This is a genomic window from Enterococcus sp. 7E2_DIV0204 (assembly GCF_002140855.1).
GTDB classification, from domain to species: Bacteria; Bacillota; Bacilli; order Lactobacillales; family Enterococcaceae; genus Enterococcus_L; species Enterococcus_L lemimoniae.
The window spans coordinates 3,173,380-3,288,722 of sequence record NZ_NGKY01000001.1; the positions used below are offsets into that span (position 1 = coordinate 3,173,380).

Annotated in this window: 119 protein-coding genes, 2 pseudogenes, 1 riboswitch and 1 other annotated feature (2 of these 123 only partly in view); of the genes and pseudogenes, 29 read left to right on the forward strand and 92 right to left on the reverse strand. The window is 36.3% G+C overall.

Annotated elements, in window-relative coordinates:
• The 5 genes from rpsA to A5819_RS14745 all read right to left on the reverse strand — a co-directional run.
• A protein-coding gene (gene rpsA / locus A5819_RS14725; RefSeq protein ID WP_086279493.1) for a 30S ribosomal protein S1 crosses the window boundary here: on the reverse strand, positions 1-581 show its start. Its footprint begins 631 nt before the window's first position; 581 of the gene's 1,212 nt are visible here — the first part of the coding sequence; its start codon is at positions 579-581; its stop codon lies off the left edge, out of view.
• Between the two features lie 211 nt (positions 582-792).
• Positions 793-1,461: a (d)CMP kinase gene (gene cmk, locus A5819_RS14730; RefSeq protein ID WP_086279494.1), complete on the reverse strand. Its 669-nt coding sequence runs from the start codon at positions 1,459-1,461 to the stop codon at positions 793-795.
• A gap of 124 nt (positions 1,462-1,585) precedes the next feature.
• Positions 1,586-2,131, reverse strand: coding sequence for an SAG1386/EF1546 family surface-associated protein (locus A5819_RS14735; protein ID WP_086279495.1), 546 nt, complete (start codon positions 2,129-2,131; stop codon positions 1,586-1,588).
• 79 nt (positions 2,132-2,210) lie between these two features.
• Complete coding sequence (locus tag A5819_RS14740; RefSeq protein ID WP_086279496.1) at positions 2,211-3,653, reverse strand: ATP-dependent DNA helicase RecQ; 1,443 nt, start codon at positions 3,651-3,653, stop codon at positions 2,211-2,213.
• A complete protein-coding gene (locus A5819_RS14745) occupies positions 3,650-4,681 on the reverse strand; it encodes a helix-turn-helix domain-containing protein (protein ID WP_086279497.1) in 1,032 nt (343 codons plus the stop codon). Before A5819_RS14745 ends, A5819_RS14740 begins: the two co-directional genes overlap by 4 nt.
• A 39-nt stretch (positions 4,682-4,720) precedes the next feature.
• Here A5819_RS14745 and A5819_RS14750 point away from each other — a divergent pair, with 39 nt between their 5' ends.
• Positions 4,721-4,933: a ferredoxin gene (locus A5819_RS14750; RefSeq protein ID WP_086279498.1), complete on the forward strand. Its 213-nt coding sequence runs from the start codon at positions 4,721-4,723 to the stop codon at positions 4,931-4,933.
• 64 nt (positions 4,934-4,997) lie between these two features.
• Here the strand turns inward: A5819_RS14750 and A5819_RS14755 are convergent, their stop codons facing one another.
• The 10 genes and pseudogenes from A5819_RS14755 to A5819_RS14800 all read right to left on the reverse strand — a co-directional run bounded on the left by A5819_RS14755 (position 4,998) and on the right by A5819_RS14800 (position 13,988).
• Positions 4,998-5,723: an alpha/beta hydrolase gene (locus tag A5819_RS14755; protein ID WP_086279499.1), complete on the reverse strand. Its 726-nt coding sequence runs from the start codon at positions 5,721-5,723 to the stop codon at positions 4,998-5,000.
• Positions 5,724-5,852: 129 nt separating this feature from the next.
• Positions 5,853-6,461, reverse strand: a complete 609-nt coding sequence (locus tag A5819_RS14760; RefSeq protein ID WP_086279500.1) for an ECF transporter S component — start codon at positions 6,459-6,461, stop codon at positions 5,853-5,855.
• A 518-nt stretch (positions 6,462-6,979) separates the two neighbouring features.
• Positions 6,980-7,104: riboswitch (FMN riboswitch) on the reverse strand.
• 169 nt (positions 7,105-7,273) lie between these two features.
• Positions 7,274-7,990: a pseudouridine synthase gene (locus tag A5819_RS14765; RefSeq protein WP_086279501.1), complete on the reverse strand. Its 717-nt coding sequence runs from the start codon at positions 7,988-7,990 to the stop codon at positions 7,274-7,276.
• On the reverse strand, positions 7,991-8,608 hold the full coding sequence (scpB, locus tag A5819_RS14770) for an SMC-Scp complex subunit ScpB (protein WP_086279502.1): 618 nt from the start codon (positions 8,606-8,608) through the stop codon (positions 7,991-7,993).
• On the reverse strand, positions 8,605-9,384 hold the full coding sequence (locus tag A5819_RS14775; protein WP_176271439.1) for a segregation/condensation protein A: 780 nt from the start codon (positions 9,382-9,384) through the stop codon (positions 8,605-8,607). Before A5819_RS14775 ends, scpB begins: the two co-directional genes overlap by 4 nt.
• A 44-nt stretch (positions 9,385-9,428) precedes the next feature.
• Positions 9,429-9,791: a GNAT family N-acetyltransferase gene (locus A5819_RS14780; protein ID WP_086279504.1), complete on the reverse strand. Its 363-nt coding sequence runs from the start codon at positions 9,789-9,791 to the stop codon at positions 9,429-9,431.
• Between the two features lie 29 nt (positions 9,792-9,820).
• Complete coding sequence (xerD, locus tag A5819_RS14785) at positions 9,821-10,711, reverse strand: site-specific tyrosine recombinase XerD (protein ID WP_086279505.1); 891 nt, start codon at positions 10,709-10,711, stop codon at positions 9,821-9,823.
• A gap of 376 nt (positions 10,712-11,087) precedes the next feature.
• On the reverse strand, positions 11,088-12,020 hold the full coding sequence (locus A5819_RS14790; protein ID WP_086279506.1) for an alpha/beta hydrolase: 933 nt from the start codon (positions 12,018-12,020) through the stop codon (positions 11,088-11,090).
• Between the two features lie 113 nt (positions 12,021-12,133).
• A pseudogene (locus tag A5819_RS14795) lies at positions 12,134-12,763 on the reverse strand (NUDIX hydrolase N-terminal domain-containing protein).
• A 130-nt stretch (positions 12,764-12,893) separates the two neighbouring features.
• Complete coding sequence (locus tag A5819_RS14800) at positions 12,894-13,988, reverse strand: DUF871 domain-containing protein (protein ID WP_086279507.1); 1,095 nt, start codon at positions 13,986-13,988, stop codon at positions 12,894-12,896.
• Positions 13,989-14,165: 177 nt separating this feature from the next.
• Here A5819_RS14800 and A5819_RS14805 point away from each other — a divergent pair, with 177 nt between their 5' ends.
• The 3 genes from A5819_RS14805 to A5819_RS14815 all read left to right on the forward strand — a co-directional run bounded on the left by A5819_RS14805 (position 14,166) and on the right by A5819_RS14815 (position 15,803).
• Positions 14,166-14,915: a peptidylprolyl isomerase gene (locus A5819_RS14805; RefSeq protein ID WP_086279508.1), complete on the forward strand. Its 750-nt coding sequence runs from the start codon at positions 14,166-14,168 to the stop codon at positions 14,913-14,915.
• 61 nt (positions 14,916-14,976) lie between these two features.
• Entirely contained in the window at positions 14,977-15,480 is a 504-nt protein-coding gene (locus A5819_RS14810; protein ID WP_086279509.1) for a hypothetical protein, read from the forward strand.
• 107 nt (positions 15,481-15,587) lie between these two features.
• Entirely contained in the window at positions 15,588-15,803 is a 216-nt protein-coding gene (locus A5819_RS14815; RefSeq protein WP_086279510.1) for a hypothetical protein, read from the forward strand.
• Between the two features lie 64 nt (positions 15,804-15,867).
• Here A5819_RS14815 and A5819_RS14820 read toward each other — a convergent pair whose 3' ends face one another.
• Both A5819_RS14820 and A5819_RS14825 read right to left on the reverse strand, forming a co-directional pair.
• Positions 15,868-16,239, reverse strand: coding sequence for a YxeA family protein (locus A5819_RS14820; RefSeq protein WP_086279729.1), 372 nt, complete (start codon positions 16,237-16,239; stop codon positions 15,868-15,870).
• A gap of 182 nt (positions 16,240-16,421) precedes the next feature.
• Positions 16,422-16,976 carry a TetR/AcrR family transcriptional regulator gene (locus A5819_RS14825; protein WP_086279511.1) on the reverse strand — a complete coding sequence of 185 codons (555 nt, stop codon included), beginning with the start codon at positions 16,974-16,976 and terminating at the stop codon, positions 16,422-16,424.
• A 245-nt stretch (positions 16,977-17,221) separates the two neighbouring features.
• Between A5819_RS14825 and A5819_RS14830 the strand changes: the two genes are divergently transcribed.
• Together A5819_RS14830 and A5819_RS14835 are read left to right on the forward strand one after the other, a co-directional pair.
• Complete coding sequence (locus tag A5819_RS14830; protein WP_086279512.1) at positions 17,222-18,550, forward strand: DUF1576 domain-containing protein; 1,329 nt, start codon at positions 17,222-17,224, stop codon at positions 18,548-18,550.
• Complete coding sequence (locus tag A5819_RS14835; RefSeq protein ID WP_086279513.1) at positions 18,528-18,866, forward strand: hypothetical protein; 339 nt, start codon at positions 18,528-18,530, stop codon at positions 18,864-18,866. Before A5819_RS14830 ends, A5819_RS14835 begins: the two co-directional genes overlap by 23 nt.
• Positions 18,867-18,927: 61 nt before the next feature.
• Here A5819_RS14835 and A5819_RS14840 read toward each other — a convergent pair whose 3' ends face one another.
• The 3 genes from A5819_RS14840 to rpsP form a co-directional block, all read right to left on the reverse strand.
• Positions 18,928-19,473 carry a TIGR01440 family protein gene (locus A5819_RS14840; RefSeq protein WP_086279514.1) on the reverse strand — a complete coding sequence of 182 codons (546 nt, stop codon included), beginning with the start codon at positions 19,471-19,473 and terminating at the stop codon, positions 18,928-18,930.
• A 112-nt stretch (positions 19,474-19,585) separates the two neighbouring features.
• Positions 19,586-19,831: a KH domain-containing protein gene (locus A5819_RS14845; protein ID WP_086279515.1), complete on the reverse strand. Its 246-nt coding sequence runs from the start codon at positions 19,829-19,831 to the stop codon at positions 19,586-19,588.
• Positions 19,832-19,842: 11 nt separating this feature from the next.
• Positions 19,843-20,118, reverse strand: coding sequence for a 30S ribosomal protein S16 (gene rpsP, locus A5819_RS14850; protein ID WP_010761445.1), 276 nt, complete (start codon positions 20,116-20,118; stop codon positions 19,843-19,845).
• Positions 20,119-20,550: 432 nt separating this feature from the next.
• On the opposite strand from rpsP, the gene A5819_RS14855 reads away from it, so the two are divergent.
• Positions 20,551-21,102 carry an NADPH-dependent FMN reductase gene (locus A5819_RS14855; RefSeq protein ID WP_086279516.1) on the forward strand — a complete coding sequence of 184 codons (552 nt, stop codon included), beginning with the start codon at positions 20,551-20,553 and terminating at the stop codon, positions 21,100-21,102.
• Positions 21,103-21,152: 50 nt separating this feature from the next.
• Here the strand turns inward: A5819_RS14855 and A5819_RS14860 are convergent.
• Positions 21,153-21,684, reverse strand: a pseudogene (locus A5819_RS14860) (DNA-3-methyladenine glycosylase I).
• A gap of 170 nt (positions 21,685-21,854) precedes the next feature.
• Between A5819_RS14860 and A5819_RS14865 the strand changes: the two are divergent.
• Genes A5819_RS14865 through A5819_RS14875 form a run of 3 tightly spaced genes read left to right on the forward strand, consistent with a single transcriptional unit; the run spans position 21,855 to position 24,297 of the window.
• The gene (locus A5819_RS14865) at positions 21,855-22,235 is read left to right on the forward strand and encodes a GntR family transcriptional regulator (protein ID WP_086279517.1); all 381 of its coding nucleotides are present in this window, start codon (positions 21,855-21,857) and stop codon (positions 22,233-22,235) included.
• 2 nt (positions 22,236-22,237) lie between these two features.
• On the forward strand, positions 22,238-23,137 hold the full coding sequence (locus tag A5819_RS14870; RefSeq protein WP_086279518.1) for an ABC transporter ATP-binding protein: 900 nt from the start codon (positions 22,238-22,240) through the stop codon (positions 23,135-23,137).
• Complete coding sequence (locus A5819_RS14875; protein WP_086279519.1) at positions 23,134-24,297, forward strand: ABC transporter permease; 1,164 nt, start codon at positions 23,134-23,136, stop codon at positions 24,295-24,297. Before A5819_RS14870 ends, A5819_RS14875 begins: the two co-directional genes overlap by 4 nt.
• Positions 24,298-24,357: 60 nt before the next feature.
• On the opposite strand, the gene ffh is transcribed toward A5819_RS14875, so the two are convergent.
• From ffh to A5819_RS14895, 4 genes are read right to left on the reverse strand one after another with little or no spacing between them, the layout of a single operon-like run.
• A complete protein-coding gene (ffh, locus tag A5819_RS14880) occupies positions 24,358-25,776 on the reverse strand; it encodes a signal recognition particle protein (protein ID WP_086279520.1) in 1,419 nt (472 codons plus the stop codon).
• A gap of 4 nt (positions 25,777-25,780) precedes the next feature.
• The gene (locus tag A5819_RS14885) at positions 25,781-26,119 is read right to left on the reverse strand and encodes a putative DNA-binding protein (protein WP_086279521.1); all 339 of its coding nucleotides are present in this window, start codon (positions 26,117-26,119) and stop codon (positions 25,781-25,783) included.
• A 50-nt stretch (positions 26,120-26,169) separates the two neighbouring features.
• Positions 26,170-26,814, reverse strand: a complete 645-nt coding sequence (locus tag A5819_RS14890; RefSeq protein WP_086279522.1) for an NUDIX domain-containing protein — start codon at positions 26,812-26,814, stop codon at positions 26,170-26,172.
• Positions 26,793-27,284, reverse strand: coding sequence for a DUF523 domain-containing protein (locus tag A5819_RS14895; protein WP_086279523.1), 492 nt, complete (start codon positions 27,282-27,284; stop codon positions 26,793-26,795). Before A5819_RS14895 ends, A5819_RS14890 begins: the two co-directional genes overlap by 22 nt.
• Before the next feature lie 145 nt (positions 27,285-27,429).
• Between A5819_RS14895 and A5819_RS14900 the strand changes: the two genes are divergently transcribed.
• Both A5819_RS14900 and A5819_RS14905 read left to right on the forward strand, forming a co-directional pair.
• Positions 27,430-28,143, forward strand: coding sequence for a response regulator transcription factor (locus tag A5819_RS14900; protein WP_086279524.1), 714 nt, complete (start codon positions 27,430-27,432; stop codon positions 28,141-28,143).
• Positions 28,140-29,897, forward strand: coding sequence for an ATP-binding protein (locus A5819_RS14905; RefSeq protein ID WP_086279525.1), 1,758 nt, complete (start codon positions 28,140-28,142; stop codon positions 29,895-29,897). The genes A5819_RS14900 and A5819_RS14905 overlap by 4 nt, the downstream gene beginning before the upstream one ends.
• Positions 29,898-29,962: 65 nt before the next feature.
• Here A5819_RS14905 and A5819_RS14910 read toward each other — a convergent pair whose 3' ends face one another.
• Both A5819_RS14910 and A5819_RS14915 read right to left on the reverse strand, forming a co-directional pair.
• Entirely contained in the window at positions 29,963-30,871 is a 909-nt protein-coding gene (locus A5819_RS14910) for a phosphate ABC transporter substrate-binding protein PstS family protein (RefSeq protein WP_086279526.1), read from the reverse strand.
• Positions 30,872-31,185: 314 nt separating this feature from the next.
• Complete coding sequence (locus A5819_RS14915) at positions 31,186-32,373, reverse strand: pyridoxal phosphate-dependent aminotransferase (RefSeq protein ID WP_086279527.1); 1,188 nt, start codon at positions 32,371-32,373, stop codon at positions 31,186-31,188.
• 226 nt (positions 32,374-32,599) lie between these two features.
• Between A5819_RS14915 and hisC the strand changes: the two genes are divergently transcribed.
• Together hisC and A5819_RS14925 are read left to right on the forward strand one after the other, a co-directional pair.
• Positions 32,600-33,658 (forward strand): histidinol-phosphate transaminase, encoded by a 1,059-nt coding sequence (hisC, locus tag A5819_RS14920; protein WP_086279528.1) that lies wholly within the window; start codon positions 32,600-32,602, stop codon positions 33,656-33,658.
• A complete protein-coding gene (locus A5819_RS14925) occupies positions 33,645-33,842 on the forward strand; it encodes a hypothetical protein (protein WP_086279529.1) in 198 nt (65 codons plus the stop codon). Before hisC ends, A5819_RS14925 begins: the two co-directional genes overlap by 14 nt.
• 128 nt (positions 33,843-33,970) lie before the next feature.
• On the opposite strand, the gene A5819_RS19320 is transcribed toward A5819_RS14925, so the two are convergent.
• The 18 genes from A5819_RS19320 to A5819_RS15010 form a co-directional block, all read right to left on the reverse strand.
• On the reverse strand, positions 33,971-34,141 hold the full coding sequence (locus A5819_RS19320) for a hypothetical protein (protein ID WP_176271440.1): 171 nt from the start codon (positions 34,139-34,141) through the stop codon (positions 33,971-33,973).
• A 171-nt stretch (positions 34,142-34,312) separates the two neighbouring features.
• Positions 34,313-35,203 (reverse strand): LysR family transcriptional regulator, encoded by an 891-nt coding sequence (locus A5819_RS14930; RefSeq protein WP_086279530.1) that lies wholly within the window; start codon positions 35,201-35,203, stop codon positions 34,313-34,315.
• 14 nt (positions 35,204-35,217) lie between these two features.
• On the reverse strand, positions 35,218-35,919 hold the full coding sequence (locus A5819_RS14935) for a carbonic anhydrase (RefSeq protein ID WP_086279531.1): 702 nt from the start codon (positions 35,917-35,919) through the stop codon (positions 35,218-35,220).
• Between the two features lie 188 nt (positions 35,920-36,107).
• Positions 36,108-36,743 (reverse strand): orotate phosphoribosyltransferase, encoded by a 636-nt coding sequence (pyrE, locus tag A5819_RS14940; protein ID WP_086279532.1) that lies wholly within the window; start codon positions 36,741-36,743, stop codon positions 36,108-36,110.
• Complete coding sequence (gene pyrF, locus A5819_RS14945) at positions 36,740-37,459, reverse strand: orotidine-5'-phosphate decarboxylase (protein ID WP_086279533.1); 720 nt, start codon at positions 37,457-37,459, stop codon at positions 36,740-36,742. The genes pyrE and pyrF overlap by 4 nt, the downstream gene beginning before the upstream one ends.
• Complete coding sequence (locus tag A5819_RS14950) at positions 37,456-38,385, reverse strand: dihydroorotate dehydrogenase (protein ID WP_086279534.1); 930 nt, start codon at positions 38,383-38,385, stop codon at positions 37,456-37,458. Before A5819_RS14950 ends, pyrF begins: the two co-directional genes overlap by 4 nt.
• Entirely contained in the window at positions 38,382-39,164 is a 783-nt protein-coding gene (locus A5819_RS14955) for a dihydroorotate dehydrogenase electron transfer subunit (RefSeq protein ID WP_086279535.1), read from the reverse strand. Before A5819_RS14955 ends, A5819_RS14950 begins: the two co-directional genes overlap by 4 nt.
• Positions 39,165-39,531: 367 nt before the next feature.
• A complete protein-coding gene (carB, locus tag A5819_RS14960; protein WP_086279536.1) occupies positions 39,532-42,711 on the reverse strand; it encodes a carbamoyl-phosphate synthase large subunit in 3,180 nt (1,059 codons plus the stop codon).
• A complete protein-coding gene (locus A5819_RS14965; RefSeq protein ID WP_086279537.1) occupies positions 42,711-43,790 on the reverse strand; it encodes a carbamoyl phosphate synthase small subunit in 1,080 nt (359 codons plus the stop codon). The genes carB and A5819_RS14965 overlap by 1 nt, the downstream gene beginning before the upstream one ends.
• Positions 43,791-43,792: 2 nt before the next feature.
• Positions 43,793-45,076 carry a dihydroorotase gene (locus A5819_RS14970; RefSeq protein WP_086279731.1) on the reverse strand — a complete coding sequence of 428 codons (1,284 nt, stop codon included), beginning with the start codon at positions 45,074-45,076 and terminating at the stop codon, positions 43,793-43,795.
• Positions 45,077-45,085: 9 nt separating this feature from the next.
• Positions 45,086-46,012 (reverse strand): aspartate carbamoyltransferase catalytic subunit, encoded by a 927-nt coding sequence (locus A5819_RS14975; protein WP_086279538.1) that lies wholly within the window; start codon positions 46,010-46,012, stop codon positions 45,086-45,088.
• A 92-nt stretch (positions 46,013-46,104) separates the two neighbouring features.
• The gene (locus tag A5819_RS14980; protein ID WP_086279539.1) at positions 46,105-47,385 is read right to left on the reverse strand and encodes a solute carrier family 23 protein; all 1,281 of its coding nucleotides are present in this window, start codon (positions 47,383-47,385) and stop codon (positions 46,105-46,107) included.
• 33 nt (positions 47,386-47,418) lie between these two features.
• Positions 47,419-47,976 carry a bifunctional pyr operon transcriptional regulator/uracil phosphoribosyltransferase PyrR gene (gene pyrR / locus A5819_RS14985; protein WP_086279540.1) on the reverse strand — a complete coding sequence of 186 codons (558 nt, stop codon included), beginning with the start codon at positions 47,974-47,976 and terminating at the stop codon, positions 47,419-47,421.
• 408 nt (positions 47,977-48,384) lie between these two features.
• The gene (locus tag A5819_RS14990; RefSeq protein ID WP_086279541.1) at positions 48,385-49,290 is read right to left on the reverse strand and encodes an RluA family pseudouridine synthase; all 906 of its coding nucleotides are present in this window, start codon (positions 49,288-49,290) and stop codon (positions 48,385-48,387) included.
• Positions 49,277-49,753: a signal peptidase II gene (gene lspA / locus A5819_RS14995; protein ID WP_086279542.1), complete on the reverse strand. Its 477-nt coding sequence runs from the start codon at positions 49,751-49,753 to the stop codon at positions 49,277-49,279. Before lspA ends, A5819_RS14990 begins: the two co-directional genes overlap by 14 nt.
• Before the next feature lie 6 nt (positions 49,754-49,759).
• Positions 49,760-50,461: a hypothetical protein gene (locus A5819_RS15000; RefSeq protein ID WP_086279543.1), complete on the reverse strand. Its 702-nt coding sequence runs from the start codon at positions 50,459-50,461 to the stop codon at positions 49,760-49,762.
• On the reverse strand, positions 50,461-50,844 hold the full coding sequence (locus A5819_RS15005) for a hypothetical protein (RefSeq protein ID WP_086279544.1): 384 nt from the start codon (positions 50,842-50,844) through the stop codon (positions 50,461-50,463). The genes A5819_RS15000 and A5819_RS15005 overlap by 1 nt, the downstream gene beginning before the upstream one ends.
• A 291-nt stretch (positions 50,845-51,135) precedes the next feature.
• Positions 51,136-52,806, reverse strand: coding sequence for a formate--tetrahydrofolate ligase (locus A5819_RS15010; protein WP_086279545.1), 1,671 nt, complete (start codon positions 52,804-52,806; stop codon positions 51,136-51,138).
• A gap of 182 nt (positions 52,807-52,988) precedes the next feature.
• On the opposite strand from A5819_RS15010, the gene A5819_RS15015 reads away from it, so the two are divergent.
• On the forward strand, positions 52,989-53,189 hold the full coding sequence (locus A5819_RS15015) for a cold-shock protein (RefSeq protein ID WP_025869040.1): 201 nt from the start codon (positions 52,989-52,991) through the stop codon (positions 53,187-53,189).
• A gap of 36 nt (positions 53,190-53,225) precedes the next feature.
• Here the strand turns inward: A5819_RS15015 and A5819_RS15020 are convergent, their stop codons facing one another.
• Entirely contained in the window at positions 53,226-53,669 is a 444-nt protein-coding gene (locus tag A5819_RS15020; RefSeq protein ID WP_086279546.1) for an EbsA family protein, read from the reverse strand.
• An 83-nt stretch (positions 53,670-53,752) separates the two neighbouring features.
• Here A5819_RS15020 and A5819_RS15025 point away from each other — a divergent pair, with 83 nt between their 5' ends.
• A complete protein-coding gene (locus A5819_RS15025) occupies positions 53,753-54,148 on the forward strand; it encodes a ribonuclease HI family protein (protein WP_086279547.1) in 396 nt (131 codons plus the stop codon).
• On the opposite strand, the gene ybaK is transcribed toward A5819_RS15025, so the two are convergent.
• The 5 genes from ybaK to A5819_RS15050 form a co-directional block, all read right to left on the reverse strand.
• Entirely contained in the window at positions 54,149-54,640 is a 492-nt protein-coding gene (gene ybaK, locus A5819_RS15030; RefSeq protein ID WP_086279548.1) for a Cys-tRNA(Pro) deacylase, read from the reverse strand.
• Between the two features lie 209 nt (positions 54,641-54,849).
• Complete coding sequence (gene aroD, locus A5819_RS15035; RefSeq protein ID WP_086279549.1) at positions 54,850-55,605, reverse strand: type I 3-dehydroquinate dehydratase; 756 nt, start codon at positions 55,603-55,605, stop codon at positions 54,850-54,852.
• Positions 55,606-55,619: 14 nt separating this feature from the next.
• Complete coding sequence (locus A5819_RS15040; protein ID WP_086279550.1) at positions 55,620-56,822, reverse strand: MFS transporter; 1,203 nt, start codon at positions 56,820-56,822, stop codon at positions 55,620-55,622.
• 16 nt (positions 56,823-56,838) lie between these two features.
• Positions 56,839-57,717 (reverse strand): shikimate dehydrogenase, encoded by an 879-nt coding sequence (locus A5819_RS15045; protein ID WP_086279551.1) that lies wholly within the window; start codon positions 57,715-57,717, stop codon positions 56,839-56,841.
• A 16-nt stretch (positions 57,718-57,733) separates the two neighbouring features.
• Positions 57,734-59,791 (reverse strand): FAD-dependent oxidoreductase, encoded by a 2,058-nt coding sequence (locus A5819_RS15050; RefSeq protein ID WP_086279552.1) that lies wholly within the window; start codon positions 59,789-59,791, stop codon positions 57,734-57,736.
• Positions 59,792-60,177: 386 nt separating this feature from the next.
• On the opposite strand from A5819_RS15050, the gene A5819_RS15055 reads away from it, so the two are divergent.
• On the forward strand, positions 60,178-61,074 hold the full coding sequence (locus tag A5819_RS15055) for a LysR family transcriptional regulator (RefSeq protein ID WP_086279553.1): 897 nt from the start codon (positions 60,178-60,180) through the stop codon (positions 61,072-61,074).
• A 40-nt stretch (positions 61,075-61,114) separates the two neighbouring features.
• Here the strand turns inward: A5819_RS15055 and A5819_RS15060 are convergent, their stop codons facing one another.
• A complete protein-coding gene (locus tag A5819_RS15060; RefSeq protein ID WP_086279554.1) occupies positions 61,115-62,287 on the reverse strand; it encodes a class I SAM-dependent rRNA methyltransferase in 1,173 nt (390 codons plus the stop codon).
• Positions 62,288-62,589: 302 nt separating this feature from the next.
• On the opposite strand from A5819_RS15060, the gene A5819_RS15065 reads away from it, so the two are divergent.
• The 3 genes from A5819_RS15065 to A5819_RS15075 all read left to right on the forward strand — a co-directional run bounded on the left by A5819_RS15065 (position 62,590) and on the right by A5819_RS15075 (position 66,072).
• Positions 62,590-64,698, forward strand: a complete 2,109-nt coding sequence (locus tag A5819_RS15065) for an LTA synthase family protein (protein ID WP_303393686.1) — start codon at positions 62,590-62,592, stop codon at positions 64,696-64,698.
• Positions 64,699-64,805: 107 nt separating this feature from the next.
• Entirely contained in the window at positions 64,806-65,516 is a 711-nt protein-coding gene (locus tag A5819_RS15070; RefSeq protein WP_086279555.1) for a hypothetical protein, read from the forward strand.
• 4 nt (positions 65,517-65,520) lie between these two features.
• Positions 65,521-66,072 (forward strand): hypothetical protein, encoded by a 552-nt coding sequence (locus A5819_RS15075; protein ID WP_086279556.1) that lies wholly within the window; start codon positions 65,521-65,523, stop codon positions 66,070-66,072.
• 42 nt (positions 66,073-66,114) lie between these two features.
• Here the strand turns inward: A5819_RS15075 and A5819_RS15080 are convergent, their stop codons facing one another.
• Both A5819_RS15080 and A5819_RS15085 read right to left on the reverse strand, forming a co-directional pair.
• Positions 66,115-67,584, reverse strand: coding sequence for a HAMP domain-containing sensor histidine kinase (locus tag A5819_RS15080; protein ID WP_086279557.1), 1,470 nt, complete (start codon positions 67,582-67,584; stop codon positions 66,115-66,117).
• The gene (locus A5819_RS15085; protein WP_086279558.1) at positions 67,585-68,304 is read right to left on the reverse strand and encodes a response regulator transcription factor; all 720 of its coding nucleotides are present in this window, start codon (positions 68,302-68,304) and stop codon (positions 67,585-67,587) included.
• Positions 68,305-68,455: 151 nt separating this feature from the next.
• On the opposite strand from A5819_RS15085, the gene A5819_RS15090 reads away from it, so the two are divergent.
• Complete coding sequence (locus A5819_RS15090) at positions 68,456-69,229, forward strand: Cof-type HAD-IIB family hydrolase (protein ID WP_086279559.1); 774 nt, start codon at positions 68,456-68,458, stop codon at positions 69,227-69,229.
• Between the two features lie 30 nt (positions 69,230-69,259).
• Here A5819_RS15090 and A5819_RS15095 read toward each other — a convergent pair whose 3' ends face one another.
• On the reverse strand, positions 69,260-69,448 hold the full coding sequence (locus A5819_RS15095) for a hypothetical protein (RefSeq protein ID WP_086279560.1): 189 nt from the start codon (positions 69,446-69,448) through the stop codon (positions 69,260-69,262).
• Positions 69,449-69,688: 240 nt separating this feature from the next.
• Between A5819_RS15095 and A5819_RS15100 the strand changes: the two genes are divergently transcribed.
• The gene (locus A5819_RS15100; RefSeq protein ID WP_086279561.1) at positions 69,689-70,450 is read left to right on the forward strand and encodes a threonine/serine exporter family protein; all 762 of its coding nucleotides are present in this window, start codon (positions 69,689-69,691) and stop codon (positions 70,448-70,450) included.
• 12 nt (positions 70,451-70,462) lie between these two features.
• Entirely contained in the window at positions 70,463-70,921 is a 459-nt protein-coding gene (locus A5819_RS15105) for a threonine/serine exporter family protein (protein ID WP_086279562.1), read from the forward strand.
• A 48-nt stretch (positions 70,922-70,969) separates the two neighbouring features.
• On the opposite strand, the gene A5819_RS15110 is transcribed toward A5819_RS15105, so the two are convergent.
• The 5 genes from A5819_RS15110 to A5819_RS15130 form a co-directional block, all read right to left on the reverse strand.
• On the reverse strand, positions 70,970-71,755 hold the full coding sequence (locus A5819_RS15110) for an ABC transporter ATP-binding protein (RefSeq protein ID WP_086279563.1): 786 nt from the start codon (positions 71,753-71,755) through the stop codon (positions 70,970-70,972).
• A complete protein-coding gene (locus tag A5819_RS15115) occupies positions 71,752-72,639 on the reverse strand; it encodes an ABC transporter permease (RefSeq protein ID WP_086279564.1) in 888 nt (295 codons plus the stop codon). Before A5819_RS15115 ends, A5819_RS15110 begins: the two co-directional genes overlap by 4 nt.
• Before the next feature lie 17 nt (positions 72,640-72,656).
• Positions 72,657-73,646 carry a tryptophan ABC transporter substrate-binding protein gene (trpX, locus tag A5819_RS15120; protein ID WP_086279565.1) on the reverse strand — a complete coding sequence of 330 codons (990 nt, stop codon included), beginning with the start codon at positions 73,644-73,646 and terminating at the stop codon, positions 72,657-72,659.
• 516 nt (positions 73,647-74,162) lie between these two features.
• The gene (locus A5819_RS15125; RefSeq protein WP_086279566.1) at positions 74,163-74,732 is read right to left on the reverse strand and encodes a GNAT family N-acetyltransferase; all 570 of its coding nucleotides are present in this window, start codon (positions 74,730-74,732) and stop codon (positions 74,163-74,165) included.
• Positions 74,733-74,844: 112 nt separating this feature from the next.
• On the reverse strand, positions 74,845-75,504 hold the full coding sequence (locus A5819_RS15130) for a hypothetical protein (RefSeq protein WP_086279567.1): 660 nt from the start codon (positions 75,502-75,504) through the stop codon (positions 74,845-74,847).
• Positions 75,505-75,719: 215 nt separating this feature from the next.
• Positions 75,720-75,964 (forward strand) — a binding site (T-box leader).
• A 70-nt stretch (positions 75,965-76,034) separates the two neighbouring features.
• Here A5819_RS15130 and A5819_RS15135 point away from each other — a divergent pair.
• Together A5819_RS15135 and A5819_RS15140 are read left to right on the forward strand one after the other, a co-directional pair.
• Positions 76,035-77,153, forward strand: a complete 1,119-nt coding sequence (locus tag A5819_RS15135) for a 5-methyltetrahydropteroyltriglutamate--homocysteine S-methyltransferase (RefSeq protein WP_086279568.1) — start codon at positions 76,035-76,037, stop codon at positions 77,151-77,153.
• Between the two features lie 19 nt (positions 77,154-77,172).
• Positions 77,173-78,294: a 5-methyltetrahydropteroyltriglutamate--homocysteine S-methyltransferase gene (locus tag A5819_RS15140; RefSeq protein WP_086279569.1), complete on the forward strand. Its 1,122-nt coding sequence runs from the start codon at positions 77,173-77,175 to the stop codon at positions 78,292-78,294.
• Positions 78,295-78,623: 329 nt separating this feature from the next.
• On the opposite strand, the gene A5819_RS15145 is transcribed toward A5819_RS15140, so the two are convergent.
• Positions 78,624-79,568, reverse strand: coding sequence for a PEP phosphonomutase (locus tag A5819_RS15145; protein WP_086279570.1), 945 nt, complete (start codon positions 79,566-79,568; stop codon positions 78,624-78,626).
• A gap of 179 nt (positions 79,569-79,747) precedes the next feature.
• On the opposite strand from A5819_RS15145, the gene efbA reads away from it, so the two are divergent.
• Positions 79,748-81,454, forward strand: coding sequence for a fibronectin-binding protein EfbA (efbA, locus tag A5819_RS15150; RefSeq protein WP_086279571.1), 1,707 nt, complete (start codon positions 79,748-79,750; stop codon positions 81,452-81,454).
• 13 nt (positions 81,455-81,467) lie between these two features.
• Here efbA and A5819_RS15155 read toward each other — a convergent pair whose 3' ends face one another.
• Both A5819_RS15155 and A5819_RS15160 read right to left on the reverse strand, forming a co-directional pair.
• On the reverse strand, positions 81,468-83,282 hold the full coding sequence (locus A5819_RS15155) for a penicillin-binding transpeptidase domain-containing protein (RefSeq protein WP_086279572.1): 1,815 nt from the start codon (positions 83,280-83,282) through the stop codon (positions 81,468-81,470).
• Between the two features lie 232 nt (positions 83,283-83,514).
• On the reverse strand, positions 83,515-84,963 hold the full coding sequence (locus A5819_RS15160; protein ID WP_086279573.1) for a DEAD/DEAH box helicase: 1,449 nt from the start codon (positions 84,961-84,963) through the stop codon (positions 83,515-83,517).
• A gap of 251 nt (positions 84,964-85,214) precedes the next feature.
• Between A5819_RS15160 and A5819_RS15170 the strand changes: the two genes are divergently transcribed.
• Entirely contained in the window at positions 85,215-85,862 is a 648-nt protein-coding gene (locus A5819_RS15170) for a DUF998 domain-containing protein (RefSeq protein WP_086279575.1), read from the forward strand.
• Positions 85,863-85,912: 50 nt separating this feature from the next.
• Here A5819_RS15170 and A5819_RS15175 read toward each other — a convergent pair whose 3' ends face one another.
• The 21 genes from A5819_RS15175 to A5819_RS15275 all read right to left on the reverse strand — a co-directional run bounded on the left by A5819_RS15175 (position 85,913) and on the right by A5819_RS15275 (position 107,523).
• Positions 85,913-86,428 carry a YjbQ family protein gene (locus A5819_RS15175; RefSeq protein ID WP_086279576.1) on the reverse strand — a complete coding sequence of 172 codons (516 nt, stop codon included), beginning with the start codon at positions 86,426-86,428 and terminating at the stop codon, positions 85,913-85,915.
• Positions 86,429-86,431: 3 nt separating this feature from the next.
• A complete protein-coding gene (locus A5819_RS15180) occupies positions 86,432-87,133 on the reverse strand; it encodes a triose-phosphate isomerase (protein WP_086279577.1) in 702 nt (233 codons plus the stop codon).
• A 14-nt stretch (positions 87,134-87,147) separates the two neighbouring features.
• Positions 87,148-87,975, reverse strand: a complete 828-nt coding sequence (locus tag A5819_RS15185) for a class II fructose-bisphosphate aldolase (protein ID WP_086279578.1) — start codon at positions 87,973-87,975, stop codon at positions 87,148-87,150.
• Positions 87,976-87,986: 11 nt separating this feature from the next.
• The gene (locus A5819_RS15190) at positions 87,987-88,271 is read right to left on the reverse strand and encodes a PTS sugar transporter subunit IIB (protein ID WP_086279579.1); all 285 of its coding nucleotides are present in this window, start codon (positions 88,269-88,271) and stop codon (positions 87,987-87,989) included.
• A 20-nt stretch (positions 88,272-88,291) separates the two neighbouring features.
• Positions 88,292-89,635 carry a PTS galactitol transporter subunit IIC gene (locus tag A5819_RS15195; RefSeq protein WP_086279580.1) on the reverse strand — a complete coding sequence of 448 codons (1,344 nt, stop codon included), beginning with the start codon at positions 89,633-89,635 and terminating at the stop codon, positions 88,292-88,294.
• A gap of 17 nt (positions 89,636-89,652) precedes the next feature.
• Complete coding sequence (locus tag A5819_RS15200; RefSeq protein WP_086279581.1) at positions 89,653-90,108, reverse strand: PTS sugar transporter subunit IIA; 456 nt, start codon at positions 90,106-90,108, stop codon at positions 89,653-89,655.
• A gap of 2 nt (positions 90,109-90,110) precedes the next feature.
• Positions 90,111-92,084 (reverse strand): transcription antiterminator, encoded by a 1,974-nt coding sequence (locus A5819_RS15205; protein ID WP_086279582.1) that lies wholly within the window; start codon positions 92,082-92,084, stop codon positions 90,111-90,113.
• Positions 92,085-92,291: 207 nt separating this feature from the next.
• Positions 92,292-93,197 carry a magnesium transporter CorA family protein gene (locus tag A5819_RS15210; protein ID WP_086279583.1) on the reverse strand — a complete coding sequence of 302 codons (906 nt, stop codon included), beginning with the start codon at positions 93,195-93,197 and terminating at the stop codon, positions 92,292-92,294.
• Between the two features lie 131 nt (positions 93,198-93,328).
• Positions 93,329-93,751 (reverse strand): MarR family winged helix-turn-helix transcriptional regulator, encoded by a 423-nt coding sequence (locus tag A5819_RS15215; protein ID WP_086279584.1) that lies wholly within the window; start codon positions 93,749-93,751, stop codon positions 93,329-93,331.
• A gap of 174 nt (positions 93,752-93,925) precedes the next feature.
• Positions 93,926-94,897 carry a LacI family DNA-binding transcriptional regulator gene (locus A5819_RS15220; protein WP_086279585.1) on the reverse strand — a complete coding sequence of 324 codons (972 nt, stop codon included), beginning with the start codon at positions 94,895-94,897 and terminating at the stop codon, positions 93,926-93,928.
• Positions 94,898-94,910: 13 nt separating this feature from the next.
• On the reverse strand, positions 94,911-98,216 hold the full coding sequence (locus A5819_RS15225) for a cellobiose phosphorylase (RefSeq protein WP_086279586.1): 3,306 nt from the start codon (positions 98,214-98,216) through the stop codon (positions 94,911-94,913).
• Positions 98,217-98,230: 14 nt separating this feature from the next.
• Entirely contained in the window at positions 98,231-100,378 is a 2,148-nt protein-coding gene (locus tag A5819_RS15230; protein ID WP_086279587.1) for a glycoside hydrolase family 3 N-terminal domain-containing protein, read from the reverse strand.
• 47 nt (positions 100,379-100,425) lie between these two features.
• Positions 100,426-101,256: a carbohydrate ABC transporter permease gene (locus A5819_RS15235; protein ID WP_139843306.1), complete on the reverse strand. Its 831-nt coding sequence runs from the start codon at positions 101,254-101,256 to the stop codon at positions 100,426-100,428.
• Between the two features lie 14 nt (positions 101,257-101,270).
• Positions 101,271-102,155: a carbohydrate ABC transporter permease gene (locus A5819_RS15240; protein WP_086279588.1), complete on the reverse strand. Its 885-nt coding sequence runs from the start codon at positions 102,153-102,155 to the stop codon at positions 101,271-101,273.
• A 131-nt stretch (positions 102,156-102,286) separates the two neighbouring features.
• A complete protein-coding gene (locus A5819_RS15245; protein ID WP_086279589.1) occupies positions 102,287-103,528 on the reverse strand; it encodes a sugar ABC transporter substrate-binding protein in 1,242 nt (413 codons plus the stop codon).
• Between the two features lie 276 nt (positions 103,529-103,804).
• Complete coding sequence (locus tag A5819_RS15250; RefSeq protein ID WP_086279590.1) at positions 103,805-104,491, reverse strand: carboxylesterase; 687 nt, start codon at positions 104,489-104,491, stop codon at positions 103,805-103,807.
• Positions 104,492-104,823: 332 nt separating this feature from the next.
• A complete protein-coding gene (locus A5819_RS15255; protein WP_086279591.1) occupies positions 104,824-105,138 on the reverse strand; it encodes a carboxymuconolactone decarboxylase family protein in 315 nt (104 codons plus the stop codon).
• 23 nt (positions 105,139-105,161) lie between these two features.
• On the reverse strand, positions 105,162-105,575 hold the full coding sequence (locus tag A5819_RS15260) for a cupin domain-containing protein (RefSeq protein ID WP_086279592.1): 414 nt from the start codon (positions 105,573-105,575) through the stop codon (positions 105,162-105,164).
• A gap of 33 nt (positions 105,576-105,608) precedes the next feature.
• Entirely contained in the window at positions 105,609-106,592 is a 984-nt protein-coding gene (locus A5819_RS15265; protein WP_086279593.1) for an aldo/keto reductase, read from the reverse strand.
• A gap of 169 nt (positions 106,593-106,761) precedes the next feature.
• Positions 106,762-107,154, reverse strand: coding sequence for a MerR family transcriptional regulator (locus A5819_RS15270; RefSeq protein ID WP_086279594.1), 393 nt, complete (start codon positions 107,152-107,154; stop codon positions 106,762-106,764).
• 63 nt (positions 107,155-107,217) lie between these two features.
• A complete protein-coding gene (locus tag A5819_RS15275; RefSeq protein WP_254907318.1) occupies positions 107,218-107,523 on the reverse strand; it encodes a helix-turn-helix domain-containing protein in 306 nt (101 codons plus the stop codon).
• Between the two features lie 224 nt (positions 107,524-107,747).
• On the opposite strand from A5819_RS15275, the gene A5819_RS15280 reads away from it, so the two are divergent.
• Complete coding sequence (locus tag A5819_RS15280) at positions 107,748-108,140, forward strand: RidA family protein (protein ID WP_086279596.1); 393 nt, start codon at positions 107,748-107,750, stop codon at positions 108,138-108,140.
• Positions 108,141-108,263: 123 nt separating this feature from the next.
• Positions 108,264-109,199: an ROK family protein gene (locus tag A5819_RS15285; RefSeq protein WP_086279597.1), complete on the forward strand. Its 936-nt coding sequence runs from the start codon at positions 108,264-108,266 to the stop codon at positions 109,197-109,199.
• A gap of 102 nt (positions 109,200-109,301) precedes the next feature.
• On the opposite strand, the gene A5819_RS15290 is transcribed toward A5819_RS15285, so the two are convergent.
• The 8 genes from A5819_RS15290 to A5819_RS15325 form a co-directional block, all read right to left on the reverse strand.
• Complete coding sequence (locus tag A5819_RS15290) at positions 109,302-109,844, reverse strand: hypothetical protein (protein ID WP_086279598.1); 543 nt, start codon at positions 109,842-109,844, stop codon at positions 109,302-109,304.
• A gap of 313 nt (positions 109,845-110,157) precedes the next feature.
• Entirely contained in the window at positions 110,158-110,715 is a 558-nt protein-coding gene (locus A5819_RS15295; RefSeq protein WP_086279737.1) for a YdeI family protein, read from the reverse strand.
• Positions 110,716-110,751: 36 nt separating this feature from the next.
• Positions 110,752-111,789 (reverse strand): HAMP domain-containing sensor histidine kinase, encoded by a 1,038-nt coding sequence (locus A5819_RS15300; RefSeq protein ID WP_086279599.1) that lies wholly within the window; start codon positions 111,787-111,789, stop codon positions 110,752-110,754.
• Entirely contained in the window at positions 111,786-112,472 is a 687-nt protein-coding gene (locus A5819_RS15305; protein WP_086279600.1) for a response regulator transcription factor, read from the reverse strand. Before A5819_RS15305 ends, A5819_RS15300 begins: the two co-directional genes overlap by 4 nt.
• Positions 112,473-112,567: 95 nt before the next feature.
• Entirely contained in the window at positions 112,568-113,284 is a 717-nt protein-coding gene (locus A5819_RS15310; RefSeq protein WP_086279601.1) for a hypothetical protein, read from the reverse strand.
• A gap of 16 nt (positions 113,285-113,300) precedes the next feature.
• Positions 113,301-114,083, reverse strand: a complete 783-nt coding sequence (locus A5819_RS15315) for a hypothetical protein (RefSeq protein WP_086353063.1) — start codon at positions 114,081-114,083, stop codon at positions 113,301-113,303.
• A complete protein-coding gene (locus A5819_RS15320; RefSeq protein ID WP_086279603.1) occupies positions 114,070-114,825 on the reverse strand; it encodes an ABC transporter ATP-binding protein in 756 nt (251 codons plus the stop codon). The genes A5819_RS15315 and A5819_RS15320 overlap by 14 nt, the downstream gene beginning before the upstream one ends.
• Before the next feature lie 228 nt (positions 114,826-115,053).
• A protein-coding gene (locus A5819_RS15325; protein ID WP_086279604.1) for a lasso peptide biosynthesis B2 protein crosses the window boundary here: on the reverse strand, positions 115,054-115,343 show its 3' portion. Its footprint extends 2,002 nt past the window's final position; 290 of the gene's 2,292 nt are visible here — the last part of the coding sequence; its start codon lies beyond the right edge, outside the window; its stop codon occupies positions 115,054-115,056.

Sequence of the window (115,343 nt, forward strand, 5' to 3'; positions counted from 1 at the left end):
TTCTTAGAATTTTTCTCAGCCGCAACCACTGCTTTATGCGATAAAATCAAGCGATTTTCTGAAGGCTCGATCTCGATGATTTTAAACGTTAATGTTTGGCCTTTATATTCTGAAAAATCAGCAACAAAATGGTCTTCAACCATTGACGCTGGAACAAATCCGCGGACACCTACATCAACAACTAAACCACCTTTTACAACATTTGTAACAGGTGCTTCGATGATTTTGCCTGCTTTGAAATCGGCTTCGATTTCTTCCCAAACTTTTTTAGCATCTAAACGACGTTTTGAAAGTAAATAGCTACCATTTTCTTTATCTTTGCCAATCGATGTGATGACAACTAAATCTAAAATGTCACCAACACTCACTAATTCGTTGATATCTTCTACTTGTGTAGTTGATAATTCTTTTGCTGGTACTACGCCTTCAACGCCTGCACCTTCGATACCAACAACGACTTGTTTGTCCTCAACTGCAAGCACTTCACCTTTAACGATGTCACCGACGCTTACTTCTTGGACACTGTTCATTGCATCTTCCATTGTTTCGTTGCTGATTTCCACTTTTTTGTCTTCTGTCATGAATATATCCTCCTATGCCACCAAAAAATTCGTAAAAAACTGACCTACTCCCTTAATAGTACGGGATTTTACTAAAAAAATAAAGCGATTTCTCTCATTTTCTTTTTTTTATTTGAGATAAGAAGTTATTTTCTTTCTTTAAGACAAAGAAAGTATAACTTTGACACAGTTATACTCCCCTAAAAACTATTCTAATTGGCTTACAATAAGCTTAGCATTTCTTTGAAATAACCTCTTCGATCGCATTTACAACTTCTTCGATACTCATACCCGTTGTATCGATTTTCACAGCATCTGCTGCTTGTTTTAAAGGCGAAACTGCTCTTGTTGAATCCAAATAATCACGGTGTTCGATTTCCTCTTTTAGCGTTTCAAAGTCGGTTGTGATCCCTTTTTGTTGATTTTCCTTATAGCGTCTTTCAGCTCGCTCAACCACGCTGGCAACTAAGAAAATTTTCACTTCTGCCTCAGGTAATACAGCTGTTCCAATATCACGACCATCCATTACAACGCCACCAGTCCGACCAATCATTTGCTGTAATTCAACCATCATCTCCCTAACAGCGCCATGTTTGGCAACGATTGAGACTGAATTCGTCACATCAGGTTGCCTAATTGCTTCAGTAACTTCAAGCCCATCAATAAAAACTAGCTGATCTTTTTCAGTTTGCTGGAATGAGATCGTATGATCTAAACATAGATCACTCAACGCTTTTTCATCTTCAAAATCAATATGTTTTTGGATTGCTAAATAGGTCAACGCTCGATACATAGCACCAGTATCACAATAAATGTAATTCAACTTTTTAGCTAAAATCTTGGCTACCGTACTTTTCCCAGAAGAAGCTGGGCCGTCAATGGCAATGCTTATCTTTTTCATAACGAACTCCTTTGTTTATCACATAGTAAAAGAGTCTGGCACAAAACATTGATTGTTTTGTTGCAGACCCTTAACAACGAGGAATCACAAGTGAATCATCATTTGCTTTTCTCCCGACTTTTTGTTATTTAACGCGTAAAGATTGACCAGGTTGTAAAACAGAGTTCAAATTTAGTCCATTCAATTGTAGCAATTCTTCTGTCGTTATACCGTTTCTTGACGCTACTTGGTTTGGTCCTTCACCATTAAGCACTTCCGTGTATGCTGCAGCTTGCTCTGTCACGTCGCTTGTTGGTGTTGTCGCGCTACTTTGTCCATCAACTACCGCTTCAGAAGAAGACGCAGGCTGTTCTTGCGATGCCGCAGCACTTGAAGATGATGGCTGAGTGGTGCTATTTTTTGTAGAAGATTGAACCACCACCGATGATGAAGGCTGACTAGCATTTTTATTATCATTTGGTTTATCTCTCATCACATAAAGATATGTTCCAACTGGTAAAGTAATGATCAATAGTAAAAGAATCACTAAAATTGTTAGAAAGACCGTGTTGCCTTTTTTTTGTTGACGTTTTTCTGAGCGGGAACCCCCAGCATTTTTATCTGTTTCATAAATTGACTGCTCCCAAGGTTCACGTGCACCTGATGGGTTTTTCTTATCTTTTTTACTCACGTATCGTTCCTCCTAAAATTCTCTCGTTTGCTATTATACCACAGCTTTTTGTCAACTGCAGTCTAAAAAAAGATTATTTTCATTCTTTAAATAATCTTATTAAAATGTCCTCCCACTGATTGGAGATTTCGTTTTCTTCTGGTGATTGTACTATTCGGGCTTTGTACTTGTCAAAGGATAAGCCACAACGGTCACAACAATTTTCTTGGGTACTTTCCGTGATTTTTTCTGAAAAATACTGCTGAATGAACACACGACGACATTTTGCTTCTTTAATATAGTTTAACATAACCGCTAATTGTTGTTGCCTTTCTTTCTCTTTTCTTAATAATCTTTGTTCCAACTCTTCAATTGTATATTCTTTTTCTAAATATCCTTGCAGCCATTTTTGCTGAATTTCATTTAATACCGGCAATCGATTTTCTTTATCCTCTGATTGGCTGGTAGGGAACTCATTTAAAAATGTCCGATCTAGTCTACTTTCTGATTGGAAATAATAATGAATTGATTCATCCCCTTTTTGATAGAGTAAAATTGCAACGCTCGCTTGACCATCGCGACCCGCCCGCCCGATTTCTTGAACATAATTCTCTAAGCTATCCGGGCAATCATAATGAATAATAAAACGCACATCAGGTTTATCGATCCCCATACCAAAGGCATTCGTAGCACATAAAACATCTAATTGATTAGCTACAAACTGCTGTTGCAATAAACTACGTTCATTTGCAGTCAACCCACCATGATAAAAGGCTGACTTTAAATCAGTTTCTTCTTTGATCAAACGATTGATTTTTTCGGCTGTTTTTCTAGTTGCACAATAAATGAGCCCTTTTTTTTTAAGTTGGGTTAAATAAGAAATGAGTGTATCGTTCTTTTCTGTACACTGATTGACAAGCAAACCAATATTAGGTCGGTTTACAGAATAAATCACTTCAGAAATGTTTGTCCGATGGCTAAAAACTTGATTGATGATTTCTTTTTTAACTGCTGGCGTTGCCGTAGCAGTTAATGCTAATGTTAGTGGATTACCACACTCTGCTTGAATCTTAGCCAATTTGGTATATTCCGGTCTAAAATCAACGCCCCATTGAGAAACGCAGTGCGCTTCATCAACGACAAACAAGGCGATCTTTACATGAGCTATTTTGGTACGAACCTCTTTTTGTGTCAACGTTTCAGGACTGATCAAAATATACTTATACTCCCTTAAATGGTTTAGGGCATATTGCTTTTCTGAAAAAGACAAACTACTATTGATTGCTATTACACTGGTTTCTCCTTTTTTTTGAAGCTGGATCACCTGGTCTTCCATCAAGGACAGTAACGGCGAAACAATCAACACTGAACCCACTAGTATCTGTCCTACGAATTGATAACATAATGATTTACCTGTTCCTGTTGGTAAGACAGCTAACGTATCTTGGTTTCTTAATAATTGCTCGATTACTTCTTTTTGCCCAGGTTTAAATGTATTGAATCCAAATTTAGCTTGCAGCACTTGTTCTAAATTGATCTTCATCGGCTAGCTTCTCTTTCTTCTCTTAATTTTTGAATTTGATACAAACGAAACTCAAAGTAATCCACTTCTGGGTTTTCTTGTTTTACCACACGATAGGTCCAATCTTGATATGGTTTTGAATAGTCACGTAAACAAGCATAAGTCGGCTGCGATATAAAGCGCTCAAATGGAAAATCCTTTGTTAAAGCTAACTCCATTAGGTGATCCTTAATCGTGCTCAGTTTCACTTTCCTTTGTACAGCTAATGCGTCTATTGAAAATTGTGTGCTCAGGTATCGAGCCGTTTCATTCATACTTTTATTTTCATTTTGTTTCACTAATGGCAGAATCAGTTTTTTTAGGAAAGAAACATCTGGCATCAACAAAATGGTATCAATCAAATGATGAAGCTTTTCTTTTTTGATCAACAATCGATTAAAGACCGTCTCTTGTTCGTTCATTAATTGAAACGATGCCTTCCCAATTGTTTGATAGCCTGAAAATTGCTGTGCAAAAAAATCAGCTTCTTCTTCAGGGAGTACAGAAAAAATTTGACTCCATTCCTTTTTGACGGTTTCAATCAAGCGCGCTTTTGGAAGTGATTTTATATACGTTTTTATTTGTTTTTGGTATAAAGGCGATTGTTCAAGAGGGAGATAATTTTTATTGTTATAAGATAATTGAGAAACAACTTGTACAGTAAATTGAAGTAAACGCCAAATCATTTCATCTGTTTTACCAAAACGATAATTATCGATCCAAGAATAGTGGTCCTTTTCATGAGTTAATGATTGTAACCCTTTAGCCGTTATCTGAACCTCACTATCACTTGTTTTAGACAATAGCTCTTGCTTCACCAAATTATCTAATAAAATGTCAAACTGTTTTTCAGACAGCTCAGGAAATAACTGGAAGAAGCGCAAGTTTTCATAAAGAAACCCATATAATAAAACTGAACTTGTCCGTTTCCCTTTTAAAAGATGATACAAAGTTGAGGTACGCACCTTGTATCCGTGCTGAAATAAAGCTAAAATAAAGGAAGGCTCCATATCTCCACCTCTTTCAATGACAGAATAGGATGTGCTTATATGTTATGTAAAATAATTCCTGAAAAATGCATTGCTTGTGGCTTATGTCAAGTTTATGCACCAGAAATTTTTGATTATAATGATGACGGAATTGTCATCTTGAAAAATGATAGCGAGGCTCATCAAGAATTTGTTCCTGAAAATCAACAAGCTAATGCTTTAACAGCGTACCGTAAATGTCCCGTTCGTGCAATAGAGATTGTAGAAAAATAAAAAATCTATAACTACTAAAAGGAGAAGATCCTTATTTTGAAATAAGCTCTTCTCCTTTTAGTAGTCAATTGATCGTATTTAGCCACTCGACTATCTTACGAGCAACTTCTTCTTGCTGTTCATCATTATTTATCTTAGCAGGGTTATCCCCCTTTTGCTCACCATAACTACCAAATCCAGCATGATTCCCTCCATTGATTTCTTGATACACTGTTTGCTTAGGTAAATATTTTTTGGCTTGATCATACGCTTGCCAATTTAAAACCCCATCAACAGAACCTGTCAACGAAAGGACTGATCCTTCAAAATTTGAAAGGCTCCCGTTTTTATCAGGATAGCTTGCTAAAAAAAATACACCTTTCACTGCCTCTTGATTCTTCCATTCAGCAACAAACCGACTGGCCATCACGCCTCCTAAGGAATGTCCCCCGATAACATACTTACTTAGATGGTTAGCCTCAATGACTTGTTCAGCTTTATTTTGCCCTAAAACAGCTAGATTCAACGGTTCTTTTACAAGATAGACTGAAAAACCAGCCTCTGCTACCTTTTCAGCCCAAACACTATAACTAGCAGCTTCAACTAAAGCTCCTTGATAAAAAATAAGAGCCGGTTTTTCTTGATCACCCTTAAAAAGTAATACACCATCTTCGTCTATCGCTTTTTTTGACACTTCTGAAGCGTTCGTTGTAGGTGTATATGTAATGGTTTTTAGGTAGAACAAGCCGATTAAAACCAAAGCTATAAGTACACCGACAAACCACAGGAAACGTTTCTGCCATTTTTTCATTTTATGTCCTCCTCATTCTCGTCTACTCTATAATATCAGAAATCTGGTTAAAATCAGACAATTATGGTTTAAAAAAATATAAAGCAGAACAAGGCGTCCGCTCTATATTTTTTAGTTTATATCAATCAATTATTTAGTTATCGTTTTTTTATTGCCCAACTGATATTGTTTTCTAGAAAGCCATGGCAAAAGTTTGGCATGAAGAATCAAGAAAACAGCACTCACAATTGCGCCTTTGATCAAGTTGAATGGAATAATACCAATCGTAACGTATTTTGCTAATGACATTCCTAAAAATTGTCCCGCTGATACGCCGAACAGTTTCAAATAAAGCGGTGTGATCACAAAGTAATTGGCTACACCCATGAAAACTGTTAAAGCGATTATTCCTGTAGAAATACCTAGAACTTTATTTGAAAGCTTGTCACTTCCTCGTTTGAAAAAGTAATACATCGGTAAAGTAAAGACAGTTGTGGCAAAAAAGCTAGCCGCATCTCCAACTAAATTTTGTGGTGATGCACCCGTTGTGAATAGATGCAGTACAGATCTTATAAAAGCCGTACTTATTCCAGCTAATGGTCCGAATAAAAACATGCTGATCATAACCGGAATGTCGCTGAAATCGATTTTTAAAAAACTTAATGATGGTATGATCGGAAACGCCACAAATTGTAAAACCACACCGATTGCTGCTAACATTGCTACACTTACCATTTTTTGTACCTTGTTGTTTCGCATATGAAATCCTCCTGTTTAAGGACCCATCTTCAAACGAACTTCTCTAAACTGGCTTTTCAGTGATTGCTCTTGATCTGCTGTGAAAGATTACTTGGTTGAACGATCGGAATTCTGTCGTTAAATACTGCTAGGTTATACCAAATCATTGGTACTTGTTTAACTATGTTTAAGCATATTGCAGTATTTCATAATGAAAGAAATTAACCATCTTTAGTTTCTGCTTAAGTATGGCTTTCAACTTCTCTTTTTCTTGCCCAAGCACTGTTTATCATTTGCTATAGCTTGATAACGATCTTTGCCCTTCAATTCTTAGAGCTTTAGCTCTTAGAAATTGATGGAATCGAAGTACAGCGTAGTGATTCAGTACTTAGGTTACTTCGCTCTCTTTGTTCGCCAAGTACTATTCATCATCTACTCTGTCCTTCGGCCAATCGTAATGATTCACAGCAAAAACTCTATTTTCCAGCAGGGAAAATAGAGTAGAGTTATCTTATCTGAAAAATGCCAATTCAAATAAGCCCTATCTTCTTTATCCAGACTTTACTGTCGGTATTGGAATTTCACCAATTCAGCCACTTCAAATGAAGTAGGTCGTGGACTATAACCACCGGTCGGGAATTTCACCCTGCCCCTGAAGACGAACCTTTATTAAATTTTTGTACATCTCCTATTATACATCTAAAAGATGAAAAAGCAATAGTTACGTCCTTCACATGAATAAGTTAAAGAAAAAGAGTAAGATAAAAGTTAAAAACACTTTTATCTTACCCTTTAGTTACTATAAACAGTAGAAATAGAATCAATTTCTTCTACTACTTCGATTGATTCATCAAAACGCTGATTTCTTTTTTATTAAGATTACGATATTCCCCTGGGCGCAGCCCTTTTAAAGTCAAATCGCCATACTTTTCTCTTTTTAGTTTCTGAACTGGGTAGCCTACTGCTTGCAACATGTTTTTTACTTGATGATTGCGTCCTTCATGGATGGTCAGTTCTACAATACTTGTGTTTGTTTTTAAATCGACAGATATGATCTCAAATGCAGCGGGTGCAGTTTTGTAGCCTTCGATTTTCATTCCTCTGGTTAGCGGTAACAAATCATGTTTCTTGGCTAGGCCTTTTACTTTTGCCACATATACTTTATCGATTTCATGACTTGGATGGGTCAATTTTTGAGAAAACTCACCATCATTCGTCAAAAGCAACAGACCTGATGTGTCATAGTCTAATCGCCCAACTGGATAAATTCGTTCTTTGATGTGTGAGAAAAAATCTGTTACAACTTTTCTTCCTTTATCATCAGAAACAGCGGAAATTACACCTTTTGGCTTGTAAAAAAGATAATAACCATACTCTTCTTTATAGATTGGCACATCATCAACTTCAACCTTGTCATTTTTTCCAACTTGGGTTCCTAATTCGCGAATGATTTTTCCATTTACTTTAACTCGTCCATTAACGATATATTCTTCTGCTTTTCTGCGAGAGGCAATCCCTGCATGCGCAATTGCTTTTTGAAGTCTTTCCATCTAATTTTCTTCCTCCGATTTGGTTGTATCCGTTGTTATTTCTTCTTCATTGAGTTCTTTGTAACGATCGAAAAAGAGGTCTAAAGGTAGCTCTTCAGCGATTTCTTCTTCCATCTGATGAATATCAGGTAATTCTTCTAGCGATCTTAACCCAAAATAATCCATAAAATAAGCAGTTGTTCCATATAAAATAGCTCGACCTGGTCCATCTACTCGACCTTTTTCTTCAATCAATTGGCGCGCAACTAATTTTTGCATCGAGCCAGCAGATTGTACACCTCTGATCTCATCAACTTCTACTCTTGAAATTGGCTGCTTGTAAGCCACAATTGACAACGTTTCAAGTGCTGCTTGAGACAACGCATTTGAAATCGGCGATTGCGCATATTTTTTTAATAACGGCGCAAAGTTTTTTTTGGTAGATAGAATAAAATGGTTTCCTACTTCTAAAATATTTAAAGCTGATTGTTTATCTGATTCATAGCGTTCTTTTAAAGTGGTCAGGGCTTCATAGGTTTTTGCCGTGGAAAGGTTTAGCAGATAGGATAATTCTTCTAGCCCAATCCCTTCTTCACCAACAACAAACAGAATCGCTTCAATTTGGCTGACTGTGGTCACATTGTTTCCTCCGTACTTGATTCAATCTCTTCAGACCTATTATATAATAAAATTGTACTATAATTGTCTTCTTGTTCTACATGGATAACACCTTTTTTCATTAATTCCAGCAATGCCATAAAAGTCGTAACGACCTCTTGTTTAGAATAAGAAGCGAAAAATGAGTCAAAATGAATGGGGGTATTATGATCCATTTGGCACATTTTTTGAGAAATCGTTGCAATTTTCTCTTCAATCGATACATCGTCTCCACTAACAGTCGTTTCAACAGGCTGGCGACTCTTTTTCTTTTCTAACATTGAATGAAATGCTAAGAACAAATCAATTGTATTCAATTGATTTGGTTCTAATAATGGGTTGTCTTCTTTGTACTCGTCGATATCCATTGGTTCTTTTGTGTAATAAAGGCTTCGTTCAGATTCTTTGTCATGCAAGAGTCCTGCTGCATATTTAAATTTACGATACTCCAATAATTGAGCAACTAGTGCATCCCGAGGATCTTCTCCATCCAAGATTTCATCATCTTCTGTAAGCTCTAATTCTTGTTTAGGCAAGAGCATTTTGCTTTTAATGGCCATCAATGTTGCTGCCATCACAATATATTCTCCAGCAATCTCTAATTCCAAGGTTTTCATTGTATGGATGTAATTCATGTACTGTTCCGTTACTGCAGCGATTGGAATGTCATAAATATCGATTTCTAATTTTTGGATTAAATGCAACAGAAGATCCAATGGTCCTTCAAATACATCCAATTTCACATTAATTTCCTGCAAGATCATCCAACTTTCTTTTTCAGCTCTTTAGTTTACCATAAAACTCAAGCATTGTGTTCTTTCCATTTAGATAAATAGGCAGATGTTGCTAATGTACCATATATTTTTGTGTCCGGATAGAGTTCAACAATTTCGTCTAACAATTCAAAGCCAATTTTTTCTCCTCTAAAAGAAGGGTTGATTGATATATCATGTAAAATCATCGCTTCAGATGTTTCTACTTCGATTCCCACAATTCCTTGAATATTTTGTTCCCCAGCTGGCGTCCAAAATAACAGATGTAAATCATTCTCTGTTTCATACATATCGATTTCTTTTAGTAGTGCCTGATATTCAGTCAATTTTTGGTGAAAACTTAATAGTCCCATTGCAATCTTGCGTTGCTCTTTTCGATAATAGTTTAACATGACCTCACCTTCTTTCTTTTTTAGCCTCATTAGGCTCTTGGAAAATGCTGTTTATAGACATCTGCCATCCGTTGTTTGGTAATATGTGTATAGATTTGTGTTGTAGAAATATCAGCATGACCTAGAAGCTCCTGGACAATTCTCAGATCAGCACCATTTTCTAACAGATGCGTGGCAAAACTATGGCGTAGTGTATGCGGTGTGATATTTTTATGGATTCCAGCCGCCACAACAATTTGGTTCAGATTCTTCCAGACTCCTTGACGAGACAACGGTTTTCCATGATGATTGACAAATAGATGAGTCTCGTTTTGATTTTTTTTTATCAAAACTGGACGCGCTTCTTCTAAGTATTTTTCGATCCACTTGATCGCATAATCCCCTAGTGGAATAATTCGTTCTTTATCCCCTTTACCAATGGTCTGTAATAATCCAATCGACAGATGTAAGTCTCCAATTTTCAAGTCTACTAACTCACTCACCCGCAACCCTGTTGCATACATTACTTCCAAAATCGTTCGATTCCGGATCCCTAAAGGTTTAGACGTATCTGGTGTTTCAATCAGCAAAGTGACTTCTTCAACAGATAACGTGCTAGGTAGCTTTTGAGCCTTTTTAGGTGAGTCGATATGCTGCATTGGATCATGATCTGTGATCCGTTCTTGCCTTAGAAATTGATGAAATCCACGTAAGCTTGAAATCATTCTGATGATCGTTGCAGAGGAATTGTTTTGATTGTGCAGCATTTGTAGGTATTCCATAATTGTGTACCGATCGATTTTTTGCCAAGTGTCGATTTTTTGCTCGTTTAGAAACGTGCTGTATTTATGTAAGTCTCGTTCGTAACTCTTCCTTGTATTGAGAGAAAGTCCTCGTTCTATTTGTAAGTAATGGAGATAGTCAATGATTTGTTCTTCCATCTATTTTACCTCATTTCTTTTTATTATCATATCAAAGAATTCTGGCAGCTGTATAGTGAAATCATAAAATTAGCTAAAATAGACTATTGCTCTAAAAGAGGCCGAGACAAAAGTGTTTATTTCTGATGCCTTCACTCTTTAGTGCTTATAGACAAAGGAAGCTACGTGTCTTTCAGACACCTTGTATTATGCATCATCGAATCACTTCGTCCTTCGTGCCAAGTAGGTACTGTTTATCATCGAATTCTATTGTTCTTCGTGATTCACAGCAATTTACAACAATATGATTGAAGCGTAGTAGCTGCTTTTTCTCCCCGTTTAATCGGGTTTAGAGAGCGAAACAAAACTAATCTTTAGTTTCGTCCCGCTCTCATCGTTAATTTACGTATTTTGTTAAAAAGCTACTAACTTTTTCTTTATAGGTTTTTGGATCAATTGTATAAGCTTTTGCATGAGCTGCGCCTTTTACAACGAATTTTTCTTTAGGTGCATCAGTTGCTTCATATACTTCATCTAACATTTCAAATGGAACAAACTTGTCTGCATCGCCATGAATAAACAACATCGGTACTTTATTTTTCTTCAATTGTGCAACTGAACTTGCTTCGCCAAAGAAATAACCAGCACGAATTTTAGTAATCAGACTTGTCACTGGGATCAACGGAAAGGCTGGTAAATTAAACATATCCTTCAATTGATAAGCGAGTTCTCCGTTAACAGTAGAATAACCGCAGTCTTCAACAATCGCTTTAACATTGATTGGCAAATCCTCCCCACTAGTCATCATTACAGTGGCGCCACCCATGCTGATTCCATATAAAGTAATTTGAGCGTCCTTACCATTCTCGGCGATCACTTTATCAATCCATTGAAGATAATCTTTGCGCTCAGGCCAACCAAAACCAATATAATCCCCTTCACTTTCGCCATGTCCACGAGCATCTGGTACTAAGACATTATAGCCCCAATCATGATACATTTTAGCAAAACTGGCCATTGTTTCGGCACTGCCCATATAACCATGCGCCATAATAACATTTTTATCTGTTTTTGCTTCTGCCGGCAAATAGATTGCTTTTAATTTCAAGCCATCCTTAGATGTTAACTCCCAGTATGAACGATTCTTTTCTTCTTTAAACCATTTTTCTTCTGGCGTTTTCACTTCAACATCTGTTCCTGGCGTATCTCCAGCTAAGAAATCTTTTTGTGACGGTACAACAGCATAATTATAGAAATACATGCCTGCTCCAGTCAATACAATGCCAATTAAAACAACGATAGCGATCAAAATTTTTACTATGCGATTCATCCCATTACTCCCCATTTAAAGTATCATTAACCAACAGGTTATCTGGTCAAAAAATGATACTAGCTTTTTTCAAATTCTTAAATAGTATAATGTTTTATTGGATTTTTCGCAAATTAATCACAAATAACAACATTTTCTTTCGATCGTTCGTCTGCAAAAATCATCTCAAAATTATCGATGATATTCCGTTCTTTAGAAAGTGGCAGTAAATAAATCTCTTGTAGTGAAAAGAAACCAACATCATTCGTTTCTATGCCTGGCTTTAGTATTTCATTTTCAGCCTCACATCGAATGAAAAATTTATAGACATATGTCAATGCAGGAGGAAAATCATGTTTTGACATATCTAATACGGCAATCAACCGCTCCGCCTTCACTGATATTCCAGCTTCTTCCATTGTTTCCTTTTCAGCTATTTCCTTTGGTGAATAGCCAATATCTGCTCAACCTCCCGGTAAAGACCAACAGTTATCACTTTTTTCTTTTACCAGTAATAATTTTCCTGCTTGATTAAAAACGACTGCACGAATATCGACTTTGGGTGTTGCATACCCTTCATCTTGATCAACAAGAATCGTTAATACTTGATCTGATAAACTTGGATACAGTGTGCTCATTAACTGTTTTGTCACTTGAGAAAGTTCTTCATATCGTTCTTGATCAAATATATCTTTGCCATATTTTTTTCCCGTTTGAGCGATTCCTTGAAGCTTTGCCAATAAAATACTTAATTCTTTTTCCATAAAACTCACCTCGTTTCTTTCTATTTTAACGAAGACGTTTGTGCTTTACAGTATACCTGAACATTCTTAAGGAAGAAAAAATAAACCCAAGTAAAAGTCATGTGAAATTTTTACTTGGATTTATTATTTTTTATTTATTATTTTCAATTAATTTGAAACTAGACCAAGGTTTTAAGAAATCCAACAAGAAGAGCTCATCATCAGAGATCCGACCAACAACGTTCACTCGGCCATCATTCTTCATTGGTTTCAAAGCGATTTGAGTTTCGCCTTTATATTGTCCATAATCAACATTGTCGATCAAGACATCCCCTTTTGTCATGTCTTTTGTGTTATGCGCAGGGAACGCGCGATCTTTAAAGTGAATTCGGGTCATAGTTGAACGTAAAATATATTCTGAACGATCGCCGCGATAGCTATGAAGACTTGTGAATAAGACTTCTCGTTCATCATCACTGATATCTTGAGCAACGTCGACTTTCACAGACGGATATTCTGCATTAAAGGCCTCAGCCATCGCTTTTAATTCCGCTTCTGATGCATAAGCATTTCCTACTAAAATATCATCGATCAAGCCAGTCAACACCAAATGTTTCACTTGAGTGGCGATTTCTAAATCACGATGATCTTCTAAAGAACATAAACCATCTTGCGTTGGCCAAGGACCAAAGGTTGCGTCATGGGAATTAACAAAGGCCATAGTATTTAAATTATATTTTCTAAATTTTTCAGAGCAATAAACAAAATGATCATAACCTAGACCAGAATAACGATGTGGGTAAAAATTATGTGAGCCTAGTAAATTATCTGTATTTGGTGAATAACTCATGATATTGTCAACATAGTTTGTACCTGAACTCATATTGATCTCAATTTTGATGCCATATGGATTACGTGTCATGCGCGCCTCTTCAGCACCTGTAAATCCAACATCTAAACGTACCCCGTAAGCACCCATTTCATCAAAAAATGATAAATCGTCATAAGAAATCTCTAATTGTTCAAATAAGGCAGGATTAATATCAACCATGACTTCCATTCCAAGACTATTGGCATAATCAACGACTCTTTTAAACTCTGCTAAGACCTTTTCTTTATCTTCTGTAATTTGAAGTAAACTTGTAAAAACACGTTTGAATCCGTATTTATGTGCTAAGTCTAAATATGCTTTGTCCTTTTCAAAAGTTGAACGTTCTGGATAAATCGAAATACCTAATTTTCCCATGATTACTGCCTCCTAAGATTTGTATTGATTATAATGTATCCATTTTCATTATAGCAGAATAAGAAAAAGTGGTCTACACCTTTTCCAAATCTTAAAAATTTCTGATTTGGACTGGTAGTTATAATGATGATTTGTTATGATGAGATGTAACTATTTTTGAAAGGAAGATCTAACTTTATGAAAACAAAAAAATTCATAGCTGCCACAGCACTTCTGACAACTTTAGTATTATTTTCAGCGTGTGGACCTAAAAATGAGAAAAAAACCGCAGACTCTTCTGCTGCTGAAACAAAGACATCTGAATCTGTTGATTTAAACGCATTGGAATTGCCTCAACTCTCTGAAACAGTCAGCGAAGATGAAGATTTAGTTGAAATGGTCACTACTGAGGGATCAATTGAAATCAAACTATTTCCAAAACAAGCACCAAAAACAGTTGAGAACTTTATAACTCATGCCAAAGATGGCTATTACGATAATGTCCTTTTCCATCGTGTTATCGAAAACTTCATGATTCAAGGTGGCGATCCTAAAGGAGATGGTACTGGTGGAGAAAGTATTTGGAATGGTTCATTTGATGATGAAATTTCTAATCAGCTTTATAATATCAGAGGTGCCTTATCTATGGCTAATGCGGGTAAGGATGCACAAGGAAATGGGACAAATGGTAGTCAATTCTTTATAGTTCAAAATAGCGATGATATGTCAGATGGCTTATTGAAGGATTATTATCCAGAAAAAATCATTGACGCGTATAAAAAGGGTGGTACTCCTCACCTAGATGGCAAACATACTGTTTTCGGTCAAGTGACTAAAGGTATGGACGTTGTAGATAAAATCGCTGCTGCTGAGACAGCCGAACAAGATAAGCCTAAAAAAGATATCCGTATCGAAAAAATAAACATTTTACAAGAAGCAAAAAAATAAACATTTAAAGGAATGGTGTACCACTACCATTCTTTTTTTTCTTTCAGATTGGAGGTTTCACATGAAAAAAATAATGATCGCAGGACCAGTTGGCAGCGGTAAAACCACTTTTGCGAAACGATTATCCACTAAAATGACGATCCCTTACTACGAACTAGACAATCTTATTTGGGATCGCCGACCTGCTGGAGACCGACCTTACCCTGAAGAAGAATCTTCCCGACAGCTCCAAGACATTTTAGCACAGGATAGTTGGATTATCGAAGGTACGACAACTAAGAATTGGATCAAGCCTGCGATAGCCTCCGCAGACATAATTTTTGTCTTACTGCCTCCCTATCGTATTCGTCTATATCGTATTATTCACCGCTTTATCAAACAAAAAATGAACCAAGAAACAGCTCATTATAAACCTACTATTCATATATTAAAAATGATGTTTATCTGGAACCATCATTTTGAGGAAAAAAATCTTTTTGAATTACAACAATTAGCTGACTCATCTCATAAGAAGCTAACGCTATTAACGAGTAAAAACGCCTATGCATCTTATAAAAATGATTGACAAACAGATTGATTGTGAAAAAAACTCTTTCCCTATCCTCATCTAACCAAATATTACTGTCCAATTTTGAAATAAAGTGGTACTGTTGACAAAAGAGGTGAAAGCACATGACGTTTAATCCACAAATTGAAACGCTCATACTTGAGGCTTCCAATCGGAAATCTCCTCATTTTGTAGCAAACGTAATCAATTTTCAGCAATTTGACCAAGAAGACGTAAAAGACACTGCACAAAAATTAATTGATGATGGGCGCATCCAAGCGACAATTCATTTTCATCATAACGATTTATGTACAATCGACTTTATACCTCAGGCTATTTGAACGAATTGATCACTAAAAAGGACTGCCAACTATCTCTTCAGAGGTATAGTTGGCAATCCTTTTATTACTTCAGTTGTTGTAGGGCTTTTTCTGGGATAACCTCTTCAGAAACTTCTTCATAGGTTTCAACATGTGCACCTTTATTGTAAATTTTTAGGTAGCGATCTGTGATCAACTCGTGATCTGCTGTAAACGTTAGTTCTTTTTTCTTCCCATCCTTATCTACAGCTTGTTGCTTATATGTTGTAATGCCGTAGCTATTGATACTATCGGCTTTTTTTGTTTTAACATAGACTTCCCCTTTGGTAACGAGTGGGTTTAGTTGGTCGATCGTACCAGAAAGTTCGTCCGATTGATTTTGCGTATATAGTTTAGCCCCAAAGAGAGCAACTCCTCCTAGTAAAGCAAGTACAACGATTGTTTTGATTATTTTCACGATAATTCCTCCAAATTTCATTTGATAAGCTCATTTTAGCAATGAAATAACAAAAAAAAATCGGTCAAATAGATGAACTCTGTTTAAGACTTTTGGCCTAGAATGTTCTCAGACTCTCTTTTATTATTGAGCGATCCTACTAGTTTACTTACTAGATATAACTATAGAAAGTAGTTCGTGGCTTAGCTCCAGGTCGCATTGTGCTTTAATTTGATAGATGTGAATTCAGCTATGAGTTGTTCTTCCGTTTTATTGAGTATTCCAGAAATACTTAACGTTGCCATTCCAATAGCAATTATCCATAAATTCAAATGAACATTTTCTAGCTGTTCTTGAGATACATTAGTATACTCTACTTCACTTTGGATTGTTTTTTTGAAGGAATTAAAAGACAATTGGTGTAACTCCTTGCCATATGAATGCTGATCTACAAATAAAGCTATGTACAGATTGCTTTTTGCTCTAGCCAACTCAATGTGGCTGATACCGAAATTTGCTAGGCTGTTTGACGTTCGTGCAATAGAAAAAAATTCCCTTTCCAAACCTTCATACACTGTTTTTAACAACGTCAGCTTCAATTCTTCCATGTTCTTAAATTCCAAATAGATTGGTTGCGTTGAAATCCCCATATACTCGGCAACCCTTCTTGCTGTGATAGCAGAAAAACCTTTTTCTATCAACAAATCTTCAGCAGCTGCTAAAATATGTTGTTTTTTATATACTTTTTTTCTAACCAAAATAATCACTCCTTATTTAGTAGAAACTTTTACTATTCATAATTCAAGCTATCCACGGGATAATTTATCATTTTATTTTTTTATTTATTCTTTTATTTTACACTCTTTTAGTCACTCATTTTCTCAATAATTATGGCTATATCAAAAAAACATGATAATTTGTCATATTTTTCTAAAATGTTATTGACCGATGAACTATTTACACGCTATAGTTACACTATTGACAAATAACGGAGGTATTTTTTATGGCTAAAAATAACAGCCAAACACTTTTTTTACATACTGATAAAAAACAATCGAATATGGCTGAAAAAAATAGAAGCTATTATTTTTTGATTGGCTATTGCTTGATTCTGATTATGATCAGTTTTTTAAGTGAGCCTGTGACTATTTTATGGGCCGGTATGACACGCATTTTAACCTCCCCTAGTAATCTACTGACAGATTACATTGAACTCGGCACCTTTGGTAGTGCCTTTGTAAATAGTGGTCTACTCACTCTAATTAGCGTCCTTCTTGCTAAAAAAGAAAAAATTCCAATCAACGGACCGATGATTGCTGCATTATTTACGGTATCTGGTTGTTCTTTTTTTGGAAAAAATCTATATAATTCGATTCCAATTATTATTGGTGGACTTTGCTATGCCAAAATTGTGAAAAAACCTTTTTCTCAATTTATTGTGGTTAGTTTGTTTGGCAGTGCGCTTTCTCCGATCATTAGCTATCTAACGTTTGGCATCTCTTTACCATTGGTACAATCGATTCCCTTAGGATGCTTTGTAGGCGTTTTTATTGGATTGATTTTACCTCCTTTAGCTTCTCACGTCCTTACTTTTCATCAAGGATTCTCCTTGTACAATGTTGGTTTTACATCTGGGCTTATTGCAATGATGTTTACTGGTATCTTAAGGATGTTTGGTTGGAAAATTGAAGGGAAAAATTTAGTTTCAACTGCTTATCATACCAAACTTCTTTTTTTCTTACTTTTTTTATTTCTTTTAATGTTTTTTGTTGGATTTGTTGTCAATCATTTTTCATTAAAAGGCATGAAGGAGATCAGCAAAACCTCTGGTAAATTGATTACTGATTTTATTTCTATTGCAGGAATCGGAGCAACTATGATGAATATGGCCTTGATGGGGTTGTTACTCGTTGGGTATACTCAATTTAGCCATTCTACCCTTAATGGCCCAATTGTTGGGGCAATTTTATCAGCAGTTGGTTTTAGTGCTTTTGGTAATCATATTCTCAACAGCTTACCTTTATTAGTCAGTGTCTTTTTTACAGCACAATTCTCTTTTGTTTTTGCAGTGGATCAAACTACTGTGGTCCTTGCTGGGATCTTCGCTACAGGCTTGGCTCCAATTGCTGGATTTTATGGCATTACCTTTGGCTTGATTGCTGGATTTTTACATATGTCATTAGTTACAAATGTCGGTTATCTACATGGTGGCTTAAATCTTTATAATAATGGATTTTCTACTGGTTTTGTAGCAGCGGTCATGGTACCATTACTTGATAATATTTTACAGATTAGAAAGGTGAAACAACATGCAAGAGAGAGACAAAGCTAAAAGAATCGTAGATGAGTTATTAACTTACTTTTTTTCCAATGATATTGAAGAAATACAGATCGGCGTAAACTTTACATCTGAAGGTTTTTCAGTTGAAATCCAAGGGAAAACAGAGCAAGAGCCTGACAGTGTCCTACATTTATTGGAATTGCTAAACACACCTAGAGATCTAAGTATTGAATCTTATTATGATGAATTATTAGGGCTAACGCATCATGAAGAAGAAGATTATCACCTGCTAGGTTTGATGATCGATGAAGCTGAAATTAGTTTTGACGCACCTATCTTTGAGATCAAAGTCTATAGAAAAAAATAACTACCTTACTAAAAAAAGCGAAAGAGCAACCTTCTATTTACAGGTTTGCTCTTCCGCTTTTTTATTTATAGACTGCTCGAGTACCGCCAATCAATTTCGGTCTCGTATGTAAATAAGTCGTATGCGCTCCGCCAATCTCTTTAATTGAGGTCCGAACTGGAATTTGAACATGTTGGATATGCATACCTATCGATGTATCACCAATATCAATTCCACCTTGGGCAACGATTTTTTCCACAACGACTGGATTTGAAAAATGTTGGTATGCTGATACTGCAGCAGCTCCTCCAGCATGTAGGGCCGGCACAACCGAAACAATCTCAAAATGATGATGCTTCGCTACTTCTTTTTCAATCACTAAAGAACGATTAATATGTTCACACCCTTGTACAGCTAAATGAATACCTCTTTTTGCCAAAAACTCGTGGATTGTTGAGACAATTAGTTCGCCTATCTCCAAGCTAGAATTTTTACCAATCATCCCGCCATTGACCTCACTACTACTACAACCAAGGACAAAAATATCACCTGTTTCCAACTTTGCCTGTTCAAAATATTCTTCAAGTCCTTGTAGCAATTGTTTTTGATACTTTTTCAGTTCACTCATATCTGTCTCTCCACCCTTTCGTTTTTTATTGCTTATAGCTTTATTATCGCGAATAATTGCTCATAGGTCAAAACAAAAAAACACCCAAAAAAATTGGGTGTTTATCTTTGTGCTATTTACCATCTACGATATTCAAACGAACTTTTTTAGGTCCATCCACACGTACACTGTAAACAATTGTTCGAATTGCTTTCGCAACACGACCTTGTTTCCCAATAATACGGCCAATATCTTCAGGCGATACAGTCAAATTGTACTCTAGAAAAACATCAGATTCTTCTATCTCTAATTTAACCAGCTCAGGTTGACTGACTAATGGACGAACGATAGTTAAGACTAACTCTTTCACATCTGCCATAATTAGTCACCTTATTTCTTTTCAAGTTTAGCTTCGTGGTGTTTTTTCATAACGCCTTCTTTTGAAAGGATGTTACGAACTGTATCTGAAGGCTGAGCGCCTTTAGACAACCAGTCTAAAACTAAATCTTCTTTTAAAACTACTTCTGCAGGATCTTTTAAAGGATTGTAAGTACCAACAGTTTCGATGAAACGTCCATCACGAGGAGAACGAGAATCTGCGACTACAATACGGTAAAAAGGACTCTTTTTAGAACCCATGCGTTTTAAACGGATTTTTACTGACATTTTATATATTACACCTCCATTAACTTAATCACAAATGTTAGTTTACCAGATATTGATCGAGCTGTAAAGAGTTTTTTCTTGACACCTTAAAAAAAGCCTCTTTACGCTGATTTTTGGTACTCTTATGTTATACTTACAATACCTTGGCAGGGGCAATCAATCGTTGCTTAACAAAGACAAGCTATGAACAGTAAAGAATTGTCTTTATCTGTTCATAGCTTATTTTTAGTGTCTGGGTAAACGGTGAGAGCAGACGGTCCTTGATGCTTCGAGAATCGTAGTGAAACGAGAACCGTAGATGCAGAAGCAACCTCATTCTTTTCTAGGTAACGATGTCGTACTTACTAACCAAAGTCCTATTTTCTTGCAAAAAAAAGTAGTTAGTTCTAAAATTAAATAAAGAACGTTATTTAATAATTGGAGGAATGGTTTATGAAGAAAAAAATTGGATTTATTGTCGGAAGCTTAAGAAAAGACTCTTATAGTAAAACTGTAGCAGTCGCTCTTTCTAGTTTATTTCCAGAAGAATATGAACCTATCTTTATCGATTTACATGACTTAACAATGTACAATCAAGATTTGGATGATGACGGAACACCGCCTGCTGCCTGGATAAAATTTAGAGATGAAGTAAAACAATTAACAGGGCTGGTTTTTGTCACGCCTGAATATAATCGCTCGGTTCCTGCTGTTTTAAAAAATGCCTTAGATGTCGGCTCAAGACCTTATGGGCAAAACGTTTGGGATGGCAAGCCAGGTTTAGTTGTCAGCGTATCTCCCGGCGCTTTAAGTGCATTTGGCGCAAATCATCACCTACGTCAATCACTCGTTTTTCTGAATGTCCCAACGCTACAACAACCTGAAGCGTATATCGGTAACGTTGTCAACTTGATCAACGAAGATGGAACAATTGCTGAAAATACGATGAACTTTTTCAAAACGATTGTTGATGCCTACTTAGTTTTTTTAGAAAAGAATAGCTGATTGACTTAAAAGTAGTCTAAACCAAAATGAGCAACTAGTTTTGGTTTAGGCTATTTTTGCGTTAATTCTTCATAACGAAAACAAGTTTCCACATGATAATTAATGATCCCTACTGCTTCTAAGAATGCATAAATGATCGTGCTGCCGACAAACTTAAACCCTCTTTTTTTTCAAGTCTTTTGTTATTCTATCCGACAGGTCATTCGTTGTTGGAATCTCCTCTTGAGTTTGATAAGAATGGACCAGCACATTGTGATCATTAAAATTCCATAAATAGTCAGAAAAAGATCCGAATTCATTTTGAATCTCAATAACTTTTTGGGCATTATGAATTGTCGCTTCAATTTTTCTACGATTCCGGATAATCCCAGAATTTTTCAAGAGTTCCTCAATCTTTTTCTCATCATAATTCACCACTTTTTTTAGATCAAATCCTTCAAAAGCCGCATCAAAAAAATTTTCTTTATTCAAAATAGTTTGCCAACTTAGCCCCGCTTGATTGATATCTAATATCAATTTTCTAAATAATCGTTGATCCTCATATAACGGAACACCCCAAATCGTATCATGATAGTGCTTCATTTTTTCATTTCCTTCTGCCCAAGAACATCGCTGTTTCACCTGTTTCCCTCCAATTATTACGATTTTGTCTCTCCCTTCATCTTAACAAATTTTTACAAAAAGTGTTTACAAACCTAACTGTACTATGTATACTAGTACACAACAAACGCCGCTTTAGAAAGGAGTTATTTATGGTTTCTATTGATAAAACAAGTAGCAAACCCTATTATGAACAACTTATTTTAGGAGTTAAAGAAGATATCCTAAGCGGATCACTTCAATCTGGAGACCGTCTCCCTTCTGTTAGAGAAATGGCTCGCCAGCTTATGATGAATCCTAATACAGTCAGTAAAGCGTATAAAGTATTAGAAGCCCAAGAAGTCATCATCACAGTTAAAGGCAAAGGTACTTATGTTAAAAAGATTGATACTGAACTTCGAGATGATTATCAGATACAAAAAATCAAAAAAAAGCTTAATGAGCTAATTGTTGAAGCTCATTATTTAAATGTTTCTAAAAAGGAAATAAATCAATGGTTGGACGAAAGTTATCAACACTTGAAGGGAGAATAGACATGAAAATAGAAAATTTAGAAAAAACTATCGATCATCAAGTTATTTTGAAGAACCTCAACTTAACATTTGTCCAAGGAGAAATTACTGGTTTGATCGGACAAAATGGTTCTGGTAAAACCACTTTTTTCAGAACACTATCAGGTCACTATGAGTTGGATACTGGGAAAATCATGATTGATCAAGAAGATATTCAGAAAAATAAATTACTTAAACAAAAAATCTTTTACATTGATGAACAATACAATTTCCTCTCTGGTTACACCTTAAACAAATTGCTTCTTTTTTACCAAAATGCTTATGCCAGTTTTAACAAAGAAAAGTATTTGACCTTAACAAAGAAAAATAATCTGAATCCTAATTTAAAATATCGTTCGATGTCTAAGGGTATGCAAGGACTTTACAAAATGATTTTGGCTATTTGCTCTAATGCAGATTATCTTTTATTAGATGAACCTCTTGATGGCTTAGATGTTATTGTTAAAAAAAATGTTTTAGGTCTTCTTTTAGATGCTGTTAGCGAAAATAATCGCTCGATCATCATTTCTTCTCATAATTTAAATGAGCTGGAAAGTATCATTGATCGTGCACTTATTTTGAAGAGTAATCAAATTCAGCTTGATTATCATTTAGAGACATTGAGAGAACATGCTCGTAAAATCCAGATGGTTTTCAAAACGAAAAAGGTTCCTCAAGTAGTTAAAGAAAACAGCCGTTTATTGCATTTTCAAGGGCGTGTTGCTACAGCGATCTTTGAAAACTATACTGAGGAATTAAAAGCTTTGATTCAAGCAGAGCAACCTGTTTTATTCGAGGAGCTACCTTTAACCTTGGAAGATGTCTTTGAAGCGAACCTTACTCATGAGGAAAAGAATAACTCATTACAAGGAGAAATGTTATGAATAAACAATTAATGACTATTTTAAAAAAGCGTTATGGACTTGCTCTAATTATTACAAGTCTTTGTATTATCTTATTTTATGGTTATAATGGAATCAGCGATGTCAAGCGTTGGCATGAAATGGATGCCTATTACGATTCTGAAGAGTACATCAAAGATTTGCAACAACTATCAGAAGATGATTCGCCTAGATATAGCGGCTTATCACTTAGTGAACGACAAGCATTAAATAAAAAAGAGGGTTTAAGTTTATTTTATCAGACAACTTCCTACGACGAACACGGAAAACTCATTTCGGTTTCTGATCAACCTTACTTTTCCGCCTATTTCAATGAGAATCCAATTCTTCTGATTGCAGTGTTAGCAACAGCTGGCTTTCTGATGTTTTTCGCTGATCTAAAAACATCTTTCAATGAGTTTTTATTTTCCTTAGGTGTTTCTAAACGTAGAATTTATTTCTCGAAATTTGCTCTTGTTTCACTCCCATTATTAAGTAGTGTTCTTTTAGCAAAAATAGCATTTGTTGGAATTATTACAACAGGTATTCCTACTGAGTATGTCAATATTGGGTTGCCGACTTTAGCTGCAAATGTTTTGGCTAGTTGGACAACCTGTATTCTTTATTTCTCCCTTTCTGCATTTATTGGCTTGGTAACAGGAAATATGATTTTAGGGCCGCTTACAGTCTTTGGATTCTGTGCGTCATTAGAATTCTTTATTACAGGTGTCCTAAACGCATGGTACTATTTTACCAACGCAACAATTGATAGCTATATCACCAATAAATTTTTTGTTTACACTGTAAGTAAAGAATCAATTTCAGCCCTTCCAATTACCTTAGCCCTGACTATATCAGTTTTGCTATTCATTTTTGGTTCATTTCTGTTTCCAAAACTTACATTGGAGAAAAAAGGCAACTATTTACTATTTGATAAGCTAAAGGTGCCAGTAGTTATCGCTATGACACTTTATGTGCCGATGGTTCTCGTTTTTAGCAGTGGGGTCTATTTTGGCGAAGAAGTTAGTTCTCCTATTCCAAGTTTACTGATTTATTTTATTTTAACGGCTTTGATTGGTAGCTATCTTGTTTTTAGAAAAGAAATCAATGAGTGGATCAATCTAAAACGGCAGATAAATCGTAATAGCAGTATTAGCTCATAGTTTTGTCACAACATAAAAAGCTGGTCAGAATCATTAGAGTCTGTCCAGCTTTTTTATGATTTATTTTTTCTTCTTTTTCTTCTTCTTGTTTTTCTTCACCATACGGTTCATGGCCATTTTTCCTAGTTTACCTTTGATGCCTCCACCAAGCATTTGATCCATACCTGGAATATCCATATTTCCTTTAGACATCTGCTGCATCATTTTTTTAGATTCTTTAAATTGTTTGATCATGCGATTCACTTCAACTACGTTATTCCCTGAACCAGCTGCAATCCGACGACGGCGACTTGGATTTAGCAAGTCAGGATTTTCTCGCTCAGCCGGTGTCATTGAAAGTATCATCGCTTTTTTACGAGCGACATCTTTTGGATCGACTTTAACATTTTCTAAGCCAGGCATATTATTCATACCAGGAATCATTTTTAATAGATCCTCGATTGGTCCCATGCCCATTACTTGATCCAATTGTTCAATAAAATCATTGAAGTCAAAGCTGTTTTCCTTCATTTTTACAGCAAGTTCTTCAGCTTTTTTCTCATCATAATCTTGTTGGGCTTTTTCGATCAGTGTTAACATATCCCCCATGCCTAAAATACGGCTGGACATCCGATCGGGATGGAAAATTTCTAAATCAGTCAGTTTTTCACCAGAACCGATAAATTTGATTGGTGCACCAGTAACTGAACGGATTGATAGTGCTGCACCACCACGCGTGTCTCCATCAAGTTTTGTGATAACAACACCTGTGATGCCTAATTGTTGATTGAAGCTATCTGCAACATTCACTGCATCTTGTCCAGTCATTGCATCAACAACAAGCAAGATATCATCTGGTTGGGCAATTTCTTTGATTTGTTTTAATTCGTCCATCAATGTTTCGTCAATATGCAAACGACCTGCCGTATCGATCAAAACATAATCATTTTTCTTTTCTTTAGCTAATGCCATCCCTTGACGTACAATTTCAACCGGGCTTGTGTCTGTTCCCATATCGAAAACTGGAACATCTAATTGTTGACCAAGTACTTTCAATTGATCGATTGCTGCTGGACGATAGACATCGGCCGCAATCATCAAAGGACGCGCATTTTCAGTTTTGATTAAGTGATTGGCTAATTTACCGCCAAAAGTCGTTTTACCAGCTCCTTGCAAACCAACCATCATGATCACTGTTGGTATCCGCTCTGATTTGTTTAAGCCAACTGTTTCTGTCCCTAATGTCGCTGTTAGTTCTTCATCAACGATTTTAACGATTTGTTGTGCTGGTGATAAACTTTCTAAGACTTCTACTCCAACTGCGCGTTCACGTACACGTTTTGTGAAATCTTTGACTACTTGTAAATTTACATCGGCTTCCAACAAAGCCAAACGAATTTCTCTCATCATTTCTTTTACGTCAGCTTCAGATACTTTTCCTTTACGACGTAATTTGCTCATTGCCTGTTGCAGGCGATCTGTTAAACTTTCAAAAGCCATAATCTCATTCCTCTACTTCTTGTATTTGTTCTATATAGTGGGCGATCGTTGTATCTTTCGGATAGGTTTCTTTTACGTAGTTTTTTAATGTATCCAACAATTCACCACGCACTACGTAATCAGAAAAAAGATGAAGTTTTTTTTCATACTCTTCTAAAATTTTTTCCGTTCGTTTAATATTATCGTACACTGCTTGACGGCTGATCTCATATTCTTCGGCAATTTCTCCTAATGAAAAATCATCGGCATAGTACATCTCCATATAGTTCATTTGTTTTTCTGTTAACAAAGTGGAGTAAAATTCAAACAACGCATTCATTCGATTGGTTTTTTCAATTTCCATAGTCATTACTCCTATCTTCAATCCCTTTTAGGTTACCGATTTCAGAGTGATTAGTCAATAGTTCTTATTTGATTTTCGAGGATTTTTTCAAAAGATTCTATTAATCGATCATAATAACTTTGCGCGTTGGCACAAAAGTCCTTTTTAGAAAAACATTCTTCAATCACTTCTTGTTGATTATTTTTTTGATGATAACCTGTTAAAGTCGCTTTAGCACTAGGATCATTGAGTAATTTTTTTAACGTCTTTAAAGGAACAGGAAACAAACTTGCCACTTCTTCTTCTTGTAATTGAAATTCTCCTAACGAGATTTCTTGTTCAATCAAATAAACATTGGTAAATTCGTTATCAATAAAATGCCCTAATTTGATTTTCACAGGAAATACGCCCAGAAAATGGGCTTTTTCGATGGAAACAGCTATTCCTAATTCTTCTTTAACTTCTCTAAAACCATCGATCACCGTCTCTTGTGCTAATAAATGTCCTGCAGCTGTAATATCCAGTTGGTTAGGGAAGTCTTTCTTTGTCGATGAACGTTTTTGAAAATAAATCGTAAGTTCATTATCTGTCATTGTATAAAACCAGCAATGAAACGTTTCGTGCCAAAGTCCGCATGAGTGGATTCGTTGCCTTGTTTCTGTACCAATTTGTCGATAGTTTTCATCGAAAATCTTTAATACTTCGTTTTCTGACATTTACTTCCCTCACGATCAAGCACTGTTTGCCAGTCATTTTCTGAAATAACCTCAAGTCCTTTTGAAATAAAATAAGCTGTTGCAACGCCAGGTCCACTTCGATGATTTCCAGAAAATGTACCATCATAAATACTTTTTCCACCACAAGAAGGACTATTTTCTTTTAAGATGATCGTTGTTACTTCTTTTTCAATTAGTTTTTGATAGGCCATGATCGCCCCTTGTTTAAATAGGTCAGTCACATCTGCTCCCGTGTTTGTATAAACTTTCGCTTGATCATTCCAAACATCGAGACCGTCTCCACCTATGATTTCAGCTGGTTCTCTAGGAATTGGCAATCCACCTAATACTTCTGGACAAACAAGGATTGCTTTTTGATCTTCTACTAACTTTTTTAAGGCCACAATCTCTTTTGCTTGCCCATCATAACGACAACAAATACCACCAAGACACGCACTAATCCCAATCATTCGCTTCCCTCATTTCAATCTTTATTATTATACCATTTCTTTTGCTTTGAAAGTAGTTTTAGAAACATTCCATAAAATTTTTGATACCTGCAAATCTATGATAAAATAATCTTGTGTTTATTTCGTATTATAAGGAGCCAAATAGATGAAAAAAGTACTTGTTGTCGATGATGAACCATCAATTGTAACATTATTGACTTTTAACTTAGAAAAAGACGGCTATGAAGTGATGTCCGCTGTTGATGGCGCAGTCGGTTATGAATTAGCGTTAACCAATCAATTTGATTTTATTATTTTAGATGTGATGTTACCAAATATGGATGGTTTAGAAATTACCAAGTCCTTACGGCGCGAAAAAATCGACACTCCCATCTTAATCTTGACTGCAAAAGATGATCAAGTTGATAAAATCATCGGGTTAGAAATCGGAGCAGATGACTATTTAACAAAACCCTTTAGCCCTAGAGAAGTACTTGCAAGAATGAAAGCTATCTTTCGCCGCTTAAAACCAGTCGCAAACAAAACAGAAGAATTCAATGAAACAGTCAAAGCGCCTTTAGTATTAGGCGATATTCATGTAGACGAACAAAATTATGAGGTAAGCGTTCGAGGCAAAAAAATCGAACTAACGCCAAAAGAATTTGAACTACTCGTCTACTTTATTAAGCGCAAAGACCGTGTGATCGATCGTGATACTTTATTAGATCGAATTTGGAACTATGACTTTGCTGGTCAAAGCCGTATCGTAGATGTTCATGTTAGCCATTTAAGAGATAAAATCGAGATCGACCCTAAAAGACCAGCATACTTGGTTACAGTCAGAGGATTTGGTTATCGATTTCAGGAGCCTAAAAAATGAAAAAACGTCAACGAATCGAGTATTGGGTAGTCGGTATTATGATGATGTTGTTGTTTGTCGGTAGTATCTTTTTGACAAACTATTTTTTTAAAAAGGAATTATTATCTCAGCAAGAAGAATACTTACAAAAAAAGGGGACCTTGATTCTTGATCAACTCTCCCCTAATTTATTTTTAACACAACACTTCTCTGAGCAGGAAGAAAAATTGATTGAACACTATTCAACAGATAAAAATGAACGCTTGACGTTGATGACTGCTAAAGGAGATATTTTTTATGACAGTATTTATCCTGCACTTCATGAATCAAGAAGTGATCGTCCGGAGATAAAAGCAGTTTTATCGGGTGCTGATTTTGGCTCGGCCTTAAGAAAAAGTATTACTTTAAACCAAGAGTTACTTTATCTCGCCTTGCCAGTTGATAAAAATGGTGAACGAATCGGGATTATTCGCATGTCAGAAGAAACAGCACAATTTTCTAATAGTATTCAATCATTTCGACGCTATATTTTATTCACTTTCGGTTTATTGTTTTTGATTATTAACGCTTTTATCTTTTTACTACTTCATCAGAAAAATGAACCACTGGTCACAGTCCTACCGGTACTAAAAAAAATCGTAAAGTATCCCGATGAAGCTCGCTCCATTATTCAAGACTCACCCGAATGGAATGAATTGTATCAAACGGTCAACTTGTTAAGCCAACAAATGAGTCAAACTTATTTAGCTTATACATCCACTGATGAACAGTTTCATGCGTTACTCGATGAATTGATGATTGGTGTCTTTATCATTGATGTTGATGGAAAACTACAACTGATCAATCCTAAAATGATCAATATTTTGATGATTGATAACAGTGATGTTGGTAAAGATTATTTTGATGTTATCAAAGAGCCTGCATTGATCCACTTGATTCATCAAGTCATTACAGAAAAAAGCTCTGTTCATCAAGAAATCAAGCTGACGGAATCATTGAATGAAACCATTTTAGATATGTCTTTACGCTTCATAGAAGAAGATGGCAATGATTACCAAGTTTTAGGTATTGCGTATGATTTAACTCGAGTGAGACAATTAGAAAAAATGCAAAAAGATTTTGTTAGCAATGTTTCTCATGAATTGAAAACTCCTGTGACTTCTCTATTAGGGTTTACCGAAACATTACTAGATGGAGCCAAAGAAGATCCAGAAACGTTGACCCAATTCTTGGAAATCATGCAAAAAGACGCTTTGCGCCTACAGCAACTTATTCAAGAGATTTTGCAACTTTCACGGGATGGAAAAAATATTTCTTATAATGATCAAGAAGTTTCTTTGCATCCTTTTGTTCAAGAAATTTTGCGTTCTTATCGTAAAACGATCAAAGATAAACATTTAACAATCAAAATCCTTGGCGATGAAACCATAACCTATGTCACAAAATATGAACTTTTCTACCCCATCGTTAAAAATTTGATCGAAAATGCTATTCAATATTCTCAAGTCGACGGTACGATCACAATTGATTTTGGTTTTACTGATACGTTCTATTTTATAGTAAATGATAGCGGTATTGGGATTAGTTTAGAAGATCAAGAACGTATTTTTGAACGTTTCTATCGTGTTGATAAAGCTAGAAGTCGTCATTCTGGCGGTACCGGTCTTGGATTATCAATTGTCCACAATTATACCGAACTATTAGGCGGAACCGTTATGATCGATAGCCATTTAGGCTTAGGCTCAACCTTTACAGTGAGACTTCCAATAAAATAGCAAATCAAAAAGAGGCCGACGTTTTTTACGTCAAGCCTCTTTTTGATTCTTTTAGGGGGAAGAATTTATTTTTTAGTAATAGTTCCAGATACGTCTCTTTCGACTTTCATTGAAGTCATTGGTAAGTAGCCTAGCTCTTTGACTACTCCCTCTTGAACATCATCTGTCAACATGAAGTCTAAGAATGCTTTTACATCATCATCTGGTTGACCTTTAGTATACATATGCTCGTAAGACCAAATTTTCCAAGAATTGTCTGCAACGTTCTCTTCTGTTGGTTTTACATCATCAATACTTAAGGCTAACGTTGAATCATCCATGTATGAAAACGCAAGATAGCTGATTGCTCCAGGTGTTTGTGCAACGATTTGACGCACGGTTCCTGATGAGTCCTGTTCCTGTGATTGGACAGCTGTAGCCCCATCCAGTCCCCATTTTTCGAAGGTTGCGCGTGTACCGCTGCCGCTTGGACGATTGATCACGGCAATCTCTTGATCCTTACCGCCTAGCTCTTTCCAGTTTTTTGTTTTCCCGGTAAAAATATCGATCAACTCTTGCTTACTGATATTTTTGACCCCAACTTCTTTATTCACAACAGGTCCCATACCTACAACAGCCACACGATGGTCAACTAATTTCGACGCATCGACACCAGATTTTTCTTCGGCAAATACATCAGAATTCCCAATTGTTACAGCACCGTCAGATACTTGAGAAAGTCCTGTTCCGCTTCCTCCTCCTTGAACAGAGATTGTATAATTTGGATTTTCTGAAATAAACTGATCTTTCGCTGCATCGACCAATGGTTGTAATGCAGTCGAACCTACAGCAACGATTTTGACTGGTTGATTACTATTAGTGCTACTATCTTTAGATTTATTATTACTGTCACTAGTTGCAGCTCCTTGATTACCGCACCCTGCAATCAAAAGTCCCACACTTAAAACCATTGCTGCTACTAAACGTTTCTTCATCTTTACACGTCCTTTTCAATTAGTTACAAGCTTAGTTTAACAGCACTCTGTTAATTCTGTTTAAACGTTTTGTAAATAATGAGTAAAGGAATGTAAAGGTTCTGTTGAGAGTAAAAAAGTGTCTTGGACAAAAGTCTTTTCAGATTAACAGCATCTTGTTAATCCCAAATAAACGGCGAAAAAAAGCAGCTCCTTCGGAAATAAGCCGAAATTCACAAAAATTTGAAGAACAATTTTCGTGAATTCCTTCTTATTGCTGTAAAAAACAGCGAGGTACGAGCTGATGTTGCACAGTACCTACTTGGTTCTCAGAGCTAAACGCTTTTGTCTCGACCTCTTTTCATCTCAATATATTGACCAATTCGTTTCATTGCTTCTTTTAAGGTAGCCAAATCTGCCGCATAACTAATTCGGACGTAACCTTCAGCTTCTTGACCAAATGCCACACCTGGAATGATTGCAATTGCTTGTTGCTGAGCTAGATCCACACAGAATTTCATTGAATCTTGTTCATAGCCTGTCGGGATTTTAGCAAAAATATAAAAGGCTCCATTCGGTTTAGCCAATTCAAATCCCAAATAATTCATCTGTTCATAAACAAAATCTCGACGCTCACGATATTCTTCTTTCATTGCTGCAGCATCATTCATCCCTTCTACTAAAGCTCTAACTGCGGCTTTTTGTGAAATTGTAGAAGCTGCTGTTACTAAATATTGATGCACTTTGATAATTTCCGCTATTAAATTTTCAGGACCAAAGATAAAACCGATTCGCCACCCTGTCATTGCATGTGATTTTGATAGCCCATTGATCAGAATTGTTCGCTCTGGAATAAATTCTGCAATAGAGACATGTTGATCTTCGTATGTCAATTCACTATAGATTTCATCACTTATTACAAAAATCGGATAGTTTTTTAAGACATCTGCAATCGCCCTGACTTCTTCACGATTATACGTCACTCCGGTTGGATTACTTGGATAATTTAGGATAATGGCCTTGACTTGCTCACCATGTTCTACCATAGCCGTTTCAATCATCTCAGGCGTTAATACGAAATGGTTTGAGGTCGTGTCAATATAAACGGGTTCTGCTTGAGCCAACGTAATCACTGGTTCATACCCTGGATAGATCGGTGCAGGCATCAAAACCTTGTCTCCTGGTTCTAAAATAGCTAAGAGACTTGCTGAAATTGCCTCAGTAGCACCTACAGTCACTAAAACTTCAGAGGCTGGCTGATAACTGACACCATATTTTTCTTTCATAAAAAAAGTAGCTGCTTCACGAACATCTGTTAATCCCGACATCCCAGAATAATGTGAAAAATTTTGGTCGATTGCCTCATGAGCAGCCGTTTTCACATGTTCTGGTGTGTTAAAGTCTGGCTCTCCTAATGTCAGTTTTATAATGCCATCGATATTTGTTACTTGTTCATCAAATTGGCGAATCAATGAAACAGCAATTTTGTCTACTTGTTTGTTAAAGCGTTGAGTTAAATCCATCAAACCATCTCCTCTTACTTGCTCATCTGCTAGCTGCAAAATCGATTATCCTCGAAACACTAGTAGTATAATTGTATTTTTCTTAATGGAATTATAATAGCATAATTCCGTTTAAAATGAAATTTCTATTTCAAAATTTCGTTTTTTCTTTCCAAATACACATTTTACTCTTGCGAAAGCGCTCATGCTTCTCTATAGTTAAAAGAAATGAAGGGAGCGAACCAAAATGAAAGGTCTTAGAAAAATCACACCTTACGTTCCAGGAGAGCAGCCAAATTACCCAGCTATGATCAAATTGAACACAAATGAAAATCCTTATCCCCCTGCTCCAAAAGTTGCGGATACATTGAAACACTTCGACGTGGAACAATTAAAACGGTATAGTTCCATTGATAATCTTACCTTAAAAAAAGCTTTAGGAGCCAAGCATCAATTATCTCCAGAACACTTTTTGATTGGTAACGGTTCTGATGAGGTCTTAGCTTTTTGTTTCCTTGCCTTTTTTAACAGCTCTGATCCGCTCTTATTTCCAGATATCACTTATGGTTTTTATAAAGTTTGGGCTGATTTGTTTCAAGTTCCATTTAAAGAGTTACCGTTAAATGATCAGTTTGAATTAGTTATTGATGATTATAAACAACTGAACGGCGGAATCATCATCGCAAATCCTAATGCACCTACAGGTTTATTTAAACCACTTTCTGAAATCGAGTATCTATTAAATGAAAATCCAGAAGTGATTGTCATCATTGATGAAGCCTATATTGATTTTGCTGGATGCTCTGCTGTCACGCTTCTAGATAGTTACCCTAATCTGATCATTATCCGAACCTTTTCAAAGTCAAGCTCATTGGCGGGATTACGGGTAGGTTATGCTATTGGCAATCCTGAATATATAAAAATTGCGGAAAGCATAAAATCATCCTTTAATCCTTATTCAGTTGATATGTTAGCTGAAAAATTAGCTGTAGCGGCTGTTGAAGATTCAGCCTATTATAAGGGAATAACACAGAAAATTTGTACAACTAGAGACTGGTTTTCTAAAAACATAACAAATTTTGGCTTTTCTACCCTGGTTTCAAAAACAAACTTTGTGCTGCTAACTCATCCTAATTTAAATATGAACGAGCTGTATCACTTTTTAGAAACAAAAGACGTATTTGTTCGCTACTTTCCAAAAATTGAGCGATTGAAAAATTATTTGCGTGTTTCAATTGGAACACAGGTCGAAATGGAGAAAGTTTCCCAACTTCTGCATGATTATGTGATACATGATAACGAATAAAATATTAGCACCAAAAAATCAGCTGTTCAAAGAACTGATTGTTTGGTGCTATAATCTAGCTGAGCATTATTTACAACGCTTGATCATTGTAATCGTAACGGCTGTAAGTATAGTTGTTGCGGTTACCGGATTGAGCATCCCATTAGCTCATCGTCAGGTGTCCGCTCAAATGGTGTACCGATAATATCATCTAACATTATATTATTCCGCTTTTTTTCTATTGTTGAAATCGATAACTTTCTCATATAATCACTCAATTCTTCGTTCTACATAAAATCCAGATATTTGGCTAAAATTCTTAACTTTTGATTTTTATCTACAAAATGGACTTTTAGTAAATATGACACCTGAAACGGCAGATTTCATATTAATAAGCTGCAGTACACTTTTTCCCACAGATTTTTCAAATGACCTACCGATGACCTGATCCATAACAATTTTATTCTCTCTTCTTTCCATCATTTCTATTGATAATTTTCTCATAACAAACAACTCCTTCTTTTTTTTTAATTCTATCACAATCAGACGTGACTTAATGGATATTATTTATAACAAAAAAAGAACACTCGATAATTCAAAGTGTTCTTTTACATTCTCTTCTATTTTGTTTGACAACAGTAAAATCTGATAAAAAATAGGTAGTCCTGACTCGCTTCAAAATAATTGTTTCAATTCTTTTATAAAATACTGACCAATTGTGCTGATTGTTTTATTTTTTTGGTAAAGAACACAGATTTTATTATTGGTACTTTCTGCTAATGGAACCAAGCGTATTTCCTTTTTAGTAAAACCCGTTACCACACCAGAACCAGAGGCATAAGCATCTGTCTCCACCAGCAAATTCATCAATGTTCCACGATCATTCGTATAAATCACGGTTTCTTGCTCCTGATTTTCAATTAAATCCTCTGAAAAATAAGCGAAATTACTGCCTTCTTGGGTAAATCGCACTTGAGGATAGCAGCATAGTTGCTCCAGTTGAATTTCCTTTTGCTGGGCTAAGGGATGATTCTTTCCAAGAAAAATGTGCGTTTTAAAACTACCCACCACATCATACGTTAAATTGGCTTGCTCTAAATATCGCTCAATCCCAGATTGGTTTTGGCTATTTAAATAAATGATCCCAAGTTCACTATGATAACTTTTCACATCTTCAATGACTTTTAGTGTTGTTGTCTCAAAAACACGGAAATTTTTGTACTGATCTTTAAATCGTTGAATCACTCTACCCATTACTTCGCCTAAAAAATCATAGTGTTGAGAGGAAATTGAAAAACGTTCGCTTTTAGTCACTTCCTGATAACGGTTTTCAATCATTTCCATCTGAGTCAAGATTTTTTCTGCATGTTCTAAGAATGTCAGTCCCTCTTCCGTCAAAGAAGCCCCTTTGTTCGTACGAATAAACAACGTCACCCCGATCTCTTCCTCTAATTCCCGAATCCCATTAGAAAGACTTGGCTGCGTGATAAAGAGCTTTTTCGCCGCTTCTCGAAAGCTGCCGTTATTCGCAACTGCTACAACATATTTCATCTGTTGAATATTCATAGGTGACCTCCATCTTATTCGGAAAAATAGATTTTTCGTCCATTTAACGCTTGGACAGGGCGATTATTGAACGGTAACATCCCTTCATCAATTCGTTCAAAGAACTCTTGATCCATTTTTTGAATCGTATCAAATACAAACCAATGGACCGGTCCTTTGGTCGGTGGTGTTGTCAACGAACCTAAATAATGAAAATGTGATTTTTGTTCAGGTAAAAAAATTGAAGGATCAAACCATTGTTGATGGGTTTCTGATTTCCATTTCAGAGTTGTTTTATTTTTTGAAAATTTATTTTCTTCTGTTGTGATTGTAAATAAACAACCAACAACTAAGTTATCACCAGAATTATTCATATGGACTAAATGAAATTCCAATGGTGAGTGTTCGCCATCAAAGGTATGTTCACTTGGCGTATGAAAATGAATATCAGTCAAATAGTATTTTTCATCTTCAAAAATGATATAGCTTTCTGTATCTGGTGGAACAAAATGAAATGTATTTTTAAATTCTTTTTCTGTAAACTCTTCTGATTTATAACAAAAATCAATCGCTCTACTTGTTGATACACCCTTGACTAAGTTTTTTGATAAATTAATTGGTGATTGGTAAGGATACTTTGCACCAGTTGAAAACCAATCACACAGGGTATGCCAATGCTCGGGTCCGATCTCTCCTTCGTATCCCCATTCTACATCCATATTCCGAATATTTTTCATCAAACCCCACCTTCTAATTTTGTTACTTGAATAAAATAACTGTATCTTATTTAGGATTAACAGTCAATTTTCAAAAACTACTCCATGCATTTTTATAAATTATAGCATATTATGAAGAATTCATTGAATCAAGAAAAAAAGTATAACCTTTGACTAACTGATCAAAAATTATACTTTCATGCGTGATACTACTTATTTAGCCAATTTTCAGGATCTTTTTTCCAATCTTTTAAGAGCGCAACATCATTTTCTTCAATATAATTGGATTCTAAAGCCGCATCGATCAATGTTGAATAGTTTGTTAACGTAAGCAAATCAATATTATGTTCTTCAAATTTTTGTTTTCCTTTGGGTAACTCATAAGTGAAGATTGCTGCTACACCTAAAATATCTGCCCCTTCACGTTTTGCGGCCTCAGCTGCTTCTAAAACGCTGCCACCTGTTGAAATCAAATCTTCGATCACAACCATTTTTTGTCCTTTAAAAATCCGACCTTCAATTTGGTTGCCTTTGCCATGTTCTTTGGCTTTACTGCGGATATAGACCATTGGTAAGTCTAAAATATCTGCAACCCACGCCGCATGAGGAATTCCAGCAGTTGCTGTTCCTGCAATGACTTGAACATCAGGATAAGTTGCTCTGATTTTTTCTGCTAATCCTTTAGCGATCTCTTTACGAACGACTGGATAACTCATAGTAATACGGTTATCACAATAAATTGGGCTTTTGATTCCACTGGCCCAAGTAAAGGGTTCGTTTGGGCTTAAGAATACCGCTTCTATTTCTAATAAATCTTTCGCAATCGTTTTAGCTAGTTCTGTCATTTGGTTTCTCCATTCCATTCATTTTTAATTTGTTGGTACGCTTTGTATGGCTCCTCAGCTTGTGTTATTGGTCGCCCAACAACAATATAGGTCGAACCGATCTTTCTTGCATCGGTTGGTGTTACTACACGTTGTTGATCGCCCACATCACTCCCCCTTGGACGAATTCCTGGTGTTAGGCAGATGAAAGCCTCACTTGTCGCTTGATGAATTGCTTGGGCTTCAAGTGCTGAACAAACCACACCATCTAAACCAGCTTGTTCAGTACATTTGGCGTAATGAATCACACTCTCATTTAATGAAACATCAATTAATTGCTCTTCTCGCATGTCTTGTTCACTTGTTGATGTAAGTTGTGTTACAGCAATTAAGATCGGTACTCTAGCGCCTGCCAGAGTTCCTTTTTCTAGCCCTGCTTTTGCAGCTTTCATCATTTTAATACCGCCTGCTGCATGAACGTTCGTCATGTCGACACCAAGTTTAGCTAGGCCGATCATTGATTTTTCCACAGTATTAGGAATGTCATGCAATTTTAAATCTAGAAAAACAGAATGGCCCAATGATTTTAACCAACGAACAATTGCTGGCCCTTCTTGATAAAACAACTCCATTCCTACTTTAACAAATAATGACTCTGTTACAGGGAATAGCTGTAAAAAATTTGCTACTTCTATTTTTGAAGGAAAATCTAGTGCGATGATCGGTCGTTGACTCATTTATTTTTTTCCTCCCTAACTTCTTTAATTAGTTGCTCCAAAGATTCGATCCCAAGTTCTGCCATTCTGCTAGGCAATGCTTCGATTAATTTTGGACAAATATACGGATCAGTAAAGTTAGCTGTTCCAACAGCTACTGCGCTTGCTCCAGCCATAAACATTTCTAATACATCATCCACAGTCTGAACACCACCCATACCAATGATCGGTAAAGTAGAAATTTGTGACACTTGGTTGATCAATCGAATCGCAACAGGTTTGATTGCAGGCCCTGATAGTCCTCCTGTTTGATTTGCCAAAACCGGACGACGTGTTTTTAAATCGATACGCATCCCTAAAAGTGTGTTGATCATAGAGAATCCATCCGCACCGCCTGCTTCAATCGCTTGGGCAACTGGAACAATATCTGTTACATTTGGCGAAAGTTTCACGTAAATTGGGACCTTTGCCACTTTTTTTACAGCTTGCGTTAGTTGAAATGCAACATCTGGATCTGTTCCAAACGCAATTCCACCATGTTTTACATTAGGACATGAGATATTTAACTCGATTGCTGTTACATTAGGAGCATCACCAATTTTGCTGCAAACCTCAACATAGTCTTCTTCACAAGCCCCGGCAACATTGGCAATGATTGGTACATCGTACGCTTCCAAAGCTGGAAGTTTTGTATTCATGACAACATCCAACCCCGGGTTTTGTAGACCGATCGCATTTAACATACCGCTTGGTGTTTCTGCAACTCTAGGTGTTGGATTGCCAAAACGTGCTTGCGGAGTCGTGGCTTTGATCATGATCGAACCAAGTTTCCCCAAATCATAATACTTAGCATATTCTTCACCAAAACCAAAACACCCACTAGCAGGAATAATTGGATTCTTTAATTCTAAGCCTGGAATACTGATCGCTAACGGGTTTTCCATCATAAAACCACCTCACTAGCTCTAAAAATTGGACCTTCATCACAAACCTTGACACTCGAAGTTCCGCTTTCATCACCTGGCACATGGCAGACACAGGCGTAACATGCTCCCATACCGCAAGCCATTCGTTGTTCTAATGAAAGAAACACATTAGGATTATCAGAAAAAACGTGTGCGATCATTTTTAACATACCATTAGCACCACAAGCATAAACTGCATCAGGTCGCTCTTTTTCTATAGCAGATAATAAAAGGTTTCCCACATTTCCTTCAACACCAAAAGAACCATCGTCTGTCGCAAAACGTGTATCACCTAAAGCCATAAATTCTTCTTGGAAATAAGCGACTTCCTTAGAGGCAAACCCGAGAAAATGTACGACTTCGATCCCTTTTTGCTTCAATTGCTTTGACAGTTCATACATAGGTGGAATCCCGATACCGCCACCGATTACATAAGCTTTTTGACCAGTTTTCAAACAATCGACATCAAACCCATTTCCCAAAGGCCCCATCACATCCAATAAGTCCCCCGCTTTAAGTTCAGAAAAAGCTTTCGTGCCGTCTCCCTCTGTGCGATAAATAATTGTACAAGTCTGTGCCTCTTTGTTAATTTGATTGATACTGATTGGCCTTCTTAAAAGCAGATCTGCTCGAGGTACTTTTATATGAATAAACTGCCCAGGTTTTTCCATTTCATCAACTAATTTACCTGTCAGTGTCATTTGAAAAATTCTTGGTGCTAATTGTTTTTGAGAAACGATCGTCATTATTTCCTGTTTCATGTATGCAACTCCTTCTCAAGACTTTATTGTAATAAAGAGGCTGGGACAGAAGTGTTTAATCCCGAGAACCAAGTAGGTACTGTACAACATCAGCTCGTACCTCGCTGTGTTTTACAGCAATAAGAAAGAATTCACGAAAATTGCCAAGAATCACAGTGAGTTTGCGAACTGATGATGATTGGTACCTACTCGGTGCTCTTCAAATTTTTGTGAATTCTGGCTTATTTCCGAAGGGATTGCTTCTGCATCTACGGTTCTCGTTTCACTCCGATCCTCGAAGCATGGAGGACCGTTTGCTCCCACCGTTTATCCGGACTCCAGATGTCTGGGATATGACTCACAGAGTTATGTCTCAGACACTTTAAAATTAGATAGACTCTGTTGAAAATGACCGTGATTCCAACACTTTTAAGATGGCTTCTGCCGTATCCAGTGAAGTGAATAATGGGACACCATGTTCTACTGCTTCACGTCTGATCAAAAACCCATCTTGATTTAAATCAGAACGATTCTTATCCATCGTATTTACCACAACTTGGGCTTCCCCGCTACGAATCAAATCAAGAACCGTTTCGCCACCTTGATTGATTTTAAGAACGGTTTTAACTAATAAGCCATTTTCTGCTAAAAATTCAGCCGTACCTTTTGTTGCGATCAAGCTATAGCCAATTTCATTAAATCGTTTTGCTAATGCCAACGCTTCTTCTTTTGTTTCATCAGCTATGGTAAACAAGACTGCACCAAAACTTGGCAAATGTAACCCTGATGCTTCAAACGCTTTATATAAGGCTTTTTCTAGACTATAATCAGAACCCATTACTTCACCCGTTGATTTCATTTCAGGCCCTAAATAAGTATCGACCTTTTGGAGTTTAGTGAAAGAAAATACGGGTGCTTTGATATGGACTTGCTGACTTTCAGGATATAAACCATCTTGATAGCCTAGATCGGTTAGTTTTTCACCAAGAATTGCTTTTGTAGCGACTTGAGCCATCGGAATTCCTGTGATTTTGCTTAAAAATGGTACTGTTCGACTAGCACGTGGATTAACTTCGATCACATAGACTTTTTCCTCATGGATCACGAATTGGATATTCATCATACCGATACAGTTCAATCCGATTGCTAATTTTTTTGTATAATCGGCAATCGTTTGTTGAATTTCATTCGACAAAGTTTGTGGCGGATACACCGCCATTGAATCACCCGAATGGACTCCAGCACGTTCAATATGTTCCATGATACCAGGAATCAAGACCGTTTGACCGTCGCAAATCGCGTCTACTTCACATTCTTTACCTAATAAATAGCTGTCAACTAAGACAGGATGCTCTGGTGAAGCTTTTACTGCATTTCGCATATAATCTTCCAAGTCTTTTTGGTTTTCAACAATTTCCATTGCTCGTCCACCAAGAACATAGCTTGGTCGAACTAAAACTGGATAACCGATTCTATTGGCAACAGCCACGGCTTCTTCAGTGCTCGTAGCGGTATCACCAGGTGGTTGTGGAATATCCAACGCTTGTAGTGCTTGCTCAAATAAGTCCCGATTTTCTGCTCTATCTAAATCTTCGATCGACGTTCCTAAGATTTTTACACCTTGCTTAACTAGTGGTTCTGCTAGGTTGATTGCTGTTTGACCGCCAAACTGAACGATTACGCCTGTTGGTTGCTCTAACTCAATTACATTCATCACGTCTTCAAGCGTTAATGGTTCAAAATATAATTTATCCGAAATCGAGAAGTCTGTTGAAACTGTTTCAGGATTACTATTCATAATGATTGCTTCATACCCTGCTGCTTGGATTGCTTTTACTGAATGAACGGTTGCATAATCGAATTCTACTCCTTGTCCGATTCTGATTGGACCAGATCCTAAAACCAAAACAGACGGTTTTTCAGAACGGATGCTTTCATTTTCGAATTCATACGTACTGTAAAAATAAGGAGTTTTAGATTCAAACTCAGCCGCGCAAGTGTCAACCATTTTATAAACTGGCAGTATCTTTTGCTCATGACGATAGTCAGAAACTTCTTGTTCACTTGTTTGCCATAAATCAGCAATTTTTCGATCAGTAAACCCATTTTGTTTTGCTTCTTTTAATGTTTCGTTATCTTTGAAATTACTTTCCAATGCTGTCTCTAGCTCAACGATATGAAGTAATTTATCAAGGAAGAACAAATCAATTTTAGTTAGCATAGCCAACTCTTCGATCGTAAATCCTCTTCTGATGGCTTCTGATAGATAAAATAAGCGGTCATCTTGTGCTTTTACGATTTTTTCTGTCAAAAGTTCATCACTAACTTCTTTTATTTCTTTTAATTCATTATGATAAGCACCGATTTCTAGTGAACGAACAGCTTTTAGTAATGATTCTTCGATGTTACGACCGATGGCCATAACCTCACCTGTCGCTTTCATTTGAGTACCTAAACGACGTTCCCCTTTTTCAAATTTATCGAAAGGCCAGCGAGGAATTTTTGCCACTACGTAATCCAATGCTGGCTCAAATTCTGCATAGGTTGTTCCTGTAACTGGATTTTTCATTTCATCCAAAGTTAATCCTACAGCAATTTTAGCTGCTAATTTAGCAATCGGGTAGCCAGTTGCTTTACTGGCTAGGGCGGACGATCTAGAAACTCTTGGATTCACTTCAATCACATAATAATTAAAACTGTGTGGATCTAGTGCTAACTGAACGTTACAGCCCCCTTCTATTTTTAGCGCTCTAATGATTTTAAGGGACGCATCACGCAGCATTTGATATTCATGATCAGATAGAGTTTGACTTGGTGCGAATACAATCGAATCTCCTGTATGGATCCCGACTGGATCGAAGTTTTCCATATTACAAACAACGATTGCATTGTCAGCGGAATCTCGCATCACTTCATACTCGATTTCTTTAAAACCAGCAATACTCTTTTCGATCAAGCACTGTGTTGCAGGCGATAATTTCAGCCCATTTTCAGCAATGAGCCGTAATTCCGCTTCATTATCACACATTCCTCCGCCCGTTCCACCTAAAGTAAACGCAGGACGTACAATGATCGGATAACCAATCGTATTGGCAAATTCTACTGCTTCCTCTACAGTATTGACGATTTCACTTTCAGGAATCGGTTGATCCAACTCTTCCATTAATTGTTTAAACAAATCACGATCTTCAGCTTGGTCGATCGCATTTAATTTAGTTCCTAGCAATTCTACATTCAGTTCAGTCAAAATTCCAGATGCGGCAAGTTCCATTGCCATATTTAACCCTGTTTGACCACCTAAAGTCGGTAGTAATGCATCTGGTCGTTCTTTTCGTAGAATACGAGAGACAAATTCTAGTGTGATCGGTTCAATATATACTTGATCGGCAATTTCTTTATCTGTCATGATCGTTGCCGGGTTTGAATTAACCAAAACGACTTCGTATCCTTCTTCTCTTAAAGCAAGACAGGCTTGTGTGCCAGCATAATCAAATTCTGCAGCTTGGCCAATAATGATCGGTCCAGAACCGATTACCATGATTTTCTTGATATCTGATCTTTTTGGCATTAGTCCTGCTCCTTCCATGCATCCATTAATTCCATAAATTCGTCAAACAAATGTAAACCGTCGTGTGGACCAGGTGCTGCATCTGGGTGGTATTGAACGGTAAAGGCCGGGTATTGACGATGTCTAACCCCTTCTACTGAGCCATCATTCACTTCTACATGAGTAACCATCAACTTCTCAGGATCAACTGTTGTAGCATCAACTGCATAGCCATGATTTTGTGAGGTAAAATCGATTCTCCCAGTTGCTATTTCTCGAACCGGATGATTTAAACCCCGATGACCAAACTTCATTTTATAGGTATCTGCTCCATTAGCTAAAGCGAATAATTGATGACCTAGGCAAATACCGAAAATCGGGACTTTTCCTTGGATTGCTTGAATCATTTCAATCGCTTCTGGCACATCTTTTGGGTCCCCTGGGCCATTTGTCAACATCACACCATCTGGTGAAAGTTCTAAAATCGTTTCCGCATCAGTGTTGTACGGTAACACGGTCAAGTTGCAATGACGTTTTGATAATTCTCTTAAAATACTATGCTTCAAACCAAAATCAACAACGATCACATTTCTACCGATTCCAGGACTTGGGTAAGGTTTGGTTGTGGAAACTTGCGCTACTTGATTTTTGGGCAAGACAGTCGCTTTTAACTGATCAAATTCATGAGTTAGATCGTCATCAATGTCGATAAACCCAGCTTTCATGGTTCCAATAGAACGAAGTTTTTTAGTCAATGCACGAGTGTCGATCCCAGAAATCCCTGGTATGCCTTTTCTTTTTAGAAATTCGTCCAGCGTCATTTGTGCCCGCCAGTTTGAAGCTAAGCGTGCATGTTCTTTCACTACCACGCCTTTACAAGTAGGTGAAATTGATTCATAATCATCACGATTGACACCGTAGTTTCCGACCATTGGATAGGTAAATGTAATAATTTGACCATTGAAACTTTGGTCAGTGATCGTTTCTTGGTAACCTGTCATACTTGTTGTAAAAACAATCTCTCCAACAACGTTGACCTCTGCACCAAAGGCTTTTCCTTCAAAAACGGTTCCGTCTTCTAGTATCAATAGTCGCTTCAACTTTATGCATCTCCCTTAGACCAAGCTGATTGTCCATCAACAAAAGTCATTAATGTGTTTCCTTTGACTTTCCAACCGACAAATGGTGTATTAACACCGAGCGATTCAAAGTCCTGATCGTCAATCGTTTCTTCTAGCTCTAAGTCAAAAATAGCAATGTCTGCCGGGGCACCGATCGTCAGTGTTCCTGCATCTAAACCAAAAATTTCTGCAGGTTTGGTTGCCATCCAGTCAATTACTTGTTCTAAAGTGAATTTTCCTGCCTCAACAAAATTCGTGTATATTAGTTGAAAAGCTGTTTCACTCCCAACTATACCAAAGGGAGCTTTTAAAAATGTTTGATTTTTTTCTTCCAGACCATGTGGCGCGTGATCTGTTGCGATACAATCGATCGTACCATCTAGTAACCCTTCGATTAATGCATCACGATCAGCTGTTGCTCTAAGCGGCGGATTCATTTTCCAGAAACCATTATCTTCTGGGATATTTTCATCAACTAAAATCAAATGATGAGGCGCAACTTCTGCTGTAACGCGGATGCCCGCTCGTTTGGCATCACGGATTACACGAACACTTTCTTTTGTTGAAACATGACAGACATGATAATGAACACCTGTTTCACCGGCTAAGACAACATCACGAGCAATCTGTGATGCTTCAGTAGAACTTAAAATCCCTGGTAACCCTAACTTTTTAGAAATTTCCCCCTCGTGCATGACTCCGCCAAAAAGCAGTGACTCATCTTCTGTATGGGCCACGATTGCCATATCAAGTGCTGCCGCTTCTTTCATTGCAAGATACATAATCCCTGCTGTTTGCACACCCACACCATCGTTTGTAAATGCAAAAGCGCCAACTTCTTTTAACGCTTTTTGATTGGTCAATGTTTCACTGCGTAACTCCTCTGTGATTGGTGCATACTGTAGCACTTTTACTACAGCATTTTTTTCAATGATTTCGTATACTTCTTTTAATTTTTCTGCAGTATCAGGAACAGGATTTAAATTAGGCATTGCACAAACTGTCGTATATCCGCCTCTGGCTGCTGATTTACTACCCGTTTCGATTGTTTCTTTATAAGTAAACCCTGGTTCTCTTAGATGAACATGGACATCCACTAATCCTGGTACGATCAATTGACCTTTGGCATCGTAGACTTTATCAAATGTACTTTCTTCAAAAAATTCTCCAATTGCTCTGATTTTGCCCTCTTCGATCCATATTTCTGCTGGAATCAATTGATTATCTTTTTTTATGATTTTTCCATTTTTGATAAGTGTTTTCATATTGTTCACCTATGCCTTTCCTTGTAATACTGCTTCTAAAATTGCCATTCTCATATAGACACCATTACTCATTTGTTGGATGATTCTAGACTGGATTCCTTCTACTAGAGAATCTGCCAGCTCAACATCACGATTCACAGGAGCAGGATGCATTATGACTGCATGTTTTTGTAGTCGTTTTGCGCGCTCAACAGTTAGACCATATTGCTGATGGTACTCTTCTTTTGAGAATATTTCAGATCCATCATGACGTTCATGTTGTACTCTAAGCAACATCATCACATCAACTGTTTCGACCACTTCATCTAAAGGCATATAATGGCCATAAGCTTCAAATTGCTTATCGTACCATTCCTCTGGTCCTGAAAAAAAGATTGTAGCGCCAAGTCGCTTTAACATCTGCATGTTGGATTTCGCTACTCTAGAATGTGTAATATCCCCAACGATTGCAATTTTCAATCCCTCAAAGTATCCAAATTCCTCGTATATTGTCATTAAATCTAGTAGGCATTGAGTCGGATGTTGACCACTACCGTCACCACCGTTAATAATAGAACATTGAATTGTTTTACTTTGGATCAGTTCATCGTAATAATTTTCTTCTCCATGACGAATGACTGCCACATCAACTCCGATTGCCGACATTGTCAGCACTGTATCATAGAGTGTTTCACCTTTTTTGACCGAGCTCATACTTTCTTCAAACTCAATTACTTCAATCCCTAATTTTTTCTCGGCAACATCAAAGCTCTTATGTGTTCGTGTACTATTTTCAAAGAACAGGTTTGTCGCAAAGTATTGTTTTTTCTCGGGTTGCCAAGTTGCTCCTTGTTTAAACTCTTGAGCACGATGAATCAGGCCCATAACTTCTTGGTCACTTAATACTTCTACTGTTAAAAGATGTTTTAAACTGATACGTTCAGATGTGATGATCATTCGTTTTCCTCCTTGTTTTAAAAGCTGAAAGGCTAGCTCTTGAAGCTAGATATCAATGATAACAACGTTCCACACTTTTTTACCTAGTTAGACTACTTTTCTTCACTGCGCGCTGTTTCAGGTAAAATCAGGTTTAGAATGATTCCTAAGACTGTTGCTAATGCCATTGATGACAATTCAAAGGTATCCAATTTAAAGACCAATCCGCCAATCCCAATGACTAAGATCACAGAGGCAATTAATAAATTCTTTTTCTTATCAAAGTTGATTTGATTGTCGATCAGAATTTTCAACCCGCTTGCCGCAATGACACCGAATAACACAAAGCTGATACCAGAGATAACTGGACCAGGGATACTTAAAATGATTGCACTTAATTTTCCTACAAAACCTAATCCCACCGCGAACACTGCAGCTCCTGCAATCACGAACACACTATGAACACGAGTGATTGCTAGAACACCGATATTTTCTCCATAACTTGTAACAGGAGGTCCGCCGACTAAACCAGCTACGATTTGCGCCGCTCCGTCTCCCATCAACGTTTTGGATAAACCAGGATCTTGAAAGAAGTTGCGTTTAGTCAATTTATTTAAGACCATTAAGTGTCCGATATGTTCCGTCATTGTGACGAATGCGATCGGTGCCATCGTTGTGATTGCATTCAAGTGGAGTTTTGGCTGATATTGAACAAAAGGAATCTCGAAGTTTGGCATGGCAAACCACGCAGCTTGTTTGATTGGTTCAACATCTACAATCCCGAATAATAAAGCAACTAGATAACCACTGACGATTCCTAGTAAGATTGGAATCAAGCCCAGGAACCCTTTGAAAAACATGTTATAGAAAATGGTTAAACCCAATGTGATCAACGCAACTGCGATGAATTTGAAATCATAGTCCCCATTGTTATACATAGCATTATTTGCAGCATTTGAAGCCAAGCCTAAGCCGATGACCATCACTACAGGTCCAACAACGATTGGTGGTAAGATTTTATCTAGCCAAGCCGATCCTATTTTACTGATGATAATAGAAACAATCAGATAAACCAATCCTGTTGTCATTGCCCCTTGTGCGATTGCTGGATAGCCATCGCTTTTCATCAACATCTGCATAGCCGCAATAAAAGCAAAGCTACTTCCAAGATAAGCTGGAATTTTACCTTTCGTTACGAATAAGTAAACGATGGTTCCAAGCCCTGAACTGACCAAAGCGATTCCTGGATCAATTCCTACTAAAATTGGAACTAATACTGTTGCACCAAACATGGTAAATAAATGCTGTAAACTTAAGCCGATCCAATGTACGGTTTTGGGCTTATCATGAATATCTAATACTGCTTCTTCATTGCGAAATTCTTTTTCTGTCATCTCAACCTATCCTATCTTTACTAATGTATTTGTCTATTCGTCAATGCTTGCGATCAAAATCCGATCAGCTCCGTCTTTTTCTTCTACTTCAACAATGATTTCTTCTGCCATAGAAGTTGGAATATTTTTCCCCACGTAGTCTGCTCTGATTGGAAGTTCTCTGTGACCTCTGTCTACCAAAACGGCCAATGAAATTTTTCTTGGTCGACCAAGATCCATCACTGCATCCATTGCCGCTCTGATTGTCCGACCTGTAAAGAGTACGTCATCAATCAAAATTACTTCTTTACCTTCTAAAGAAACTGGAATGTCAGAAGAGTGAAATTCTGGTTCTTCTAATGAACGATCTTTCATCGATTGACCGTCCATATCATCTCGGTATAAAGTAATATCCAACTCACCGACTGGAACGTCAATTTGTTCTAATTGTTTTAAACGTTCAGCAATTCGTTGAGCGATGTAGATTCCTCGTGTTTTGATGCCGACCAATACGATATCTTGGATTCCTTTGTTTCTTTCAATAATTTCATAAGTGATTCTTGTAAGTGCACGTTTCATCGTCACAGTATCAACGACTTCTTTTTTTTGCATGTTTGACTCCTCCTAAAAATGTACTTTTTAATGTTGCTTTATGAGCAACTTGCTCTAGTGTGTAGGCGATACACTTGCTCTTTTTCATCTCTTGTTTTCAGTAGTTAAAATTTGATGAATAACTGGTATGGTGACTTCTCTCACTTCGTTCGCCAAGTATTTTTCATCATCTGCTCTGTCAGCTTCGCTGCCAGTCGCAGTGATGAAAAACAAAAATCCTCCCACCCGTGTTCGGATAGGAGGATTGAATTTATCTATACAAAGATACTATTCATTTCACGCAGATTTTTTCTAAGCGCACCTAGATATTGTTCTGCATGTTTCCTTCTTAGCCTCACAGGACTACTCTTAAAGGATGCTTATTTAATTTTCTTTCTCAAAACAGTGTACCTTTTCTTTTCAAATAAATCAATCATTATTTCTTAATTGATTTAAAGTTTTTTCAAAAAGTTCTGGTAGTGGTGCTTCAAAGACCATCATTTGGCCAGTTGTAGGATGTTTGAACCCTAAAACCTCAGCATGTAAAAATTGACCGTTGCCTTTTAGTGTTTTTCTTGGTCCATAAAGTGGATCGCCTGCAACTGGAAAACCAATATATTTCATGTGAACACGTATTTGATGTGTGCGTCCTGTTTCCAATTGTAATTGAACTAAAGTGTATCCCTCATATCGTTCTAAGACTTCAAAATGAGTCACAGCTGGTTTTCCACCTTCAATGACTGCTTGCATTTTTCGATCATTTTTTGAACGGCCAATCGGCGCATCAATCTCTCCTTTATCATGCGTAATTTCACCGTGAACTAAAGCAATATATTTTCTAATCGATGTTTTATCCTTTAACTGTGCGGCTAATGCCTCATGAGCTTTATCATTTTTGGCTACCATCAATAAACCAGATGTATCTTTGTCAATCCGATGAACGATTCCTGGTCGAATAATCCCATTGATCGAAGAAAGATCTTTAATGTGATATAGCAACGCATTGACCAGGGTCCCGTTTTGGTGTCCTGCAGATGGATGAACCACCATACCTTGCGATTTATTGATTACCAACACATCATCATCTTCGTACACGATTTCAATCGGAATGTCTTCAGCCACAACGTCAAGTTCAACTGGTTCTGGCACATTGATGCTGATCTCATCGTTTTCTTTTACTTTATAATTTGAACGGGTCACTTCACCATTGACCGTTATATTTTGATCTTTTAACCATTGTTGAATCTGAGAACGTGAGTGCTCTTTCAATAAATCACTCAAAACTTTATCGATTCGTCCTTTTTCCTGTTTTACTTTTACATTAATTTGTTCCATTTTTCCCATCCTTCGCTGCTTTTTCGTCTAAAATCAGATAAATAAAAATACATATCACGCCAATAACTAGCGCTGAGTCAGCAACATTGAAAATCGGAAAGCTGATAAAATCTGTTTGGAACATATCAACAACATAACCTAAACGCAAACGATCAATAAAATTGCCGATGGCTCCTGCTAGAACTAAACTCAACCCAATTGTAAACCATTTACTTCCATTAATATGTTTGATTAAAATATACAGAACTACGGCTACGACAACCACAGTAACAATATAAAAAAACCACATTTTCCCTTCTAAAAGACTCCAAGCAGCTCCCGTGTTACGAAGATACGTAAACGACATAAAGCCGGGGATAAACTCTTTCGTTTCTCCCAATGGAATATTTGTTACGGTTAAATATTTTACCCATTGATCTAAACCAATCAAAACTGCACTAATAATCAGATAAACTGCTAACAACGGCTTTCATTCCTTCTCTAAATTATTGTATAAATCCCTCGGACGAATAATCCCAAGTAAGCTTCCATTAGGGTTACCATCTTTTGTAATCAATATCGCTTCTAATCTGACTTGCGTCACGAACATCTCTTCAACTTGAAACACGGTTGCTTCCTTGCCGACAAATTGATAGTTACTTCCTTTATAATTGCTTACCAAAAGTTCGGCTGCTTTTCTACCTTCTAATTGGATATCTCCTTTAGAGCTTTCAACGGCTAACCAAATTCCCAGTCCACGAACTGTAATTAGTCCTTTAAAGATGCCTGCATCATAGATTGGAAACTGTGAATACTGTTTACGTGCAACAATTGCTAAAATATCTTTAATTGAAATATTAATATCAAATCCTGTTACCTTTTTTGCAAACTTCGGAAACACTTTTTCTGGACTGATCAACGCTTGTTCAATTTCCCGCATACGATTCACTGCCCATTCATTCGGTTCAGCTATCACGAAATCAGTTGAGATTTGTTCATGTACGATGGCGTTTCTTAATTGTGCCATTTGCAGTAAATCATCTTGAAAAAGCGGTATATGACTGTCTTTCTTTCTTGAGAGTCTGCGAACCATCTCACTAAAGCCCATATTAGTCGGATTATTCAATTGTTCACGAAACCACTTTTCGATTCGGTTAAAACTACTTAAAAATTCTTCGGCTCTTTCACCCATTAGATCTTCTCCTTGATGATATAAGCTTTATTCAATATTGAAAAAACAAACACAAAATAAAGAACAAGCAATAGTAAAACGCCAGCGATGTTCAACTGTAAAACTGGAATTAAAAACATGCCAACAAAGAGTATAACATAAATCAAGATCAGAGTTGGGTTCATCGTTATCTCTAAATCAATCATTTGATTCTGATTGCTCACTGTAATCGGCATACTCTTCAAAAAGAAAAACCTAGCCTGAATTGTGCATTCTGATTCTTCTAATTCGACTTCTTTTGTTTCATTTTGGCCTAAATAAAACCACTTTTCATTGTTTTTTCTAATCTCGATTGGACTGCCCATTCCATAAAATCCGGTATTTCTAGTACAACGAATCTTCATGCTGATCCCTCCTCGAGTTCTAGTCTAAAGTATATAACAAAAAGCGTCTGACTGGAAGAAAGAAGTTGGCTTGAATGGAAATAAACGAAATGATAAAAAAGGCCGAGAAAAAAGTGTTTAGCTCCAAGAAATAAGAAGGAATTCACGAAATTTGTTCTTAAAAACTTTGTGAATTTCAGCTTATTTCCGAAGGAGTTACTTTTTTCTCGCCGTTTATTCGGGTTTAAAGAGCGAGACAAAAAATTTTTTTACTTTTATCCCGTACCCTTTCTATTTAATTCGTACTAAATTTTAAAATAATCCAAAGGCATTGCCGTCTTTATCTACATCCATATTTAACGCGGCTGGTTTCTTTGGTAAGCCAGGCATCGTCATAACATCTCCTGTTAACGCAACAACAAATCCAGCGCCGATTTTTGGGACCAACTCACGAATCGTTATGGTAAACTCTTCTGGTCGACCTAATTTTTGTGGATCATCGGATAAGGAATATTGAGTTTTGGCCATACAGACTGGTAAACGATCCCACCCATATTTTTCAAAAGTTGCTAATTGACTTTGGGCCTTTTTGGAAAAAGACACATCCTCTCCACCATAAATTTTGGTCACGATTGCTTTGATTTTATCTTCTAAGTTCATGCCCATTTGATAAATGGTTTTAAAATCTGCTGTTTGCTCTGCAATAACTTGAGTAACACGTTTAGCTAAGGCAACACCGCCTTCAGCTCCCTTTTCCCAAACACTTGTTAGCTCAACAGGGACTTTGATTGTTTCACATAATTCACGTAAAGCTTCAATTTCGTTTTCAGTATCGCTTACAAATTCATTGATCGCCACAACTACAGGCAAGCCATAACTTTGCATGTTTTCAATATGCTTGTGTAAATTTGAAAATCCTTTAACTAAAGCCGAAATATTTTCTGTATTTAATGCATTTTTAGCTACTCCGCCATGCATTTTCAGCGCACGGATCGTTGCTACAATCACCACTGCATCGGGTGCTTTCTTTAAGTTAGGAACCTTGATGTCTAAGAATTTCTCTCCACCAAGATCCGCCCCGAAACCTGCTTCAGTTACAACATAATCACCCAACTTCAACGCTGTTTTCGTTGCTAAAATGCTATTACAGCCATGTGCAATATTTGCAAACGGGCCACCATGAACAAATGCTGCAGTGCCATATATTGTTTGAACTAGATTAGGTTTGAGAGCATCTTTCAATAGTAAGGTTAACGCACCTTGAACACCCAAATCACTAACAGTTACAGGATTACGATCAAAGGTATAGCCAATAACGATATTGCCTAACCTAAACTTCAAATCTTCTAAATCGGTTGCTAAACATAATATAGCCATGATCTCACTTGCCACAGTAATATCAAACCCATCTTCGCGTGGCACTCCTTGGACTGGACCGCCTAAGCCTACGATTACTTGACGTAACGCACGATCATTCAAGTCAACTACTCTTTTCCAAATGACCCTTCTAGCATCGATCCCAAGGTCATTCCCTTGCTGGATATGATTATCTAATAAAGCAGAAAGCGCATTATTAGCTGTTGTGATCGCATGCATATCCCCAGTAAAATGCAGATTGATATCTTCCATTGGCAATACTTGAGCATATCCTCCACCTGTTGCACCGCCTTTGATGCCCATAACAGGTCCCAATGAAGGTTCACGTAATGCAATGACTGTTTTCTTCCCAATATGATTCAATGCATCTCCTAAACCAATGGTGACCGTTGATTTACCTTCACCAGCCGGCGTGGGGTTGATCGAAGTTACTAGGATCAATTTACCTTCATTATTATCTGCCAGACGCTGAATGGTTTGAAAATCGATTTTAGCTTTATATTTCCCGAATAATTCTAGATCTTCATCTGTTAAACCAATTGATTCAGCTACTTTATTAATGGGCAATAAGTCAACTTCCTTTGAAATTTCTATATCTGTCTTCATAAACAACCTCTTTTCCCGAACTATTTTTAGTTATCCAACCTATTTGTTAAGTTATTCCTTATTATAACGTGTATCACAGCGCTTTTCCATCATTAAAATAACTTTTTTGCAAAAGATTGACGGGTTCCGTTTTTCACTTTATAATGATGCTAGACTTTAGAAAATAAAGGAGCGTGATTTGAATGGAAAAAGGGTTCGTCAAGTGGTTCGATAATAGAAAAGGTTACGGCTTTATTGGTTACAATGAGGACGAAGAAATCTTTGTTCATTTCACAGCAATCGAAGAAGATGGCTTTAAGTCATTAGAAGAAAATCAAGCCGTAGAATTTGAAGTAATGGAAGGCACACGAGGGTTACAAGCTGCTCACGTGAAGAAAATATAGGAAAAACAGCATCCTGCTAAGCAGAATGCTGTTTTTTTAATAGTGTTTACCAATAGTCAATAATGGATCATCAATAATCTGGGCCGTCAATGAGCGTTGTTGTTTCATTGACTGGATAAATGCTTGTTTATTTTTTTTCGTCATGATAAATAGTTGCGTACCCTCTTTAAACTCAGTTGAGCTTATTTCGATACATTTCGGTCCAACTCGAATCATTTCAATTGCAGACAATGTTATTTTTTTTCGTCTAATTGGCAATAATGCATGCACGATCAACTGTTCATTCTCGATCATAAAATAACGATTACACCCTAAAAAAGTAAAGAAAAAGAAGATACCTAATACGATATTACTAGTCAAATAAGGACGAGTATGCTCCAATGTTAATATTAAACTTAAAAATAAAATGCCAAATGTACAGGACCAATAAATTATCGCTGTGGATAATTCTGGTTGCCAATGATAGACTTTTTTCTTCATGTAGCGACCCCTTAATAAAAATTCAGTATGTTATAATAGTAACATACTTCAACTTTGAACGAAAAGAAAATAAGGAGATATTTATGTTACGATTATATGTCGATGCTGCAACAAAAGGAAATCCAGGTCCAAGCGGCGGAGGGATCGTTATTGTCGGAGAAAATTTGCACGAGCAGCTGCATGTTTCTCTTGGTGAGTGTTCCAACCACGAAGCTGAATTTAAAGTATTTATCCAAGCACTGCAATTCGTCATTGAAAAAAAACTAAATAATCAAACTGTTTTGATCCACTCTGATAGTAAGATCGTGGTGCAAACAATTGAGAAGCACCATGCTAAGAATCCACTGTTCCAGCCCTATCTTAAAACTTTTCAACAATTGGAAAACCGTTTCCCACTATTATTGGTAAAATGGCTTCCTGAAAGCCAAAACAAAGGTGCCGATACTTTAGCCAAACAAGCATTGCAAAAATATCAGTAACTATTCCATTGATATATCTGCTATTTCCCCTTTTGTAACTTGAAGAATCGCTGCTGGAGACAATTCGATCTGCATCCCTCTTTTTCCTGCTGACACAATAATAGTGTCAAAGTGGCTAGCCTCTTCAGCAATATAAGTTGGAAATAATTTTTTCATGCCAATTGGAGAGCATCCACCTCGAATATATCCAGTCGTTTCTTCTAAGTCTTTCAAATGAAGCATATCCACTTTTTTATTGCCACTTGCACTAGCTAATTTTTTTAAATTCAGCTCCTTATTACCAGGAATCACTGCTACAACTGGACCCGTTTTATTGCCAACGGTTACCAATGTTTTAAAAATTTTACCGTCTGCAATCCCAATCTTTTCAGCAACACTATTCGCACTTAAATGATCCTCACTCCATTCAAACGCATATTCTTGATACGGAATCTTCTGCTGTTCTACAATGCGTATTGCATTTGTTTTTTGGATTTTCTTTTTTTTTGCCAACGCTATTCACCTCATAAACAAGTTTATCAAAGAATTCAATCGATGCAAGAAAAAAGAGAGCGGACAAAACGAAAAATAAGTTTTGTTTCACTCTCTAAATCCGAATAATTGGTGAGAAAAACGTAACTACAAAGTACGCGTCTTATTGCTGTAAAATACAGTACCTACTTGTCTCTCGAATCGAAAGACTTTTATCTCGACCTTGATTTTTACAATGCTAATGTTCTGAGAATTTTACGTAATTCCGCTACGGGTACTTGACCAGGTGCAGAAGCTTTTTTAGCCGCACCAAACGTCATTGCTGAACCAAAAACTTCGCCACACATGCGGCTAACCATACCTAGTTGTCCCATCGACATTGTAACGATCGGTCGATCAGCGTGTTTGTCGTTCATCTCATTAGTTGCTTCTAAAAGTCTCAACACATCATCTGAAGATTGTGGCATTACTGCAATCTTGCAGATATCTGCATTTTTTTCCTGCATCTTGCATAGTCTTGACACGATTTCTTCTTTAGTAGGTGTTTTATCAAAATCATGATTACACATCACGATTTTGATTGCTTTTTCATGTGCTGCCTTAATCGTCGCTTGAACACAAATATCATCCATAAACAGTTCAACATCTAATAAATCAATTGCCCCATGTTCAATAACAGTTTTGTATAAACCAAAGTATTGCTCATCTGTAAAAGCAAGTTCCCCACCTTCTTGTTTGGTTCTAAAAGTGAAAAGTATTGGTTTGTCAGATAAAATTTCTGCGATTTTTTTTGACATTTCTGCAGCTGCTTCAAAATTAGTTACTTGATCAAAAAAATCAACGCGCCATTCAACAAGATCACAATCAATCGTTAATAAGTGTTTTGCTTCTTCTATTAATTCTGTTTCATTTTTACCTACTAAAGGAACAATGATTTTAGGACTTTCACTTCCAATAGTCACGTTTTTAACTGTTACTGTATTCATTTGATGGATCCTCCCTATTTAGATGTATCGATTGTTTGATGATAACGAATAAATATAATAACTGCTAAGACAAAACCAATACCAGCTATGATCGTATCAAATAGCATGATACCACGTACGTTGGTTTTAGCGATTTGTGCTGCTGCAACAGGAATAACAAATGAAGCAATACTACCAAATGTATAATAAATTCCTGTGATGGTTCCTTTTCCTGCTGGGAACATTTCCCCCATTACAGTTAACCCTAATTGTAACACGCCACCAGCTGCAAAGAAACCAACTAAAGCTGCCCCAATCATACAAACAAGTGGTGTTGGAAACAGCCACATAACAGCGATCGTCAAAAATGAAACAAATGTATAAATAACAACTAGATAGACTGAACGAACTTTTGAAGCCATAATTGCTGTAAATGCGACGCATAATAATGATCCGATTGAATAATACGATACCAAAACACCAGCATCTGTCTGTGCCATCCCTGCAACCTGTTCCCCATAAGTTCCAATAAATTGACTGATTAAGTAAAACGTTGCTTGGGCAATAAAACCGTAGATTACAAAGGCAACACCTTCTATAGCCATCTTAGGTTTTGATTTAAATTTAACAACGGGTGCTTGTTCGACTGCTGCCTCTGTTTCTTCTGCCTGTTTGGCATCCACATCTGGGAATGGTTGTTTCCACAAGTAGATTGCGTTAACACCAAGTAAAATCGCTGCAATCATAAATGACCAACCAAACCATAAGTGATTTGACCCTAAAAATTTAATGATCAATGGTAAGGCAAATTGACCACCTTGAATAAAGGCTTTTAATAACACCGTTGCGGTTCCTGCAGTCTTTGGAAATGATTCCATCAACGCAGGATAGGTTCCAGAATCTAAAAATGAATTTGAAATTCCCGCAATAACAGCAAAGAACATCGCTAATTCAACACTAGGACTATATAAAATCCCAAAGAAGTAGGCCGCATAGGTAACCATTCCTAAGTAAATAAATGGTTTACGGCCAAACTTATCCGATAAACGCCCTGAAATCATGATTGCAATCAAACGCCCAATCCCTAACATGGAAATAACTTTGGCGATTCCCATTAAATCCGTATCCCATTGGGTCATTAATGAATTTTGGTTTTGTGAAATAATAATAACGCCCATCCCATGGACAATGTAGTTGATATAAAGACCTATGGCGGTCGGTGTGTATTTATTTTTCATCGTTTTCTCCTAACTGTTAGTCCTTGAATAGTAATTCTTTAATATAATCAACAGGCATATCTTCCCCAGTGAAATGTTTAAAGGCTTCTGCTCCTTGATAAAGCATCATCCCAAGTCCGTTGATTGTTTTCTTCGCACCGTGTTCACGAGCAAATTTTAATAACTTTGTTTCTTTTGGAATATAAACAACATCAAAGACAACTAAATCTGGACGAATCACTTCTGGATCATTGATCAGACTTTCTTCTTGTAATGGTTTCATGCCAACGCCTGTAGCATCAATATAAATACTACTTTCGCTGATTGATTGCTTAAATGCCGCTTGATCAGTCAAATCAGTTAATGTCGCTGTACATTCTGTATTTTCGTTGATTTTTTTCACGGTTGCTTCCGCATTTTTGAAGTGTTGATCATTGATATTGAAAATCCGTAATTCTTTGGCACCATCTAACGCTGCTTGAATAGCAATTGCGGTCCCAGCACCACCAGCACCAGTCATTGTGATGATCTGATTTTCCACTTCTACCCCTTCTTCTTTCAAAGCACGCATTGCGCCAGTTCCATCGGTTACATGTCCGACTAAATGACCTTTTCCATCTTTATTTGTTACAGTATTAACTGCACCTACTAATTTTGCCGCTGGCGAAAGTTCATCTAAATAAGGGATAATTGCTTGTTTATTCGGCATTGAAACATTTGAACCACGAATCCCTAATGCGCGAATGCCTTGAACGGCATCTTTCAATTCTTCATTTCCCACTTCAAATGCCATATAAGCATAATCTAACCCTAATTTTGCAAAAGCTTCATTATGCATCGTTGGTGATAAGCTATGGCGAATCGGTGTAGCAATCAAACTGATCAATAGTGTGTGTCCATCAATTCTTTCTGTCATCTTAAATTCCCTCACTTTATATAGTTTGTGTTGCTTGTAAACTCTTTGTTTGTTCAAATAACATTTTTTGTGTTCGAGTGTTTTCTAGCACTTCGATTGTTTTTAGAATATCGCGGGCTTCCCTTGTTCCTTCCATGATTCGTCTAGCAACTTTACTATCCCCCATATTTAAAAGAACCGCACCATGACTTCTAGCATATTGATCTAATTCACGGATCATCGGTGCTTCTGCTCGCATTCCCAAACAAACAAAGCCCAAATCAAATGGTAACTTAACTATTTCTCCGTCTTTTTCCACTAAGAAACTACTTTCTTTCACTTCTGTCAATTTCGTTTCTACGTAAACTTCTACGTCAAATTTTTCAACGATTTCCATCATTGCAAGCTTTGTGATCAAATCTAGATCCTTCCCGATTTCACCTTGCATTTCCACAATACTAACTTTTTTGGCACCACGTTCAGCATAATATTCAACAACATCTAAGCCAACCGCACCGCCACCGATCACGACGATTTCTTTTCCTTCAAATTCTTGAAAGTTTGACATATCTTCTAAAATATCGAAGATCGAAAAGATTTTTCTGTTTGGATTGTCTAATTGTTCTTTTAAACCATTGATTGGTGGTAATAATGGTTTTGCTCCAGTAGCATTCACAATAATATCTGGTCCAATGGCTTCAATATCCGTCAATGTTGCTGCATGATTTAGATGAATCGCCAGATTATCCAACTCTTTACAGCGATTGATTTCATAAGTAATGAAATCATCAATTCTTTTCTTGTCTGGGAAACGTGCAATCTCATGCCCTAATCCACCCAAGTATTCTTTTTGCTCAAAGAGCTCAACACTGACCCCCACTTCAGCGGCTGTTGCTGCAGCTTCAAGTCCAGTAGTTCCGCCACCAATTACAACCATTTTTGTTGGATGTAAAACAGGTTTCATTTTATAGTCATCTTCATAATGAAGATCAGGATTGACTGTACAGCGCATCGGACGAGCTTTAGCAATTCGATGGTCAGCACACCCAATATTGCAGGAAATACATTTTCTTAGTAAATCTTCTTGGCCATTGGCAACTTTATTGACCCAATTTGGCTCAGCAATTAAGCCACGACCCATCGCTAATAAATCAGCATCACCGGCTTCTAAAATTTCCGTTGCGCGTTTTGGGCTACGGATATTACCAGAAGTTACAGTAACTTTATCTGGAAAACGTTTTTTAACAGCTTTCGACATGTAAGCACGCCAGCCATCTGCTAAGTTCATTTTATCGATTTGATATTGTAAACTATCATTCAATGCAGCTGAAACATTCAAAATATCGACTTCTTCTGCAAAATAACTTAAAATCTCAATCGTATCTTCTAAGGTATTCCCACCTTCTAATAATTCATCGGCACTAAATCGAAGCGAAATCGGGAAAAAAGGACCCACTGCTTTTCTAACTGCTTCAACAACTAATTTGGTTAAGCGAGCGCGATTCTCTGGGCTTCCGCCAAATTTATCCGTCCGTTTATTATATAAAGGAGATAAAAACTGACTTAGTAGATAAGAATGTCCTGCGTGAATTTCTACACAATCAAAGCCAGCACGTTGCGCTCTTAAAGCACCATCCGCATATCGCTCCACGATTCCATAAATTTCCTCTTCAGTCAAAGGACGTGGGATTGGATTCCCTTTTTTTGAAGGAATATTCGACGCTGAAACAGGTTGTTCCCCATCTAATCGTAGACCATACGCCGAAGCACCAGCATGGTTGATTTGTACGGACGTACACGCTCCATACGCATGCATTTTTTCATTAAAATGCCACAGACCTGAAATATATTGATCATTGTCCATCCTTAATTGACGAGCTCCATTAGTGCCCATTGGATAATCGATACACACATTTTCTAACGTGATCAACCCCGTTCCACCCTTAGCACGTTGCTCATAGTAGGAAACATGCTGCATACTGAACGTCCCATCCATATTAGCGAAATTCGTCCCCATCGGTGGCATCACCACACGATTTTTTAAAGTCATACGTTTTACAGTTAATGGTTCAAAAATTGCTTGATAATTATTCATGATTACCTCCTAAATTAAAAGCGTAGCGGGCTCGTTCAGCTCTGACAGAAAAATAGGGAAAATTGACTGTAATGTTTTTTTCCAAAAACTATTTCCCCTATTTTTTTGATAAAGCAGTAGAAAAAATAATTATTTCTTTTAATTACATGTACTTTTTCTAAAATACAAGCTCAATCTAAATAACACTTCTTATTGTTACTTTATTCACAATATCTATAAATTTATTCTAATCCAACAAACCGATAAACTCCAATGAATGTTTTTTATGTTTTGGATAAATAAAATTTATAGTTTTGCTCGAATTCATTTTTACATTTATAATGCATATTTCTAAATTTATTGATAAACTGTGTGTATAAATGAATGACCAATAAGGAGTTTTATAGATGAATTTGCGGCAATTAGAGTTTTTTAGAATGTTGGCAGACACTCAACACATGACCCATGCGGCCAAGTTGTTAAATACCACACAACCAAATTTAAGCCATTCCATGTCAGAATTAGAAAAAGAATTAGATGCACAGTTATTTGAAAAAAGAGGAAGAAATATCCAACTAACAAAATATGGGAAATTTTTCTATACGTACGTTTCAACGGCTTTAGAAGAACTAGCAAAGGGTGAGCGAGCTTTAAAGGAATTAGTCAGTCCTGACAAAGGCTTGATTGATTTTGGCTTTATCTATACTGCTGGTTCTTTCTTAGCCCCTATGTTAATGAAAGAATTCTCAGCTTATCCTGGCAATGAACAAATCCGCTTCAATTTATTTCAGGGAAATTCCTCAGATATGACTGATTTACTTTTAAGAGAGGATGTCGATATCGCAATTACTTCTAAGCTAAAAGAAGATGAGCAACTTAATTATGAGATTTTAACCGAGCAAGAAATCGTTTTGGTTGTCCCAATTAATCATCCTTTAGCAACAAATGATACGATTTCTTTAAAGGATACAAGTGAATATCCTTTTGTTTATTTTAATGAGCGAAGTGGTTTGCGCCCTTATCTCGATAAATTGTTAACAGCGGCCAACATTACACCAACGATTGTTTGTGAAGTCGAGGAAGATCATACGATGCTTGGTTTTGTAGCGCATGATTACGGAATTGCTTTGATGCCAAAGATCCCTTCGATCGCTGCCTATAATGTTAAAACCATTACCTTGAAAGATAACTTCTTCCCTCGTTACATTTATTTAGCAACTAAAAAAGATCATTTTCTTTCGCCAGCTGCTTTACGTTTTAAAGAATTTATTGTGCCATTTGCACAAAACATGTTTTATCAATAAACAAAAGAGCTTATTCTTTAAAAAGAACAAGCTCTTTTGTTTATTTTTCTATTTCAATGAAGAAAACTTTTAGATAGTTCCCTTCCTCAAAATGTTTATTCGTTTTAAAATCGCTTGGCAATTGATACGTTTCCTTAAATCGATAGTCCACTTGCTTTTCTTCTAATGCTGCAACAATCATTTTTTTATATTTTTCCAGAGAGATATTCGCAGCATTCGTTGAGGCGATCAATAAGCCTCTATTTGACAAAATATCTACAGAATCTTTAACTAAATCACCGTAATTTTTAGCAACAGAAAACACTTTTTTCTTATTACGGGCAAAACTTGGCGGATCAAGAACGATTACATCATAGCTTAATCGCTTTCGGACAGCATATTTGAAATAATCGAAGACATCCATTACTACGATTTTTTGATCTGTCACAGCTAAATGGTTCACTTCAAACTGCTCTTTCGTTTTTGGTAAACTACGTTTGGCTAAATCTACACTAGTTGTTGTACTTGAGCCACCCATTGCACTGGCAACTGAGAATGCTCCTGTATAGCTAAACATGTTCAAGACCGTTTTTCCAGCAGCAATCCTGTCAATCAGGCGACCTCGAACTTCTTTTTGATCCAGAAAAATCCCTGTCATCAAACCATCGTTTAAATAAGTAGCGTACGTTACACCATTTTCAACAACCAATAGTGGCTCAGGAGCATCGTTTCCAAATAGTTTTTGCGATTCTGGTAAAGAATTGGTTGCAAAGCGCACTTTTTCATACGCGCCTTTGATTTCTGGAAAACTGGCTTTAAACGCTCGAATAATTTCTGCTTTTTTTTGATACAAGGTTTCGTTATACCAAGAAAATACAGCAAAATCGTCATAACGATCGATGATCAGCCCACCTAGTCCGTCGCCTTCTCCATTAAATACGCGATAAGCTGAAGTTGATTCATCTTGTTCATATGCGGCTCGATGACTTTTAGCTTTTAAAAATAGATTTTCTAAAAAAACTGCATCGACATTTCCTTGCCAGTTGACTAACCAGCCGATTCCTTTATTTTGTTCACCAAGATAGCCTGTCGCAATAAATTGACCTTTACTATCAACAAACGTAACCCATTCGTCTGAAAATGATTTAGGCATAGTAAAGAGATCCTCTTTTTGAATAAGGGGATATCTTCCCTTAAATTTTTTCTCCGATTTTTTTGTTACAATTATATTCATACATGTCATCCTCAATTCAGATTTGATTTTCCAGTAAAAATTAGCTTGATTGCTTGTATTCACATCATTGGCTAGTATATCAAAAAAAGCTATCTCTGTCGTTAGCTAGAATCAATTATCTATTTTCTAATATCTTAAGAAAAGTAAAATTTTGTTAACTTTACAAGGTGGAATCTTGATTTAAATTGACATAGAATTACAGAGAGAGTAAAATTATAAGAGTTATAGAAAGTTTTTGGAGATTTTTCAAATTACTTTCTCTTAGATCTGATTTTGGAAAGGATACGTTTACTTTGAATATTATAAAAAAAATACATATGCCTAAGTTTTTAAACACGCGTTTAGGACTTTTTGGGTTTGTGGCTTTGTTGATTTGGTTGAAAAACATTTTTGCTTATACAGTTGATTTTCATTTAAGAATTGAGAATGCTTTTGAATATTTCATTCTCTTCATTAACCCAATTGCTTCTACGTTTTTCTTATTGGCAATTGCTTTATATGTAAGAAGAAAGAAAGCTTCATATATTACGATGATGGTCTTGTATTTTCTGTTGACGTTACTATTATTCTCTAATGTAGTGTATTACAGAGAATTTACTGACTTTATTACAGTGAATACAATGCTTGGTGCCGGGAAGGTTGCCAGCGGACTGGGTGAAAGTGCGTTACGTTTGTTTAGACCCTACGATGTCCTTTATTGGCTTGATTTCATTGTAATTGGTATTTTATTGCTAACTAAAAAAATCAAAATGGATGAACGTCCTGTCAGAGCACGTGTTGCCGTTTCAATTAGTATGTTATCTGCTTTGTTTTTTGTCGCAAACTTAACATTAGCCGAAACAGCTCGTCCTCAACTATTGGGTCGCCAATTCTCTCGTGATTATATCGTTAAGTTTTTAGGCTTAAATGCTTTTACAGTTTATGATGGTGTCACCACCTACCAAACAAACCAAGTTCGAGCAGAAGCTAGTGAAAATGATATGGACGCTGTTTCAGATTACGTCAAGGGTCATTATGCCGCACCAAACCCAGATACTTTTGGTATGGCTAAAGGAAAAAATGTGATTTATATTCACTTAGAAAGTTTCCAACAATTTTTGATTGATTACAAATTGAAAGATGAAAAAGGTGTTGAGCATGTTGTAACACCATTTATCAATAGCTTGTATCACAGTAATAGTACCTATAGTTTTGACAATTTCTTCCACCAAGTGGGTCAAGGAAAAACAAGTGATGCTGAAACTATGTTTGAAAATTCATTATTCGGTTTAGACCAAGGGTCATTATTCACTCAAGTCGGTGGTAAGAATACCTTTGAAGCAGCTCCTGCTATTTTGGGGCAAGAAGCCGGTTATACAAGTGCTGTCTTCCATGGGAATGCTGGTAACTTCTGGAACCGTAACGAAACATACAAGCATTTAGGTTATAATTATTTCTTTGATGCTAATTACTACGACGTTAATGAAGATAATTCATTCCAATACGGTCTGCATGATAAACCGTTTTTCCAACAATCGGCTCAATATTTGGAGCACTTGCAACAACCGTTTTACTCTAAATTTATTGCTGTTTCAAATCACTATCCATATTCTCAATTTACTAATGATGAAGCTGGATTCCCGATTGCTCAAACATCTGATGAAACAATCAACGGCTATTTTGCTACAGCTAATTATCTTGATAAATCCGTTGAAGAATTCTTTAATTATTTAAAAGCTTCTGGTCTTTATGAAAACTCTGTAATCGTCCTTTATGGTGATCACTACGGCGTTTCGACTTCTAGAAACCAGAACTTAGCGGAATTACTTGGGAAATCAAAATCAACTTGGAATGACTTTGACAATTCAACTATGCAGCGCGTTCCTTATATGATCCATATTCCAGGTCAAACAAATGGCGGAATCAATCATACGTATGGTGGTCAAATTGATGCGTTACCTACCTTATTACATTTAATGGGTGTTGACACGAAAAACTACATTCAAATGGGTCAAGATTTATTCTCTAAAGACAACTCACAACTGGTTGCATTTAGAAATGGTAATTACGTTTCACCTAAATATACAATGTTAGGCTCTAGTATCTATGAAACTGCTACTGGTCGTCTGCTAGAAGAACCAACTGAGCAAGAAAAACAAGAAGCTAAAGCATTGAAAGAGCAGGCTAATTTGCAGTTATCGATGTCTGATCAAACAACAAACGGTGACTTGCTACGATTCTATACAAATAGCGGATTAACACCAGTCAATCCGGATGATTACAATTACAAGGATCAATTAAAACAATTAGAAAAAATCGAAGATGAAAAAGGCAATAAATCCACAAGTGTTTACAGTAAAAACAACAACACTTCTACCGTTGATAAATACCATACTGAAACATACCAAGACTATTTAAAATCTGGTAAATAACACAAAATAATCACGAAAGCTTGAGTAAATTACTCAAGCTTTTTTATATCTTATTCATAATTTATTCATATTCTTCTTTTATACTTAGTTTAGTGAGGTGAACCTAATTGAAAAACATCCGTTACGCTTTTGCCAGCGTTTCTTATCATAAAAAAATTTCTTTTAGCATTGGTGTCTGCTCGGCCTTTTTTCTATTTCTATTAACAAGTATTCTGAATCTCAAAGATCTAGAAAGTTCATTGTACAACCAAGTTAGTACCGTAATCAATAACACTGATTACCACTTCAACTATCAAAAAATTATGCAACTATACACTTCTTTATATATTGTTATGTTAGTTTTATGGACAATTTTGATTACACTATTACTCTTTATTTCATTAAAATTAAAAAAACAAGATATGATGAAATGGCGTATTATGGGATTTTCAAATGGTTTCGTCACGAAGCAATCCATTTTGGAGAGTATGATTCCAATCGCATTTGGCATACTCGTTACTGCTGTTTTTCTTGGTGTCTGTCAACATACATATGAATACATTTTAATCCAAGCCAGACCCATCCTCGCTAATGGACTAGGTATCAAGAGGGTGACACTTTTTTCCTCTAAGATACTGATTGAAAGTACGCCGAGTCAACTAATAGATTCAACTGCCGACACGCATTTTCTGTCCTTACAAATAAGCAACTTACCTGTTGCTGCAATTTTTAGAGCATTCTCAAAGAGTTCTTTCATAGTAGTATCGATTACAGCGGTGAGCACCTTAGTTTCCACTTATCTTCTTTCAAGACAATCAAAAAAAGTATTTAGGATGTGAGTACATGAATTTTCCTTTAGTAAATAATTGGACTGAAGACAGTTTCAAAGAGCTATTTCAACAACAACATATGACGGTCGTTTTAGAAGATCAAAGTAGTATCCAAGCTGATTTTTATTTTTTAATTGATAAAACGTTTGATATGAAACAGTCCATGGCGATTGGGTTTATTCTATCTGAAAATATCTTTTTGCCTTATCTTTCGATTAGAGATAATTTATTTGTAGGAACTTCAATCAAGGAAAAGGACAAAAAGAAACGACTGAATGATTTATTCACCTACGTTTCTCTTCCAGCAAGTGTATTAAACAAATCCGAGGATCAATTAAGTACTTTTGAACAAATCAAACTTCAGTTAATTCAATTATTACTACTAGAAAAAGATATCATTATTATTGATGATATCTTCCAAAAACTAACGATTAGTCAAAGACAAGAGCTATTACCCTTACTTCAAAAAATCGCAAAAGAAAAACAAAAAGCTATTTTAGTTTTAACGAATGATATTCAAATTGCTGAAAGTCCATATATGGATAAAATCATTAAAACAGCTTAAAAAAGCGCCGATCAAACATATTCTGTTTGATCGGCGCTTTTTCTAGATTTCATCTTCTATTTCAACATCAGGAAACGAAATAGTAAAACTAGTTCCTTGACCTTCCTGACTTTCTACACTGATCTTCCCTTTGTGCAGACGGACCAATTGTTGCACAATGGATAGCCCTAAACCAGACTCACCATATTTTGTATTCTTGCGAGAAGGATCAACTTTGTAATATCGGTCCCAAATATTTTGGACTTGTTCCTCCGTCATTCCTATTCCAGTGTCTGAAATCGTAATAATCGTTTCCAAGTATCCTTTTTGCAAGCGAACCCGAATCTCTCCATCTTGCGTAAATTGAATCGCATTTTGAATAATATTAACCATGACTTGAACAAAACGATCATAATCTGCATAAACATCGATTGCTTCATCGGCTTCTAATATCAGCCGATCATTAGCTGATTCAGCTTTTCCTTCTAACTGCGTCAGGATATTTTTCAACGTTTCAGTTGCATCAAACTTTTTGACTACAATACTAATTTGATTGGTTCTGATTTTTTCATAATCTAAGTTTTCGTTAACTAAGCGAATTAACCGTGAAGTTTCATTTTGCATCAATTTAATGGCATTTTCTCTTTGGCTTTCCGGAATTGCATTGTATTGCAGCCCCTCCAACAATCCATTAATGGTTGTGAGTGGCGTTCTCATCTCATGGGAAGCATCCGCCATAAATTGGCGCCGCCGATCTTCTTGTCGATCGATTTCTTCTCTAGATTCCTTTAGAGATTCAGCCATCTTGTTAAAGTCTTCTGCTAAATCATCGAATTCATCTTTGTCATGCGTAACCAGTTTAATATCAAAATTACCGCTCGTGATTTCTTTCGTTGCTTTTCTCATTCGATTGATTCGCTTCACTTGGAAACTAGCAAAGAAATAGCTTAGAATCAATCCAACGATACTGGATATAATAAAGCCTTTGAATAAATTGGCCGTTATCGCATCGACACTATCTGAAACATTTTTTGCTGGTTGTGTAATGACTAACGCACCAATAATGATGTTCTCATTGGATTGAACATTGGTTTTGCTGACCGGCATCATTACATAAGATGACATATTTTTATTGCCGTAAATATCTCTGTCGATCGTAGCATATTCTTGCTGCCCCTGCATTAAGGCATCCCAATTTTCTTTAATAACTGTGTTATCAAGTTTTTTTTCTGAACTCAAAGGGTATTGCACCTGCATGTTTCGATCATAAAAAACAAACTGAACATCTTGATTGCTTAAAAATCCTTCAAATAACTGAAACGAAGTGTTCCAAATGTCTTGATCCGTCATCCCTGGCATTCTATTGATCGAATCTTTGGTTTTCCAAGCGGATATAGCATATCCTCGAAGCTGCTCATAATTGGTATCCTGTAATGTTTTTTTGGTTAATTGGGTAAAAGATGTTCCCACGATCAATATGATTAGAATGATCACACCCCAAAAAGCCAATAATTGTTGATATAAATATTTCATCTATGCTACTCCAGAATCGTCAAATTTATACCCTACGCCCCAAACTGTTTGAATAACCTGTGGTCCAACCTTTTCAATTTTTTGACGTAACTTTTTAATGTGAGCATCCACAGTCCGTTCATCACCAAAATATTGATAATCCCAAACCATTTCCAGTAACTGCTCACGTGAAAATACTTGTCTTGGTTTTTTCGCTAACGTATAAAGCAAATCGAATTCTTTTGGTGTCAATCCGCCAATTAGTTTGTCATCCAGATAAGCTTCTCTAGTTTTAGTATTCATCTTGAAATGATCTGTCTCTACATCAAATTGATCATCTGAACGTTCTGATCCTTCTACCGCATGCTCCCCGATTTCAGAACGACGATGGAGCGCTTTGATTCGGGCAATCAACGTCAATGGGCTGAATGGTTTGGTGACGTAGTCATCTGCTCCCATCTCCAAACCGATTACTTGATCACTTTCGGAGTCTCTTGCTGTCAACATAATGATCGGAACTGTATTTGATACTTTCCGAACCTCACGGCAAACTGCCATACCATCCATCGTCGGTAAATTCAAATCAAGTGTGATCATATCCCATTTTTCTGGGTTTTCTAAGAAGGCGTCAAGTCCTTCTTTACCATCATATTTAAACGTAGCTTCCCAGCCCTCATTTAAAAAAAACATTTGCATCATTTCTGAAACAGACTCATTATCTTCTATCATTAATACATTCATTATTTTACTCGCCTCTTTCCTTCAAGTTTAACGTCATTTATATTATACTCTAAAAACCGGCTAGCTCCAATAACTTCTATCTTTCTTCAAAAAAGCTTTGTCTTTTGTTCAATCTTTGATACTATTAGGGATGAAAGGACGTTGAAAATTCATGAAAAATATCCAGGCAGTCACTTTTTTTGATTTAGATGGTACATTATTGGATCACAAATCACAAATTACACCAGAGATCACAAATGCTATTCAGGCATTAAAAAATAACAATATCTTACCCTTGATTGCAACTGGTCGGACAGTAGTAGAAATCGAACTTATTATGAAAGCTAGCGGAATTGATTCAGCAATCGTAATGAATGGGCAATTTATCCAAGTTGAGGGAAAAAAAGTCTATTCCGATGAATTTACTTATGAAGAATGTTTAAAAATGTATGAACAGGTCAAAAGTCTTGGCCATGAACTATCTTTTTATAATGATCAACAAATTTGGTGTTCTGGTCATAATGACATAGTCACAAATGCGTATGCCTTTATCCATTCCCAAGCTCCTGTAATCGATCATTCTAGTTTGAAAGATAAGACGGTTAATATGATGTTAGTTCTCTCAGAAGATGGCGATGAGCACTATTTAAAGCATTTTCCAGAAATGACCTTTTATCGTAATGGCCCCTACTCTATCGATACAGTTAGAAAGGGCGTTTCTAAAGGAACAGGCGTTCAAAACTTGTTCAAAACGCTCGACTTGCCAAACGTTCCTACGTTTGCTTTTGGTGACGGAATCAACGATCTTGCGCTATTTGAAGCATGCGACAATAAAATTGCTATGGGCAATGCACGTAAGGAACTTAAAGAACGATCTAGCTTTATTACTAAGAAAAATACTGAAGGCGGAATTGTCCATGCCTTAAAACATTTTGACTTGATTTAAGCTGTCAACTCCATAAAAAGATCCCACTTCTTATTTAGAAGATGGGATTTCTTTTTTATGTCTTTTTTGATGAACACAGATAATGGTTCCTGTCACTTGAATCAGTAAGAGAAAAAGTAAAATAGCACTTAATCCTAGATGTCCTTGATCGAACGTTCTTTTTAACAATATAAGTAAAATCAGACTGCTTACTGAATAAAGTGACCATTGCTTATCCATAATATCTAGACCCCTTTGGTTTGTTACCTATAAGGATAGGACTTTTACTTAGAAAAAGCAAGGATGTTTTAGGTATCTGTGAAGTTTCCAACAATTTTTTAGTGTTTCTTTATAATTCTAAGGAAATTCTAAAATTAGCTTAGCTTCTTTTTTGTCTTCGAATGATTTTATTCATTTCAAACATCTCAAAAAAATGATACACTAATTTTACTGTGAATTTATTGTAAGGAGTTTTGTCCTATGGAAGAAAATAAACAAACAAATACACAACTTATCTTAGATACATGTTTGATGGCTGGCAAGATCATGACAGAAAGTGGTTCTGAAGTTTACCGAGTTGAAGATACAATGAACCGGATTGCTGAAAATGCTGGTCAAAAAGAAAGTGTTAGTTATGTAACCGCTACTGGTCTTTTTATGGGCTTTCGCTCTAGTAATTATACTCAATTAGAAAATGTTACAGAACGAAGTATTAATTTAGAAAAAGTTGCTATCGTTAATAACCTTTCGCGGAAATTTGCGGATAAAGAAATTTCATTAGTAGAACTTAATCACAAGCTTACAAATATCAATCATGAAGCACCGACGTATTCCGTTTCGCTACAAATCCTTGCAGCAGGGCTTGTCAGCTGTACTCTGATGTACATTTTTGGTGGAAATTGGCATGACTTTCTAGCCACTTTTTTTATTGGTATGATCGGATATAGCGTGGCCTACTTCACAAAAGAATGGCTGAACATCAAATTTCTTGATGACTTTCTTGCTGCTTTTACCATTGGGCTACTTGCTTATCTAGCAGTCAAATTCCACTTAGCAGGAAATATTGATAATATCATTATCGGTGCCGTGATGCCTCTTGTCCCTGGTGTAGCTATTACAAACTCTTTTAGAGACATACTAGCAGGACATCTTTTAAGTGGAACAGCACGAGCTACTGAGGCAATATTTGTTGCTGGATCAATTGGCATCGGAATTGCCATCGTTTTTAAATTATTTATGTAAGGAGAAATGAACGTGGAAGTACTCATACATTGTTTATTTAGTTATTTAAGTACCGTTACCTTCGGCATTGTGACAAATGTTCCCAGAAAGCTTTTAAATGCTTGTGGTATCACAGGTGCTGTAGGCTGGATGGTTTATTGGTCTACGAAAAACTTAGAAGTAGGAGTGATCTTTGCTAACTTTTTAGGAGCAATCGGTATTGGGTTATTAAGCATTTATTTTTCTCGTAAAAAAAAGATGCCGATGACGATTTTTAATATTCCTAGCCTTGTTCCATTAGTACCAGGTGGTCCTGCCTATCAAGCGGTCAGAAGCATTGTTTTAGGTGATTATGTTTTAGGGTTCCATTCAATCATTAAAGTAATCATGACTGCTGGCGCGATTGCCGCTGGCTTTATGGTCACTGGAATCGTCGAACGATTATTAAAAAATGTATTAGATAAAAATAGAGCTGGCTTTAAAAAAAATTAACTTAAACACTCGATCAAGTAAGCAAAAATCCTTGATCGAGTGTTTAGATTAATCTAGCGAAATTTCTTCTGCCTCTTCTTCAAAAAACAATAACAAATCCTGCAAGCTTAACTTTTCTTTTTCTTCCTTGTTTAAATCTTTAACGATTTGGCCCTTTTGTAAAACAATCAGCCGATTCCCATAATGCAACGCATCTTCCATTCGATGAGTGATCATTAAACAAGTTAACTGTCCTTCTTTGATTCTTTGATCCGTCAATTGCATCAACTGTTTTGACGTTTTAGGATCTAAAGCCGATGTATGCTCATCTAAAAGTAACAGCTCAGGTTTAGTCAGTGTTGCCATTAATAAACTTAAAGCTTGTCTTTGCCCACCTGATAAATTCCCTGTTGGTGTATCTAAATGGTTTTCCAAGCCATTACCGACTTCGCTACAAATTTTGGTAAAAAATGCTCTTTCCTCATTAATCTTACGTAAACGCAACCCACGTTTTTTCCCACGATAAAGTGCTAATAATAAGTTCTCAGCAACGGTCATTCTAGGCGCCGTACCCATTTTGGGGTCTTGAAACACACGAGATAAATATTTAGCTCGCTTTTCTTCAGAAAAAGCTGTAATATTTTGCTCATTGATTATTAACTCCCCTTCACTCAAAGAAGTTGTGCCAGCAATACTATTGAATAAAGTACTTTTTCCTGCTCCATTACCACCTAAGACAGTTACAAATTCTCCTTGAGTAATCGTTAAATTGACATTATTCAAGATATTTTTTGTTTCATTTAGACCATTGTCGATCCGTTTTGTTGCATGTTTAAGTTCTAAAACCGTACTCATCTTTCATCCTCCTTTGATGGCAAAAAGTGTAGATTCAGAGCCTTTTTTAACTGAGGGATCATTAAGCATGCGGCTAAAATCACAGCTGAAAAGACTTTTAAGTACGTTGTGTCAAACCCTAACTTAATGACTAGTAAGATCAATAATTGATAGATGATACTCCCGACCACAATAGCGACTAAACGTTCTGCAAAAGTCAATTCACCAAACAACACTTCACCAATAATGATTGAAGCTAATCCAATGACAATCACACCGGTCCCCTTGTTGACGTCTGCATAACCATCATTTTGGGCAATCAACGCTCCAGACAAAGCAATCACACCATTAGATAAGGTCAAACCTAATATTTTCATGGAATCTGTCTTGATCCCGATCGAACGTGCCATATGTTCATTATCTCCCGTCGCAATATAAGCTTGTCCCAAATTTGTATTAAAGAAAAACAGTAATAAGCTAATGATGATTGCCAAAAATATCACACCTAAGAAAACAATATCATAGTAATTCGGCAAATTTAGTTGTAAAAAGAAGTCTTGAATCTTTGGCTTATTCAGTAAAGATAAATTTGGTGTCTGCATCACATACAGAATAACTGAATTCAATCCTGACATCACCAAAATACCTGCCAAAATCACTGGGATTTTCCCTTTAGTAAATAGTAGTCCTGTTACCAAGCCCGCACACATCCCTGCTAAAACGCCCAACAATGTAGCGATAATTGGATGAATTCCTGATGTAATTGCTGTGACACACACGGCTCCTCCTAATGGAAATGAGCCTTCTGTCGTCATATCGGGAAAATTTAAAATTCGATAGGTCATAAAAATACCTAATCCTAGTATTGCCCATAACATTCCTTGTCCAATTGCTGAAACAATCATTTGATTCTCTCCTTTATTTAGTCTACGATCTTCGCTTTCGACTTGATTTTTTCTGGAATTGATACTCCTAATTTGTCAGCTTGCTTTTGATTAACAATAATATCGCCTGTTTTAAATGTATAGATAGCCGTCGTTGCAGGTTTGGCTTCTCCTGATAAGATATCCGCTGCCATTTTACCAGTTTGAATACCTAAGTCAAATTGATTGATCCCTACGGTAGCCAGCCCGCCTTGTTCTACCATAGTATCTACCGAAGGAATGATCGGTGTTTTTGTTTTATCAGCTTCATTGACGACAGTTTGCATCGCATTTGCAATTGTATTATCTGTTGGAATATAAATAAAGTCCACTTCACTCGTCATTACTTGAACTGTTTGTGCAATTTCATTACTTGACGGTACTGCGTACGTTTTCACGCTCAGCCCTTTTTTCTCTGCAACGTTTTTTGCTTCTTCAACCTGATATTTAGAATTTTCTTCAGATGAAGCATATAAGATTCCAACTTTTTTACTCTTCGGCAAAATCTCAGTCACTAAATCAAACTGAACATCTACTGGGGATTTATCACTGACTCCAGTGATATTACCACCCGGCTTTTGGTTATCTTTTACAAGTCCAGCACTGACTGGGTCCGTGATTGCACCGAGAACGATAGGGATTTCTGTGGTTGTATTCGCTAGCACTTGGGCCGCAGGTGTTGCAATTCCGATCAAAACATCAGATTTTTTTTCTTGCACCAATTGCTGACTCATCGTAGCTAACTTACTTTGATCTGCTTGTCCATTTTGAAAAGCGATCGTCATATTTTTTCCATCCTCATACCCTTTTTCCTTCAATCCCGCTTGAATCCCTTTATAAATCTGATCTAAAGCAGGATGACTAACAAACTGTAAGACCCCCACAGTTGGTAACTTCTCTTTCGCCGATTCTTGTTTTTCTACAAAGAACGAGCCAATTAAAAAAACAACAATAACGACGACAACAACCGATAAACGATTTTTTCTCATAACGTTTCCTCCTAATTTAAAAGCGTAGCAGGCGAGCCTGCTCTGACAGGAAAATAGGAAATTAGGACTGAGGTGTTTTTTGCCTCATTCATAATTTATCTTTTTCCTAAAAGACTCGCCCGCGTAGATAGAGAAACCATTCAGCCTCCATCCATTATTCTTTTCGCTTAAACAACTTCAAACAAAAAAACAACGACAAATCCTAAAAAAGGAGCAGTCATTGTTTTTCGACAAAAACCGCATAGACTAACATCTGTGCGGTCAAAAATTCATCTTGAATATACCGACATAGATACAAAATTTAGAATTTGTCTTCTAAAGTTGTATCTATGAGAGTCTCATACATACAACTATCTACGCCAGTTTTGCCATGAATTATTCAATTGGTTGATTGGTTTTGACAGTTGGTTCATGTAATCACTCCTATAGTTTTGTAATAAAGTCAGTTTACACTATAAAGAATTTGTTCGTCAAGTCTAAAAATGTTTAAAGGAACGATTATTTTGAAATCTCTTTTTATATCGTATCTGTTTTTAGTCGTCTACGATAACTCCAACTATCTTTATTTTCTTTAAAAGGATAAAAGTTTAGACTAGTAAACATTTTCTGAGAGGCTTTATTCCAATTAAAAATTTCACTCACAGTAATATAGTTTCTCCCCAGTTTTTTTGCTTTATAAATAAAGTATTTCGTAACCCTTCGGCCAATATGACGATTGCGAAAGGCTTGATCGATCACGATCGCATAGTCATCATCTGCTAACCAAACATCCCCTATTATTTGCGGGTGCTCCCCATTGTTGTATTCTATATAATAGAGTAAGCCATGTTCATTTTGCCATTCATACATTTGCTGAATTTGTTTTTTTGTATAGGCAATCTTTGACCCAACTATATTGTGCATACTTTCAGGATCTTGATACCATTTTAAAGACTCCTGACGAAACTGATCAAAAGGGATCAAGCGAATCTCTTTGTTTACTCGCACTTTTTTTGATTGATTATGTTTGAAAGAGGACTCAGATTTAGGCTGAGTCCTCTTTCGTAATAAATCAGTCGCCAAAGTCCGCCACTTAAAAGTTGTCACGTTGATCACGTCTTACAGGGACACGCTGTAATCTAGGTTTTACTATAAAAAGTCCCACTAAAATGAATAGAATTAATTCTTTCATATCAAGTCCTTCTTTCTACTATTTGATTTATTGCGCTACTGAATCGGCTTCTGAAGATTGACCAACACCTTGCTCGTCTGTAGTTGTTTGAGTTGTTGCTGGCGCTTCAGAACTTGACGTCTTTGTTGCTGTTGCTGGTGGTTGAGCACTTTTTCCCACACTAGGTAATGGCAACTGATTTAAAGACGGGATAAGCATTGTTTTGATATCTAGACTTTTATCAATTGGAATCCTATTTTTTTCTTTACCATTTTCAAAGAAAATAATTGTTACGTCATCTTTTTTAATATTATATTTTTTTTCGATTTTCTCTGCATCATAAACGATTGGATAAATATAGATACTATGATTGAAATCTTTCATTTGTTTACTGTCCTTTAAGACATCAATGATTTGAGTAAAGGTCTCTCCGCTTGGTGTTGAAAACAAAACCGTCATCGCTGTTTTATCACTGATTTCCTTATCAGCCGTTTGACTGTCTAAATAGCTGGCTTTTTTCACTAGCTTATCTTCACTAACAAGGGATTTAATTTCTGATGCACGAATATGAGCCTGCATCCTTGGAATTGCTACAACTAAACTTATAATGGCTAAAATGATCACAGCCAAAATGATGGCAGCTAGTTTTTTTTGTCTATTTATGAGAGCAATAAAATCATCTTTAACATCAATAAAATTTTTCTTCATGTGTTCTCTCCTCTACAACTTATACTTTTATTATACTAGTAGTTTATTCCTTTGCCTAGTATAACAAATAAAGACTCTAAACTATTTAATAAAACAGAGCTTTATTTTCATTATACATTTATATAAACATAAAAAAACACGAATTATAAAAAACGAGAATCGGTTATTGACAAACGATATTCTCTAACCTATACTTTCATTAATGATGAATAAATTAAAAAACGATGAAAAGAAGAGTACTGTTTTTAGAGAATTGATGAGAGAGTCTCGGTAGCTGAAAAGAGATAATTTGAAAAAATGGGAAGATGGTCTTTTAGTGAATATTGGTCAACACTGCACAGCCAATATTGGGAGCGCCCATTACAGCGTCAAGGTATAGATGCATGATCTGTACCTACAGAGGAAAATCTTGTAAGAGATTTTTGAATTAAAGGTGGTAACACGCTCAGTCGTCCTTTACTTTTGCAAAAAAGTATTGGGCTTTTTTTGTACTTTTTTATTAAATCTAACTAAAAAATGGAGGAAAAATTATGTCTAATAACAACCAAAAAATCCCTTATCGCTACGATATTGTTGGAAGCTTTCTGCGACCCGAAGCCTTAAAGAATGCGCGAGCTGCATTTGCTGATGATTCGATTTCCAAAGATGCATTAATTGAAGTAGAAGACCAAACCATTATCGAGTTGATTGAAAAACAAAAAGCAATCGGACTTCATGCTGTAACCGATGGTGAATTTCGGCGACGTTGGTGGCATTTAGATTTTATTGCAGGCTTGAATGGTATTACTGTTTACGATTTTCAAACCACGGCTTTTGGCATAACAACAGATGCTCAAGGAACATATGTTAGTGGACCATTGTCTTTTTCAACCACTCATCCTTTTCTTGACCATTTCCGCTTCACACAAAAACATGCAGCACCAGCATTAGCTAAACAAACAATTCCTGGTCCTAACATGATTTTCCTAGATTCTCTGATTTTATCAAAACAATATAACGAAAACCCTATTTATATTTCTTTAGAAACGTTCAAACAAGATTTGATCAAGACCTATCAAGATGCAATCCAAGCCTTTTACGATGCTGGCTGTCGCTACTTGCAATTGGATGACACCAGTTGGGGCGGATTGTTTGACGAACGGTTCCGAGATCTAATTAAAAAGAATGGCATGGATGCAGATCAGCTACTAAATGATTTTCAAGAAGTAACTGAGAAATGTTTAGCGAATAAACCAGCGGACCTTGCCGTCACTTTCCATTTTTGTAAAGGAAATTTCCAATCTCATTGGCTTTATAACGGTTCTTACGAAAAAATTGCCAAAAACCTTTTTTCTATTAAGGCATTTGACGGCTTTTTCTTAGAATACGATGACGAACGTTCTGGTGATTTTGAGCCGCTCAAAGAACTAAAAGAACAACAAATCGTTTTAGGCTTGATCACAACAAAAAATGGCGAGTTGGAAGACCCTACTACAATCAGTGAACGAATCAAAGAAGCTAGTCAATATGTGCCGCTAGATCAAATTTGCCTATCGCCACAATGCGGCTTTGCTTCTACGCACGAAGGAAACCATTTAACTGAAGAAGATCAATGGAAAAAAATCGAACTTGTAAAAAACATTGCTGAAACCATTTGGCAAGATGCATAAAATAAAAGGAGGCAACACAATGACAACTATTAAGAAAATTCCATTTCGTTTCGATCAGGTTGGCAGTTTTTTGCGCCCTGATACCTTAAAAAAAGCCCGAGAAAATTTTTCAAATCAGACAATTTCTGCACAAGAATTAAAAGCTATCGAAGATCAAGCCATTATTGAGTTGATCGATCAACAAGTTGAAAATGGTTTAAAAGCTGTTACAGATGGAGAATTCCGTCGCAGTTGGTGGCATTTAGATTTTCTATGGGGGTTAAATGGTGTTGAACAAACAACACCTGAACATGGTTATCAATTTAACCAAGTTGAAACAAGAGCTGCCTCTTACCAAATTACAGATAAAGTAACATTTAACCCAGAACATCCTTTTTTTGAAGCTTTTACCTTTCTAAATGAACATACACCGGAAGGAATTCTTGCTAAAGCTACAATTCCTTCACCGACATTACTTTTTAATCGTAAAAGTGATACATTCACCTATGCAAGTTATACAGATGAAAATATCTTTATTGATGATTTAGCCAAAGCCTATCACCAAACGATTTTAAAGTTCTATGATTTAGGCTGTCGTTACCTACAGTTAGATGATACTTCTTGGGGTATGTATACCGGCTTCATTGAAAATGCTAAGACTGACGATGAAATCAAGCACTGGCAGCAACAATGTGTTGCAGGTGTTGCAGTCGTCAATCAGTTACTCCAAGACTTACCAAAAGATCTCACAATTACGATGCATGTTTGTCGCGGTAATTATAAATCAGACTGGGCAATTGCTGGTCCCTATGATCATGTTGCGCCGTATTTAGCGCAGTTAACGATTGATGGTTATTTCTTAGAATATGACGATAATCGTTCAGGCGGATTTGAGCCTTTGTCACAAATCTATAAAAATGATCCCGCAAAAAAAGTAGTGTTAGGACTCGTTACTTCTAAATTTCCTGAACTAGAATCAAAAGAAAGTTTAAGTAAACGAATCAATGAAGCGTCAGCTTATATCCCATTAGAAAATCTCTGTCTTTCACCTCAATGTGGTTTTGCTTCTACAGAAGAAGGCAATCATCTAACAGAAGATGAACAATGGGCGAAAGTAAGATTAGTCGTTGAGACCGCAAAACAAGTTTGGCAAGATGCATAATAAAAAGGCTAGGACAGAAGAATTCAGCCTCGAGAAATAAAGCGAGCAAGGTGTCTTTCAGACACCTTGTATTGTGCATCATCGAATCACCTCGTTCTTCGTGCCAAGTAGGTACTGTTTATCATCGAATTCTATTGTTCTTCGTGATTCACAGCAATTTACAACAATGTGATCGAAGCGTAGTGGCTGCTTCTGCGTCTATGGTTCTCGTTTCACTCCGATCCTCGAAGCATGGAGGACCGTTTGCTCCCGCCGTTTATTTGTATTTAGGGTGTGAAACAAAAGCAAACAAAAGTTTGTTTGCTTTTGTTTCACACCCTCTTTTCGTGTTATCTATTGACTGAGCGAGCCATCCGGTTGATCGTATGACGCATACCACGAATTGTTACGGACATTTCATAAATATTTTCTACTGGTGCAAGACCACCATAGCCTGCATCTCCAATATGTTGTATATCTACTCCACAGATTTTATTGGTTAAGGCAATTTGGCGAATCGTCTCTTTATCAGCACTCTCTTGACTCGTTCCAATTGCTGACATTGTTAGTAAATCATATTTTTTAGCAATCGCAACCGCTGCTTTCATATCTTCTTCTGCAAATCCTTGAATCGTTCCAACCGCTGGTAATAATAGAATATCTGCTCCCGCTTTTGCATAAGCTTCAACTGCTTCTGTCGAAACAACAGGTTCATCCGATCCGGCACTATGCATTTTGCCTGCGATCACCAGACCTGAAAAATTCTCTTTTGCCACCTTAACTGCTTTAGCAATCTCAGCATTCGTTACACCAGTTCCCGGGTTACCAGTTAAACAAATAAAATCGATACCCATTTTTTCAGCTTTTTGAATCGTTTCCTTTGAACTTGTGCGACCACTACTGATCGTTAGTTTTTCACTAAACATAGTAGATGTCTCATCAACAGGTTCTAAATTTACTCCAATCGGTCGTCCGACTAATTCTTTTAAAATCGGAATTGGATTGATTTTGTTGGTTTCTGGATTTTGCCAGTACCCCATAACTTCTTCTAAGGACATACCTGGAATTCCTTGCACGATTGGATTAAAGCAATCAAAGGCATTCAATAAAATCAAATCCGCTCCAAATGCCGCTGCAACCTCTGCATTACTAATATCCCCTGCTTGTGGTGATGCAACGACGACGTTTTCAGAAAGAATTGTACGCCCTTCACTCGCTTTGATTGACTGTTTCAATTCCTCTGCAGTCATTTTTGAGACTTCACTGTAACTTGCACTGATCAATCTTTTTACCATAATATCCCCCCTATAATGTTTCCCTCTTTTATTATACTAGAAAAAACAAGAAAGCGCAGTCATTTACAAATCAGATAAAACAATCTCTCATTCTCGAACTTTTATTTTCCACTTCCTTTATAATTAAAAAGAACTCCGTTATAATAGTACTATTATGTATATAGAATTGAGGGATGTTTATGTCATTTGATGGCGTATTTACTCATGGAATCGTCTCGGAATTATCTGAGGCATTAGTTACAGGTCGAATTTCAAAAATTCACCAGCCTTATGAAAATGAAATTGTTCTCGTTATTCGCACAAAAGGGAAAAATCATAAATTACTTTTATCAGCGCACCCAAGCTATGCACGAGTGCAGTTGACCGAAATCGCTTATGCCAATCCTGAGACACCACCGAACTTTGTCATGATGCTCCGTAAGTTTTTAGAAGGCGCAATATTAGAAGAGATTCATCAAATCGATAACGATCGGGTGATCCATTTTACTTTTACTAAAAGAGATGAATTAGGTGATTTACAGAATATCGTTTTAATCGTTGAATTGATGGGTCGGCATAGTACGATTGTTTTAATCAATAAAGAGAATGGTAAGATTTTAGATGCGATCAAACATATAGGGAGCTCTCAAAATAGTTATCGCTCTTTGCTTCCTGGTGTTGAATACATCGATCCACCCAAGCAAAATCAGCAAAATCCATTCTCAGCGTCTAAAGAAAAAGTCTTTGAGCTTCTGTCAACAACAAGCGAACTGAACGGAAAATACTTACAAAATAAATTTCAAGGTTTAGGAAAAGATACAGCTGATGAGTTAGCTTTCCGTCTAAATGAACGCTCAAATGAAAAAATGCTGGTCTGGCAATCCTTTTGGACCTCCCTAAAATCAGAACTTGCGCCAACATTAACCGTAACAGAAAAAAAAGAGTACTTTACACCATTACCTTACTTATCATTAAATGGAAAACAAGAAACATTTGAAACACTAAGCAAATTATTAGATGCCTTTTATGGCGGCAAAGCTGAAAAAGACCGTGTTAAACAACAAGGTGGCGAATTGATCCATAAAATCGAAAATGAACTAAAGCGGAATCAAAGCAAAGTAGTAAAACTTCAACAAACATTAGCTGATACAGAACATGCTGAAAATTACCGTCGAGATGGAGAACTATTGACCACCTTTATGGCTCAAGTGCCAAAAGGGGCTGAATTCGTTGAATTACCAAATTATTATGAAGAAGATCATTTATTAAAAATCAAGTTAAATCCAGCACTTACACCCAATCAAAATGCCCAAAAATATTTTCAAAAGTATCAAAAGCTAAAAAATGCGGTGAAAGTCGTTCATGGACAAATCGAGCAAGCGACACAAGAAATCAGCTACTTAGAATCAGTCTTGTCACAACTTGAGATTGCAGGTCCAATGGATATCGAGATGATTCGAGAAGAACTGCTTGAACAAGGTTATGTAAAAAAACGCGGGTCAAAAAAACAAAAACAACCAAAGAAAAGTAAACCAGAAGAATTTTATTCAAGTGCTGGCAACCTGATTCTTGTCGGTCGTAATAATCTGCAAAATGACCAGCTTACACTAAGAACAGCTAAAAAAACAGATATCTGGCTACATGCAAAAGACATCCCAGGCTCTCATGTAATCATTAAAGAGACCAACCCGTCAGAAGAAACCTTGATGGAAGCTGCGAATCTCGCCGCTTATTTTTCAAAATACCGTTTATCAGCCCAAGTACCTGTAGATTATGTCCAAGTCAAACACGTTCATAAACCCAATGGTGCAAAGCCTGGTTACGTAATTTACGAAAATCAAAAAACGATTTATGTTACGCCTAATGAAGAATTAGTGGAAACATTAAAAAAGAACAGACCTCATTAGAGGCCTGTTCTTTTTAATCACGAGCAACCATTGCCCGCTCTACTAATTTATTTGATACACCAGAAATAATCGTATTTGCTGAAACACCGTCTAAAACAGGTCGTTTAAGTGTCATATAAAAAATATATTTAGGATTCTCAGTTGGTGTAATCGTCACAACAGAGTGTAAGTATTCTTGCGTTTGATACGTGCCATTTTCAAAGAATTCTGCCGTCCCTGTTTTGGCTGAGACATTTAATCCTTCAATGGCATATTCTTTTCCCAAGCCATATTTAGGATCTACTGTGACATCTTTCATATAGTCCAATACCTTGCCAGCTGTTTCACTAGAAATCGGTGTTCCTACCACTTCTGGCTCAACAGCTGTCTCTTCCCCATTTTCTGAAACAACTTTACTGATAATGTTCGGTTTCAGCATTTTTCCACCATTAGCAATCGCAGTATAGGCTTGTAGCATTTGTAAATGAGTAACAGAGATTCCTTGCCCATAGGATGTCATAGCACGATCCACTGTTGTCTTATTTTGGATCTCACCAGCCGCTTCACCAGCTAAACCAAAATTCGTGCTTTTACCAAACCCAAACTTCTTAAGATACTCTTGCCATAAGTCAGGCATTCGTTCTTGAAGCGTCACCATCCCGACGTTACTCGACCAAGCCAAACCTTGTCTAAAGGTCATATTCCCTTCACCAACGCCATTATTCCAATCGTTGATCGTAGTATCATCCACTTTGATACTGCCTGAAGTAAACTGCTCGGTTTCATTGAATTTATTTTCTTCAATAGCACTGGCGACCATCATACTTTTCATGGTTGACCCTGGTTCATAGATATCTTCAACTAAAATATTGCTCCATCGAGCTGTGTTAGGATCATCTAAGCCTTTTTTGGTATCTAAGGCAAAAGTTGGCCGTTGAGAGGTTGCCAAGATGTTTCCGGTTTTAGCCTCCATCAAGGTGGCCGTAATATGTTCTGGTCGATATTTTTGTGCAGCATCATCTAGCAACTCTTCCAGATAAAATTGTAAATTACTATCTAGCGTAGTATAGATATCACTTCCGTTAACTCGTTTTTTCTCCTTAACACTACCAGGTTTTACATCTCCTAAAGCAGAATTTTTCTCATAACTTCTAGAACCATTCTTACCTGATAACTGATCATTGTAGGCCTCTTCAATCCCCATTACACCTTGTTCGTTGCCTTTGTCATCTTCTTGTGCATAACCAATAAAATAAGAAGCAAAATTCCCTACTTGGTACGCTCGTTTTTTTTCTTCTCTAAAATAGATACCTGATATTTTTTGTTTGTCTAATGCTTCTTGGATCGTTCTTTTAGTTTCAAAATCTAAATTTTTCCCGTTTGTTCCAAATTCAACTGTCATTACAGGTTCTCCCTCATCATTTACGCTGGGTTTTAATTGCTTTAACGTCATATTTTTATCTATTTTCACATATTTTTCAAAAATGTCCGCAATCGCTGTCCAATCTTTTTCTTGAACATATAATTTTTTTCCTTCTAAATCGGTGTAATTTTTATCCAAAATAGCATAAAGTGAAAACGCGCTTGAATCCTCAACCAACACATTGCCATCTTTATCAAAAATAGATCCCCGTTTTGCTTCAAGGGTTTCATGAACTTCATATAAATCCTTCGTTTTTTCAGAAAGATCGGTTCCAGCGACTTTCCCTGTAATCAAGATATACGAAAATCGGATCGTAAATAGTAAGAAAAGCAGAATCGTCAAAAATAAAACGATGATTCCCACTCGTTTTCGGTTTTTAGTTGTTGTTAGATTGTAGTGTTTGATCATATCTTTAAATTTTTTCATTCCAACTTATCTCCAATGAATTTTTTATATTATTTTCTCCATAAAAAGGAACATTTATAGATTGAAATTCTAATAATAATGTCTTTTCATTCTACCTCTTTTGTATATTATTTTTTTACTTTCAATGTATTTCTTAATCAAAAATTAGAGTCTTATTCTAACAAAAAAATATGGCTCCCAAGATACTCTCTGGGTCCATATTTTTTCTTTAAAATGACAGTACAAAAATGATTTATTTTTTTCTTGCCACGTGTACTTTTAATTGTTTTCCTTTAATTGTTCGTTCTTTCATCGCTTGGATCACAAGTTGACCTTTCCCATTCAAAATATCCACATAGGTCACATTTTCTTGGATTGTAATGATGCCAATATCTTCTGATGTGATTCCTTCAATTTTTGAAATAGTCCCTACAAAATCAAGCGCTCTTAGTTTCTTTTTCTTGCCACCATTGAAATAGACTTTTGTGATTTCTTCATTCACTCGTTTGGCTTTTTGGTGTTTTGGTTTTTGTTTTGTCGTTATTTTCGTATCGAAGGCTGTCTTACTTCTTGCAACTTGCTTGGCATTTGGTAAGGTGATTCGAGTCATAGCTAATTCCCCAAACGATTCAATCTCTCTTTTTAACGGTTCTTCCTTTGGTGTTACAAATGTCAACGCAAAACCTTCTTTTCCTGCACGACCTGTGCGTCCGACACGGTGGATATAACTTTCTTTTTCAAATGGAATATCTAGATTAATGACGTGCGTAATATTTTCAATGTCGATCCCACGGGCTGCCACGTCTGTTGCTACAAGGTAACGAAATTTAGCTTTTCTAAAAGCATCCATCACGTCAAAACGGTCTTCTTGCATCATCCCGCCATGTAATTTTCCGACTGGATAGCCTGCTCTAACTAAAAAGTCATAGGTATCGTTAACTTTTTCTTGCGTGTTAGCAAAGATGATACAGGTATCTGGATTTTCAACTATGGTGACAGCTTCTAGAGCTGCTAATTTTTGGTCTTCCGTTACATCTAAAAAAGCATGCTGAATTTTAGGGGTTGTTTTCTCTGTAGCAGCAATTTTTACTACAACAGGTTCCTGTAAGTAGGAGCTGCTCATTCGTTCAATTGTTTTCGGCATCGTTGCAGAAAATAATAAGGTATTTTTAGCAGCTGGTAGTGCATTGATGATTTCTTTTACTTGGTCGATAAACCCCATATTCAGCATCTCATCTGCTTCATCGATCACTAAACAATTGATTTTCTCAAGGGGAAGACTTCCCTTTAAGATGTGATCAAGCACTCGTCCAGGTGTCCCTACAACAATATGACTTTTCTGTTTTAATTCTGATTTTTGCTTCACGTAAGAAGCTTTTCCATATACTGCTGTTGCTTTGATACGCTTGTAACGCCCAATATTGATCAAGTCTTCTTGTACTTGCTGAGCTAACTCTCTAGTTGGTTCTAAGACCAAGACTTGAGGCTTATTTTCTGCCCAATCGACTTTTTCACAAAGCGGAATGCCAAAACTAGCTGTTTTCCCACTACCAGTTTGAGACTGAACTAAGACATCTTTACCATCCAAAACCGCTGGAATTACAGCTTGCTGGACAGGCGTAGGCCATTCATAGCCTAGATATGAGAGTGCGTTTACGATTACTTCACTCAATGGATAGTTGTTGAAATTTATTTTAGTCATTGTTTCCCCATTCTTCTAGTTTAGATTATTACCCAAAATAATTTTAACTAAACTTCCGTTTTTTACTTTTTAAACTCAGTTCCTTATTATCCACGAAAAGTTGCTGAACTGCAAGAGGTTGAATGATTCTTATTTCTCCAGATATGAAGTCAGGTTCTTTAATTGATATTAACTCTTTTTTTTTCTTAAAATGATCAGTCTGTAGTACAATTAAAGGAACATAGACGATTCTATATAAAGAAGGTTTACTCATGCAATTTTTAAAAAGATATGGTTTTAGTATTATGATCTTAGTAATCATCAGTGAAGTTACTTTTCCATTTATTTTTGCCCATTTCTATCCTAACTATAACCAAGTTACCCTATTAATCAGTGATTTTGGAGAAGATGGTAGCCCAGTAAAATTAGCTTTTAAAGTTTGGCAGCTAATTGATGGTTGTCTATTTCTCTTAGTAATTCCAAGCTTCTATGAACGGTTCAAAAGTACTTCCCAAACACTAACAATATGGTTGAGTATTAGCCTTGCTATCTTTTCCATCGGAGATTGCCTTGTAACAGTGCTATTTGATCGCACAACAAACGCCGCTCAAATAGACATTGAAGCGTTAATTCATGATTATTTATCTGGTGCTGGATTTATTGCACTACTGATGGCTACATTTTTTTTAATTAGACTTTATGCTTTAGAAAGCAGCCATTTATTCGTTCGGAAACTCATTTTTATTTTGATACTCTCAGCTTGTTTTATGTTTCTATATGCTGCGCCTAAAATCCCTATTATAAATCAGTTTCATATTCCTTATCGCGGACTTTGGCAGCGAGCCAATTTGTTTTTTCTCTATTTACCCTTCTTTCTTGTTGCCTTAAAGAATGTCCATTCTACAAAAAAAAGGCACTAATGATTTAGTATTTGACTAAAATCGTTAGTGAGCCTTTTTTCTTTTATATTTTATTCCCCGATAATCATCAACTGACACTTCCTATTACGCTTACGATTCTGATCAAAATCAATAAAATAGATATAGCCAACTGATCCTATTTGAAGTGTTGTTTCACTAATGATAAATGTTTCACTCGCTCCAAATAGTGAAGCACGAATATGAGCATCGCCATTTAGTATAGTCCCTGGATCACAGGGATAATTTGGATCATCCAATCCCATCAAAAATTCAAGATGCTTAGGTCCAGGATAGCGATAATTCGTTTCTTCAGATAATTCTCTAGGAACGATGTGATCCAAAATTCGATTCAGATCGACTTGTAAAAATTCATCTCCATTAAAATCTAAATCATGGACAAATTCTTCAAAAATCACAGAACAAGTCGTATGTGGTGACTGAACAACGCATAACCCATTCCTAATATTACTTTCTTTCACTGCTTGTCTTACGGATTCGGTGATATTGTGATAGCTTACACGTTGTCCGTTAGATGTTAAAACAAGATCCTTCTTATATGTTTTCATCAATTATAACTCCTTTGACTCTGCTCTGACAGCGACAACTTCTTCAATCATCTTTTGTAGTGTTTCTAGTGGCTCTGCCGCACAAACAATACCGCTAGTCCCACCTGTTCCATCTGCTCCGGATTCAATCGCTTGCCGTACATCAGAAACAGTACTGATTCCAGCAGCTTGAAGAACAAAGGTACTTGGAGAGACAGATTTCACTGCTTGATTGGTTTGTTTCATGTAAGAAAGGTCACTGACTGTACCTGTACCGATCAATTCTGTTGGTTCACAGACCATCACATCTGGTTTGAGCATGGCGATTGCTTGTGCTTCTGCAATTGAATCTGCACAAGCAATGACGAGTATCCCTTGTTCCTCAGCACGTTTCATGATCGCTACTAATTGATTGACACCAACTGGATGTTCTGCATGATTTAAAAACGTTGCCTGAACGCCCGCCGCAACGAGACCTTCTGGTAAAATATAGCCCATACCCGGCCCTACTGTTAATCCGTCCATGTGTTGAACAGTGATAATCAAGTGTTTTGTTGCCTTAGCGATCCGATAAGCATCAACATGCTGAACAGTGAAAAAAATATCTAGATCATACTTCTCAGCAAGTTCATCCGCTTTTTCTGCTAATTTTAAGGCGGCATCTCCATATAAATAAGCTTTAGGATTTACACAGAAAAATGGTGCGCGTATAGCTCTTTTAATCAAAATAATCACCTCTTTTATTTAGTCGAAAAAATGGTATAGTAATGCGCTAATGTTTCTTCTACAGCTCGATTTGCCATGATTTTCAATTGAAAATAGTCTTCCGGCTTTTCTTGTTCGATTGCCTTCATTGCAGCAGTGATAAAATCAGTAAAGATATTGATTTTACTGATTCCCTCAGTAGCACACCGATGTAAATTATCGTCTCCTGAAGAAGAACCGCCGTGTAAAACAAGTGGTGTTGTCACTGCTTTTTGAAGTTCTGCTAATCGTTCAAAACTGATTTTCGGTACCCCTTTATAAAAACCATGTGCGGTACCGATCGAAACGGCTAAAGAATCAACTTGCGTCTGTCCAACAAAGCTTACAGCATCAGCAACTTCTGTATAAATTGAATCGCTATGATCATGGTTCTCATAATTGACACCAGAACCTACAAAACCAATTTCAGCTTCAACCACTACGCCTCTTGCATGAGCATACTCTGCAATTGCTTTAGAGCGTCGGACGTTTTCAGCAAAAGGATCAAGAGACGCATCAATCATGACAGAGGTGAATCCTAGGTCGATTGCTTGTTTGATTACTTTTTCATCTTGCCCATGATCCAAATGCAATACTACTGGCACTGTTGCTTTTTCAGCTAAATAATGGCCAATCAACGCTGCTTCTTCAAGTGACATCATCTCCATGTGCGCTTGTGCAAACGCTAAGATCAACGGCTTATTCATCCGCTCAGCCACTGATACATAAGATCGAGCAGAATCTAAGTCGAAAAAATTTGCCGCTGGGATAGCAAATCCCTCTTGTTGTGCTTTAGTAAATAGTTCTTTTGATGTAACTAACAAAGCAATTCCTCCTATTCCTTGATTTTAGCTTCGATTTCTTGATACATTTCTTCTGTGCCCATTCCAGTCAGCAAGGGTAACCCCATGATGATTTTGTCTTTGATTTTATCTGGTACTACTGTTGTACTGACGATAATGTCATAATCATCGATACGGTTCATTTCATCCGCTACTTTTGACTGATAGAGTTTAACCTCGTTTTCATATCCTTTGGTTTTTAACCATTCTTTGACTTTATTTGTTACGATTGTCGATGTTGCAACTCCTGTGCCACACATGATCAACATTTTTTTCATTCTGATTACTTCCTTTCAGTTTATTTATTTTGTGCTACTTGTCTTTTTGGTAAAATTTTATTGACATAGATCATTCCTACTAAAACGACTCCGCCAATGATAGCTAAACCACCCCAACTTAATATTTTTGTTAAGCCAATGTACAGCCAGGTCGTCCATAAACCGCCTTCAGCAAGTGCTGTAATACTAGAATTCCCCTGTAAATCAAAGTTAGCGGCTTTAGCAGACATCGTTACCAGTGGTGCGACCCACGAAGTGATATACAAAATGCTGACGATATAAATTGAACCTGCAATAACCGTCCGGACAATATTTCCGGCAAAAACAGCTGCCATCAAACAAACTAAGAAAGGGATCGTTGCTAAATCACCAAATGGCAAGGTTGTGTTTCCTGGTAAAATTACTGCAAGTAAAATCGTAATTGGAACTAATAGCAAAGAAGAAGATAAAACAGCTGGATGTCCTACTGATAAAGCCGCATCCATCCCAATGTACAATTCTCTTCCTGGAAAGCGTTTTTTTACAAACTCATTGGCGGCTTCTGAAATTGGCGTTAAGCCTTCCATCAACAATGCGACCATTTTCGGCATCAAGACCATTACTGCACCTGTTTTTACAGCTAGTTGTCCTACTCCAGCAACATCATATCCTGCAAAAAGCCCAATCACCAAACCAATCAAAAAGCCCATTACAGTTGAGTCTCCAAAAATACCAAAACGCTTTTGAATTGTTTCAGGATCAGCTTTCCAATTTTTAATCCCAGGAATACGATCAAATAACCAATTCATCGGTATTGCGAAGATAAAACCAGGAGCGGCCGTACCATGAGGAAACGTTATGTTAGGAAAACCATAGAACTTCTTAACGATTGGTCCTAAAATATCCCCAAATAACAAAATCATCATCATATAAACAACCGTTGCGGCAATGCCCATTGCAAAATTTCCTGTTAATGCGTAGATTAACGAAGCAATAAATGCCCCATGCCAAAAATTCCATATGTCCACATTCAATGTTTTCGTCAACCCTAAAATAATCAGCACTACGTTTAATAAAACCCCAATAGGAATCGCTAAACTTCCTAAAACTGTTCCGTATGAAATTGCGGCAGCGGCTGGCCAACCAACATCGATCGTAGTTAAATTTAAGCCAAAACGTTCCACCATGGCTTGAGCTGCCGGACCTAAGCTTGTACTCAATAAATCAATCACCAGATTCAATCCAACAAAACCAACCCCAACCGTTAAAGCAGACGTGAATGCTTTACTCGGTTTTGTACCAAGAATCATTCCAAAAACAAAAATCAAAATCGGTAAAACAACAATTGCTCCTAAATCAACAAACCACTGTAATGCATCTAACATATCATTTCCCCCATTTCTTAGGCTAAGCCAACATGATGAATTATCTGAATAAATTCTGCTTTCGTTTGACACTGATATAAGCGCTCCATGATTGCTTGTTCTTGGATCATACTAATTAACTTTTGCAACATTTCTAATTGTTCATGAGGTTCTTTTAAAGCCAACATAAAAATCATATGAACGTTGACTGGCTTGTCATTGGTGCCCATTTCAAAAAAAGTAACTGGTTCTTTTAAAGACATAAAGGCAATTTGGGATTTTTTTACATACTCACTATCTGTGTGGGGTATGGCAACACCGATTGTGTGAACAGGCAGACCCGTCGGAAATTTTTCTTCTCTTTCAATAATATGTTCAAGAAAATCATTTGTAATAAACTGTTTAGCTCCTAATTGCTCTGTCAAACGTCGCAGAGCGTCATTTCTATCTTTTACTTCCACCTGAAATTCAGCAATTTCACTATCAAAATACATCTTCAACATTCCCTCCTGCTCAAACAACTCATTAATTCTTCGGTCTCTTTACTGTCGATAATTTTTTCAACTCTCTCTTTAGAATCGATCATGTCATATAAAACAGAAACTAAGTCTTTAGCGATCGTCATATCTTTTTCAGCAATAGCAATCATGACAATCAACCGAACCTGATTTACGCCCCAATCAACAGCTTTTTTAGTCGTCATAAAAGCTAGTCGTGTTTCTTTAACCGTCTCTGGTGCTCCATGAGGAATTGCTACACCACTGACAATACTAGTATTACCAAGCGCTTCTCTTTGTAAAATAGCTTCTTCAAACCCATCATTCACTAATCCTAAATCTTGGTATTGCTCAATTAAAAAGGTTAAAATTTCATCTTTTTTCTCAAACTCCTGATGTAAGAAGATTAAATTCCGGTCAATAAATCGTCCTAAAGAAACCGTTTTTATTTCTTTTGAATACGTAAATGTTTTTTCATTCTCGTTAATTGTGGATAAATAGCTTGCGATCATTGAAACCTCTTCAGCTGTAGGTAAAGCTGAAACATGAAGAATCGGGATTCCTGACAACTCGAGTGGAACCGCTGCTATGATCAAATCAACATCATCAATCGGATTACCCATTAATTGCTTTTCTGAAGCAATTTCTACAATAACGCTTGCAGGTAAGTTCTGTTTGATCCGATTAAAAATCAATTCTGATGTCGCTAAACCATTACCACAAACAATCAATACATGTTTAGTTAACTGAATTTTCTCAAAGGCAATTTGAAAATGAATCGTTAAAAAAGAAACTTCATCTTCGTTTAAGAATAAATTGTCATATTTTTCAAAGACAGCTGATGCGTATTGTGTGAGTGTAAACATCGTTGTATACTGCTTTTTGATATTTTCTTTAAGTGGGTTTCGCACATAGATATCATTTTTCAATCTATGAATCATTGGCATAATGTGAGCAAGCAACGAATGAAATAACTGTTCATCTTTATCCACTTTTACATCAAGTAAATGGGCCATCTCTTTGATCAGTGCACTGGTCATTTGGTGAATCTTTTCATCGACAGGCAGGTCGATCATCCCAGGAACAACACCGTGTGCTAATAATAATGAACATAAATATTGAATATCTGGTTTATAAAAAATGCAGTTCATTTCTTGATTCATTTCTTCAGAAAAATTTAGCGCAACCATATAAAGCTGCATTTTCTGCAAGTCTTTAAAAACAAATTCATTTTGCTCTTCTACATGATGTCCCGCTTTAAGTCGAGTCAAAAAGATCACTAAGGATAACTTTAACGAATAAACAAAGTAATCATTCAGAGTTTTCCCTGTATGCAGCATTATTTTTTCAATGAAACCGAATACATTTTGAATAATTGTTGGCTCAAAAATTTCTGAGAAAAATGGAAAACGATCATTTTGCCTTCTCTCTGCTTGCGGGTGGTATTTCTTGCTATAACGAACCAAATACTTTTTATAGACTTTTTGAATGCGCGTTTCCTCTTCAAACCTAGGTACGCTACGATTTTCTAATTTATTTAGTCCACTTTTATTTAAATAGTCTAAAACCTCGTCCATGTCTTTTTTGATTGATTGTTTACTAACTAAAAATCGTTTTGCATACACATCATAGGTTATTCTTTCATCAAAAAGTAGGATCTCAGATAGCATAATCAATTGTCGATACGCTGGTGAAAATACTTCATCTTCCAAAATAATGATACTTTCTTGTAACAGATATCCTTTGAGCCGTTCTTTTGCCGCTCTAGACCCTAATAAATATAGCCCTTTTCTTGGAACTCGATTGACCGTCAAGTCATTTTCTGCAAGATACTCTTCAATATTTTGTAAGTCATTATAAATCGTCTTATTCGATACTGATAATTCCTTACTGAAAAAACTTGTTGCTTGATACTCCTGTTGAAACAAGAGTAAGCGAATCAACTCATTTTCTCTTTTTGTCAGTTTGTTCATTTGCCACACCTCCGGAAAGCGCTTTCCATAATTGAAGTATACGAATAATTTGTCCGATAGTAAATTATCTTCTGCTTCCACATTAATGTGGAAGTGAGTATTTAGAAGGTTATTTTTTTATTTAGAACTATATGTTAAAGGAGCTGAAACAAAAGTAAAAATCACTTTTATTTCAGCTCCTAAGTAGGAATATACAGTTATGTCATGTTATTTTAAAATAAGTCGTAAAATAAAGGACAAGCCAAACCAACCAATCAAACTAATCCCGATCGCAATCACCCAGCCTAAAATATTATGTTCTAAAGGCAATGGCATATTCATCCCGAAAAAACCAGTGACGATTGTTGGTATCGTTAATAAAATAGAGAGAATCGTCAAAATTTTCATCGTATCATTTAGATTGTTATTCAAAATATTATTATAAGTACCTGATAATTGCTGCAGAACTTGGGAAGTTAACTGAGCCATTTCAACTAACTGTCTCGCTTCAATCTGTGTATCTTCCAATTGTTCCTTTTCAATATCATTTAGGTTTTGAAAAATCACATTCGTTTTTATTTGATCCAATAAAACGGCATTTTGCTTTGTCGCGGACATAAAGTACGCAACTCCTGTTTCAACATCTGATAAAGCCAGTAAATTTGTTTTAGTCGTTTTCTCTTTCAGCATAGTATTGATATGATTTCGCTCTCGATCCATTGCTTCGATTACAGGGAAAAATTTATCTGTAATAATAAATAAGCTAGAAAAAAGGAAATTAAAAATCGATACGTCTGTATTTTTTTCTAGATACATCTCCATATACTGAATAATATACATATTTTCACTGTTGGTTATGGTCAACATCCGTTTATCTTTGATCAAAAAGGTCATTGGGATCGCTTCGTAATGATTGTTACTCTTCCCTTTCCTGGGAACATTATAAATTAAAATAAAGGTTTCTAATTCGCTATCATATTCAATACGAGCCCGTTCATTTTTATCTAGGGCATACGAAATAATTTCAGTGTCAATCTCATATTGTTTATATAAATCAGAATCTGTTGCTACCTGATCTGAATTAATATTGATCCAAATATTTTCACCGTCAGCGAATTTCTTCTCTGTTATCATAAAAAAACCTCCATCTTTTAAAGACTAGATACGATACGTACCCAATGTACTTTGCCCTTTTTCACCCTGAATCTCAAGGGAATCTTTGAACAAGCCCCTTTAATGTAATTTAAAAAAAATAGTTACTAATACTAGTCAAAATTCTGTTTAGCCTTAGCTAGGTTGACCTCTAGTTGCTCTTGTTCTAGTTCAGTTAACCCATTACGAACTTTCTGATCCAACTGTTCAAAAATAATATTTACTTGCCTCACTAACTGCTCACCTTCCGCTGTAAGAAAGAGATTTTTCTGTCGCTCATTACTTCTTGGGATTTCACGATAAACTAGTTTTCGCTCTTCCAACCCTTTTAAAATATTAGTAACCGTTGCTTGTTTTTTACCAAGATAATCTGCTAGTTCCCGTTGAATCGTCCCAGGATGAATGGATATATAGCTAAGGCTACGGGCTTGTAAACTATTTAACTGAAGTACTTTTAAGCTTGCGACAACGTATTTTTGTTGTAAAATCCCTAGCATATAAACTTTTTCTGCTAAGCCATCTCGGTTTGAAATCATCCTTATCACCTCTACCATAATAGTTTAAACTAAAACACTTAATTTCACAACTGTTTAAAAATAATGAATAAAAAAAAGGTGTGAGACAAAAGTAAACATCACTTTTGTTTCACACCCTAAATACGAATCAATAGTTTTCCTAGATTCGTTCTCTCTCTATAAAAATATCGTTTTTTATTGACCTCTTTTAGGAAATGAAGAACCATCGATAAAACTAGTATAGATATGGTCATCCTCTGTTGCTTCTCCTGTAATCAACTGAATGATTTTTTCTGCTGCTAACATGCCCCAACGGTGTTTAGAATACGATATGGTCGCTAATCTCGGTTGGATAAAAGCGCTGATATCAATATTATCAAACCCAATCAAGCGGATATCCTTACCAATTTCATATGGGGTTTCTTTAAAATATTTATAAACACCAATCGCCATTTCATCATTCAATGCGAAAATATCAAGTGGAAAAGTTGGTTCTTTCGCCATGATTTCTTTCGCTGCTTGGTAGCCTGAAGGTTCGGTAAAATCACCTTTAATGATCTCATGATCAATAGTAAACCGTTCTAGTTCTTTGATACTAGCACTCAAACGTTCTTGACCATCATAGCTCTTTTCTGGACCAGAGATCAAGTATAATTTTTCTGTTTGACAAGCAACTGCTTTTTCAATCGCTAAAGTCGCACCGCCTCGGTTGTCAAGTAGCACCTTACGCACATTTTCATGCGTAATCAACCGATCTAAAATCACTAAAAAATGACCTCGATCCGCATATTGCTCAATTTCCTTATTCTTAAAAGTCCAATCTAAAACAATCGCGCCATCAATCATTCGTTCAGGAATAAATAAATGTGATTTATTTCCGCTACAAACGATCATTTCAAAATTTTGAGCTTCTAAGCCTTTTTTGATACCATCTAACAGTTCACCATAAAAACTACCGCCATAATCAGCAAGATACACACCAATTATATTCGTTTGTTGTCTTTTTAATGTTCGTGCAGCCATGTTAGGAACATAGTCCAATTCATCTGCAATCGCTTGGATTCTTGCTCGAGTTGCTTCAGTAACTTTTGGACTGCCATTTAATGCATAAGAAACAGTTGAAATCGACACCCCTGCTTTTTTTGCAATTTCTTTAATTCCTACCATGAATGCTCATCTCCTAACAAAAAATATCTATTTGATTTTCTTTCTCATCTAAACGAGCCGCAAGCTCTGCAAGGGACACAACATAACCGCCTTGACGGTAAGGATTTTGTTCTCGTTCTATAGTGAGCTCTTGACCATTTGCTACTACCGCTGATTTTTGACTAGCCAAATGAAAAATAATCCGTACATCTTTATCAGCCAATCGATAAATCATTTCTAGTCCATCTAATACTTTTGGCAAAATCGGATCAAAAATCACCTGTTGCGGCTCTTCTCGAATGCCTAATACATTACTCAACAATTGATTTATATAGATTCCCGGACCACTAGAGTAAATACGCCAACCACCTTTGACACCTACACGCCCCGTTTTTAGTTGATCAAAATGGGCTTGAGCATCGTATCTCGTTTTAAAATCACCATCAGAGCTACTAAAGTAGACATTTGCTTGGCGAATTTCCGCATTTTTCACATGATCTTTTAGCTGAATAGGGTTAATAATTGTCAATGCTTGCCATGTTTCATCCCCTTTTCCAAGTTTTGCCATGGCTTCGGTAAAGCGAATATGAGCGTGAACATATTGTAACCCGATTTCCCGCCCAAAATTCGCTGATTGTTCAGCCCGTTTGAAGTTAGTGCTCACCCCACCTTGGTAAGTAGCTGGTCGGTTCATTAGACGAACACCGTCGGGAAACTGTAAATGTTCTTTAATGATTGCAACATGCTTTTCGGCTTGTTCTGCAGTTACTATTTCTGCGATCATACTACGGGTCATTGGCAGTAAACGATATTGGATCCCTGTTTTTTTATCCGTTGGATGAATCATCAATTCTACATGATCTGGATCTTCCATATAAACAAAACCTGGAATAGTTTCAGTCGATAAAAGATACTTTTCAAAATCTTTTTTTATGTTTACAGCCAGTTCTTCTAAATGTTTTCCATAGGCACTATCGACTTCTATCAACAAATGGGCTAATTTTTTAATTACCTGATACGTTAAAGCCACGGTCCAACTACTTGCCATATATTTTTTTAATTTATTATTGTATGGTTGTAAGGTGTCATCCCAATCCCCATCGCTATAACAAGAAAGATAGGTTCCTTCTAAAAAGTTGGCTTCAATATAGTTAATTTCCCTTTTCACATGATCAAACAAGGAAACTGTCTCATCCGTCTTTAGGAATGTTTTTCGATCAGTGTATGGTATTTTTTCTTCTAGAATGTCAAAATTTTTGGTTTTAGCTAAATAATCCGCTACGATTTTCATCGGCCAAACAATTACATCACCATGGCTTTCATCGGCTTTTTGTTTTTCATAACGATCAAACATAAACCACTGAGGCCAATTTCCGTCATCATTAAATTGATTGGCATAGACATTTTTTATAATTGAACCCACAATCTCTGGTTTATTGACAGCTAAGAAAAATTCTGTTGGTCCTTGAGAGACATCTCTGGTTCCCCAAGCCGCCCCTCCGTATTGCTCTAAGCCATGAGGAGAAAGATAATGCACTAACATATTATGTGTATACCAACGAGCTAAAATATTCATTGATTCGACCGCTTCAGTGGCATGCGTTAGTTTAAAATGATTCAACAAGCCATTTATAAACCCTAAGAATTGCTCATTTTCCTTAGCATAAGTAGTCTTTATAACTTGAAATGGCGCTGCTGTCAGATTCGCTTGGATCTGCATCGAAAACGCTGCTTGCGCTTCTATGACAAAGATGGTCAAAACTTTTTCAGAATCACCTGATAGAAAAAGACGCTCATCAGTCAACTCAAAAGGTTTATCCAGTGAAAAATAATAGGTTAGATCTGGGTATTCTTCGTGGATGACTGAATCTGTTGTTGCAGTCACTTTGAGCCGTTCATCCACTTTTGTTATGTTGACTGTCGGTTCCTCTTCATCTGCATTCATCACCAATTGATTCGTTACCGCAAAGGTGTAGTGTAACCCATTTTGGCTGGTTACTTCCGTACGGATTTCTTTTGTACCACATAACGTGAACGTTCTCACAATAAGTATATCATTCTCTAATTTATAATACCACGTAGCAGAATTTAATCCTATCTCAAAAGCGGATGGCATCGTTAATATACGCCACTGTTTCCCTGATTTGAGGTAGATTCTTTGTCCTGATTGCTTCATAATATTTAATGAGTTGCGACTATTGCTCATCAATTTATTCATTGATGTATTCCCTAAAACAATTTGTGAATTGAATAAACCATACATGTAAACCGTTGTGCTTAATTCGGGATGCTCCACATCTAATTCTGTGCCGCTTAATAAAATATGACCATGTGCTCGTTCCATTGCGACTTCTTTTTCTTTTAACACAACGTGATGATAATCTTTCGTAAAGAAAGAGGCAATTTTTCCATCGATCATTTCAATTTGCTCTTGTTTAGGAAATAACTCATGCAGTTCTTGTTCCGTTATTGTTGCTCCGATGATTGGTTTCCCTAATGTTTTTACACTATTTTTCCCTTGTCCTGCATTGTTTTGACTATTCAAGGAACCATACTCTTTTTTTATAGCAGCTTTCGAAACAAGCGGTTGTTCAATTACTGTCCGTTGATTCTTAATTGGAGCGCCATAAAAAACGATTGTCGTTGCCTCACGTTTTATATCATAAATTTCTGTCTGTAAAGCAACATAAGCAAACTCGTATTGATACACTTCATTTGCCAAAAAATCTTGTTTTAAGGCTTTTGCTTGATTCGTCTCTTTATAGTCACGATCAAAAAATTGATACCCATCTGTTGAAAATGCTACTAACGAATTAAGACTTCCTTGTTCAATCACTGGAAAATTACCGTCTTGCGGTTGATTTTGGCGAGAAGAGATCGTAATCGTACCTGCTTCTTTTGAAACATGATGATCCACGTATTGTGACATATACGCTTCATTCGATCGAACAGCCCCTTTTGTGGCGTTCCCAATATCTTGTCCGTAAATAACATCTGCTTTTTGACTAGAACCAGTTAAGCTCACCTGCCAAAACCAATTACCAGATTTTGCAATTTGAAACTCTACTTGATACGCTATCCCTAAAAACTCTCCTTGCCAAGTAGCTTGTTTTTCGTCGATATAAAAGGTACTTTTTGCGTTTGAACCGATCATTGGTGCTGTTTGAATACCATTTTGAGTATACACTCTTAAGTAGAGTTGGTTACAGCTACCATCAAGTCGATTACCATGGAGCTGATTGATCATAATCGTTCCATTTAAAATTTCGTATAAATCCCCTGTTTCTAAAAACGAGAAGGTTGTCCCGCCATTTTCAATCGTTCGTTTTTGATCTGTCATCTCACTCTTCCTATCTATTTTAGTAATTTGAATGTGGTTGTTTGGACATCTCTGCTATTTGCGCCAATCATGACATCAAATGTACCAGCATCACTAGTGAATGCTTGGTCACTATGAACATAGCGTAATAATTCTTCACTGATTGTAAATTGGACAGTCTTTTTCTCATGTGCTTTTATGGTTACTTTTTCAAAGCCTTTTAGTTCTTTTACCGGACGAACAACTTCGCCGACTTGATCACGAATATATAATTGGACGGTTTCTTGCCCAGTTCGTTCGGATTGGTTTTCTATCGTAACCGAAGCTGTGATCGTTTCATCTAGTTTCATTTCATTCTTACTTAGCTTGAGGTCCATGTAAACAAACTGACTATAACTCAATCCAAATCCAAAAGGATATTTAGCAAAATTTGATACATCTAGATATTTTGAGACATATTTTTCATCACCAGGTTTATATGGTCTACCTGTATTATCATAATTATAATAAACAGGGACTTGTCCCACTGTTTCTGGAAATGACATACTTAAACGGGCACTCGGATTGTATTCGCCATACAAAATATCTGCCAGTGCTGCACCACCTTCTGTTCCAGGAAACCAAGCTTCAACAATGGCTTTGGCTGAGTCGATACTTTGTAGATCTAATGGTCGGCCATTATAAAGGGTTACGATGATCTGATCGTTCACGGCTTGAATTGCTTTGAATAAATCGAGCTGAGCTTGCGGTAATCGAATATCGCTACGACTTGAGGCCTCTCCACTCATCCATTCTTCTTCTCCAAGAGCCAAGATTACCTTATCTGCTTTTTTTGCTAAAGCAATTGCTTCATCAATTGCAGCTTGAGTTGGTTTAAAGTAATCAAAAGCCTCCGTTCCGATTACATATTCTGCCGCAAGTTCACTAACACCCTGCGCTAATGAAACAGCTTCTTCTTTTTTTCCTTGCCAAGACCAAACACCAATAACGTCATGAGAATCAGCGGCTGGTCCTACAATTGCAACTTTTTCTTGTTTTGATAATGGTAACATCGCTTCATTTTTTAATAATACGATCGATTTTTTTGCAACATCTCTGGCAATTTCCCGATGTTCTTTTGATAAAACAACTTCTTTTTCTAATGCAATATCAGCCCCTCTATGCGGATTCTCAAATAAGCCTAAATCATTTTTCAACGCTAAAATTCGTAAAACTGCTTCGTCAAGAATTGCTTCATCAATACGTTTCTCTTCAATCAAGGCTTTTAAATTTTCTGTATAACATGTTGTCATCATTTCAATGTCAACACCTGCTTTGATCGCTAATTCAGCTGCTTGTTTTTTATCTTGTGCAACACCATGAGGAATTAATTCAACTACGGCTCCCCAATCGGAAATCACTACCCCATCAAAACCAAATTCTTTTCTCAAGACATCCCGAAACAACCACTTATTTCCTGTAGCTGGAACACCATCAACTGTATTAAATGAAGTCATCACTAATTTTGCCCCGGCATCAAGCGCGGCTTTATACCCAGGTAAATAGCTATCTCGTAATTGTCTTTCAGACATATTGACCGTGTTATAATCACGACCACCGATTGCAGCACCATAAGCTGCAAAATGTTTAACACAAGCCGCTACCCGGAAAAAGTCATTTTTTAAATCCTCCCCTTGATAGCCTTTAACGAATACCTCAGCAAAGCGACTATTCAAAAAAGAATCTTCCCCAGTTGACTCCATTACACGCCCCCAGCGAGGATCACGAACCAAATCAACCATCGGTGAAAACGTCACATGTAAACCGGAGACTGCAGCTTCTTTCGCTGAAACCTCTGCAACTTTTTTAGCCGCTTCAAGATCCCATGAGCTTCCTAATCCAAGCGGTATTGGAAAAATTGTCCGAAACCCGTGGATAATATCCGCCATTAAAATTGTTGGAATGCCCAGACGATTATTTTCCATATAGGCTTTTTGTACACGGATCGCTTCTTTGGCTCCAGAAATACCTAGAGTTGTTCCTGCATTATTGATATCTTCATGCGTTAAACCAAGATCTGTCATCGGACCCGTTTTTTCTTCTGCTTTTTCAGAATAAAATTCAGCTGCCAATTGTAATAACTGACCCACTTTTTCATCTACCGTCATTTGCTTCAGCAACTCAATCAGTTGTTTTTGTTCCATTGTCCATTCACCTTTTTCTTTTTATTTTGGGCAAGTATTCTGTTCGCTTATTTAATTCCAGAAACATTAAATCCTTGTAAAATGTACTTTTGAAAAATTGAAAAAACAATCAAAATCGGAATGACCATAAAGGTCGCTCCTGCCATTTGTAAAGCATAATTATTACCATGCTGTCCTTGGAGTAGTTGCAATCCAACAGATAACGTGTAATATTTTTCATCGTTAGCAATGATCAATGGCCATAAGAATGAATTCCAACCGCCGATAAAAGTCAAGATACCTTGAACGGCTAAGATTGGACGACTAACTGGTAAAATAATCTTAAAAAAGATATACCATTCACTAGCACCATCTAACCGAGCTGCTTCAAGCATTTCATTGGAGATAGTATTCATAAATTGCCTGAATAAAAAGATCCCAAAGGCGCCTGCCAAACCAGGCAAAACGATCCCAATCAAGGTATTCGTCAAACCGACAGAATTTAATAATAAATACACAGGAATCATGGTGACTTGTCCAGGAATCATCATCGTGGCTAAAACCATGAGAAATAATCCGTTTTTCCCTTTAAAATCAAATTTAGCAAAACCGTAACCAGCCATTGCATTCAGTAACAATCCGACAAACGAACAGGCTGTAATGATCAAGGTGTTTTTTAGGTAGGTCCCAAAATTCAATCTAAAAAACAGCTCTTTGAAGTTGTCAAATGTTGCCTCTTTTGGAAATAGACTAGGAACGATTTGATTGATTTCCGCGTTTGTCTTAAAAGAAGAAAAAATCATCCACAGAAAAGGAAAAAAGGTCATAATACCTAGAACACCTAAGAGGATACCGATAAAAAGCTTAAAACTCATTTGCGCATTTTTATGTGAATTCATCTCGTTCTCTCCTTTTACCCTTCATTTTCTTTTTGTTTTGTTTGAATTTTCATTTGAATACTCGTCACAATAATGATTGCAATAAATAAGATGACTGATCCTGCTGCTGCATAACCAAATTTATTGTATTGGAAGCCTCTTTGATAGATAAATAACGCAACAGATAATGTGCTATCTAACGGACCACCTTTCGTCATAACAAACGGTTCATCGAAGAATTGGAACCAGCCAATCAATGTTGTGACCGTCACAAAGAAAATTGAAAACTTTAGTAATGGAATCGTGATTTTTAAGATTTGTTGCCACTTATTGGCTCCGTCCATTTCAGCTGCTTCATAATATTCTTTTGGAATACCTTGAATTGCCGCTAAGAAAATGAGCATGTTCAATCCGATTGCCTTCCAAACTGCAATGATAATCAAAGATAATTTCGATGTACTGGGATCCGTCAGCCACATAATTGGGCCAATATTTAAGTATGATAATAAATGATTCAATAACCCGATCGTAGGATTATATAAATACATCCAGACAACGGATACAGCTACTGTATTTGTGATCGAAGGGCTATAAAATACTAGACGCATAAACGAGAAAAATTTATTTTCTCCGAAATTGATCATAATGGCTAAAGCTAAAGAAGAAAGAATAACAAGCGGCACGCCAATTATGACGTAGTAAGCCGTATTAAACATTGCCTGACCAAAGACTTTATCATTAAATATGTTTAAATAGTTTTCCAAACCAACAAAATTGATTCGAGAAAAATCAGCTAAGCCAGCTAAACTCATATCGGTAAAACTAATCGTTACCGCAATAAAAATCGGTATGATCGAAAAAATAAGTAATAAAGCAACGGCTGGCGCGATAAAAAAATAAGGCGATTTCGATTTTTTCATAATTCTTTCCTCCTTATAACTCAATAAAAGGCCAGGCTCTTAGTATTCACCTAAACGTTGGGAGCAGAAGCACTTCCTTCTGTCCCAACCTTTAGTTGATTCTATACCTTTACTCCTTTTGCTCCTCACACTTATTTAATCAAGCTTTCCGTTTGTTCGTTTAGTTCATCCATTGCCTCTTGAAGATTTTTGCCACTTACTACGACTTGCTCCCATTGTTTCATAAAGTTTTGCGAAATTTCATCCCATTGTTTTAATAATGGCATAGGTTGTGACTCATTTAATTGTTTTCCAAATACCGAAATCAGTGGATCGTTTTTGAACACATCAGAATTCCACGATTCTTTATTGGTTGGAAGTGAATTTGTGCTTTCAAAGAACTTCGTTTGATTTTCAGGTTTTGAAAGATATTCGATCAATTTCATTGCATCTTCTTTTTTCTTAGAACTATTAAAGACTGCTAAATTGGCTCCCCCAGTTACGGACATATTGTTGATAGGTCCCTTCGGTAGTTCAGCTACCCCCCATTTGCCATCGATATCTGGTGCTGAATCTTTGATGCTATTGATCATCCATGGACCACTGATAAACATTGGTACAACACCTTCACCACCAAAGCTTTGGCCGATTTCTAAACCTAAATCCATTTTAGGAGCCGAACCGTCTTGTACTAACTTGTCTAAAAATTTTAAAGCATCTACCATTTCTGGTTGATTAAATAACGGCTTATCATCTTTGTCAAATAATTCTGAACCGTTTTGACGAGCAAACATAAAACCGAATGTTGGCTCTTTCAGTTCTACACCAAAACCATATTTATTATCGCCGCGAGCAGCTAATTTTTTAGCTGCATCAGCTAACTCATCCCAAGTTTTAGGGGCTTCTTTATAGCCAACACTTCCCAATAAATCTTTTCTATAATAGAGTCCACGAGTTTCTGTATACCAAGGCACTGCATAAGTTTTTTTGCTAAATGTTGTTGTCGCCACAGAACCATCAAAGAAATTATCTGATTTCATGACGTCACTTTTTTGAACCTCTTCTGTAATATCCATTAACGCTCCAGCATCAACAAATTCACTCATATATGTCGTACCCATTTGAACAACATCAGGACCTTCTTTAGAAGCCACTGCTGTGAGTAATTTATCTCTTGAAGTGGACCATGGAATACTTTGAATCTTAACTTTGATTCCTGATTCTTTTGTAAATTCGTCAACAATTGGCTTGATTCCTTGATCGCCATCACCCATATACCAAAATGTCAATTCATCCGAAGCGCTTTCTTTATTTCCCGAAGAACATGCTGCCATTACACCTACAGTTGCGAATAAAGTTGTTCCAAGTAAGCAAAGCTTTTTCCATGATTTCATACTTCCACTCCTCAATATTATTTAGTGAAACGTTTCTACAAAAAAGATTATATTCCTTAATTGTATCAAAAGCAAGCGTTTTCTTTCTTGGTATAGCGTTAAATAATGTCATAGGCACCTATAAATAATTCGTTTTTAATAGAAACGTTTCACCGAAATAGCTAGAATAGCCACTTCTTATTCTGTATTTTTATACTTATTTATTCATAAAAAAACAAAAATATCCTCATACTAGATTTGATACCTAGCCAATGAGGATGTCATGGTTCCGATTATTTAGTTTAGGATAAACTCCTTGATATCTTCTACTGCACGTTTTTTATTTCCACCTAAAAATAGCTGATGTCTACCGTTCTCGTATATTTTTAAAACAACCTGTGCGTTAATATTTTTGGCTAAATAATAAGCACTCTTGTAGTGAGTCGTTTCATCTTGTCTATTTTGCAGAATAAGGACTTTTTTCTTTAATTCAGATGGGTGTTCTTTCTTTATTTTTTTCTTTGTTTTTTGAAGTAAGGATAAGAATTGAACACATGAGTGAATAGAAATCGATTTTGCAGAATCAAAATAATAATTTAATTTTTCCTGTTTTTTAAACACTAATCCCTTTATGAGATCTTGGCTAATGACGTTAGCGTTATAAAGATAAATCGGTGTGCTACACAAAACCAATTGATCGATTGATGCTCGTTCTGATGCCTGGATCGTCAGTAACCCTCCCATTGAAAATCCAACACAAGTAATCTGAGTATAGATTTGCTCAAGTTCATCTAGTTTTTGCTCAACATCTGCCAACCATTGATCTGAAGTTACTTTTGAAAAATTTTCTTTATTTCCATCATGTCCGGTTAGTTGGATCCAAAATGAATCAAGATTATTCTGTTTTAAGTAATCGTGCAAATAGAGAATTTCTTTTTCATTACCGCCAAACCCGTGGATAATCAATATTGCTCTTTTTTTCATGGTATCTCACTTTCTTTCAGCTAAATAACAGTAGTTCTTCACTTATCAGTTGTTTGCTCTTTTCTCTACTTTACTATTTTAACTTGATTGTATCTATTCATTCCGTTCTTTTTTAATAAATTTAATAAAAAATTAGCAGATGATGCTAGGATATAACTCAAAAAAATTACGTTTCCTGCTACTATAAATTGCTTTGAATCACGATACAAAGTAGCCGGCTTCCTATTTTCTAGGCGCTATAACACTAAAATTTATAGGCTTTAGAAATAAGGACTTCTAACTCAACAAAAAAAACGAAATGCTTTTAGAATCTAGCATTCCGCTCTGTTTAGCTATTCTCCAAAAATTTCTTTGGCCAATGAAAATGCTGACCATGCTTTGGGCCACCCGGTATAAAAAGCCAGATGAGTGATCAACTCGACCATTTCATCTTTGGTCACACCATTTTGTTTCGCCATCTTCATGTGTGCTTCTAGTTGCGGCATACCTTGGGTTAATAAACTTGAACAAGTGATCAAACTACGGTCACGAGGTGAAAGTTGCTCTTCTCTAGACCAGATTTCACCAAATAGTAGGTCATCATTTAATTCAGCAAATTTTGGTGCAAACGCTCCAAGTTGATCTCTGCCTGCTGTTTGTTTTTTCATGAAATAGGACTCCCATCGTTTATTCATTTTTTCAACTGATGATAGCTTTCATCTGAAACTGGTTCTAACCATTCTGGTGTCCCAGCTGTGATTGCTAGATGTTCAAACCAACTATCGACTGCAGCGCCATGCCAGTGTTTAATACAGTCATGGATAATAATAACATCACCAGCTGTCAAAAATTGGGCTGGTTTCCCTTCTTCTTGGTACCAGCCTTCACCACCTGTTACTAACAGCAATTGAAAGCCGTCATGATGAATATGCCAATTGTTGCGACAACCAGGTTCAAACGTTACATTGCCTACTCCAACATTTATTTTTGGATCTGCTACTAAGTTTTTCAAGTAGCTTTGACCTCTAAAATAATCAGCATAAGCTACATTTTTTTCTCCTATCGGAAAAATCACACCCTCTTTAACTTCTTCGAACTTTGACATTGCTTATCCCTCCGACTGCTATTTTTTAAACACTTATTGGTGTCCAACGACCTTGTGCGGAACATAAGGCTCTTCTAAAAATTCCACCTCTGCCTCTGTTAAAACTAAATCTAGGGCTGGAATTGCATTAGTCAAATGACTTTCTTTTGTTGCGCCAATAATAGGTGCAACGACCGCTTCTTTTTGGAGCAACCAAGCTAGAGCTACTTGTACGCGTTCTACACCACGTCTCTCTGCAATTTCAGCAACTCTTGCAACAATAATGTGATCTTGATCCGCTGTTGTGTCATATTTTGACATCGCCATTTTATCTAATTCAAAACGTTTTGTCTGAGCACTCCAATCTCGAGTTAAGCGACCAGAAGCTAATGGACTGTATGGTGTAACAGCAATTTTTTGATCCTCACACAACGGCAGCATTTCTCTTTCTTCTTCACGGTATAACAGGTTCAAATGATTTTGCATAGAAACAAATTTGGTCCAGCCATGTTTATCAGCCACGGCCTGTGCTTTCGAAAATTGCCATGCAAACATCGCTGAAGCACCAATATAGCGAACTTTTCCAGATCTCACCAGGTCATGCAAAGCTTCCATCGTTTCTTCGATCGGTGTCTTGTAATCCCAGCGATGAATGATGTATAAATCAACATAGTCCATGCCTAATCGTTCTAAGCTCGCATCGATTTGATGAAAAATCTCTTTCCTTGAAAGTCCCCCGCTATTTGGCACATTTTTTTTCATCGTTGTAAACAATTTGGTGGCAACAACGATTTCATCACGATTTGCATATTGATTGAGTGCTTTTCCAAGAATACGCTCACTTGCACCGTAAGAATAGACATTCGCTGTATCAAAAAAATTAATGCCCAAATCAAGCGCTTTTTTGATGACTTTCATACTCTCTGCCTCTTCTAAGACCCATTCATGGAATCCACTATTAGGATCTCCAAAACCCATCGCACCTAAACACAATCTTGAAACGTCCATTCCAGTGTTACCAAATTTTACATAATCCATTCTATTTCCTCCTTAAAATGATTGTTTTTCTTTAATCTGACCACAGTTTATCTCTTAAAGTGCACTCTAAGTCAAGCATTTTCTTTAATAGCTAAAAAACTTCCAAATGCCGATCGACTCTAAAAGCTATTTTTAGATATCATCAACATTCAGAAGTTATTGATTTTGTTCATTTATTTAGATTAAAGGCACGTAAAGAATTTTCTGCTGGAATCATGTGCTCGTCATAATTGGCTAACTTAAACTCCAATCTATCAATCGCTGTATTTAATTCAGAAGCCTTTTCTTTTAACATTTTAATTTGCGCTGCAATAATTTCTTTACGTACTGGAACTGTTTCATCTCCTACTTGGAATAGGTTTATATAATTCACCATAGACTCAATAGACAAACCAGCATTTCTCATCTGCCGACTAAAAACAATCCAGCGTAAGTCTTCTTCGTCAAAATCCCGAATCCCACTCACAGTCCGTTTCACTGGTGGAATCAAACCAATTCGTTCATAATACCTGATTGTATCCGCGGACACACCACTTAATTCACTAACTTTTTTTATATTCATGTTTGACACTCCTTTCATGCTACCTAGTAAGTCATGTTTATTGTGCTTGCAATTAAGTACAGCTTAAGAATAATTCGTCTTTTTAATCGCTAAATCATGCTTTTTAGCATGTGCTTCTCCAATTTCACACAGTTGATGTAATAATGGGATGAATTGTTTTCCATAAACTGTTAAAGAATATTCGACTTTTACAGGAACTTCTTCTGGAAAAACAATTCGTTCGATCAAACCATCTTCCTTTAATTGCGTAAGTTGCTCTTTCATTACTTTTGTAGAAATTCCAGCGCATAAATCTAGCAATTCTTTTGGTCGTTTACTACCTGTATCTAAATATTGAAGTATCGGGCTTTTCCATTTCCCTTTAATCACATCTTGCAATAAAAAAAACTTCTTGCGGTATTTTTGACATTGGTAAATCCTCCCTTACTTTAAAGTAAGTCACGCACAAAAAAATGCGATATTTTCTTTTCGTTAGACTGACGATATGATAATTATAGCAAAGAAATAGTCTGTCACCAATTAGATTTAGCTAAAACACTTGGAAATTTCAGCATTTGTTTACAAAAATGTATAGAAGAAAGCAGGTACTAAACATGAAAAAAAAGTTTAAATCCATTGATATTTTCCCAGATCCTTATGCACCTTTTAATCTCTCTCAGGGAATTTCCATAGATAATTTACTATTCATTTCAGGGCAAATAAGCATCAATGAATTTGGTAATTTACTCCACTCTGGTGATTTTACAGCCCAAACAGAGCAAGCTTTCACTAATCTAAGAACTGTTTTAAAAGCTAGAAACTCTTCTTTTGATCATGTTTTGAAAGTGACGATATTCTTAACAGATCTGACGAACTTCCAAACAATTGTAGACTTGCGGGAAAAATATTTTTCATCACCATTTCCAGCTGACACAATAGTAGAAGTTAGCGGGCTATTTCATCCAAAAGCGTTGATTGAAATTGAAGCGATCGCTATTAAGAATTGATCTCAGTTGATAACATTTTACCCGTAACTTGTATTTCTACAAGAAAAGCACTAAAATGGCAGATAAACAGTTGAATTAATAACAAACAAATTGAAAAACAGCTATTAGAAAGGATTTCAGCCAATGACTCAACATAATCAGGCTATTTTAGCGCTAGATATAGGCGGCTCCGCTGTCAAACATGGGATTTGGTACAACGAGCAACTGTATCACCAAGCTAGCTTCCCAACACCTTTGACTCGCAAAAATTTCTATAGTTCTGTACAAGAACTATGTGACAGTGCCTACCCAGAGTTTTTAATTAAAGGAATCGCTGTCAGCTGCCCTGGAGAGCCCGATGAACTATCTGGGATTGTACGTGGCTTAAGTTATGTTCCCTTTTTACATCTGGGTGAATTTCAAAATGAATTTTCGCAAACGTTACACTTGCCAGTCTCGTTGCAAAATGATGCAAACAGTGCAGCCCTCGCTGAAATGACACTAGGAATTGGAAAAGAGCATCAACACGCATTATTTACCATTATTGGCTCTGGTATCGGGCTCTCTGTTGTGGAAGACGGTAAGATTATTAAAAATACTACTGACAAAATTAACAATTTTGAAAAATTCATCGCTGATACAATTAAAACTATCAATAACGCAAAAGTTTCGCCTGTTCATATTGGACGAACAGTTTCCCTAAAAAGTTTTAAGTTACCTCAAACTATTGAAGGAAAAGATGTTTTTGAATTAGCTAAACAAGGGAATGCCATTGCTATCCAAGAAATTGAGCGAATGTATACTGTTCTTGCTGAGATCTTGTTATTTTTAAACGAAGCTTTCAAACCTGACATTATCGGTATTGGGGGTGGAATCAGTAATAACCCCGATCTTTTACCACTGTTGAACAAACAGATAGATGCATTAGCCACAAATCAAACGAGTAAACTCAACCTTTACAGAAGTCTTTATAAAACCTTCAATCAACCCTTGTCATTACCTAATATAAAAATTTGCCGTTTCAAAAACGATGCAAATCTTGTTGGGGCAGCTCTACATTTTGAAGAAAGCCATAGTTGAAAATCACAAATAATTTTGAAAGTGGTACACGTAATTTTATTCATTGCTTTGAACAGGTACGGATTCACTCTGTCCATTAGTTTTTCAATCGTTAATATGAATCTACAAGGTACTAACACTAGCAGCAAGCTCGCCCACTTTCCCAGTGAACAAGCAATCTCCTGTAACTAACTCCATACAATCTGCTGGTCTGATCAACTCTGCTGGCTTTGGTAATTCAAGTGCCTGACTTTTTTCTAAAATTTCAGCTACAAATTGAGAATAAAAGTAATACTTTTCTCGTTGATATGGAATTGCAAACTTACAACAGATTAATCCAATAATGCTATAACGATACTGTTGCTTTTCAGTTACCATGCGTTGCACTTCTTGCTTAGCTTGTTGATAGACTACTTTTGACACTTTTAGCTCATAGAGAGCACATGGTGTGTCTTTATGATAATCCAAAAAGCAGTTGGTCAAACTTTCTTGAATAAGTCCTGCAGGTAATGGAAAATGCGGCTGCTTACGTCCAAAACTATAGAATTGTGATAACATTTCATCAAATGCAATCGAAACATGAGTATAGTCATCTGATGTTGCTAGTTGAATTAATCTTGAGATGTAGGTTTTAGAGCGCGTTAATAAAATGTAGATCGTTTTCATTTTAATCTCCTTTTAGTCAGGTTATTACTCAACTGCTGTGTCACTCATCTGATACAGTGGTTGATGTTTATATTTTATTAAAAGTTTTTCGGCAATGTTATACCATAGATATAATTAAAAAGTATCAGATGTTAATCAACTTCTACCAACTGTTGAGGTTAGTTTTAAGTGAGCTTGGGTATATAAAATAGAAGACCGAAAATCGCAAAAAGGATTTTCAGTCTTCTATTTTTTAGAGTATCACCTATTTGTAGGTCCATCCAATCAACATTTTCTCATTCATTAGCAACGCTCTCTGCTACACTGCCGTAATCTAAGGTCTTAACCTTTTCCCTTCTTCCCATGAAACAATTAATCGATTCAATCTTCTTCGTCTAGTTTCTTCTTTTTTAGCATCCATCACCCACCAAATAGAATCTCTTTTATAAGAAGGTGAAAGCTGATTAAAAAATTCCCAAGAAGTTGGATTTTTTCTGATTTCATCCTCATATTCTTTCATTAGAGGAATATTCCTATGGACTAGAGAATAACCTGTTTGGTCCTTTCTTTGATTGAAAACAACCAATCCCTCAGGCCTCATTTGATTGAGCGCTATCAGTTTATACACCTTTTGCACATTAACCTTACTCCAAACACTATTCGGCTTACGTGGTGTAAAGCAAATTTTATAGCGATCTTCATCAACTGTTTTCCTCAGTCCATCAACCCAACCAAAAGATAGTGCATAATCCACTGACTCGGGCCAAGTAAGACTTACTTTATTCGTTTTTTTCTTAAAAAAGACTACCCAAATTTCACTAACACTTTGATAATTAATCGTTAACCAATCGATAAATTCTATTTGATTCCTAAAAAATAGGTCTTCACTCATTTTTCTAGCCATTCTAAAATCATTTGATTGAGCTCTTCAAATTTTTCTTCTTGAATCCAATGTCCAAGGAATTTGAATTTCAAAAGTAATCACATCTTCATTAAGATACGCAATCAGATTCCCCTTCATTGATTGAATGATTGTTTTAGAAATGGATAAACCTAAACCTAAATGTCCTTGAGCATCTGAATAGTCTTCAGTGTAAAACCTTTCGAAAATTTTATCTATATTTTTTGTAGCTAATATGCAACCATCATTTTCAATAATCAGACAGAGGTTCTTATTTTCTATTCTAGTAGAAATTGACAATAGTTTTTTTGTATAACGAAACGAATTGCTCAAAATATTTTGAATAGCTCTATCCAGTTGATAAAAATCAATCAACATTACTGCTGTATTATTTTTATTTACCTTATTTTTGAGTTGTGATGAAATCCCTCGAATTTTACATTCACTTTCTATATTTTTTAAAAGCATATTTGTCCAATCGTAACAATTAACTTCCTGAAAATCCAAATGTAAATCTTCTGGCAAAGTGTAACATAAGCTCAATTGCTTTGAAAACTCTGTTAATATGGTCAACTTACTTTCAATTATATTCAAATATTGTGTTTCCTCTTCCGGCGTATCAGCAATTTTGTCTTGTAAAGCTTCAATGTAAGCAGAGATAGAAGCTATAGGAGTTTTCATATCATGTGAAATACTAGTAATAAAATGTTTGCGTTCAATTTCAAATGTTCTTTGTTTAATTTGTTGTTGTTCTAACGTCTTTCTCATTTCATCAAATAATAGAATAAAATTGCCTAATTCATCTTCTTTTTCATAACCGATAGGGTGAGATAAATTACCAGCTGAAATAGTCTTAGCCTCCTTAATTAAAAGATTTAATGGTTTGGTTACTCTATTTTTAATAAAATTAATAATCCAAATAGTTAAAATGACTGTCGGAATAGTGACAAATACCAAGAAAATCAAAACAAATTTAACGTGTGTCAAAAAAAGCATTGATAGAACAGGTAATATACAAAGTATACAACAATTAATGGCGAGTTTACGTGTTATACTCTCTTTCATTCTAATTCACCATCAAAGCGATAACCAACTCCACGAACAGTACTTATATTATTAAGTTTACCTAGTTTTTCTCTTATTTTTTGAATATGAATAGCTACTGTATTTATATCGCCGAATTCATTGATTCCCCAAACATTGTCGTATATCTGCTCCTTACTCATCACTTGTTGTGGATATTTCAGCAGAAAAGCAAGTAAATCAAATTCCTTAACAGTAAGATTAACAATCTTTTGATTATTTTTTACTAATCTTGCCGAAAAATCAATAGAAATACCATTATACTCAATGTGTTTTTGATAATTTTGTGATTGTTGATATGTATCTATTCGTCTAAAAAGTGTGGCAATCCTAACTACCAGCTCTTTTATAGAAAAGGGTTTGGTCAGATAATCATCCGCTCCAAGTTTTAAACCTAAAATACGATCGCCTTCTGTTTCTTTGGCACTGATAATAATCACGGGTAAGGTAGACTTCGAGCGAATCTGCCTAAGAATTTCTAATCCATCTTGTCCTGGAAGCATTAAATCCAAAAGTACCATATCTGGTTGGAAATTTTCAACAACAGAAAAAGCTAAATTTCCGTCATTACATATTTCAACTTGATACTGCTCTTTATGAAGATAATTTTTTATCATGTTGGCTAAATCTCGTTCATCTTCAATAATCAATACTTTCTTCTTCATAGTTTTCCTCCCATTAAAATGGATTTATTTTCTTAAGTTATAAGTTTCTATACTCGCATTATAACATTAAAGTACTTATCAAACAGTGCAATACTTTATAGAAATAAATCCTTCCGTTTGAATACTTGAATCGTTGTAACTAAAGATATTACTCCTAACGAAACTAAGACCATTACTACTTGAATTCCCAAATTTAAATCTGTACCTCTTGACAAGGGTAACTCGATCATTTGCATTGTTGGAACATATTTAACAGCTTGTTGAATAGATTCTAATATCAACATTATAAACACCGTTCCCAATGCAAAACCAATTGTAACAGCTTCGCTTTCAGTGATAATCATGCTTAATAAAAAGAAACCAACAAAGAGTAAAATAGTTTCAAATGCTCCAAGTGAAGCCAAAAAGAAAAAATTTACTACTTGTAAATAGTCTAATTGAGTGGTTGAAACTGTTGTTATAATAATCGTACTACATAAATGGATGAATAGAATCAAATAGCAAGTGCCAACTGCAATAATCGTTTTTGATATGAGGTAAATTTTACGACTACTTGAATAAGGAATCACTTCTTTCATTGTACCATTATGATAATCAACAGTGATTAAATCGCAAATAAGATAGCAACAAATTAACCAATAAAATGGACGAAACTGTTTTAAGCTGCTTTTGACTACCTCTAAATTTGATTGACCTTTATAGATTAAAAAAGCTGCAAAAAAAACACTTAGAAGTAAAATGATTATCAAAATTATTGCGTACTTCTTCTGGTAAAGCATTCTTTCAAAATCAAATTTTAATTGCTTTAACATAGTATTTCCTCCCCTATTAAACAAATAAATCTTTTTTTCTGAATATTTTATAACCAACAAAACCAAAAATAATACAATAAACAACTATAATCAGAAAACTAAAAATATTGTATAAAAGAGGTTTATCAAAAATATCCATGTGGAAAAAGAGCATTTGATGAAAAATCGTGAACTGCTTTATACTTGGAAGAAGTTCGAAATACTGTCCAATCATCAATAATATACCCATTATTGTAGCGTTCTCTATTGCTCGATCAGAATACATAGAAATGACTAAGCTAATCAAACCAAACCCAAAATAAGCGAAGGCAAAAGCTAAGCCACATAGAAAGGTAATTAAAATACCCATGAATCCATTAGTAGTAAACGAATGAAAAACTAATTGATTGCCCCAACCAAAAAAGAACATGCCTACTAAGTAACTAAGAGCAATCATAATAAACGTGATAAACAGGCAAAAGAAAAAAATTGAAAGTACGCGACTAAGATAATACTCTAACCGAGAAACAGATCGTGTCAATGGTATTTTAATCATTCCTTTTATACGATCTTGACTACTGATTTTACTAACATAAATAGCAATAAAAATTCCTGTAAAGAAGAAACTTGCTTGCAAATGCTGAATAGGAAAAGATTGAGCATTCCCAATAGTTAGCACTGATCCCTCACTTCCCATTTCTTTGAAAAAGAGAGCTGATATAACAAAACTAACCAAATAGATAGCAGAATAAACAACTGTCATTTTAGAAAATATCATACGCTTAGTTTCAAATATCAACAACTTATTAATTTTTTTCATTTGGTTTTCCCCCTACACAAGCAAAAAACAAATCTTCTAGATTATTTACTTGATAGCTTTTTAATAATTCATCTACTGCTCCACTCTCTAGAAGTTTACCTGTTTGAATAATTGTTACTCGATTACATAGATCTTGCATTTCTCTTAGCATATGACTTGAAATCAAAAAGGTAATGTTTTCTCTTTCAGCCAATTCTTTAATCAATACTTTCATTTCGCGTAAGCCAACAGGATCAACTCCGTTTGTTGGTTCATCAAGAATAATCAAGTCAGGATTGCAAAGAAGTGCATTCGCTAAGCCTAACCGTTGCTTCATCCCTAAAGAAAAAGTTTTTACTTTATCACCTTTAGCTTCACTTAAGCGTACAATATCTAAAACTTCATCAATTCTTGATTTTTTGACAGGTTTATCAGCTAAAGAATTACTAAGACTCAAATTTTGCTTAGCTGTTAACTCTAAATAAAAAGCTGGATTTTCAATGATACTTCCTACAGCAGATAAGGCTTTTCGACGATCCTTTTCAACAGAATATCCATTAATTAATATTTCTCCAGTTGTTGGAAAAATCAGTTGTGTTATCATCCTTAAAGTCGTTGTTTTACCAGAGCCATTGGGACCGAGAAAACCATATATATCTCCCTTTTTCAGCGTGAAGCTTAAATTATTCACTAGGTTTTTCTTGTTTACTCTTTTTGTAATACCTTTTAACTCTAATATGGGAACTTGCTTTCTATTTTTCATCTCTTTCCTCCTAAAATATTTTTTACTTATCCTTATCCTATCAAAGTAAAATAAAGTTTTGGTTTACCTAAGATAAAGTCTTAATAAAGTATTGTTAGTTTAAATAAAAAAGCACGCATTTTAGAATAAGCGTACTTTTTGAAAGCCTACTAAAATGGCCATCTATTAACATATAAACAAAGACATCAATAGAATAGTTACTTTGTTGTTAACTTAGAAATAAAATACTTATACTTGGAAATCAACAAATTGTTCTTTAGCCAGCTCTCGATATAAGGGTACTGTTTCGAGTAATTCATTATGATTACCGGTTCCTACAACTCTACCATGTTCGAGAACATATATAGCATCAGAATCTACCACTGTAGATAGTCTATGAGCAACGATTATAACTGTTTTTATTCCTTTCATTTTATCCACAGCTTTCTTCATCCCAATTTCATTAAGACTATCTAAATTAGAGGTCAGCTCATCAAGTAGTACAATTTCAGCTTTCGATAATAAGGATCGTGCCATAG

Coding starts and splice junctions, on each gene's coding strand:
- A5819_RS15240 (WP_086279588.1), bottom strand. CDS start 102,155: ATGAAAAAATCGAAATCGCCTTATTTTTTTATCGCGCCAGCCGTTGCT.
- A5819_RS15280 (WP_086279596.1), top strand. CDS start 107,748: ATGAAAAAAAAGTTTAAATCCATTGATATTTTCCCAGATCCTTATGCA.
- A5819_RS14885 (WP_086279521.1), bottom strand. CDS start 26,119: ATGGAAATTGAAAAAACCAATCGAATGAATGCGTTGTTTGAATTTTAC.
- A5819_RS15225 (WP_086279586.1), bottom strand. CDS start 98,216: ATGACAGATCAAAAACGAACGATTGAAAATGGCGGGACAACCTTCTCG.
- A5819_RS15060 (WP_086279554.1), bottom strand. CDS start 62,287: ATGAATATAATTGTAACAAAAAAATCGGAGAAAAAATTTAAGGGAAGA.
- A5819_RS15200 (WP_086279581.1), bottom strand. CDS start 90,108: ATGTATTTTGATAGTGAAATTGCTGAATTTCAGGTGGAAGTAAAAGAT.
- A5819_RS14895 (WP_086279523.1), bottom strand. CDS start 27,284: ATGATTGGGATTAGTGCGTGTCTTGGTGGTATTTGTTGTCGTTATGAT.
- A5819_RS15145 (WP_086279570.1), bottom strand. CDS start 79,568: ATGGTAAAAAGATTGATCAGTGCAAGTTACAGTGAAGTCTCAAAAATG.
- hisC (WP_086279528.1), top strand. CDS start 32,600: ATGAAAGGTCTTAGAAAAATCACACCTTACGTTCCAGGAGAGCAGCCA.
- A5819_RS19320 (WP_176271440.1), bottom strand. CDS start 34,141: ATGAGAAAATTATCAATAGAAATGATGGAAAGAAGAGAGAATAAAATT.
- carB (WP_086279536.1), bottom strand. CDS start 42,711: ATGCCAAAAAGATCAGATATCAAGAAAATCATGGTAATCGGTTCTGGA.
- A5819_RS14765 (WP_086279501.1), bottom strand. CDS start 7,990: ATGGAAAGACTTCAAAAAGCAATTGCGCATGCAGGGATTGCCTCTCGC.
- A5819_RS14840 (WP_086279514.1), bottom strand. CDS start 19,473: ATGAGTGAACTGAAAAAGTATCAAAAACAATTGCTACAAGGACTTGAA.
- A5819_RS15020 (WP_086279546.1), bottom strand. CDS start 53,669: ATGAAGAAAAAAGTCTATCATTGGCAACCAGAATTATCCACAGCGATA.
- A5819_RS15005 (WP_086279544.1), bottom strand. CDS start 50,844: ATGAAGATTCGTTGTACTAGAAATACCGGATTTTATGGAATGGGCAGT.
- A5819_RS15285 (WP_086279597.1), top strand. CDS start 108,264: ATGACTCAACATAATCAGGCTATTTTAGCGCTAGATATAGGCGGCTCC.
- A5819_RS15305 (WP_086279600.1), bottom strand. CDS start 112,472: ATGAAGAAGAAAGTATTGATTATTGAAGATGAACGAGATTTAGCCAAC.
- A5819_RS15080 (WP_086279557.1), bottom strand. CDS start 67,584: ATGAAATATTTATATCAACAATTATTGGCTTTTTGGGGTGTGATCATT.
- A5819_RS14915 (WP_086279527.1), bottom strand. CDS start 32,373: ATGGATTTAACTCAACGCTTTAACAAACAAGTAGACAAAATTGCTGTT.
- A5819_RS15290 (WP_086279598.1), bottom strand. CDS start 109,844: ATGAAAACGATCTACATTTTATTAACGCGCTCTAAAACCTACATCTCA.
- A5819_RS14750 (WP_086279498.1), top strand. CDS start 4,721: ATGTTATGTAAAATAATTCCTGAAAAATGCATTGCTTGTGGCTTATGT.
- A5819_RS14930 (WP_086279530.1), bottom strand. CDS start 35,203: ATGAATATTCAACAGATGAAATATGTTGTAGCAGTTGCGAATAACGGC.
- A5819_RS15315 (WP_086353063.1), bottom strand. CDS start 114,083: ATGAAAAAAATTAATAAGTTGTTGATATTTGAAACTAAGCGTATGATA.
- A5819_RS14875 (WP_086279519.1), top strand. CDS start 23,134: ATGAATAAACAATTAATGACTATTTTAAAAAAGCGTTATGGACTTGCT.
- A5819_RS14970 (WP_086279731.1), bottom strand. CDS start 45,076: ATGAAAACACTTATCAAAAATGGAAAAATCATAAAAAAAGATAATCAA.
- A5819_RS15195 (WP_086279580.1), bottom strand. CDS start 89,635: ATGTTAGATGCATTACAGTGGTTTGTTGATTTAGGAGCAATTGTTGTT.
- aroD (WP_086279549.1), bottom strand. CDS start 55,605: ATGAATACAGTAACAGTTAAAAACGTGACTATTGGAAGTGAAAGTCCT.
- A5819_RS15075 (WP_086279556.1), top strand. CDS start 65,521: ATGAATTTTCCTTTAGTAAATAATTGGACTGAAGACAGTTTCAAAGAG.
- A5819_RS15050 (WP_086279552.1), bottom strand. CDS start 59,791: ATGAATAATTATCAAGCAATTTTTGAACCATTAACTGTAAAACGTATG.
- A5819_RS14780 (WP_086279504.1), bottom strand. CDS start 9,791: ATGTTAAACTATTATCGAAAAGAGCAACGCAAGATTGCAATGGGACTA.
- A5819_RS15160 (WP_086279573.1), bottom strand. CDS start 84,963: ATGACTAAAATAAATTTCAACAACTATCCATTGAGTGAAGTAATCGTA.
- A5819_RS14740 (WP_086279496.1), bottom strand. CDS start 3,653: ATGAAGATCAATTTAGAACAAGTGCTGCAAGCTAAATTTGGATTCAAT.
- A5819_RS14905 (WP_086279525.1), top strand. CDS start 28,140: ATGAAAAAACGTCAACGAATCGAGTATTGGGTAGTCGGTATTATGATG.
- A5819_RS15295 (WP_086279737.1), bottom strand. CDS start 110,715: ATGAGTGAAGACCTATTTTTTAGGAATCAAATAGAATTTATCGATTGG.
- A5819_RS15110 (WP_086279563.1), bottom strand. CDS start 71,755: ATGAGTACGGTTTTAGAACTTAAACATGCAACAAAACGGATCGACAAT.
- ffh (WP_086279520.1), bottom strand. CDS start 25,776: ATGGCTTTTGAAAGTTTAACAGATCGCCTGCAACAGGCAATGAGCAAA.
- A5819_RS15135 (WP_086279568.1), top strand. CDS start 76,035: ATGTCTAATAACAACCAAAAAATCCCTTATCGCTACGATATTGTTGGA.
- A5819_RS15300 (WP_086279599.1), bottom strand. CDS start 111,789: ATGAAAGAGAGTATAACACGTAAACTCGCCATTAATTGTTGTATACTT.
- A5819_RS15140 (WP_086279569.1), top strand. CDS start 77,173: ATGACAACTATTAAGAAAATTCCATTTCGTTTCGATCAGGTTGGCAGT.
- pyrR (WP_086279540.1), bottom strand. CDS start 47,976: ATGCAAAAAAAAGAAGTCGTTGATACTGTGACGATGAAACGTGCACTT.
- A5819_RS15190 (WP_086279579.1), bottom strand. CDS start 88,271: ATGAAAAAAATGTTGATCATGTGTGGCACAGGAGTTGCAACATCGACA.
- A5819_RS14845 (WP_086279515.1), bottom strand. CDS start 19,831: ATGGCAGATGTGAAAGAGTTAGTCTTAACTATCGTTCGTCCATTAGTC.
- cmk (WP_086279494.1), bottom strand. CDS start 1,461: ATGAAAAAGATAAGCATTGCCATTGACGGCCCAGCTTCTTCTGGGAAA.
- A5819_RS15040 (WP_086279550.1), bottom strand. CDS start 56,822: ATGAAAAATAAATACACACCGACCGCCATAGGTCTTTATATCAACTAC.
- A5819_RS15130 (WP_086279567.1), bottom strand. CDS start 75,504: ATGAAGAAAAATTTTATTGATGTTAAAGATGATTTTATTGCTCTCATA.
- A5819_RS15245 (WP_086279589.1), bottom strand. CDS start 103,528: ATGAAATCATGGAAAAAGCTTTGCTTACTTGGAACAACTTTATTCGCA.
- A5819_RS15000 (WP_086279543.1), bottom strand. CDS start 50,461: ATGGGTGAAAGAGCCGAAGAATTTTTAAGTAGTTTTAACCGAATCGAA.
- A5819_RS15155 (WP_086279572.1), bottom strand. CDS start 83,282: ATGAAAAAATTTAAAGATATGATCAAACACTACAATCTAACAACAACT.
- A5819_RS15025 (WP_086279547.1), top strand. CDS start 53,753: ATGTTACGATTATATGTCGATGCTGCAACAAAAGGAAATCCAGGTCCA.
- A5819_RS14900 (WP_086279524.1), top strand. CDS start 27,430: ATGAAAAAAGTACTTGTTGTCGATGATGAACCATCAATTGTAACATTA.
- A5819_RS15270 (WP_086279594.1), bottom strand. CDS start 107,154: ATGAATATAAAAAAAGTTAGTGAATTAAGTGGTGTGTCCGCGGATACA.
- A5819_RS14950 (WP_086279534.1), bottom strand. CDS start 38,385: ATGATGGAAAACCCGTTAGCGATCAGTATTCCAGGCTTAGAATTAAAG.
- A5819_RS14835 (WP_086279513.1), top strand. CDS start 18,528: ATGCAAGAGAGAGACAAAGCTAAAAGAATCGTAGATGAGTTATTAACT.
- A5819_RS14815 (WP_086279510.1), top strand. CDS start 15,588: ATGACGTTTAATCCACAAATTGAAACGCTCATACTTGAGGCTTCCAAT.
- A5819_RS14755 (WP_086279499.1), bottom strand. CDS start 5,723: ATGAAAAAATGGCAGAAACGTTTCCTGTGGTTTGTCGGTGTACTTATA.
- A5819_RS15170 (WP_086279575.1), top strand. CDS start 85,215: ATGCAATTTTTAAAAAGATATGGTTTTAGTATTATGATCTTAGTAATC.
- pyrF (WP_086279533.1), bottom strand. CDS start 37,459: ATGAGTCAACGACCGATCATCGCACTAGATTTTCCTTCAAAAATAGAA.
- A5819_RS15235 (WP_139843306.1), bottom strand. CDS start 101,256: ATGAATTCACATAAAAATGCGCAAATGAGTTTTAAGCTTTTTATCGGT.
- A5819_RS15010 (WP_086279545.1), bottom strand. CDS start 52,806: ATGAAGACAGATATAGAAATTTCAAAGGAAGTTGACTTATTGCCCATT.
- A5819_RS15230 (WP_086279587.1), bottom strand. CDS start 100,378: ATGGAACAAAAACAACTGATTGAGTTGCTGAAGCAAATGACGGTAGAT.
- A5819_RS14990 (WP_086279541.1), bottom strand. CDS start 49,290: ATGGAACAAATTAATGTAAAAGTAAAACAGGAAAAAGGACGAATCGAT.
- A5819_RS14810 (WP_086279509.1), top strand. CDS start 14,977: ATGAAAAAAATAATGATCGCAGGACCAGTTGGCAGCGGTAAAACCACT.
- A5819_RS15255 (WP_086279591.1), bottom strand. CDS start 105,138: ATGAAAAAACAAACAGCAGGCAGAGATCAACTTGGAGCGTTTGCACCA.
- A5819_RS15320 (WP_086279603.1), bottom strand. CDS start 114,825: ATGAAAAATAGAAAGCAAGTTCCCATATTAGAGTTAAAAGGTATTACA.
- A5819_RS15205 (WP_086279582.1), bottom strand. CDS start 92,084: ATGAACAAACTGACAAAAAGAGAAAATGAGTTGATTCGCTTACTCTTG.
- A5819_RS15045 (WP_086279551.1), bottom strand. CDS start 57,717: ATGACAGAAAGAATTGATGGACACACACTATTGATCAGTTTGATTGCT.
- A5819_RS14855 (WP_086279516.1), top strand. CDS start 20,551: ATGAAGAAAAAAATTGGATTTATTGTCGGAAGCTTAAGAAAAGACTCT.
- A5819_RS15250 (WP_086279590.1), bottom strand. CDS start 104,491: ATGAAAAAAAGAGCAATATTGATTATCCACGGGTTTGGCGGTAATGAA.
- A5819_RS14805 (WP_086279508.1), top strand. CDS start 14,166: ATGAAAACAAAAAAATTCATAGCTGCCACAGCACTTCTGACAACTTTA.
- A5819_RS15115 (WP_086279564.1), bottom strand. CDS start 72,639: ATGATTGTTTCAGCAATTGGACAAGGAATGTTATGGGCAATACTAGGA.
- efbA (WP_086279571.1), top strand. CDS start 79,748: ATGTCATTTGATGGCGTATTTACTCATGGAATCGTCTCGGAATTATCT.
- A5819_RS14790 (WP_086279506.1), bottom strand. CDS start 12,020: ATGAATCGCATAGTAAAAATTTTGATCGCTATCGTTGTTTTAATTGGC.
- A5819_RS15090 (WP_086279559.1), top strand. CDS start 68,456: ATGAAAAATATCCAGGCAGTCACTTTTTTTGATTTAGATGGTACATTA.
- A5819_RS14925 (WP_086279529.1), top strand. CDS start 33,645: ATGATAACGAATAAAATATTAGCACCAAAAAATCAGCTGTTCAAAGAA.
- A5819_RS14870 (WP_086279518.1), top strand. CDS start 22,238: ATGAAAATAGAAAATTTAGAAAAAACTATCGATCATCAAGTTATTTTG.
- A5819_RS15310 (WP_086279601.1), bottom strand. CDS start 113,284: ATGTTAAAGCAATTAAAATTTGATTTTGAAAGAATGCTTTACCAGAAG.
- A5819_RS15265 (WP_086279593.1), bottom strand. CDS start 106,592: ATGGATTATGTAAAATTTGGTAACACTGGAATGGACGTTTCAAGATTG.
- A5819_RS15100 (WP_086279561.1), top strand. CDS start 69,689: ATGGAAGAAAATAAACAAACAAATACACAACTTATCTTAGATACATGT.
- A5819_RS14745 (WP_086279497.1), bottom strand. CDS start 4,681: ATGGAGCCTTCCTTTATTTTAGCTTTATTTCAGCACGGATACAAGGTG.
- rpsP (WP_010761445.1), bottom strand. CDS start 20,118: ATGTCAGTAAAAATCCGTTTAAAACGCATGGGTTCTAAAAAGAGTCCT.
- A5819_RS15095 (WP_086279560.1), bottom strand. CDS start 69,448: ATGGATAAGCAATGGTCACTTTATTCAGTAAGCAGTCTGATTTTACTT.
- A5819_RS14935 (WP_086279531.1), bottom strand. CDS start 35,919: ATGAAAAATATTCGGAATATGGATGTAGAATGGGGATACGAAGGAGAG.
- A5819_RS14865 (WP_086279517.1), top strand. CDS start 21,855: ATGGTTTCTATTGATAAAACAAGTAGCAAACCCTATTATGAACAACTT.
- A5819_RS15220 (WP_086279585.1), bottom strand. CDS start 94,897: ATGGTAGGAATTAAAGAAATTGCAAAAAAAGCAGGGGTGTCGATTTCA.
- A5819_RS14800 (WP_086279507.1), bottom strand. CDS start 13,988: ATGGGAAAATTAGGTATTTCGATTTATCCAGAACGTTCAACTTTTGAA.
- A5819_RS14910 (WP_086279526.1), bottom strand. CDS start 30,871: ATGAAGAAACGTTTAGTAGCAGCAATGGTTTTAAGTGTGGGACTTTTG.
- A5819_RS14980 (WP_086279539.1), bottom strand. CDS start 47,385: ATGACAGAAAAAGAATTTCGCAATGAAGAAGCAGTATTAGATATTCAT.
- A5819_RS15085 (WP_086279558.1), bottom strand. CDS start 68,304: ATGAATGTATTAATGATAGAAGATAATGAGTCTGTTTCAGAAATGATG.
- A5819_RS14955 (WP_086279535.1), bottom strand. CDS start 39,164: ATGAAACAGGAAATAATGACGATCGTTTCTCAAAAACAATTAGCACCA.
- pyrE (WP_086279532.1), bottom strand. CDS start 36,743: ATGACAGAACTAGCTAAAACGATTGCGAAAGATTTATTAGAAATAGAA.
- A5819_RS15015 (WP_025869040.1), top strand. CDS start 52,989: ATGGAAAAAGGGTTCGTCAAGTGGTTCGATAATAGAAAAGGTTACGGC.
- A5819_RS15210 (WP_086279583.1), bottom strand. CDS start 93,197: ATGATAACAGAGAAGAAATTCGCTGACGGTGAAAATATTTGGATCAAT.
- trpX (WP_086279565.1), bottom strand. CDS start 73,646: ATGAGAAAAAATCGTTTATCGGTTGTTGTCGTCGTTATTGTTGTTTTT.
- A5819_RS15175 (WP_086279576.1), bottom strand. CDS start 86,428: ATGAAAACATATAAGAAGGATCTTGTTTTAACATCTAACGGACAACGT.
- A5819_RS14760 (WP_086279500.1), bottom strand. CDS start 6,461: ATGCGAAACAACAAGGTACAAAAAATGGTAAGTGTAGCAATGTTAGCA.
- A5819_RS14890 (WP_086279522.1), bottom strand. CDS start 26,814: ATGTCAGAAAACGAAGTATTAAAGATTTTCGATGAAAACTATCGACAA.
- A5819_RS15260 (WP_086279592.1), bottom strand. CDS start 105,575: ATGTCAAAGTTCGAAGAAGTTAAAGAGGGTGTGATTTTTCCGATAGGA.
- A5819_RS14975 (WP_086279538.1), bottom strand. CDS start 46,012: ATGATCATCACATCTGAACGTATCAGTTTAAAACATCTTTTAACAGTA.
- A5819_RS14830 (WP_086279512.1), top strand. CDS start 17,222: ATGGCTAAAAATAACAGCCAAACACTTTTTTTACATACTGATAAAAAA.
- A5819_RS15215 (WP_086279584.1), bottom strand. CDS start 93,751: ATGATTTCAAACCGAGATGGCTTAGCAGAAAAAGTTTATATGCTAGGG.
- xerD (WP_086279505.1), bottom strand. CDS start 10,711: ATGGAAGAACAAATCATTGACTATCTCCATTACTTACAAATAGAACGA.
- A5819_RS15055 (WP_086279553.1), top strand. CDS start 60,178: ATGAATTTGCGGCAATTAGAGTTTTTTAGAATGTTGGCAGACACTCAA.